Origin of the sequence: Corallococcus sp. AB038B, from assembly GCF_003668955.1 — a bacterium.
GTDB lineage: Bacteria > Myxococcota > Myxococcia > Myxococcales > Myxococcaceae > Corallococcus > Corallococcus exiguus.
Genome location: NZ_RAWO01000005.1, coordinates 286,026 through 399,498, shown reverse-complemented (window position 1 = coordinate 399,498; position 113,473 = coordinate 286,026). Strand labels below are relative to the sequence as shown.

The following is a 113,473-nucleotide window of genomic DNA, read 5'->3' as shown; positions in this document are numbered from 1 at the left end:
CGCCGTCGTCAGCCCCACCAGGTTGGCCGGCAGAAGGAACGCGGCCTTGATGTAGTTCGGTGTCTTCGCCACGTCCGACTCCCCTTCCCTCTTCCGGCCCGCTTCAGGGCCCCCGCGCCTCGGAGACGTACTTCAGCGCGCCCAGGTCCCGCGTGTCCTCCGCCGGAGGGGGCACCGTCCCACGATTGAGCTTCTGGAAGAGCGCCGCGGCGCTCTGGAAGAGCTCGTCATAGGTAACCGGAGCCTCGCCGGAAAGTCCGAAGAAGGCCCGATTGTCCGCCAGCGTCGCGGGCGGCGCGCTGCGGATGGCCTCCGAGGGGTCTCCCAGGTAGGGCGCCACCTCTCCCAGAAGCCGCGCCCCGGCCGCCGGGGACTTGAGCACGCCCTGCCCCGCGTCCAAGAGCCCCCGGAGCACCCGCCGCACCGCGTCCGGGTAGCGCGCCGCGAAGTCGCCCCGGGCCACCAGCACCGTGGCCAACAGGTGCGGCGCGTCCGCCGTGGTGGCCAGCACCTTGCCGCCCCGGTCGCGCGCCGCCAGCTCCACGTCGCCCCACAGCCCCACCACCACGTCCGCCCGCCCCTCTCGCAAAGCCCGGCCCGCGTCCAGCGTGGAGGGCAGGTCCACCCAACGCACGTCGGAGGTGCGCAGCCCCGCGCGCGCCAGAATCCACAAGGCGAAGTAATGCGACGAGCCGCCCGGATACACGCCCACCCGCTTGCCTCGCAGGCTGGCCAGGTCCGGCACGCCCACCGCCGCCATGGCCTCCTGGCCCCGGCTGCGTCCCACGAGCAGCACCGTGCGCGGCGCCGCGTCCCTCAAGGTGGGCGCCCAGGACGCGAGCCGGTCCACCGACAGGGCCGCCATGTCCACGCCGCCATTCTCCGCGCCCACGGACAGGGCCTGCTTCAGCTCCTCCTCGCGCGCGAAGAGCACCGCGCGGGCGTCTAGCGCGTAGGCCGTCTTGAGCAGGCCCTGCGCGGCGCCCGGAGGAGTGGCGGGGTTGTCCAGGGTGGTGGCACCACCTGCGGCCACGAGCAGCGCGGAGGCGGACCCGCGCGGGGTGAAGCCGATGAGCACGGGCCTGAGCGGCACCGATGCCACGTCCGCCACCGGGGCCGCGACGCCCGCCGGGAAATCGCCCGGGGACAGCCGCACCGCTTCACGGGTGGAGGGAAAGAAGCGCGCCTGCAGGCGGTCGAGGTAACCCGCCCGCGAGGCGAACACGTACCCCGCGCCCAGGACACAGAGCGCGAGGAAGAGAAAGAGGCCGGGTCCGCGGTGCAGCTTCATCCGTGTGCGCCGGCCCCTTTCATGGGGGGAGACCTACTTGATCTCCACCTTCTTGCCGATGGTCTTTTCCGGACCGGCACCCACGTCCGACACCGGCGCGGGGCTGTCCATCAGGCCCATCTCCATCTTGAACTGCTTCACCAGCTCGTCGCCCTGGATCTTCTCCGCCTCTTCCTCGATGGCCGCGGCCTGGTGGTCCACCGACTCCAGCGCCATCTGCATGCGCGCCTCGTTGATGGCCGTCTTCTCCTGGACCTTGCGGAGCATCTCGTCGTGCGTGGAGTCCACGCCCGCGACGGTGAAGGACTCCATGGTGTCGGCGACCTTCGCCTGCCACTTGGCGCGACGCGCGTCCCGGACGGCGTTCATCGCCTCCTGCGTCTTCCGGTCCTTCTCGCGCATGAACGCCTTCTTGACGTTCAGGGCCTTCTCGTAGGCCTGCTTCGCGATATCCAGCTGCTGCTGGTTGCGCGCGAGGGCTTCCTTCTCCCCCTGCAGCTTGGTCGCGTAGGTGCCGGCCAGGTCGTCACGGCCCGCCTGGATGGCGGCCTTGACCTTGGCGGTCAGCTCCCGCACGTCCTGCTGGTACTTCATGTTCTCCTTCTCGAGCAGCGTCACATTCGCCCGGACCATGGCGATGGACTCGTTCATCTTGGGGACCTGATCGTTCAGGTCACGGATGTTCTGCTCGAGAATCAGCTCCGGATCCTCGATGGAGGAGACGAAGAAGCCCGCGAAGCTCCGCATCGCTCTCTTGAATCGCTGCCACATGTCGGCTCTCACCTCCGCCTGTGCGTAATCCCAGTCACCTTACACGAACTCCGACGCCCACAAGCATCCGGCCGCAAGGCGCGTGTCACCGTGACTACGCCCGCCCGGAACGGATGATTGCTCCGGAACAGCCACCGCCCGCCAGCCCGGCCGGGTCCAGGGCCACCGGTCCGGCCCCCATTCGCCACTCCCTGTCCCTTAAAGGGGCCACCCGGGGTCGCGAAAGACGCTGTGGCCATGAACTTGCCGGGTGGGGAGGAAGCGGGGAAAACGAACGTGTCGCATGGACCCGACTCCTCCCGTTGCCTTTGAAGACGAGCTCGCGCGGGTGGTGGCCGCCCAACGGCGGCGCGTCCTGGGCGCCGGGGCGGCGGTGCGGCTGGTGGGCACGGTCGTGTTCTTCGCCGTCAGCCTGGGGCTGTGGCTGACGGGCGCCCGGGACTGGGCCCACTACCCGCCCCTCCTGCTCTGCTACGGCGGCGTGGTGGCGCTGCTGTTCGCGCTGCGCGCCAGGCCCCTGACGAAGCAGCTGGGCGTCGTGCAGTCGCTGGTGGACGTGGGGCTGGTGTTCGGGCTCCAGCAATTGGCCCTGCCGGTGTCGCCCTTCCCCGCGGGCGTGGCGGGCTTCAGCCTGGGGCTGTTCGCGCTGGTGGTGGCGCTGTCCGGCCTGGAGCTGATGCCCTGGCTCGTCTACGGCGCGGCGGGCCTGGCGTCGCTGGCCCAGGCCGTCCTCATGTACCAGGCGGGCGTGAGCCCGGGCGCCATGGCCGTGGCGGCGGTGACGCTGGTGCTGGTGGCGGCGGTGAGCCACTACGGCACCGGGCGGCTGCGGCAGCTGGCCATGGACCTGTCGCACGCGGAGGTGGCCCGGCAGCTGGGGGCCCGCCGCACCCACGAGGTGGAGGACGCCCACCGCACCATCGAGCGGATGCTGTCCGAAGCCCACGCGCGCAACGCCCAGCTGGAAGCGGTGCAGGCCCACCAGGAGCAGCTGATGCAGTTCCTGGTGCACGACCTGCGCTCGCCGCTGTCCGCCGTGACGCTGTCGCTGTCGTGGATGGAGCAGGAGCTGCCCATCGGCACGCCGATGGTGGAATCCGTGCGCACGGGCCTGGCCGTCACCGCGCGCCTGGACCGGATGATCTCCGACCTGCTGGACGTGCCCCGGCTTGAGCAGGGCCGGCTGTCCCCACGCAAGCAGGCCTTCCCGGTGGCGCCGCTCTTCGACGAGGTGCGCCGCTCCCTGGATGGCGCGGCCCGGCTGCGCAAAATCAAGCTGGAGCTGTCGTCCCCGCCGGGCTTCCAGCTGGTGGGCGACGCGGGCCTGCTCATCCGCGTGGTGGAGAACCTGGCCACCAACGCGCTCCGCTACGCCCCGTCCGGCGGGCGGGTGCGCCTGGAGGCCGGTGAGCTGGAAGGCTTCCAGTGGCTGGCGGTGCGCAACGACGGCATCGCCATTCCGCCGGAGGCGCGCGAGTCCCTCTTCGACAAGTACGTGCAGGGCCACCGCGAGAAGGAGGGCCGCCGGGGCTACGGCCTGGGGCTGTACTTCTCCCGGCTGGCGGCGGAAGCCCACGGCGGACGGCTGGCGGTGGAGGACGCGGAGGGCTGGGCCACGTCCTTCGTGCTGCGCATGCCCCGGGTCCAGCCGACCTCGCAGCCGTCGCTGGATCCGACGGCCGCCTGGCGCCGCTAGGACGCCTTCAGCTTCGCGCGGGCGAAGAGCTTCGTCGCCTGCGTGCGGGCGTTGGCCAGCACCGTGTTCGCGTCCAGCGTGGTCAGCTCGCCCTCGCGCAGCACCAGCTTGCCGTCGATGAGCACGTGCGACACGTCCGTGGAGCGCGCCGAGTACACCAGCGGTCCCGTGACGTCGTCCGGCAGCGGGCAGAAGTGGAAGCCGCGCGTGTCCACCACGGTGAGGTCCGCGCGCTTGCCGACCTCCACGGAGCCCACCTCGTCCTCCAGGCCCAGGGCGCGCGCGCCGTGCAGCGTGGCCATCTCCAGGACGTGCATGGGCGTCATCGCCACCGGGCCCACGCGCGGGTTGTGCAGCACGGACGCGAGCCGCATCTCGTGGAACAGGTCCAACGTGTTGTTGCACGGAGCGCCGTCCGCCCCCAGCGCCACGGGGATGCCGTCCTTCAGCAGCTCCGGCACGCGCGCGTAGCCCGACGCGAGCTTCAGGTTGGAGCCCGGGCAGTGGCACACCACCGTGCCGGACTCGCGCAACAGCCGCTGCTCCTCGCCCTCCACCCACACACAGTGAGCCAGCGTGACCTGGGGGCCCGTGAGCCCCAGGCCGTGGAAGAAGGCGATGTTGTCCTGGCCCGTCACCTGGCGGACCACGTCCGTCTCCGTGCGGTTCTCGCTGGCGTGCGAGTGGATGCGCACGCCCTTCTCCCGCGACAGCCGGCCCACCTCCCGCAGCAGCTCCGGCGAGCAGGACAGGGCGAAGCGCGGCGCGAACGCGTAGCGCAGGCGGTTGTCATGGGTGCCGTGCCAGCGCTCCATCAGCGCCAGGCTCTCCGACAGGGAGTCCGCGGTCGTCTCGCGCAGGCCGGCGGGCACCTCCGCGCCGGAGTCCATCATCGCCTTGCCACCGACGAGCCGGAAGCCGCTGTCGCGCGCGGACTCGAAGACGGCGTCGTAGTGGTGCACGGTGCCCATGTCGAGCGCCGCCGTGGAGCCGGAGCGGATGAGCTCAGCGAAGGTGAGGTCCGCGCTGGCGCGCAGGGACGCCGCGTCGTGCGCCGCCTCCATGGGCCAGATGCGCTCCTTCAGCCAGTCGAGCAGCTCCCGCTTGTCCGCGTGGCCGCGGAACAGCGTCTGGCAGGCGTGCAGGTGGCCATGGATGAGGCCGGGCATCACCACCTGCCCTGCGAGGTCCAGGACGCGGCAGGCGCCCTTCACCTTCAGGCCCCGGCCCACCTTGGCGATGCGCCCGTCCTGCACGAGCACGTCCGCGCGAGGCAGCACCTCGCGGTCGCGGTTCATGGTGACGACGGTGGCGCCAGTGAGAAGCAAGTCCACGTGAGGGAGGTCCTAGAAGAAGGAACGGGTGAAGGCGTGGGGCAGCAGCTCGCTGAGCGGGTAGCGCGCCTCCTGCCCGTTGAGGGTGCGGCTTCGCACCGGAAGGTCAGGCCCGGCGAACTCCGCCATCACCTGGCGGCACATGCCGCACGGGGGACAGGGCTCCGGGGTGTCCACGACGATGGCCACGGCCACCGGCTTCTCGCGGCCCTGGGCCACGCCCGCGACGAACGCGTTGCGCTCCGCGCAGACGGTGAGGCCATAGGTGGCGTTCTCCACGTTGCAGCCGGCCACGATGGAGCCGTCCGCGTAGAGCACGGCGGCCCCCACGGGGAACTTCGAGTACGGCACGTGCGCGCGCTGACGCACCCGCAGGGCCTCCTCGAACAGCCGCTCCCAGGGAATCTCCTCCGCCATGACGCCCTCCTTCGCGAAGGCGCCGTCCACCGGCGCCCGCGTCCATCCGGGAATGCCCTAGCGGGCACCCCGGGGTTCGTCCTTGCTCTGGTCGTCCAGGTGCCGGGCGATGGCGAGCTCCAGCTCCACCGGCAGCTCCACGAAGCGCACGCGCACCACCGGGCCCGTCATACCGGCCTTGGGGGGCAGCACCTCGCCGCGCACCTGCACCTCTTCCAGGGACGGGGGAAGCGCGAAGCGCACCTCCACGGTCTGGCCCGGGTCCAGCGCCTCTCCCACCCACCCCACGCCGCCCAGGGACAGATCCCCCGCGCGGTCCAGGAAGGCATCCGCCCCCTCCCGCCGGACCTTCAGACGCATGGGAACGCGGGGCGAATCGCGCCGGTCCTCGCCTGCCCTGGAGTCCTGGTTCTCGTTCTGCTCGGACATCGCCGTCGTCTCCCTGCCGCTGCCGCTCTCGTATCCGCCCCGGGTCGCGTTCAACCACCGCCCCCGGGTCCAGGCCGGCGCATCATACGCGGGCCCGTCTACCCAGTTGCTCCTGAAAATGCATCCCCCCAGGGGCTCAGGCGCCGCTCAGGCCCCCGTGGCGCAGAACTGCTCGTAATCGATGAGCTCCACCTTCGCTCCCGGCGCGCACACGGGGCACTCCGGGTCGCGGCGCAGCTTGAGCTCCTGGAAGCGGGTGCCCAGCGAGTCAAAGGTGAGCAGCCGCCCCACCAGCGACTCCCCCACCCCGAGCAGCAGCTTGAGGGCCTCCGTGGCCTGGAGCATCCCGATGAGCCCCGGCAGCACGCCCAGCACGCCGGCTTCCGCGCACGACGGCGCCAGCTCCGGCGGGGGCGGCGCGGGGTAGAGGCAGCGGTAGCAGGGCCCCTGGCCGGGCAGGAAGGTGGTCACCTGCCCCTCGAAGCGGAACACGGAGCCGTGGATGTTGGGCTTGCCCAGGAGCACGCACGCGTCGTTGAGCAGGTAGCGCGTCGGGAAGTTGTCCCCGCCGTCCAGCACCAGGTCGAAGTCCGCGAGGATGCGCTCCACGTTGGCGGTGGTGAGCCGCTCCTGGAACGGCACCACCTTCACGTCCGGGTTGAGCGCCTCCAGGGCGGTCTTCGCGCTCTGGACCTTGGGCTGCCCCCGGCGCTCCAGGGTGTGCAGCACCTGGCGCTGGAGGTTGCTCAGGTCCACCACGTCCGCGTCCACCACGCCCAGCGTGCCCACGCCCGCCGCGGCCAGGTACAGCGCCGCCGGTGAGCCCAGCCCGCCCGCGCCCAGCAACAGGACCTTCGACTTCAGGAGCTTCGCCTGTCCCTCCTCCCCCACCTCCGGGAGGATGAGGTGGCGGCGGTAGCGCTCCTTCTGCTCGGCGGAGAGGACGACGGGCTTCTCCACCGGGAGGGCCGCGTCGCTCCAGCGGTTGTAGCCGCCCGCGAGCGAGGACACGCGCGTGTAGCCCATCTCCCGCAGCGTGCGGGCCGCGAGCGCGGACCGGGTGCCGCCCGCGCAGTAGAGGACCAGCTCCTCGTCGCGGGCCGCCTTCTCCTCGATGCGCAGCTCCAGGTAGCCCCGGGGGATGTGCACCGCGCCGGGGAGCCGGCCGCCCGCGTATTCGTCGGCCTCGCGCACGTCCACGAGCTTCACCTTCGCGCCCGAGCCCAGGAGCTGGTGGACGTGCTCGTGGGAGACCTCGCGGATCTCCTTCTTCACTTCCGACAGCAGGTCGCGGAACGTGGAGGCCATGGGGATTGCGTAACTACTCCAGCCGCTCCAGCACCAGCGGGCGGGCCGCGGGCGCCCGGTCGCCGAACTGGTAGGCCGCGAGCAGCCGCGCCTTCACGCCCTCCACCGGACCGGCGTCGTTGTAGTGCACCTGCACCAGGGGCTCGCCCTGCTTCACCGTGTCGCCCACCTTCTTGAGCAACGTGAAGCCCACGGCCGGGTCGATCTTGCTGTCCACCCGCTGCCGCCCCGCGCCCAGCGCCACCGCCGCCAGCCCCACGCCTTCCGTGTGGATGCCGGTGACGAAGCCGTCGCGCGGCGCCACCACGTCCGTCGTGGCCTTCGCCGTGGGCAGCAGCGAGTAGTCGTCGATGGAGCGAGGGTCACCGCCCTGCGACTGGACGATTTCCTTGAGCTTCTTGATGGCGCTGCCGTCCTCCACGGAGCGGCGCAGCATCCCGCGCGCCTCTTCCACCGTGGCGGCCTTCTTGCCCAGCACCAGCATCTCCGCCGTCAGGGCGTAGGTGATTTCGGTGTAGTCGTCGGGCGCTTCGCCGCGGAGCATGTCCACGGCCTCGCGGACCTCCAGGGCGTTGCCCACCTGGCGGCCGAGGGGCTGATCCATGTCCGTGAGCAGGGCCACGACCTTGCGGTTCATCTCCGCGCCCAGGCCAATCATGGTGCGGGCCAGCACGCGCGCGTCGTCCACCGTCTTCATGAAGGCGCCGCTGCCCACCTTCACGTCGAGCACCAGCGCGTCGATGCCCTCCGCCAGCTTCTTGCTCATGATGGACGACGCGATGAGCGGGATGCAGTCCACCGTCGCCGTCACGTCGCGCAGCGCGTAGAGCTTCTTGTCCGCGGGGGCCACCTGGGCCGTCTGGCCGATGAGGCAGCACCCCACCTCGCGCACCAGCCGGCGGTAGTCCGCGGTGGACAGGTTCACGTTGAAGCCGGGGATGGACTCCAGCTTGTCCAGGGTGCCGCCGGTGTGGCCCAGGCCGCGTCCGGAAATCATGGGCACGGGCACGCCGCAGGCCGCCGCCAGGGGCGCCAGGCTCAGGGACACCTTGTCGCCCACGCCTCCGGTGGAGTGCTTGTCCACCTTGATGGCCGGCGTGTCGGAGAGGTCCAGCACCTCACCGGAGTGGAGCATGGCGCGGGCCCACGCCCCCAGCTCCCGGGAGTCCAGCCCCTTGAAGAAGATGGCCATGCACATCGCGGCCATCTGGTAGTCGGCCACGGTGCCGGCGGTGTACGCCTGGATGAACGCCTGGATGTCGGACGGGTCCAGCTTGCCGCCGTCGCGCTTGGCCTTGATGAGCTCGTAGGGTTGCACGGGGCAAGGCCATAGCAGGAAGTCCCCTCCCCATGCACCCCTCGCGGGAAGGGAAAGCCCCGGCGGCATCTGGTAGATAGCGGGCCCCATGATGCTCCGCCGACTCCACGTGCTCGCCCTGGCCGCGCTCCTGTGCGCCTGTTCCAAGAAGTCCGAGGACGCCCCCAAGGCCCCCTCCCAGACTTCCACCGCCACGAAGCCCCCCGAGGGAAAGCCCGTCGTCGTAGGGCTCGTCATCGACGTGGGCGGCCGGGGTGATCACTCGTTCAACGACGCGTCCCTGCGCGGCCTGGAGCTGTGGGCCGCCGGCAAGAAGTACGAGGGCGGCAAGTACGTGGACGCGCCCGCTGGCGAAGTGCGTCAGTCCATCTCCTCCGACCTCGCGGCGCTCGCACCGGAAGTGAAGCCGCTGCCCGTGCAGCCGCTGGTGCTCCAGAGCAAGGCGCAGGAGGACTACGCCCCCAACCTCCAACTGCTCGTGGAACAGGGCGCGAAGCTGACCATCGGCAACGGCTACCTGCTGGCCAACGCGGTGCGCGACGTGGCCACGGAGAACCCCGACGCGAAGTTCCTGCTCATCGACAGCCAGCTGATGGACGCGCAGGGCAAGCCGAAGTCGCTGCCGAACGTGCGCACGGTGCTGTTCAAGGAGCAGGAGGGCAGCTTCCTGGTGGGCGCGCTGGCGGGGCTCGTCACGAAGACGAACAAGGTGGGCTTCGTGGGAGGCATCGAAGTGCCCCTCATCAAGCGCTTCGACGTGGGCTACCGCGCGGGCGTGCGCACCACGAACGCGAAGGCGGCGGACGCGCTGATGGCCGTGTACACGGGCAGCTTCAACAGCGTGTCCGCGGGCAAGGAAGTGGCGCAGGACCTCATCGCCAAGGGCGCGGACGTCATCTTCCACGCGGCGGGCACGGACGGCCTGGGCGTCATCCAGGCGGTGAAGGAGGCGCGCGCGGCGGGCAAGACGGTGTTCGCCATCGGCGTGGACTCGGATCAGTCCCACCTGGCGCCGGACGCCATCCTCACGTCCATGGTGAAGCACAGCGACCTGGCCGTGTACCAGGCGGCGAAGGAGCTGGTGGAGGGCAAGCTGACTGCGGGTGAGCAGGTGCTGGGCCTCAAGGAGAACGGCGTGGGCATGGCGGACGTGCGCGTGGAGTTCCCGGGCAAGGCGGAGGCGCTCCAGAAGGTGGAGGCGCTGCGGCAGCAAATCCTCGCCGGGAAGATTGTCGTGCCGGGCACGCAGGCGGAGCTGTCCTCCTTCCAGGTCGCGCAGCCCTGATCTCCCTCCAGCACATCGCGAAGCGCTTCGGGTCGTGCGTGTCCCTGGAGGACGCGTCGCTGGACATCGTCCCGGGGGAATTGCTCGCCGTGGTGGGCGAGAACGGCGCGGGCAAGTCCAGCCTGATGAACGTGCTGTACGGGCTCTACCACCCGGACGCGGGCACGTTCCTGATGGACGGCAAGCCGGTGCGCTTCAAGAGCCCGCGCGACGCCATCGCGAAGGGCATTGGCATGGTGCACCAGCACTTCATGCTCGTGCCCACGCTGACGGTGGCGGAGAACGTGGTGCTGGGCCGCGAGCCCACGAAGCGCGGCCTGCTGGACCTGGACCGCGCCTGTGACGAGGTGGCGGCCACCGCGAAGCGCTTCGGCTTCCAGTTGGATCCGCGGGCCCGCGTGGACACGCTCACGGTGGGCTCGCAGCAGAAGGTCGAAATCGTCAAGGCGCTGCACCGGGGAGCGCAGGTGCTCATCCTGGACGAGCCCACCGCCGTGCTCACGCCGCAGGAGTCCGACGAGCTGTCGCAGGTGATGCGCGGGCTGGTGGCACAGGGCCGCACGGTGGTGCTGATCAGCCACAAGCTGAAGGAAGTGCTGGGCGTGGCGGACCGCGTGGCGGTGATGCGCCGGGGCCGCACCGTGGCGGAGGTGCGCGCCAGCGAGACCACCGTCTCCGCGCTGGCCTCGCTGATGGTGGGTGAAGGTTCAAAGGGTGCCGCCATGACCGGCGTGCCCACGGCGGCGGTCGCGACCAGCGGTCTTTCGGGCACCGGCACTACCGGCGCGACGGTGGCAGGGCCTCTCGCGCCTGCTGAACCGGGCGCGCCCGCGACTTCGACGGGCCCGGTCATGCTCGAAGCGAAGGACCTGCGAGCCACGGGTGACAACGGCCGTCCGGCGCTCCAGGGCGTGAGCCTCACCGTGCGCGCGGGCGAAATCGTCGGCATCGCCGGGGTGGACGGCAACGGGCAGCGCGAGCTGGCGGAGGTGCTCACGGGCCTGCGCAAGCTGGACGGCGGCGAAGGCACACTGCTCGGCGGTCCGCTGGAGGGGCTGACTCCGGCGATGGCGAAGGAGCGCGGCGTGGGCCACGTCCCCGAGGACCGACTGGCCCGCGCGGTGGTGAAGGCGATGACGGTGGAGGAGAACGTGGCCCTGGGCCGGCACCGCCAGCCGCCGTTCGCGCGCGGGCCGTGGGTGGACTTCAAGGGCCGCCGCGAGCGCACGAACCAGCTGCTGACCGCCTACGACGTCCGCCCGAATGACCCGGTGGTGGCGCTGCAGGCGCTGTCCGGCGGCAACCAGCAGAAGGTCGTGGTGGCGCGCGAGCTGGACGCGGATCCGAAGCTGCTCGTCGTCGTGCAGCCCACGCGCGGTCTGGACATCGGCGCGGTGGCGCAGGTGCATGAACGCCTTCGTGACGCGAAGGCGCGGGGTGCGGGAGTGGTGATGGTGTCGCTGGACCTGGAGGAGGTGCTGGCCCTGTCCGACCGCGTGTACGTCCTCTACGAGGGCCGCGTGACGGGGCACTTCCCGCGCAAGGACCTGGACGAGCGCGAGCTGGGCCGCCGCATGCTGGGCGCGGAGGGAAGCCATGGGTGAGCGGACGCGGCAGGTGCTGCCGTCGGTGCTCTCCGTGCTGCTGGCGCTCGCGGTGTGCTGGTTCCTCATCGCCATCACGCGCGACGTGGACACCGCCACGCGCGCCTATCTCCAGATGCTCTGGGGCGGCGTGGGCAACTGGCCCGCGTTCCTGGACGGCGGCAGTGCCACCACCGTGCTGCGCCCCCTGGGCGAGGCCGCGATGAAGGCCGCGCTGCTCACCCTCACCGGCCTGTCCGTGGCGGTGGCCTTCAAGGTGGGCCTGTTCAACATCGGCGCGCAGGGACAGATGATCTGGGGCGCGCTGGCCGCGGCGCTCGTGGGTGCGCATGTGTCGCTGCCGGGCCTGCTCCACGTCCCGCTGGCCCTCATCGCGGCGGCGCTGGCGGGCGCGGCGTGGGCGAGCATCGCCGGCGTGCTGAAGCTCAAGCGCGGCGTGCACGAGGTCATCTCCACCATCATGCTCAACTGGGTGGCGGTGAGCCTGGTGGACAACTGGCTCGTCATCGGCCCGCTGCGCGCCGTGGCGGAGGGCGCGTCGTCCATCACGGGCACCGCTGAAATCCTCCCCTCCGCGCAGCTGCCCCGGCTGCTGGGTGAAAGCTCGCGACTCAACCTGGGCTTCCCGCTGGCGCTCGCCGCTGCGTTCGGTGTCTGGGTGTGGCTGACCCGCTCGCGCTCCGGCTACGAGACGCGCGCCGTGGGGCTCACCCCGGAAGCGGCCCGCGCCGCCGGTATCCCCACGCTGTGGCGCGCGGGCGGGGCCATGGCGCTCGCGGGCGCGCTGGCGGGCCTGGCGGGCGCGGTGCTGGTGCTCGGCACGGAGGGCCGCTACCCGGGCTCGCTGGGCGCCCCGTACGGCTTCGACGGCATCGCCATCGCGCTCATCGGCAACAACCACCCGCTGGGCGCGGCGCTGTCCGCGGTCGTCTTCGGCGTGCTGCGCGCGGGCGGCACGCGCATGCAGTTGCTCGGCGTGCACAAGAGCTTCCCGGAGCTCATCCAGGGCTTCGCGCTGCTCTTCGTCGCGGGCCGCATGGTGTGGCTCGCCCTGCTGGCGCGGCGCCAGAAGCGCGCGCAGGCCCAGGGCCCGGCCCAGGCCGGAGTGGAGGTGCCCCGTGTTTGAGGTGCTCCACTCGCTCCTCTTCTCCACCCTGGACGCGGCCCCCGCCCTGGTGTTCGCCGCGCTGGGCGCCATGCTCTCCGAGCGCGCCGGCGTGGTGAGCGTGGGCGTGGAGGGCATGATGCGCACCGGCGCCTTCTGCGCGGCCGTGGCGGCGCTCGTGATGCCCACGCCGCTCGCGGTGGGGGTGGGCATGGCCGCGGGCGCGGGCATCGCCTCGGTGCATGGCTTCCTCAGCATCCGCTGGCGGTCGGATCAGGTCGTCTCCGGCATGGCCCTCAACCTGGTGGCCATGGCTGGAGGCACCTACCTGCTGGAGTCGTTCTTCGGCCCCAACGGCACGCCCTCCATCACCCAGCTGTCGCGCTGGAACATCCCGGGCCTGTCCCAGGTCCCGCTCCTGGGCGCGCTGTCCGGCCACGCGGCGCCCACGTACCTGGCGCTCACCCTGCCCTTCCTCTTCCACCTGCTCCTGTCGCGCACGCCGCTGGGCCTGCGCCTGCGCGCCGTGGGCGACAAGCCGCACGCGGTGGCCACGCTGGGCCTGTCCGTGCCCGCCCTGCGCTGGGGCGCGGTCCTGGGCGGCGGGATGATGGCGGGCCTTGGCGGCGCGGTGCTGTCCACCACCGTCCTGGACCGCTTTGAACAGCACACACCCTCCGGCCTGGGCTTCATGGCCCTGGCCGCCATGGTCTTCGGCCGCTGGACGCCGGTGGGCGCCTTCGCCGCCGCGCTCTTCTTCGCCGCCGGTAACGCGTTGAGAATCGGACTGGCCTCGAGCGCTCCCTGGCTCCTCGACCTGGTTCCCCAGGGCTTCCTGCTCGCCCTGCCCTACCTGTTGACCCTCCTCGTCCTCGCGCTCCAGGGCCAGCGGGGCCACGCCCCCGCCGCGCTGGGCACCCCGTTCGAGCAGGAATCCCGCTGACCATTTTGAGAGGGAACGGGTAATTCACGACCCGGGTCGGGATTCACTTTTGGTCAGGTTCGACCTGCCAAATCTGAAGCGCTCACCTGCCCTGATGCGTCAGGTCATTCTTCAGCGGGCCGCCAACCCCCTGACCTTATTGGATCACGCTTTTCCGTCTTTCCAGTGTGGGCTGATCTGCCGTTGGGTGGACGTTCGGCATGCCGCTGGCATGGAGTGCGACCATGTCGGATTGCGTAGCGGACAGCGAGCAGGCGCAGGATCCAGGCCTGAGCGTTTCCGGGACGCGGTCCCCCGGGTTCAGGGCAGCGCCTGCGGGCGTTGGCCGATCCGGTTTCCAGGCTGGGGTGGCATGAACATGCAGACGACGGGAACAGGCTCGACGTCACCCCAGCGCCCGCGGGTCATCGCGGTCGACGTGGAATCCGGCGGAATCGAGCGGGTGCGCTCCATCCTGACGCCCGCGGGCTACGACGTGCTGCCCGCGCGCGGGACGACGGCCGCGCTGGAGGCGGTGTCGCGCCACCCCGCGGACCTGGTGCTGCTGGACGTGGAGCGGGCCCGCACGGTGGGCCTGGCCGCGTACCGGCGCCTTCGCGAGGAACTCTCCGCGCCGCAGTTCCCCATCCTCATGCTCACGCCTTCCGCGGACCGCCAGACGCGCCGCGAGGTGATGGAGGCAGGTGTGGACGACTTGCTGACCACCGAACCGCTGGACCCGCTGGAGCTGAAGGTGCGCGTCCACACGCTGCTGGAGCTCAAGGCGCACCGCGAGCAGGGCGGCGTCCAGGAAGTGCTCCAGGACCCGCGCACGCGCTGGGTGCGGATGGAGCGCCTGGCTCGCGTGGGCACGCTGGCCGCGGACCTGGCCACGCAGATGGACCAGCTGGGCGTGGGCCTGCAGCGGGCGCTGGAGCATGTGCGCGCCCGCGCCGCCCAGGGGCTGCCGCCGGACTCGGAGGAGCTGCTCAAGCTGGGCGTGGCGGGTGAGCAGATGCGCCTGCACGGTCAGCACCTGCTGTCCCTGGGCCCCACGGCCCCCAAGGACATCCAGCGCTTCGACCTGCGGGAGGTGGTGCCGGAGGTGGTGTCGCGCCTGCGCGCCGCCGGGCGCCTGGGCCGCGCGGACGTGCGCGCGGTGCTCCCGGAGGACCCCATCGCCGTCGTGTTCAACCGCCGTCAGGTGGAGCAGGTGGTGACGGAGCTGGTCTGCAACGCGGTGGACGCCGTGGAGGACGTGAAGGACCGTCCGCGCGTGGTGCAGGTGGGCGTGGAGCTGCCGGACATGTTCGGCGAGTTCGGCCCCCAGCTCTTCGTGAAGGACACCGGCATCGGCATCTTCGAGGACGAGATGCAGGCCATCTTCTCGCCGTACTACACGACCAAGGCCCCGGAGAAGAGCGTGGGCCTGGGCCTCACGGTGGCGCGCACCCTGGTGGAGAGCATGGGCGGCAAGCTGACCGTGAAGAGCCGCGTCAACCTGGGCAGCACCTTCACGGTGGAGCTGCCCGAGCAGACGTCGTCCTGGTAGCCGCTTGAAGCCACCACACGGGCGGGGAACGCATCCCCGCCCGCGTGACGCCGGCTAGAAGCGGTAGGCCACGCCCGCCAGCGCTTCCATCGTGAAGTAGCTGTCGTCGAAGCGCGGGACGATGGAGGGCCCCAGCCGCAGGTTGAAGTTCACGTTGAGGTTGTTGTTCACGTAGTACTCCAGGCCGCCTCCGAAGAGGATGGGGATGACCGGCCCGATGCCCTCGCCGAAGTAGACGTTGAACGGCACGTCGATGCCGGCGTTGATCATCAGCGCGCTACCCACCGGGATGCCCACCACGAACGCCACCGGCAGCGCCATGCCGAACATCGTGTTCCCTCGGGGGAAGTAGACGAACGGCCCCGGCTGGAAGGTGATGCCGAAGGCCACCTTGTCCGTCCGGGCGATCATCACGCGCAGCCAGCCCTGGAGCTTGAGGCCCGCGTCGGACGCGTCCACCAGGCCCTCACGGCCCCAGTTGAAGCTGAACTTGCCGCCGATATCGACGGTGTCCGAGCCGCCGTGCAGCAGGCCCAGCGACAGGCCCGGGTAGCCAATCTGCGCGCTGAACACGTTGCGGCCGGAGCCGACGGTCTCCGCCGCCAGCAGGGACCAGCCCTGACCGCGAGCCATCGCGGTGCCGGGGATGGCCAGGAGCACGGCCAGGAGGAAACCAGGAATCAAGCGCTTCACGAGGTTCCTTTCAGCGAAGGGCCGCGGCACGGGAGCCACGACCCTGTGGGTTGAGTTGAAGGGTGACTCAGGACTCAGGACTCAGGCCGGCTGGCCTCGATCACGCGCCAGCGCCAGGAAGGCGTCGATGAGGGCGGCCAGCTTCGCTTCCGCGCGCTGGCGGGCCTGGGGGAGCGGCTCGCCGGGGGCGGGCGTCTCCTTGTGCTCGAAGTAGTATTTGATCTTCGGCTCGGTGCCGGAGGGGCGCAGGGTGACGCGGCCGCCGCCCTCCAGCACGAAGGCGACGACGTTGGACGGAGGCAGGCCGCCCTCGCCCTTCTCGTAGTCGCGCACGCTGCTCACCGGGGTACCGCCGATGTTCGCGGGCGGCGACGCGCGGAAGGCCTGCATGATGGCGCGGATGGTCTGCGCACCGGCGGCGCCCGGGAGCGTCACGTTGCGCTGGGCGCCCACGTGCAGGCCGAAGCGGCGCTGAATCTCTTCCAGGTAGCCCAGGACGGTGGTGCCGCGCGCCTGGCACCACGCGGCCATGTCCGCGACCACCAGGGCCGCGCCCACGCCGTCCTTGTCGCGCGTGGCGGTGCCCACGGTGTAGCCGAGCGCCTCCTCGTAGCCGAAGACGAACTGCGTGCCTTCCTTCGCCGTGCGCTCCAGGGCGCGGTTGGCGATCCACTTGAAGCCGGTGAGGACCTCGTCGTACGCGGCGTCCAGCCCGCGCGCGATTTCGCCCAACTGCGTGGAGGACACGATGGTGGTGACGACGTGCGGGCGCGCGCGCTTCGTCCCCTGCGTGAGGACGTAGTGGCCCAGCAGCACGCCCACCTCGTTGCCGGTGAGCAGGCGCAGCTTTCCGGAGGCGTCCCGCGCCATCACCGCCAGCCGGTCCGCGTCCGGGTCGTTGGCCAGCACCACATCCGCCTTCACGCGCTCCGCGGTGGCGATGGACAGGTCCATGGCGCCCGGCTCTTCGGGGTTCGGGAAGCGCACGGTGGGGAAGCGGCCGTCGGGCTGCTGCTGCTCGGCCACCGGCGTCACGCGCGGGAAGCCCGCCTCCTTGAGCGCGAGCGCCGCCCACGCGCCGCCCACGCCGTGCATGGCGGTGTAGACGATGGACAGCGTGTCGCTGCCCTTGCGGTACAGGCGCAGGTCCAGGATGGCGCGCAGGTACGCGTGGCCCACGTCCTCCGGCAGGTCGCGCCACAGCCCCTTCGCGCGCCCTTCGGCGGGCGTGAGCAGGGGGACTTCATTGGCGGGCTCCACCTTCGCGATGGCGTCCGCGATGCCCACGTCCTGCGGCGGGACGATTTGCGCGCCGTTGCCCCAGTAGACCTTGTAGCCGTTGTACTCGGGCGGGTTGTGGCTGGCGGTCACCATCACCGCGGCGGCGGCGTTGAGGTGCAGCACGGCGAACGCGGTGACGGGCGTGGGCACCGGCTCCGGGAAGACGTGCGCGGGGATGCCCTCCGCGATGAACACGGCGGCGGTGTCCTCCGCCAGCTCCTTGCTCAAGCGGCGAGCGTCACGGCCCACCACCACGCCGCGCGTGGTGACGTCCGGCACGGTGGCCTTGAGGTAGCGCGCCAGGCCCGCGGTGGTGCGGCGCACGACGGCGCGGTTCATCCGGTTGGGGCCGGCGCCCAGCACGCCACGCAGGCCGGCGGTGCCGAACTCCAGGTCCTGCGCGAAGCGGTCCGCCAGGTCCGCCCAGTCCGACTTCGCGAGCACATTGGCCAGCTCCGCCTGGGTCTCCGGATCCGGATCCGCCTTGCGCCAGGCCTCCGCCCGCTCCCTGAGTCCGGTCGTGTCCATCGCGCGTTGCCTCGTGGTTGAAGAGGGGCGTTCAGCCCTTGTAATCGGTGAGGTGCTTACGGCGCACCGGCCCCTTGGGGCCATCCTTGTTGTTCTGACACACGACGCAGAACTCCGCGTAGGGCATGGCCTTCAGCCGGCCCATGGGAATCTCGTCGCCGCACTCCTCGCACTCGCCGAAGGAGTCCGGGTCCTCGCGCAGCTTGCCCAGGGCCTTCACCACGCGCGCCAGCGTGCCGTCGGTGTTGCGGTTCCGGCTGGAGGCGATGGCCTGCATCATCTCGTTGAGGGGCTGCTCGTCCTCGTCGCCGCCCACGCGCGCCTCGTCGGTGCGGTTGGGCTCGATGCGCATGGGCGTCTTCCCGGTCAGCTCCGCGTGGAGCGCGAGCAACTGCTGCAGGAAGTCCTCTCGCTGCTTCGGGGTCACGGTGCGTGCTCCGGCAAGGTCAGTACTGCGCGGTGGAGATCTGCCCGGTGACGATGGCCACGGACGCGGAAGCACCCAGGCGGTTGGCGCCCGCGCGGATGAGCTTCACGGCGTCCTCCGCGGAGCGCACGCCGCCGGAGGCCTTCACGCCCACGTCGTCGCCCACCACCGCGCGCATCAGCTCGATGTCCTTCACCGTGGCGCCGCCGGGCCCGAAGCCGGTGGACGTCTTCACGAACGCGGCGCCCGCGGCCTTGGACAGCGCGCACGCGACGACCTTCTCCTCGTCCGTGAGGTGGCCCGTCTCCAGGATGACCTTCACGGGGAGGGGGTGGCTGGCCTCCACCACCGCGGCGATGTCCTGGTGCACGCGCTGGTAGTCGTGCGCCTTGAGCGCGCCCAGGTTGATCACCATGTCGATTTCACGCGCGCCCGCGCGGATGGCCTCGCGCGCCTCGAAGGCCTTCGCGGACGACAGCGCGGCCCCCAGGGGGAAGCCCACCACGGCGATGGGCACGGAGTTCGAACCGGCCAGCACGCGCGCGGCGGTGGCCACGTGGCAGCTGTTCACGCACACGGTGGCGAAACCGTACTGGCGGGCCTCCTCGGCCACGCGCACCACGTCCTCGGCGCGCGCTTCCGGCTTGAGCAGCGTGTGGTCGATGTACGGGGCCAGGTCCGAGGCCTTCACGAGGGTGGCCGGGTCCACGCGCGCGGTGGCGGTCTTCACGCCGGGCGGGCGCGGGGGCTCCGGGTTCAGGATGGCGGCGGGTGCGGGCGGCACTGCCTCCTGCTGGACCTTCCAGGCGTGCAGACGATGACGGGCCTGGTCGACCAGCTCTTCCAGGACGGTGAAGAAGGCTTCGGCGTCGGACGGCATGCCGCGCCCCTTAGCCCACTCCCGGCCCTCGGGGAAGCACTCGCGGGAGGTGGGAGTGCCCGGTCAACGCACGAGGTGCCGCGAAGGGGAGCGGGGCTGTAGAGTTCCATCCCGTGAAGGTCTTCTCGCGGCTGCTCGCACTCCTTGTCCTCTTCCTCGCGGCGGTGCCGGGCCACGCGGCGGCTCCGGCCTCCGCGGCCCTGCCCTCCCCTGCCCCGGGCCGGCTCTCGGTCTACTTCCTCGACGTGGGCCAGGGGGACGCGGCGCTCATCGTGTCGCCCACGGGCAAGACGGTGCTCATCGACGGAGGACCTCCGGAGGCCGGCACGCGGCTGGCGGCGCGGCTGCGCGAGCTGGTGAAGGGCCCGCTGGACCTGGTCATCCTCACCCACCCGCACCTGGACCACCTGGGAGGGCTGCGCGCGGCGGTGAAGGCGGTGGGGGCGAAGCGCTTCATGGACCCCGGCTTCGACCACCCGAGCGAGGCGTACCGAGACCTGCTGGACTTCGTGGGCCGCGAGGTGGGCCAGGTGATGAGCCCGGAGCCCAACCCCAACGCGCCCCAGACGCTGCTCACCGTGGGCCTGGGGGAAGGCGTGGCGCTCACCGTGCTCTGGCCGCGCGTGCCCCAGGAGCCGTTCCTCACGAGCACGCGCTCGGACCCGAACGCGAACTCCATCGTCACCAAGCTCACCTATGGGAAGACGGCGTTCCTCTTCACGGGAGACTCGGAGCCGCCCACGGAGGAGGTGCTGCTGCAGAAGCCCGTGGACCTCACCGCCACCGTGCTGAAGGTGGCGCACCACGGCGGCAAGCACTCCTCCACCGCGGCCTTCCTGGAGCGCGTGAAGCCGCAGGCGGCGGTCATCTCCTGCGGCGTGGGCAATGACTACGGCCACCCGAGCCCGGAGGTCCTGGGCCGTCTGGGCGACGTGCGCGCCCGCGCCTTCCGCACCGACCAGGACGGCGAGGTGATGGCGGTGAGCGACGGCACGACCGTGACGCTGCGCTCGACGAAGGGCGCCGCCGGGGCCACCAGCCTGTCCGGCATGCAGCAGGCGGGGAGCCCGGTGGCGCTCGGCCCCATCGAACCCACGCCCCTCGGCCGCTCCAGCCGCTCCACGGCGAAGGAACCGGAGCCCGGCACGTCCCGGACGCGGAAGCCGGTGGAGCCCACTGCGCCCACGGGCACGTCCGAAGCCACGGGCGAGCGCTACGTGTCGCTCAAGGGCAGCAAGGTGTTCCACAGCGAGAACTGCAAGACCCTGAAGCGCTCGAAGAACGAGCGCACCGTCTACACCAGCCGCGCCGACGCCCTGCGTGAGCGCCGCCCCGCCGAGGATTGTCATCCATGAAGGCCCGCATCGCGCTGGGAGTGGGGCTGCTGTTCGCCTCCCTGGCCTGTCAGCAGCAGCCGTCCGCGCCACCCGCGCAGAAGCCCCCGGAGAAGTCGCGCTACTTCGGCGGCGCGCCGGACGGGAAGCTCCACGTGTACTTCTTCGACGTGGGCGCGGGGGATGCCGCGCTCATCGTCACACCGCGAGGCAACACGGTGCTGGTGGACTCCGGCCCCGCGTCCGCCGAGTCGCACCTGGTGAACCGGCTGCCGGAGCTGCTGCGCCGCGAGCTGGACCTGGTGGTCCTCACCCAGCCGGACCCGAAGCACCACGGCGCGCTGGAGGCGGTGCTCAAGCGCGTGGGCGCGCGGCGGCTGATGGAACCGCAGCTGCCGGACACGTCGAAGGCCTACGACTCGCTGCTGACGGCGGTGGGCTCGCGAGGAGTGCAGATTCTGTCGCCCGCGCCGCCGTCATCCGCGCCCAAGGAGCTGGTCCGGCTGACGCTGGAGGACGGGGTGAACCTCACGGTGCTCTGGCCCCGGGCGCCCGCGGAGCCGCTCTTGAAGGAGGCCCCGGACGCGGAGGGCCGCAACGCGGCGAACTCCATCATGCTGCGCCTGACGTACGCCGACACGTCGGTCGTCTTCGCGGGCGGCGCGCGCGGAGAGACGGAGGCCCGGCTGCTGGAGCGCGGGCTCTTGTCCTCCGCCACGCTGCTGAAGGTCGCCTCGCCCGGCGTGGAGGGGGCGAACTCGCAGGCGTACCTGGAGGAGGTGCGGCCCCAGGCGGCGGTGATCAGCGGGGATGACAGCCAGGGGAAGAACCCGAAGGTGAAGGAGCTCCTCGCGCGGCTGCGCGGCGTGGATGCGCGGGCCTTCCGCACGGACGTGAACGGAGAGGTGCACGCGGTGAGCGACGGCAAGCAGTTCGAGCTGTCGCTCCAGCGTCCGACACCGAGCGAGCCCGGCGGCACGCGGCGCGTCTTCCCGGGGTTGGATCCGCGCCCGGCGCTGGTGCGGACGGCGAAGCCCGCGCCCGTGGTGAAGCCCGCGCCCACCGAACCGCCCGCCATCCGGACGGAGCCCGCGCGTGTCGCCGAGACCCCGCGTGACAGCAAGACCCGCGTCAGCAACGTGACGGACGTGGATGACCTGCCCATCGCGCGCAAGGGCACGCGGACGGAAACGCCGGAGAAGGCGGAGCGCTCGTCTACCAGCAACGCCATGGGCGGCTACCGGGCGAGCAAAAACAGGCCGATCTTCCACAAGGCCAGCTGCCCGGCCGTGAAGCGCATCTATCCGGAGAACATGCTCTCGTGGAGCACACGAGATGCGGCCGTGAATTCGGGCCGCAAGCCCGCCGGAGACTGTCACCCGTGACGAAGAAGACGAAGCCCCGGTCCCGGGCCACGGTGGATCGCATCGAGGACGACGTCGCCGTGCTGGTGGTGGACGGCCAGCAGGTGACCCGCGCGCTGGACACCCTGCCCCCCGGCGTGCGCGAAGGAGACGTCGTGGACCTGGAGACAGGGACGGTGGACGTTGAAGCCACCGAGGCCCTGCGCGCCGACGTCCGCGCCGCGAGGGAGCAGGCGATGCGAGGCAAGAAGCCGCCCGCGGGCGACTTCGACCTCTGAACCAGCGCGTCCTGCTCGACGTGCCGGAGTACCCGGCCGGAGCAGGACGTGGCGGGAGGGCCTGCCCACCGCGTCACGCGGAAGCAGGCCCACCCCACACGTGGACTACGGCGTGGAACCTTCCGCCGGAGCCGTGGCCTCACCCTCCGACGGGGCGCCCTGCGAAGGCGCCGAGGGTTCGGCCGCGGCCGGAGGAGGCGCCACGGGTTCGGCGGCGCCCGGAGCGGGAGCGGCCTGACGCGGAGCCGGAGCGGGCGGAGGCGCCTTGCCGGTCACCTTGTTGACCATGTCCGCGAGGGCGGGAGGCAGCATGCCCGCCGCGGACAGGCCGAACAGCGCCACCGCCGGCAGGACGATGAGCAGCACCAGCACCAGCGCCACCACCTTCAGCGGGCTGCCACGGCGGGCAGGAACCACCGGACGCTTGCGCGCTGCCTTCGAGTCCTGCACCTGGCGCGCGTCCTCTTCCTCCTCCTCGTCGTTGCGAGGGTCTTCGCGCGTCTCGTCCTGGCCGAGGTCCTCCTCGTCCGAGCCGTCGCCCCGGTTGCCGGGCAGGTCCAGGTCGGAGAACAACTCGTTGAGGGGCGCACCGCTCGCGGCGGGAGCGTCCTCCACGGGCTGAGCCACCGCGCGGCGCGGGGCGGGCGTGGGCACCGGGGCGGGCGCCGCGCGCTTGTCGCCGTAGAGCGTGCCTTCGTCCTCGTCGCCGTCGCGATCGAAGTCGCCGTTGTTGTCGTCCTCGGACGGGCCGGGCTCGCTCTCCGCGTAGAAGGGCTGCTGGGGCTCCGGCTCGCGGCGAGCGGGCGGGGCGCGCGGCGCGGCGACCGCGGGCGGCGGCTCCGGGGGCGGAGGCGGCGGCTCCGGCGCGGCGGCGGGCGCGAGCAGCGCGGCCAGCTCCGGGATGTCCGAACCGCGCTTCCAGTCCGGCATGCCCTGGCGCCAGAAGAAGCTGCGCGCACTGATGGTGCCCGCGGCCATCCACTCGGCCACGGCCGACTCGTCCAGCGGGCCCTCCTGCTTGTTGCGCACCATCACGAACCACGGTGCCCCGGCCGTCTGGCGGGGAGGCGCGGTGCGCGTGGGCTCATCGTCCCAGGGCGTCTGGGGGGCCGACGCAGGAGGTTTGGCCAGGGGCGCAGGAACTGCCGCGGCGGACACCGGTGCCGGAGCGGGGGCTGGCGCGGCGGCGGCGGCGCCACCTCCCGCCAGCGAACGCTCCTGGGCCCGGATGCGCTCCACGTCGGCGAGCGACACCACGCGGGTGCTCTCCTCCTCGGCGGGCCCTTCCACGGTGACGACGTTCTGGCAGTTCTTGCAGCGGACCTTGACCGTCTTGCCGCGGACCTTCTCGTCCGCAATGGAGTACCGCTTCTGGCAATTGTCGCAGGTGAAGTTCAAAGGGGGCGTCCGGCTCTCGGGGGAAACCGGCAGGGATGCTACCGCCAGAAATCTCCCGCGCAAACACACGGTTGACTCTGTTCTTCGGCCCATCTATTCAGCCGCCCTCGGTTTCACTCCAGGCTTCTACGAGGGTGGCGCATGCCGGCGAAGGATCTCGGGACCAAGCACTCGTGCTTCAAGTGCGGGACGAAGTTCTACGACATGAAGAAGCCGGACCCCATCTGCCCCAAGTGCGGGGCGGATCAGCGGGAAAACGTGGTCGCCAAGCCCACCGAGGGCCGGCGCGGCCGTCTGGCGGCAGCTCCGAAGGTCATCGAGCCCGAGCCCGAGGAGACGCCCGCGGCCGAGGAGGACGAGGAGAACCTCGACTCCTTCAGCGAGGACGAGGAGTCCGAGTCCACCACCGAGGCCGCTGACGACGACGACCTGTAAGGTCGCCCTCACGCCTGCATCATCAGGGGTCCCCCGAGCTGTTCGGGCGGGCCCCGTTGCCGTTTCCTGGCCCTGAGGCCGCCACCGACCCGGAAACGGCCTGGCCGGAGACGGGGGTCCCTCCCCAGGGGCCCACACCGCTCCGGGGTGTCATTTCTCAGGTGCCGCTCAGGCGCTTCAGCTGCCGCTCAGGCGCTCATGAGAGGACGCCAGCGACAGCTCGGTGAGCGCGCTCTCGATCTTCTCGTAGAGGTTGGGCCCCATCTCCTGCATGCCCACCGGCCGGGCGTCCTTGCGGCGCGCCCCCATGGGCAGGCGTTCCACCTCCACGGCTACCGTGGATTGCTTCCTGGTCTGATGCATCGCGACTCCCCCTCAGGCGGAAGTGTTGGCTTCCGAGAAAGCAATTTTGCCACCAAGACAGAAGTCTGAACAAGGGGCGTGCTTCCCGGCACTTATACGGAACCCCCGGCCCACGATTTCGTTGCCTCGGGGCCGGACGCGACAACCGTGTCAGGGGCGCCCTATTTCCCCGAGCCGGCCTGACGCAGTGCTTCCACGCCCCAGCTCTGATCGACCTGGACGGTCTCCCCCGCGCGGACGGTGACGGTCCGCGACGCTTCGGGCAGCCGGTCGTGCCAGAAGACGAGCGTGTGGGCCCCTTCCGGGACGCGCATCCGGAAGCGTCCGTCCGGAGTGGTGGTGGTGAAGTACGGGTGGTTGAAGGTGCGGACCACCGCGCGCATCCAGGGGTGCACGTCGCAGCGCACCTGGACGGTGCCCGGTTCGGAGGGCAGGGGGCGGCGCAGGGTCATGCCCTCCAGGGGCATGGCCACGTTGAAGACAGAACGGTTCGTCCCGGACTGGGCGCGCACGTTGTGCACCAGCGGGTCGGAGTTGCGCAGCAGCAGCTCGCCGCCGGCCTTCGCCGCGAGCGCGGGCGGTTCGTAGTGGCACTGCTTCTGGTCCAGCACGGGCTGCGGCGCGGGCGTCTCCGGTTCGGCGAGCGCGGCGCCGTCCTGGAGCGACACCACGGCGTATGCCAGGGCGCCCTCGCCTCCCACCACGAGCGAGCGGTCCTCCGCCTGGTCGCCACACACGCTGGCGACGGTGGAGGTGGTCGGCGCACTGGGGGCCTGGGGAGGCGTCCCGGTCAGCACCACCCGCCCCTCGATTTCGCCCCACTTCACCGGTCCTGTGGGGCGCGGCGCCGCTGCGGCGGGAGGGGGCGTGGCCGGGGGAGCCGGCGGGGGCGGCGATTCACGGCAGGCCGTGGCGGCGAGGAGGAGCGCGGGGGTCAGGAGGGGGCGGAGGCGGAGGCTGGACACGCGCCCGGTCTAACGGGTGCGTGAAGCGGATTCAAACGCTCAAGGGGCAGGCGGCGAACACGGGGATGGAGGCTTCCCCAATTACGCGTTGGAACCCCAGCACCCTTGTTGGTACAAGAGCCGAGCCGCGCGTCGGTGCGGCCGTGTGGGAGGCAGCAACTTGCGGGAGAAACTGAAGGCCTTGGCGGAGCTGCAGAAGGTTGACCTCGAGGTCGCCTCGCTCCGAAAGGCGGCGGACGTGCATCCCCGCCAGATTTCCGAGCTGGAGCGGGAGCTGGGGGTCGCGCGCAATGGCATCGAGGCCGAGCGGACACGCGTCGCCGACCTCGAGAAGCAGAAGGCCTTGCTCGAGCAGAACATCACGGACGAGAAGGACAAGGTGAAGAAGTGGGAAGCGCGCCTGTCCGACCAGCGCTCCACGCGTGAGTACTCGGCGCTCGCTCGCGAAATCGACATCGCGAAGAAGGGCATCCTCACCCAGTCCGAGGCACTGACGGAGAAGGTGAAGGAGCTGGGAGGCGCTCGCGAGGGCATCAAGGGCAAGGAGGCGGAATACGCCACCAAGCAGCAGGGCCTGTCGGGCCGGATGACGGACCTGCGCGGGAAGCTGGGCGAGTCCGAGTCCCAGGTGAAGGGGCTGGAGGGGCGCCGCGCGGAAGTCGCCGCGAACGTGGATGCCAACCTGCTCCGCCGCTACGAGGTCATCCGCAAGAAGAAGCTGCCCGCGATGGTGGGCGTGGTGGCCGGCACCTGCCAGGGCTGCAACATGAACCTGCCCCCGCAGATGTACAACATGCTGCGCACCTCGCTGGGCACCGACGTGTGCCCCTCGTGCAACCGCATCATCTTCGCCGTGGAAGCGCTGCAGGAGCCGAAGGACACCGCCGAGAAGTAGCGGCGGCGCATCACTTCGGTCCCCTTCCCCATGCCGACCCCTTCGCTCGTCGACGTCCTCCGTCACATCGCCCGTGAGGAGCCGTTGACGGCGACGGTGCGCGCCTTTCGCGGGCTCACCCGTGAACACCTGGGCCAGCTGTTGGACGAAGCCGCCGACCAGCTGGGCGGCGGTCCGCGCGACGCCGGGGCGCCTGCTTCAGAGCCCGCCCCGCGGACGGCGCCTGAGTCCACCACGTCAGGCATCGAAATCGTGACGCCCGCCGCGGGTGGAGCGCTGAACCGCGTGCGCGTCTATTCGGACGGAGCGGCGCGAGGCAACCCGGGCCCTGCCGGCGCGGGAGCGGTGCTGACGAACGCCGAGGGCGCGGTGGTGGCGCGCCTGGGCAAGTTCCTGGGGCACCAGACGAACAACTACGCCGAGTACATGGGCCTGCTCATCGGCCTGCAGCACGCGAAGAGCCTGGGCGCCCGCGAGGTGGAGGTGTTCGCGGACAGCGAGCTGCTCATCCGTCAGCTGGGTGGGAAATACCAGGTGAAGAGCCCCACGCTGAAGCCCTTGTTCCAGGAGGCGCAGAAGCTGCTGGCGACTTTCGGCAAGGTAAGGCTCGCCCACGTCCCCCGCGCGCAGAACGCGGAGGCGGACGAGATGAGCAACCGCGCGATTGACGAGCGGATGTAGCCCCAGGGTCCGTGCCGCCGTTGTCTGATTCCGGGCATGATCGCTCCCCAGCCGGACGAACGGGGGCAGCGTGAAGAACCTGAGACTCGGAGTGGGCTTCGTGCTCCTGGTGCTTGGAGCGGTGGCGCTCCTCCCCGGGCTCTATCTTTCGATTGGGATGTGGATCAGGCCGGGGCCCACGCTCGCGGCGGATGTCGTGGCATGCGAGCCAACGGCCTCGGCGCAAAGCTGCGTCCGTTCGACCTGCCACGGGATGAGCGAGTCCGAGTGGAAGCTCGACCATTACGAAATGGTCAAGTTCAAGCGTCACATGGTCCACATGGTCGGCCTCGTCCTCCTCGGGGCAGGCCTGCTCATGCTGAGCGTCAGTGGCTTGCTCCTTCAGGCAGGAGGAGCGCCAGCTCCGGCTGGAAGTGAATAGCCGGGCTGGCCTTCAACGACTGTCGCACCGACGAGCCTGCATCAGGGCAGCGTGTCACCCGCCACGGCGCCGGACGGCTTGGGGCGGGTCCAGTGCTCGAGCGCGATGCTGACCGCGCCGGGCAGCAGCACTTCCTTCTTCACCCGTGCATACGCCGCCTTGGAGTCCTGGCCCCGAGCATCCAGCTGGCGCGCGAGGACCAAACGGAGCGCGGCTCTCTCTCCCCAGTCCAGCGTCGCCGTCAGCGACTCCACGGGCAGCTTGCCGCGCAGCACGTCCTGCAGCTCGCCGTAGCCCAGGTCCACGCCGGAGATGTCGAGTGTCCTCGCCGCGAGCGCGGCGTCCCCGAGCCTTTCGAACTCCGCCGCCAGCAACATGCCCGCCTCGGGGCCGATATGGCGGAAGACGAAGAAGTCGACTTGCGTGGAAGCCCGCGCGGCGAACTCAGGCTCCTCGGCGAGCGCCAGCATCAGCCGCGCCGCGGTCTCGACCGAATCATCCTGCGCGCTGCTCGGCGCCTCGGCATCCGGAGGTTGTCCCAGCGAGGCCGACAGCCACCGGGTCACCCGTCCCTCCGGCTGGTCCTTCTGGGCCCACGCGATGAGTTGCCGCATCGCTGCGTTCTCCTTGCCGTCCTGTGACGCGTGTCCGACCAACTTCGCGTAGAGCAGCACGTCATCCAGGTCCGGGAACTCCTCCTCCGCGCCGGCCTTGAGCAGGCGCTCCGACAGCCTGCGCGCCGCCTCCGCGCGGCGGCCCAGGGCCACCAGCACTTCGGCATGCATATCCTGGTAGCGCGAATAGTCCGGGTCCCCCTGCTCGATTGCATCCAACAGCGGGAGCGCATCCGACCAGCGCTGCTGACGTGCATACCGCACCGCCAGCGCCCGGCGGGGAAGCAGCTCCCCGGGATGACTGCGCACCAGCGCCTCCAGCCGCGCGGTCCCCGCGGGCTCGGCCTCGACACGCGCGAGCATCACGGCCATGACCAGGGAGTCGGGATGGCGTTCCACCTCGGCCTGGTAGTACGCGCGAACCTCGTCAGTCCGCCCGGCGCGACGCATGTTGTACATCCACGCCCGCTGGGCGTCCGAGTCGTCCGGCTGCGCGTCACGCCGCTCCCGCGTGGCGGCGAGCGACGCGAGGAGCCCTTCCTCACGCGAGAGCACCATCCTCGCGACAAGGGCGGCGTTCTGCGCGCCCGGTGTCTCCGGCAGCGCCCGCGCGAGCTCTTCCGCCAGACGCGCGGCCTTGGCCGTGTGGTTGTTCGTCATCAGCCAGCCGTAGCTCGTGGCCCAGCCTCCCGGCACCTGGCCCAGATGCATCCGCGTGGTGGAGCGGCCATCCTCCTTGCGCATCGAGAGGCGCTTGGGAGGTTCGGTGAGCATGTAGTCGATGTGTCCCGCCCTCAGGAAGGGCGTGCCCGCGAGGACCAGTGGCGCGGACTCAGGCGCGGTGGTGCCAGGAGCGTCATCCCGCGAGTAGCGGACCGTCGCCATGTAGAGCGGAGCCGCGCCCAGCAGGTTGTAGACGAAGAGTCCGCCCTCGTCGGTCACGAACACCGTCTCGTGGGCCAGCGTGGCCTCCCCGCTGCGCACGTCCACGTCCAACGGCCCGACGGGCATCGGGCGCACCCGATGATCATTCGCCGAGAGCGTGAACTGCTCGCTGCCCGCGGTGACCGTGACCGAGGTGCCCAACGCGTTGACGAAGAGCACCTGCTCATGCGTGTTGAGCGACCGGACCGCGCCCACGATGGCGAGCGCACAGACACCGATTCCGCCGAGCAGCAGCATGCCCTGGCGGGGAGAAGTCGAAGGAGCACTCACGGCCGGGCCTCCTGGGCGAGCGTCGAAGAAGTAAGCAACAACGGGCGGCGGTCGCCCGCGCCGGGCAGCTGCCAACGGTCCACCCACGCGTGGAAGAGGACCTCCAAGGCACGCGGATCCGCCGCGTCGGCCACGAGCTCCAGCGGAGGAGCCGGCACATCCGCCCCGAGCCCTTCCTGGGTCACCGACCAGACCCGCTGCGAGGATGCGCCTCCCGGGCCGGGCTTCGACGCCTCCCGCACACGCAGGGTGAGCACCGGCGGTCCGTCCCCTGGCAGCCCTCGCCCTCCATCCACGACGAGGACGCCCTGCCCCAGCGCTTCATCCACCGTCCGTTGCCATGCGTGCACGAGCAGATCCGAAGGGTCATCCCGCTCCGGCGTCCGCGTCCCGGCGGGCGCCTCCCACGTCACGGTGACGCGGCGGCTGTGATTGCGAGAGACGGCGTCCAGCAACGCCGTGAAGAGCGCGCGAGACGGCGCGGCGGCGCTGCCTGGATCCAACCGGGCCTCCAGCCGTGCCCGGGCCTTGCCCAGCTCCTCGTCCACACGGGCCTGAAGCTGGGGGACGAAACGGGGGTCGGGCTGCTCGCGCAGGTACTCAAGCATGGCGCTCAGGTCCGCACTCGATGCGATGCGCATCCAGGCGTGCTCCGCGGACAACCGGTTCTGCGGCCACACGGCACCGCCCACCAGCAACACGCCAATCCCCGCGGCGGCGAACACACCGGGCCAGGGAGAGGGTGTGTTCGGTGCTCGCACGTGGCCTTGCTTGTCCGCGCTCGACAGCAACGCCGGAGGCAGGTGCTCCACGCCGCTCTCCGCGTCCAGCATTCCCCGGCCGAGCAACTCCAGCACACGGCGGCGACGGGCGATGAGCTCCTGGGCCAGTGACTCCGCCTTGTCCTTGCCCCGCACGGTCAGGACCATGCGCTTGTCACTGAAGCGCAGTTGGATGTTGGTGTGCTGGTAGACGCCGTTGGTCTGGTGATTCACCAGTTGCAGGTCCTGCAGGTGCACGAGCGGCCACACGGTGATGCGGTCGATGGCCACTTGAATCAGGTGCAGGGGATGGATGGTGTTGAAGCGCCCGTAGGGGCTGGCCATCACCCGCAGGAGGTAGCGGGCCTGGAAATACATGGCGCCGGAACCGAGCGCCGCGAGGACCGCCCACCCCACCCAATCCCAGACACCGCGCTCGTTGGTTCCCAGGAAGAGGAAGGCCAACAGGAAGCACAAGGCCGTGGCGCACAGCAGCGTGAAGATGGCCGGCATCACCCAGGTCGTCAGGACGCGCCAGCCGCCGATCCGCTCGGCCTCCGAGTGCAGCCATTCACGGGTGACGGCAGGGAGTGCGTCCACCTCCACGGTGACGCTCGTCGGATACGCGACCTCGGTGGCGCTCTCCGGGTTGAAGCGCCGGCCGAACGCGAGCAACTGGTTCGCGCCCTTGGACTTCTGCTGGGCGAAGAGATGCGCGGCGGCCGAGGAGAGCTGGCCTCCAGTCCATCGGCGCAGCTCGGCGTCGGCGTCCTCCGGCAGCTCGGCGTCGAGCTGATCCAACTCCTTCGCGGCGTTGGCGTCCTGGCCGAACTCCAGCATCGTCGCGATGCGCCGCACCTTGAGGGCGAGCACATCCATCCGCGAGATGCCGGGCAGCGACTGCGCCTGCTCCAGCACCTTGAGCGCGTCCGCGACCTGCCCCATCGCCTCCAGGCAGTCCGCCAGCGCCACGCGCGGGCCCACCTCCGACGGGCCGTGCTTGCCCGCGCGCCAGAAGGCATCCGCGGCTTCCTTCATCTGCTCCAGCCGGAGCAACGCCCAGCCCCGTTGCAGGTGCCCCTGCCAATAGTCCGGTGCCCGCGCGAGCAGGGCGTCGAACTCCGCCAGCGCCTCCTTGGCGTCGCCCTCGTAGAGGAAGTGACGGCCCAGCAGGATCCGCGCGTCGTGGAAGTCCGGCTGTTCGTTGAGCAGTTCGGTGAGGAGCCTCCGGCCACCGACCTTGTCACCTGCCTCGAACAGGTTGATGGCTTCCTGGAGTGCGGCGTTCTTCTCCGCCTCCGGGCCATTCGCCTGCTGCGCGGCGCTGGCGTCGAAGGCCTGGCGTGCCTCGGGGTCGGAGAGCAGCTCGTACGCTTCGCGCAGACGGCGGAACTCCTCCGGATGCGTCTCCGGCGGGTTCTGCCGGACGCGCTCGAAGTACGCCTTCTTGATGGCGCGGGCGTCCGCGTCCTTCTCGACGCCCAGCACCTCGTAGGGGTTCTGGCGGGCCTCGTTGTTCACCGTCGCTCCAGTCCTGGCGTGTTCACGGTCGCGTTCACGAGCCGCCACGCCTCATCCAAGCTGTCCACCGCGATCAATCGCAGGCGTCCCGACACTTCGGGCGGCAGCGCCGCCACGTCGTCCAGGTTGCGGCGCGGGTGCAGCACCACGCGCATGCCTTCGAGGTACGCGGCCACCAACTTCTCGTGCACGCCGCCCACCCGCCGCACTTCACCGTTCAGCGTCAACTCGCCCGTCACGGCCAGCCGCGCGGGCAACGGGCGCTGCGTGTACGCGGAGAGGCCCGCCAGCGAGAGCGCGAGCCCGGACGACAGGCCGTCCTTGCCGACCTCCGTGTCGGTGTAGTGCAGGTGCAGGTCGTAACGGGTCGTGAGCGTTCCCAGGCTCAGCGCGGGAGCGCGGGCACGCACCACGCTGAAGGCCACGTCCGCGGCCTCCTGGCCTTCGGGCCCCACATGGCCACTGCACCGCAGCACGCCGCGCCCGGGCACCGCGATCGCCTCCAGCGGCGAGACATGCCCGCCCCCCGGATGCCAGCCGAGCACACCCACACGCCCGACCGCGGGCAGGTCACGCGCCAGCAGACGGCGACGTTCAGCGATCTCGGCCTCACGGCCCGCCGCCGCCAGGGACTCTCCGTTCGCGGCCGAGCGGGCATAGAGCTCGCCCGCCTCGTCCAGCGCTCCGGCTTCGAGCCGAAGGTCTCCCAGACGCAGCGCCGCGGCTCCTGGTGCCCCCGCCATGTCGAGCACGGCGCGACGGGCCTCTTCGACCTGGGCGGCGGGACGTCCCTCCAGCCACAGCAACTCCGCGCGAAGCAGGGCCGCGGCGGCGCCGGTCCGGGTCGCCGCGGGTGCGATGACGAGCTGCCGCTTCACCTCCGCGAACGAGCCCCGGGAGAGCGCTTCGACGGCTGCGTCGAGCTTCGCCTCGGCGAGCGCGGCACGTGCCGTGGGCAGCTTGAGGGCCTGGGTCGCCTGCTCCAGGGGAGGCGCGTCCAGCATGGCGGTCGTCGCCGGAAGTCCGAGCGCCGCGCGAGCCCCGAGCACCGACTCCGCGAGGCGTGGATCCTCCGGGGCAAGGAGACGGGCCCGCTTGAGCGCGGGCATGGCTTCGGAAGGCCGGTTCGTGCGCTCGCACAGACGGATGACGGCGCGCCAGGCCTCCAGTTCACCGGGCGCGGCTTCGGTGGCTTCGAACGCATGCACGAGCGCGTCGTCCGGCCGCTCGTCCTCCAGGAACGTGATCAACTCCGCGCGCAGGGACGCATCGCGGGGCGTTTCGCGAACGGACGTCTGCAACATCTTCAGCGCTTCTGTCCGCTTGCCGTCGCGCGCCCATGCGCCGCACAGGAGACGACGCGCGGGCCCACCTCCGCCCAGGTCCAAGGCCTTGCGCGCGTGCTCCGCGGCACCGCGAAAGTCGCGCTCCTGGAAGAGCGCTTCGGCCAATGCCAACCGAGCAGAGGGTTCGGACGGGCGCAGCACCACCGCACGTTTGAGCTCGGTCAGCAGCATTCGCTTGCTCAGCCCAGGTCGAACAGCAGGTCCGTGAGTTCTGCGTCCAGGCGGGCCGCGGCACCCCGGTCACCCTTCGCACGGGCCTCACGCAAGGCGTTGCACAGCGACTCCAGCCGGGGACGCACGTTCGCTGGCGCGGTCGCGATCCGTTCAGTCGCCGCGTTCAACAATGCGTCCGCGTCGGCATCCGGAGACACCGCGGGCGGAGCCACGGACACGGGTGCGGACAACGGCGTTGCCGACACAGGGGCCGCGCCCCACTCGCGAGCCAATCGCTCCTTCGCCTCCAGTCGCTGCTCCGGCCCCAGGCGCTGCGAGCGCTTGTCCACCACCAGCGTGGCCTCCTTGCCCGTGGAGACCACCCGCGTCGTCACGTCGAGGATGCCGTTGATGTCGTACGTGAACGTGACCGCGACCTTCTCCGACCCCGCGCGCCCGGGTGGCACGCCCTCCACCGTGTACGCGTCCAGCAGCAGGTTGTCCTTCACCAGCCGGGCCTCGCCCTGGAACACGCGGATCTCCACCGCGCGCTGCCCGTCCGCCGTCGTCGCGAAGGTCTCCGTGCGCGACACCGGCACCGTCGTGTTGCGCGGAATGAGCGGCGAGAAGACCCCGCCCACCCGCTCGCGCCCCACCGACGCCTGCACCTCCACGCCCAGCGTGAAGGGACACACGTCGGTGATCATGATGCCGTGCGCGGCGCTCACCGCGCCCGTCTTCAGCCCCGCCTGCAACGCGGCGCCCAGCGCCACCGCCTCGTCGGGGTGCACGCCGTCGCGAGGCTCGCGCCCGAAGTACTCGGCGACCAGCCGGCGCACCAACGGCACGCGCGAGCTTCCGCCCACCAGCACCACCTCCGCGATGGACTTCTTCGCCAGCTTCGCGTCCTTCAGCGCGCTCTCCATCGGCTCCAGCGTGGAGCGCACCAGGTCTGAGATCAGCGCCTCGAACCTCGCGCGCGTCACCTCCACCTCCAGCGACGCGGGCGTGCCACCCCGGCCCGGTGCGAGGAACGGCACGATGACCGGCGTGGCCTCCACGGACGTGAGCGCGATCTTCGCGGCCTCCGCCGCGGCCTTGAGCCGCACCTGCGCCGCCAGGTTCCCAACCAGCGACACGCCGTGAGCTCGCTCGAACTCCGCGCCCAACCACGCGGCCAGCGACTGGTCGAAGTCACTGCCTCCCAGCTGGTTGTTGCCCGCGGAGGCCTTCACGTCCAGCACGCCCTGGAACATCTCCAGCACCGACACGTCGAACGTGCCGCCGCCCAGGTCGTACACCAGCACGTACTGCTCGGCGTCCAGGTGGTTCACGCCGTACGCGAGCGCCGCGGCGGTGGGCTCGTTGAGCAGCCGCTCCACCTTGAGCCCCGCCAGTTCTCCCGCGTCCTTCGTCGCCTGTCGCTGCGCGTCGCTGAAGTAGGCGGGCACCGTGACCACGGCCTCCGTCACCGTGCCGCCCAGCGCCCGCTCCGCGTCCTCGCGCAGCGCACGCAGGATGAGCGCGGAGATCTCCGTGGGGCTGTAGCGCCGGTCCCCGAGCATCACCGGCAGGTCGCGGCCCATGCGCCGCTTCACCTCCGCGATGGTGCGCTCCGGATGCACGAGCAACTGCGCTCGCGCGGACTCGCCCACGTGGAGCCGACCCTCCGCGTCCAGCCCCACCACCGACGGCGTGAGGCGCTGCCCCAACCGGTTGGTGAGGAGGTTGGGACGGCCCGCGCTGTCGAGCGCGGCCACCAGGGAGTGCGTGGTGCCCAGATCAATGCCAACGACGTGACTCATGAGAAGTGAACCCAGGGCCTTTCGGCGAAGGACCGCGAGCGGCGGACTAGGACTCCGGCGGCGTCCACGGCTGCGCGGGCACGGCGACGGTGGCGGCTTCCGATGCCGCGTACATGCGGCGCAGCTGATCCAGCCCCTCTTCGCCGATCCCCGCCTCGCGAGCGATCTCCATCGCGCGCTCCGGCGATGCGTGGGTCACCCACTTCCACTTGTACGAAGCGATGAGCCCCGCGATGCAGGACAGCGCGAGCACGCCTGGGACGATGGCGTCCGTCTGCTCGTGATCGCCGAAGGCGACGAAGCCGACGACGAGCGAGATGAGCCCCGCGACGATGAACAGGAAGCGCGCCCACGCCACGAGCACGGACTTGCCGCTCATGGGGATGGCCTGCCCGCGCCAGCCATCGCCCTCCTCCGCCGTGACGAGCCAGCCCTCCAGCGGGATGAGCGGCACGAAGTTGATGTGACCGAACTTCGTCGCGACGAAGCCCAGGCCTGGAATCTCATCGACCTTGCCAAAGAGCCTCGAACCGAAAATGACCATGTGCTTCCCCCTCAAAACCGTCGCGCCGTGCCGCGAAGGCACCCGGGCGCGTGCGCGCGAATCCTGCGGCACCCGGGCGAACACGCGCAATCCCCCGCCCCGGGTAGGACAGCGCCTCACGACTCCGTGGGCCACCGCCCTCCAGAACATACGGACCAAGCGGGAAAGACTGGTTCCGTAACACCCTGAGTGCGCTCAGGGCCGATGCACGCAGCGGAACCCCACCCCCGTCAGGCCATTCTTTGGATAGGCGAGCCCCCGGTGCGCGGACCGGAACAGGGAAGGCATGTGATTGAGCCAGGAGCCCCCACGGTGGACGGGCTTCTCCGGCACGCCGGAGGCTTCGGGAGGCGCGTCCTCGCCCAGCCGCTCCTGGTAGCCGGTGGCGGTCCACTGCCACACGTTCCCGGCCATGTCGCAAAGCCCCCAGCCGTTGCATCGCGGCCCGGCATGGACCACCGGAGCCGTGCCGCCAAGGCAGCCTCGCGACTTGCACGACACCGAGCCGACCACGTGCTCCGCGTCGAACGACTCGCCCCACCAGAAGGCGGAGGCAGTCGAGGCACGCACGGCGTACTCCCACTCCGCCTCCGTGGGCAGTGCACCCCCCACGAGCTCGCAGTAGGCCCGTGCGGCGCGCCAGTCCACGCAGTTCACCGGATGGTCCGTGCGCTCGGAGTCCAGGTTGCAGCGGCCGAGCCACTCACCCGGGGTCTCCGCGTCGCTCCACCAGCGCGCCTGCGGATCCTTCGCGCGCACCTGCTCACGTCGAGCCGCGAAGGCCCGCGCCGTCACGGGCGTCACGTCCATCTGGAAGCGCTCGAACGCGACCTCCGTCCGGGGCCCTTCGTCCACATCCCGACCGGGCTCCCCCGCCGGTGAGCCCATCTCGAAATGCCCGGCCGGCAACCACACCGACTCAGGCGGGGGCACGGGCTCCACGCGGGAGCTGCGTGGAGCCGTGCCTTCTTTCGCTGTTCCACAGCCCGCCATGAACACAAGGAGGGCGACGCCCGAACGGACCCGGAAGGAAGTCGAAGTCATCCGGGGGACTATCGCTCCACGCCCTCCAGCAACGACAGGATGAAGGCGCCGTACGCATCCTTCATCGGCAGCTCGTAGTCCACCTTGATGCGGCGGCGCTCCGCGAGGACCGTCTCCCCCGTCCTCGGGTCGCGGGCCTCCTTCGCGTACGTCTCCCGGTAGAGCCCCGTCCCGCGCTTCTGCCAGTTCGGCACGTCGTTGAAGTTCACGCCCCGCTGGAAGAGCAGCTCGTTCTTCTCCGCCACCGACAAGCGCGTGAGCATGCTCGTGGCCTCCGCCACATTCTTCCCTTCGCGGCGCAGGCTCCAATAGCAGTGCGCGTTCAGCGCGTTCCGGACCGCGTCCTCGTTGCGCCAGCGGAAGTAGTCGCGCACGAGCCCCGCGTTCGGCAGCTCGCAGATGCGGCAGTCGAACACGGCCAGGTCCCCCAGGAGCAGCGAGAACTTCGCGCTCGCCTCTCCCGCGAGGATGGAGTTGAGCTTGCGCGTCTTGCGCCCGAAGGCGTCCTCGTCCGGGTGGAAGAGCAGCGAGATTTCGTCGCTCTGCGTGTAGCCGTAGACGACCCGGAAGCCGCAGTCCATCAGGTGCCCGGTCGTCGCGACCATCAGGTCGCGCACGCGCACGTCGAAGGGGCTCTCGAAGGCGTGCACCTCCTTCGTGAGCCGCGTGAAGCCGCGCCCATCGATGCGCGCCACCATGAACACGCCGGGCAGCACGCACAGGTCGTGCGCGGTCTCGAACACGCGCATCTTCTCGTCCAGCTCATCGAACTTCACGTTGCCACTCCTCCACGGTGAAACCGTCCGGCCCCAGCCGGACGAAGAAAAGCGCGTCGAAGCCCTCCTCGGGATTGGGGACCTGCAATCGCTTGTACGTCCCGAGCACGCCCACCAGCGGCACCCGCTGCTCCACCGGGCGCTGATCATTCCGCAGGAGCGCGTCCGCGACCTTCGACTGGAAGTAGAGCCCCACCACGCGGAAGCCGAACTGCTTCGCGGCCGCGATGTAGCGAGAGCGCTCCGCCACCGTGGGGTTGGTGTTGTCCACCACGAAGGGCTGCTTCGCTTCCAGGCACGCGCGCAGCAGCACCTTCTCCCGGTGCCGCGTCTTGAGCATGTCCAGGCTCAGGCGGACGTGCGTGGTGAAGAGGCGCTCCCGGTAGAAGCTGCTCTTCCCCGCCCCCTGGATGCCCGTGAAGATGACCGCTTCCATGCCGCCCCTCCCTCCCACGAAGGCCGCTCGCGGGGACTTGGAGACGCTCAGGCGCGGGGAAACCCGACAGGCCCCCGGACGCCCGCCCGCCAGCGGCTACACGACAGCGCCCCTTCCAGAAGGTGGACCCGGCCGGGCTGGCTGTTGTATCCCCAGAGTGCCGGAGCGGTCCGGGTGAACGCCGGCCATCGCAGGCATGGATGGCGGGAGGAAAGTCCGGGCTCCAGAGGGCAGGGTGCTGGCTAACGGCCAGTCGAGGCGACTCGCAGGAAAGTGCCACAGAAAACAGACCGCCCGTTCCCGCAAGGGGGCGGGTAAGGGTGAAACGGTGCGGTAAGAGCGCACCGCGTCCGGGGTGACTCGGACGGCACGGTAAACCCCACCTGGAGCAAGAGCCAATAGGAGCGCGTCCCCGAAAGGGGACAGGGATGGCCCGTCCCATGCGTTCGGGTTGCTCGCTGATGAGGTCCCTGGGCAACCAGGGCCCTAGATGAATGTTCGCCGCCCATCCCGAAAGGGGTGGGGACAGAACCCGGCTTACAGGGCCGCTCCGGTTTTTTCCCTGTTACTTGCCCACGGGGACCTGCGCCAACAGCAGGCGCCCCCGGCCGTCGTTGCGCACCGCCTCCGGGTTGGTGATGGGCAGCCGTGCGTCGTTGCGCGGCTCCCACAACCCCATCCACACGTTGACCGCGCGCGGCGACGCGCCCTGCGGCAGGGCGATGACGAACTCGTCCTTCACCGTCTCCCCCACCTTCCACTGCGTGGTGGGGTACAGGCCGCCCGCGGGCTTGTGGTCCACGTTGAGGCGCTCCATGCGCCCGTCCGCGTCCTCCAAGTGCACGAAGACGAGGTAGTCCTCTTCAATCGGCTGGAGCACCTTGAAGAAGACGGTGACGCGCGCCTGGTCTCCCACGGGGATGCGGCCCGGCTGCACGGACGCGCCCACCACCTCCACCTTGCCGCCCAGGTTGGCGCCGCTGCGGATGGACAGCGGGGGCACCTGGGCAACGGTGGCCGCGCGGCGCTCCTGGTCGCTGGCCCCACCGGGGGCCTCCACGATGCAGGCGCTGGAAGTCCCAAGGAGGACGGAGGCGGTCAACAGGACGTTCAGGGGCGGAAGGCGCATGACGGAGGCCTGTTCTACCCGGCCACGGGCGCTGCATCCAACTGCGCGTTGGTGTATGCGGAGCGGCGATGAAGACCCCGAGCCCCCTCGACGCACTCCTGGCGCAGGCGCCCCCCGCCCCCTCCCCCGCCCCTACCCCCGGCGGCGGGACGACGCAGCCGGGCACGGGCACCCCGCCGGACACCGGACTCACCGGCGGCGAAGTGGTGGGCATTGGCGGCGCGGCCCTCTTCGTCGTCCTGGCCCTCGTGGCGGCGCGCAAGCTCTTCGGCAGGAAGCGCGTGCCGGAAGCCCCCGGGAAGCCCCAGGTGGAGGCGCCCCAGCTGCCCGAGGAGCGCCCCGAGCTGCGCGTGGAGCTGCCGCCCAACGAGGCGGAGCTCGCCCGGCGCCGGGACCTGGACGACGCCCACGCGCGCATGGACGAGCTGCGCCGCCAGCGCGAGACGGCCTCGTTCGCCGCCCACGCCGCGAAGGATTCGGCGGAGAAGGCCCGGCTGGAGGCGGAGGTCCGCGCCCTCAAGGAGCGTGAGGAGGAGGCCAAGCGCGTCGAATACCGCGCCAAGAAGGCGCTCGACGACGAGACGCGCGAGCGCCGCAAGCGGGAGCAGGTCGAAGCGGTGCGCCTGCGCGATGAGGCCGTCGCCCAGGAGGCCGCCCAGGCGGAGGCCGCCCGTCAGGCCGAGGCCGCCGTGGCGCGCGCCAAGGTGGAGGCGGAGGGCGGCCGCACCCTGGCGCAGGGGCTGGACCGCACGAAGAACCAGGGCTTCATGGCGCGGCTCAACGGCCTGTTCGGCGGACAGCGCACCATGGACGACTCCGTCCTGTCGGAGCTGGAGGAGATCCTCTTCACCGCCGACATCGGCGTGCGCACCGCGGACCACCTGGTGGAGGTGGCGCGCGACAAGCTCAAGCGCGCGGAGCTGAAGGACCCGGAGCGCATCAAGGGCGCCATCCGCGACGAGGTGGCGCGCATGGTGGACCTGCCCGTGCCGCGTTCGCTTACGGGCGGTGGCCCGCCGCACGTGGTGATGGTGGTGGGCGTGAATGGCGCCGGGAAGACGACGACCATCGGCAAGCTGGCCGCGCAGCTCACCGGCCAGGGCAAGAAGGTGGTGCTCGCCGCGGGTGACACCTTCCGCGCTGCCGCCACGGAGCAGCTGGACGTGTGGGCCGAGCGTGCGGGCGCCCAGCTGGTGAAGGGCCCGGACGGCGGCGACCCGAGCGCCGTCATCTTCGAGGCGGTGAAGAAGGCGAAGGAGGAAGGCGCGGACGTCATCATCGCGGACACCGCGGGCCGGCTGCACACCAAGGCCCCGCTCATGGAGGAGCTCAAGAAGGTCAAGCGCGTGATGGACAAGGCGCTGCCCGGAGCGCCCCATGAAATCCTGCTCGTGCTGGACTCCACCAACGGACAGAACGCCATCCAGCAGGCCAAGCAGTTCCACGAGGCCGTGGGCATCAGCTCCATCGCGCTCACCAAGCTGGACGGCACCGCCAAGGGCGGCGTCATCATCGGCATCTGCGACGAGCTGAAGCTGCCCGTGGTCTGGGTGGGCGTGGGCGAGAAGATCGCCGACCTGCGCCGCTTCGAGCCGCGCGAGTTCGTGCAGGCGCTGTTCGACTGAACCGCCCTACTGCCCCATCAGCTGGGGCAGGAGTTGCTCCAAGAGCTGCTGCGTCTGGGCGTCCAGCTTCACGCCGCCCATGTCGCCGCCCATGGCCTCCATCAACCCCTGGAGGTCCGCCGCGCCCAGGTCCTCGTCGCCGTGGGCCTCCTCCCACCAGCGCGTGCGCAGCTGCGTCAGCGCCTTCGCGTTCGCGGGGCTCGCCTTCGCCAGCTCCTGCGTGAAGCACGCCTTGCACGCCCACTTGAAGCGGTACGTGTCCACGTACGCGCGCAGGGCCTTGAGGAAGGCGCTGTCCCCCACCAGCTTGCGCGACGCGTGGTGCAACAGCGGCGCCTTTCCGTACACGAGCGCGCCGTACTCCAGCTCGCCGCCGTCGAAGTCGCCCGTGGGCCGGTCCGCGCGGCCGTCGCTGCCGCCCGTCAGCCGGAAGAACTGGTAGGGCATCACCAGGGCCTCGTTGCGCAGGGACTCGGCGGCCTCCGGGCCGTGGGCCCATTCCATGTAGAGGAGCGCCGCGTACTGCGCCAGGGACTCATCCACCACCGGGTCGTGGATGGGGTCCGAGCCCACGAGCCCCGCGAAGTACTGGTGCGCCACCTCGTGCGCCACGGTGAACTCCAGCGTGCGCTCCAGGGACGCCCCCACCTGCGAGCCCACCTGCGCCAGCATCCCCGCGCCGCCCTGCGCGTTCAGCATCTCCTGGAAGGCCTCCATGCCGGGCATGCCCACCAGCATGGACAGCGGGTCCTGCTTGGCGCGGTAGAGGGACGTGCCCACCGTCACCAGCCCTGGGAACTCCATGCCGCCCGCGCCGCCGCTCAAGGGCGCCTGCACCACACGGAAGTGGGTGTAGGGCAGCGGGCCCAGCCGCTTCTCGAACTCCGTCAGGGCCTGCGACGCGTACTTGAGCACGCGCTTGCCAACCGCCGCGTCCCGCGCCGCGAAGTGGCTCTCCACCGTGACGCCGTTCACCGTGGCGGTGGCGGACTGGTAGCCGCGCGTCACCAGCACCGGGAAGTCGCGCACCGCCGCCGCCGCGAAGCTGTAGCGCACCCGGCCGTCGCGCTCGGGCACCGCGCCCATGGGCGTCCCGGTGGTGTGCGCAGCCCAGCCTGACGGCACCGTGAGCGTGGCCAGCACGTGCGCGGGCTCGTACAGCGCCAGGTCCCCCGTGCCCTGCGGGCCGGCCCACGGCTGACCCTGGTCATCCATGGGAGGCACCTGCGGCACCACGCCCACCAGGCTCATCACGTCCGCCGTGGCGGAGAAGGCCCCGTGGTCGTCCGAGCCCCCCTTCGCGCCGCCGCCCAGAAGCCCGCCCGAGCCCAGCAGCGACTCCGCGCCCGGCGCCGCCTTGGGCACCGTGCCCTTCAGCGAGACCTCCAGCGACACCGTGCCGCCCGGGGGCACCGGCGGCTCTACCGTGATGCGCTGCAACGTGGGCTCCGGTCCCAGCTCCAGCGCCACGGCCTTCCCATTGAGCTTCGCGCCGGAGAGCGTCACCTGGCGGGAGCGGGTGTTGGGCGTCAGCCGCAGGTACAGCTCCGTCACCGGCTTGGGGCCCTTGGCCACCAGCTCCACCTGCACCTTGCCCCAGACGCGCCGCTCCTTCGGCTCCACCTCCAGTTGCACGCGGTAGAGCGGCACGGACTCCAGCGGCCCCAGCGCCCGCGCGGCCCGGTCCCGCTCCTCCGGCCTCAGGTGCTGGAGGCACAGCTGCACCTCCGGCGCCACGCTGCCCGCGCCCGGGATGGCGGGAGCGGCGGGGGCGGGAGGTGTCGCCGCGACCACGGGGCCCGCGGCCAGCGCGCACAGCAGCCACCATCCGGGGAAGGTCCGCATGGGGGCATGCTAATTGACCCCGTCCAGGGCCGCTCGCTACAAGCCTCCGGGTGCGCCACTCGCGAACGTTGACCCTCTCCGCCGCCGCGCTGAGCCTCCTGGCCTGCGCGAAGCAGGTTCCCCCGTCCACCGCCGCCGCGCCGCCCCAACCGCGCTCGGTCCAGTTGCTGACCTCCACGCCGGAGCGCGAGACGGCCCGCCTGGAGCAGCGGCGCGAGGACGTGGAGGTGGACACCCGCGAGGGCGAGCGCACGCCGCGCGTCGTCGCCACCGGGGAGACGCCTCAGCTGCTGCTGGACGGCGCCAAGGCGAGCCTGTGCGGGGACGCGGACTGCAAGCAGGGCTTCGCCGTGGACAACTTCCTCCTGCTGGAGGTGCTGGACACGAAGGGGAAGGTGTCGCGCCGCGCCGCCGTGGGCTTCGCGGACAGCGTCTTCGTCGGCAACGAGCAGGTGGACAACGTGGGCCGCCGCGCCTTCAGCTTCGAGGCCAACGAAGTGGACCTCAGCGGCCTGCTGCCGGAGTCCGAACCCTTCCGCCTCCGCGCCACCGCGCTGGACTACTGGGGCGTGGGACGCGTGACGAACGTCTTCCTGCGGCTGGAACCCGGCGCGGGCCGCGCCGAGGACGACCTGCGGGGCCACTGAGCGGCCCCGAGGCTCTGAAGCAGGGGCGGACGCGGACGTCCGCCCCGCGCGTCGTCAGAAGCGCATGCCGTTCGCGGGCATCGCCGGGCGCAGGCCCGAGAACCCGATGTCGCCGTCACACGTCCCGCCGCACACTTCGTTCGGGGTGAGCTCCGCGGGGCCCCGGGTCACCGCGTAGGCGCCAGCGCCCGCCGCGGCGGCGGCCACCACGCCCACGCCCACCCAGACGTACCACTTCTGGTACCAGGACTTGCTGGTGCTCTCCTTCACCTCCGGCGGCTGCTCGGTGCCCAGCGCCAGACCCGGCTGGTCCACCGGCGGCTCCGCGGGCTTCGAGGGCTCCAGCACCGTCGAGCGCGGCGCATCGTCCGCCTGAGCCACCGCCGTCGGGACATCCGAGGAGGGACGCAGCCGCCCCTCCACGACATAGAGCTGGCCGGCGCGCACGGTGATGTTCTTCACGTCCTTGAGCCCCGGCGCGCGGAACTCGATGACGTGAGGCCCCTGCGAAAGGGGGTAGTTCTCCATGTTGGTGGTGCCCACGCGCGTCCCGTCCACGTACACCCCCACGCGGGGCACGTCCGCGCGCAGGGTGGCGAAGCCCGTGGCCGCTTCCAGCGAGATGATCAGCTCCGTGGTCAGCCCCGGCGCCAGCGTCACCTGCTGGTTGAATTCCGAATAGTTCTGACGGCGGGCGATGACGGTGTGCTCCCCCGGCGTCAGCTCCAGCGGCGTCTGCGGGTTCACTTCCTCGCCGTCCACCATCACCTTCGCGCCGCGCGCGTTGCTGCCCAGCTTGAGCGCGAGCGTGGCCTTCGCGGGGACCGGGTCCTCGACGGTGGCCGTGGCGGCGTTCTTGCCCGTCTTGCCCTTGCGCGCGCCAACCTTCTCCTTCTTGGGCGGCGTCTTGCGCTTGGCCGTCGGCTTCGGCGGCTTCGCGGGCTTGGTCTTGGTGCCCTTGGACTTCGTGGGCTTCGTCTCCGAGGGGCCCAGGAGATCATCAATGTCCTGGGCGAACGCCGCGGACGGCAGGGCCAGGGTGGCGACGAGCGACAGGATGGCGAAGCGGCGAAGACTCATGTCGGGCCGAAGGTTAGAGAGTCATCCCAGGGGAAGCAAACACCGTCCCACCGGGACGTCCGTTGGGAGAATATCCGCGCCCCATGCACCGCGCCCTCGTCACCCTCCCCCTTGGCCTCTGTGTCCTCTCGCTCGCGGCCTGTCCGGGCAAGGCCCCACCCCGGGTGGAGACCCACGCCGCCTCCCTGCCGCCGCCCATCCACGTGCCGCCCGGCTGTGAGAAGGACCTGTCCGGCGACTACCACCACGCGCAGAACCCGGCCTTCCGCTACCTGGGTCAGGATGACGGCCGCACCCTGTCGCTCGCGGTGGTGCGCGCGTGGGCGGACGGCGGCGTGGAGTCCCCGGACGCGGGCTCCGTGGGAATCGTCCTCACCCGGACACCCGAGGGCTTCGTGGGCGAGACGCGCGCCACCGGCTTCAGCGCCTCCGGGACGCCCTGCCCCGTCGCCTTCCCCACGGAGGCCGTGGCCTGCACCAACGCCGGCCTCACGCTGAGGGCCGCGTCCAGCACCGCCATCGACGAGGGCTGCCGTCCCGCGACCTCCGGCCCCGCGCCCGTGCGCCAGGAACAGGTGCTGCTGCGAGGCGCGCCCGACGCGGGCCTGTAGGCCCCCCGAGCCATAAGCCGGAAAAGCACCGCGCCGCCCTCCCCGCCTGGAGTCCAGGAGGGAAGCGGCGGCGCGAGGTGAACAGCGGAAGCGGTGTGAACGGCTCAGGCCGCCTGACGCGGCTGTTCCTCGGAGGACGTCACCGCGGGGGCGGCGTCCGGCACCTTCGTCCGGCGGCCCGCCAGACCCTGCATCAGGCTGGACATGCCCACGTAGAGGAAGCCCGCCAGGAACAGGATGATGAAGGGCACCGACGTGTAGATGCGCGAGTCGATGGCGAACCACAGCGCCCCGGTGAAGTACGCGGCGAAGAGCAGCTCCACCACCGGCATCAGCGTCTTGCTGCCCCGGTAGCTCTTCTTCACGGCCTTGACGTTCTTGCCCTCGGCGCCCGTCTTCGGCGTGCGCGCGAACCCCGACTGCTGGTTGAGCAGCGCCTCGCCCACGGCCTTCGCGTTGTTGATGGCCAGGCCGATGCCCAGGCTCATCAGGAAGGGCAGGTACTTGAAGCGCTCCCAGCCCTTCACGCCGCGCTCGCGCTGGGCGGCCACGTAGAAGACGCAGACGCTGGCCGTCGCGGTGATGAAGAACGGCAGGTCCAGGAACAGCGTGCCGTACAGGCCGTGCTGGAAGCGCACCACCATGCTGATGGGCATCAGCACGGACAGGAGCACCATCAACAGGTAGGCCATGTTGTTGGTGAGGTGGAAGAAGGCCTCGCGCTTCACCAGGAGCGGCAGGTCGCTCTTGAGGATGGTGGGCAGCAGCTTCTTCGCCGTCTGGATGGAGCCCTTGGCCCAGCGGTGCTGCTGGCTCTTGAAGGCGTTCATGTCCACCGGCACCTCCGCCGGGGAGATGACCTCCGGCAGGAAGATGAACTGCCAGCCCTTCAGCTGGGCGCGGTAGGACAGGTCCAGGTCTTCCGTGAGCGTGTCGTGCTGCCAGCCGCCCGCGTCGCCAATGGTCGCGCGGCGCCAGATGCCCGCGGTGCCGTTGAAGTTGAAGAAGCAGCCGGCGCGGTTGCGCGCGGTGTGCTCGATGATGAAGTGGCCGTCCAGGAAGATGCTCTGCGCCTGCGTGAGGATGGAGAACTCACGGTTCAGGTGGCCCCAGCGCACCTGCACCATGCCCACCTTCGCGTCCGCGAAGAAGGGCACCGTGCGCATCAGGAAGTCGGGGCTGGGCACGAAGTCCGCGTCGAACACCGCCACGTACTCGCCCGAGGCCAGCTTGAGGCCGTTCTCCAGCGCGCCCGCCTTGAAGCCCTGGCGGTTGACGCGGTGGATGTAGACGATGTCGTGGCCCTTCTGACGGTGGCGCTCCACGCACGCACGCGCGATACCGCACGTCTCGTCCGTGGAGTCGTCCAGCAGCTGGATCTCCAGCAGCTCGCGCGGGTAGTCGATGCGGCACACCGACTCCACCAGGCGCTCCACCACGTACATCTCGTTGAAGATGGGCAGCTGGATGGTGACCTTGGGCAGCGCCTTCAGCGTGCCGTTGGGCGTCGGCAGCTTGAACTTGTGGCGGTAATACAAAAACGCCATGCGGTAGCGGTGGGAGCCGTAGACTCCCAGCACGCTCAGCAAGCTGAAGTAGACTGCCAGGAAGATGATCTCAACGGTGGTCATCGGTGACGCTCAGCCCCTCCCGCTGGCACTGGCGCCAGCGGTCCTACCAGACGTGGCGGCATGCCGACCGACTGCTCACGCTGACCGCCGCCTGTGGGTCTGCTGAGCCCCGCCCCGTATGTGCCCGAAAAGACTGGGCTTTGACCTTCCGGCTACTGATCGCCGGCGGACAATAGGGAGCGACCCGGGTCGTGTCAAACTATTCCCCGGATTCGAGAGGCTCTGAACGGCGGTTTTGACGCAGGTTGTCACCCTCTGCTTCCCTGCGTCGGGGCGATGCCGAGACGACGTCCCAGGTGCTCTGAGCGGCAGAGGACCTAGCGTGCGACGCGCAGGGGCACGGGAGCCGTAGGCGCGAGGGGCGCGGCCTCCGCGACATGGGACTCGTCGCGGGTGGCGCGGTCCAGCACGCCCTGCACCAGCGCGGGGAAGTCCAGGCCTGCGCGGGCGGCGATCTTCGGCAGGAGGCTTACGGGCGTGAAGCCCGGCAGGGTGTTCACCTCCAGCACCACGTCGTTCTCCGTGTCGGAGCACATCAGGTCCACGCGGCCGTAGCCCCGGCAGCCCAGGGCGCGGTACGCGGCGAGCGCGAGCGACTCCACGTTGACGCGGCGGGTGTCGGACAGGCGGGGCGGGAGGAAGTACTGGGCGCCGCCGCCCTTGTACTTGGCCTCGTAGTCGAAGCCCTCGCGCGGGTAGGACACCTCGCAGCTGCCCAGCACGCTGTCGCCGAGGATGCCCACCGTCACCTCCTGGCCCTGGACGAAGCGCTCCACCAGGGCCTCACCGCCGAAGCGGCACGCCTGGACCACGGCGGGCACCAGCGCCCCGGCGTCGTGCAGCACGGACAGGCCCACGGACGAGCCGCCCTTCGAGGGCTTCACCACGCAGGGGAAGCCACTGTCGCCGTGCAGCTCCAGCGCGCGCTCCGCGTCCTCGCGGGCCACCCGGTAGCCCATGGGTGAGGCCAGGTTGTGCAGTTGGAAGAGCTTCTTCGCCATGGGCTTGTCCATGGCCAGCGCGGAGGCCAGCACGCCGGAGCCGGTGTACGGAATCTCCAGCAGCTCCAGCAGGCCCTGCACGCGGCCGTCCTCGCCCATGCGGCCGTGCAGCGCGAGGAAGGCCACGTCGATGTCCGCCGCGCGCAGCGCCCGGTCCAGGCCCGGGCCCGCGAAGACGCGGGTGACGGTGTGCCCCAGGGTCTCCAGGGCCGCCACCACGGCCTCCCCCGTCTTGAGCGAAATCTCCCGCTCCTCGCCCCACCCGCCCATCAGCACTCCCACGCGCTTGCCCATGTCGATGATGCCTCCTTGGGCCCGCGTCAGAGCACGGATGATGCCACGCACCGGAAGTGCTTCCCGGCGCGGACGTCGCGTTCAAGTGACTGGAATGACAGGGGTTTCGCGGTGGTGCCAGGCGGCAGGCAGCCGTGTCCGGCGGGACACGGCGCGGCCCGGTGGCCACGTGCGGGAGTGTTTACAGGGCGCCGCGCCCTGGCCCCCTGGAGACAGGGACTCAAAGGCGCGGCGGCACAACGGCATCAGGCCCCCGTCACCGGCACGGTGGCCGGTGACGTCAGGCCCGGCGAGGGGATTTCAGCCCCCGTCGCGGGCGCCGCCGTCGGTCAGCAGACCGCCATCCGTGAGGCCGGCGTCCGTGCCATCACCGGCGTCGGTGGTGCCGGCGTCACTGGTACCGGCGTCGGACGTGCCGGCGTCGGTGGGGGTGCCGTCCTCGGAGGTGCAGACCTCGTTGCGGCAGATGTAGCCCTCCAGGCACTGGCCACGGTCGCAGGGCTGTCCTTCGGGGTCGAAGCTGACGAGCAGGCTGCAGGCGGACAGGCCCAGGGCGAGGGCCGAGGGAACGATGAGCGATGAAAGGCGGCGCATGGCTAGTAGTTCCGGAGATCGTCTTCGTCGAGCTTGGGGCGCTTCTTCTCTTCCTCGCGCTTGCGCTTGGCCTCTTCGTCCGCCTTGCGCTTGGCCTCTTCGTCCGCCTTGCGCTTCGCCTCTTCGTCCTTCTTGCGCTGTTCCTCCTCGTCCTTCTTGCGCTGCTCCTCCTCGCGCTTGAGGCGGGCCTCCTCCGCGCGCTGGCGCTTCGCCTCGGCCTCACGCTCCTTGCGCGTCAGCTTCTTCGCGGGCGGCGCGGGCGGCGGCTGCGGGGGCGGATCGAAGACAGGGGGAGGGGGATTGTTCGCCGGAGCCGGCTCGGTGGCGGGCGTGGGCGTGGACGTGGCGTTCGCCTTGGGGGCGGGCTCCGTCTTGGCGGCGGGCGGAGGCGGCGGCATGGGCAGCGCCTCCTTCATGGGCTTCTCTTCGCGGGCCGGCGCGGCCTTCTCCGGCGGGGGGCTCGCGGGGGCGCTGGACGACGAACCCCCACCCTTCTTGTAGAACGCCAGGTAGCTGCCGGCGCCCGCGGACACCAGGCCCGCCAGCACGCCGATGTCCGCCACCAGCGCGTACGTCTTGCCGGTGCTCTTCAGGTCCTCCGCGCGCGTGCTGCCCTGCGGCGCGGTCTTGAAGGCGTCCGACTTGGAGGAGGCCTCCAGGCCGAAGTAGATGCCGCCCGCCAGGAGCGCCACGCCCGTGGCCAGCAGCACGTAGCCCGCGGTCTTGCGGCTCACGCCTCCACCGCCAGCGAAGTGCTTCACCGGCTTGCCGTCGACGCGCGCCGCGTCCTGGCCGACAAGCCCCGTCAGCAGCGCCTCGGAGCCCGTGGCCATCGCGTCACCGCGCGGCACCTGGCCCATCGCGTACGCCAGGTTGTGGCCGTCCGCCACGTCCATGCGCAGACCGGTGACGGTCAGGGGCGCGTTGCCCGGACCGCCTCGCACCAGCAGCGCCAGCACCTGCGGCACGTCCGCGAGCACGCCCAGCTCCTGCAGCGCCTGGTCCCGCTCCTCGTCGTCGGCGTTCTTCGCGATGCGCTCCACGAGCGCCGCGTAGCGCTGCTGCACCGGCAGCTTCGCGAGCGTGAAGGAGGACTCGCCCTCGCGAGCCCGGCCTTCCGTCACGGCATAGCCCGGCGCCACCAGCGTCACGTAGTGGTCCGCGCGCGTCAGGCCGGAGAGCGCCAGCGGGGACACGCCCCGGTAGGTGCCGTCCACGAACACCTGCGCGTTGGCGGGCTGCGAGCTCACGTTCAGCGTGGCCTGCGCGCCCTCCAGCTGCGACTTGCGCTCCTTCTCCACGAAGGCGACTTCCTCGGGCGGGAAGAAGTTGGGGTTGAAGGTGGCGCGCGGATCCACCGCGAGCACGCCGCGCATCTCCAGCTCCGCCGCCTTGTTCTCCCCGTTGGCCACCTGCGTCGCGGCCTTCATCACCCGCGCGCGGCTGAGCAGCGGGAACGCGCGCGACAGGTCCGCCTGCTCGTAGGCCTTCACCGCCTTGTCGAAGCTCTGGAGCGCCTTCACGGTGTCCAGTTCGTCGTAGGCCTTGGCGCCGTCCTTGAACGCGGCGTTGCCCTCCACCGCCTTCGTCTGGCGCGCGGTCGCGCCCTGGGCGTCCAGCGCGTCCGACAGACGCACCAGCTCCATCCGGCCGGAGCGGGCCACGGCCTGCTCCGCCCAGTGCGTCAGCGCCAGCGCCTCACCCTCCAGCGAGGCATCCACGGGAATGGCCACCACCGCCACGCGGGGGCCCGCCGCCGTCGACAGCGTTCGCGGCATCAGCCGCAGCGGTACGTGTTGCTGCTGCGCGGCCGCGGGGCCCACGGCCAGCATTCCCACCAGCCAGCCACTGAGCGTCGCGTGCAGCGCGCGATTGAAAGGACGTCGCATCCGGTCTCCCTCGTTGCTGTGCGCATTACACGCACTGCGAGGCGGAACGCCAGCCTCGAAAGGGGTTTCAGCGACCCGCGGTGCTCCCAGAGGCCCGGGACGCGGGCCCTGGCGCCAACCCATGGAGGTAGTTGAGCGCGACCTTCAGCTGTGGATCCGCGAGCTTCGCCGTCACCGCCCAGTCCTTCAGGTTCGCGGGCAGGGTCCGGGGATGGGCGGCGACCTCCGACGTCGTCTGGGACGGCTCCGCCTTGAAGTGGCCCCGCAGGTCCTTCTCCCGGGGTGCGTCAGTCCCCGGCTTCCCTGTGGAATCCTCCGGCACCAGGAAGTCCGGGGTGATGCCCTTCTCCTGGATGCTGCGGCCCTTGGGCGTGTAGTAGCGCGCGATGGTGAGCTTCAGGCCGGAGCCGTCCTCCAGCTCGATGATGGTCTGCACGCTGCCCTTGCCGAAGGTCTGCGTGCCCATGATGACCGCGCGGCCGTGGTCCTGGAGCGCGCCCGCGACAATCTCCGACGCGGAGGCGCTGCCCGCATTGACGAGCACCACCAGCGGGTAGTCCTTCTCCGTGTCGCGGTCCCGGCTCTTCTCCTCGGAGGCGTTGCGGCCGTCGCGCCCGCGCGTGGACACGATGGGCAGGTTGCCCGGCAGGAAGCGGTCGCTCATGGCCACGGCCTGGTCCAACAGGCCGCCGGGGTTGTTGCGCAGGTCCAGCACCAGGCCGTCCAGCTCCTTGCCGCCGTTGAGCGCGCGCAGCCGGTCCAGCTCCTTCTTCAGCGACTGGTCCGTGCGGTCCTGGAAGTTCTTCACCTTCACGTGACCGATGCCGTCGTAGAGCGCACTCTCCACGGACACGATGCGGATGTGGTCGCGCAGGATGGCCAGCTCCCGGGGCGCGTTGAAGCCCGCGCGCATGAGCGTGAGCAGCACGCGGCCACCCGCCGGCCCGCGCATCTTCTGGAGCGCGCGGCCCAGGTCCATGCCCTGGGTGCTCTCCCCGTCGATGGCGAGCAGCTCGTCCCCGGCCTTGATGCCCGCGCGCGCCGCGGGCGTGTCGTCGATGGGCGCCACCACCACCAACCGGTCGCCCTTGCGCGCGATTTCGATGCCCAGGCCGCCGAACTCACCGGACGTGTCGATCTTCATCTCCCGGAACACCTCCGGGGGCATGAAGAGCGTGTGCGGATCCAACGTGTCGAGCATCCCCTGGATGGCGCCCTGGACGAGCGTCTTGCGGTCCACGCTCTCCACGTAGTTGTTCTCCACGTAGGAGAGCACCCGCGCGAACAACTCCAGTTGGCGGTACGCGGACTCCTCCCGGCCGGCCGCGTCCCCTGGCTTCTGCGCGAGCACAGGCGCGCCCCACAGCAGGAGCGCTGCGAATCCCATGCGCCACGGCTTCGGGAAACGGGTCACGGGAGCGCGTCCTCGGGGGTCGGGTGGAAGGGGCCGTCGCAAGGCCCCCGAGTCTACACCCGGCCCGCCGGACGATTCCCGCCCTTAGAGGCGAGCCCGGTCCGCGAAGCCCACCAGGTGGGACACGAACGCGTCCGGCCGCTCCATCTGCGGCACGTGGCCAAAGCCCTCCACCACGTGCACCTCCGCCTGGGCGGGCAGGTGCTGCCGGTACCAGGCGAGGATTTCCGGGGGCAGGAGCCGCTCGCTGCCGCCCCAGAGGAAAAGCACCGGCATCTTCAAATCCCGCACCGCCTGGGGCGCGATGCTCGCCTGCGTCGCGAGCGCATCCGCCGCCAGCGCCTGCACCGTGGGCGTCGTGTAGAGCCTGCTCAGCGCCGGCGCGAGCAGCAGCGCGCCCAGGGGCGGCCGGTGGAAGAGCTTGCGCGTCAGGGCGCGGACATCCGCGCTCGACTTCACCGCGAAGTGCCCCAGCAGCGCCGCCAGCGCCTGCGGCGTCAGCTCCGCGCCCGCGGGGGCCACCAGCGCCAGCGCCTTCACCCAGGCAGAGTGCTCGGAGGCCAGGTTGACGGCCATGGCCCCGCCCAGCGAGTTGCCCACCACGAGGGCGGGCGTCTTCACCACCTGCTCGAAGTAGGCGCGCAGCACGTCGAACTGGCCCTGCACGCAGGTGGGGCCGCCGCAGTACTCGCCAGAGAAGCCATGGCCCGGCAGGTCCGGCGCGAGCACGCGGGAGAAGCGCTTCGCCAACCCGAAGAACGTGCGCCCGAAGCCGTTGGCGGACCCGCCCAGCCCGTGCACCAGCACCACCGGCGGACCCTTGCCCTGCCCTTCCAGCGCGTAGTGGTGCACCGCCTGCCCACCCACGTTCACCGTCTCCGACTCCACGCCCCGCGCCACCAGCACGCGGCGCATCGCTTCCTGCATCCCACCCATCAGGTCCACGCGAGAGCCTCCTTCCTCACCAACGACCGCTGCCCCGCACCTTCTAACGCCTCCGCATCTTGGACGCAGCGCATCAAACAGACAATGTCAGGGCGTCGGAGCGGCGGCGGTGGCGGGGGCCAGCCAGGGGGCGGGGTCGACGGCCTGCCCGGCGCGGCGGACCTCGAAGTACAGGTAGGCGCCCTTGAGGGAGCCGGTATCTCCCACCTCCCCCACCACGTCGCCCGGAGTCACGCGCGCGCCCACGGCGACGGCGATGGTCGAGAGGTGGGCGACCAGGGTGTGGAAGTCGTCGCCGTGGTCGACGATGAGCAGGTTGCCGTAGCCGCGCAGCCAGCCCGCGTAGACGACGGTGCCCTCGGCCACCGCGTGCACGGGGGTGCCCGCCGCGACGCGGATGTCCACGCCCTTCTGCACGGTGACGGTGTTGAAGCGCGGGTTCACCACGCGGCCAAAGCCCACCTCCACGATGCCCGTCACGGGCCGGGGCAGCTTGCCCTTCAGGGCGCCGAAGCCGCTCGTCGCAGGGGCCTCGTGCAGGTCCACCAGCATGCGGGTGAGCTCCGCGTCCGCGCCCTCCAGCTCGCGCACGGCGCGCTTCGCCAGCTCCGCCTCGCCGGCCAGCTTCCCCACCACCTCTTCCAGCGCCTCCTGCTGCGCCTGGGCCTGCTTCGACTGTTGCTGGAGGAAGGCCACGCGCTGCGACAGCGAGGTGTGCAGCCGCTTCAGCTCCAGCGTCGCCTGCCGCTGGAGGGTCGCCACGTGCTGCACGGTGCGCAGCAGCTCCAGGTCGCCCGCCATGCTGGCCTCCAGCGCGCGGGCGCGCCACATGAGCGCGGCGAAGTCGTCCGCGGACAGGAGCACCTCCAGCGGGCGGCGGCGCTGGAGCCGGTACAGGGTGCGCAGGCGCGGGGACAGCCGGCGCAGTTGGGCGCGCAGGGCCTCGCGCAGCACGGCCTCTTCACGCTCGGCCAGCGCGACGCGGCGGCGGAAGAGGTTCAGGTCGCCCTCCAGCGCGCGCACGCGGCGGCGGGAGAAGGCGGCCATGTCCTCCATCAGCTCCATGCCCTCCAGCACGGAGAGCTTCTTCGCCTCCACCAGGGCCAGCGTGGCGCGCTGCGCGGTCAGCTTCTCGCGGATGGCCGCGCGCTCCGCCTCCTCGTCCGGCTGGGCGAACGCGGCGCTCGCGCCCAGCAGCGCCATGAGCCAGACGAGCCGTCTCATACGCGCAGGAAGCGCCCCACCGCGACGAAGCTGCCGCCCAGGCCCAGCGCGCAGCCGGCCGCGAGCAGCTCCAGCGCGGTGCGTGTCTCCACCCACGGCGCGGCCACGCCCGGCCCCAGGAGGAACGCGAAGAGCGAGCCCAGCGTGGGCCCCAGGAGTCGGCCGAAGAGCCACAGCCCGCCCACCGCCACCAGCGCGCCCAACAGCCCCTGAAGCAGTCCCTCCAGGAGGAACGGCGCCTTCACGAAGCGGTCGGTGGCGCCCACCAGCTTCTGGATTTCAATCTCCTCGCGCCGCGAATAGATGGCCAGCTGGAGCGTGGCCGCGACGATGACGATGGTCGTCCCCAGCACCACCACCAGCGCCACCAGCGCCCCGAAGCTCAGCGCGCGGGCGATGGCGGACAGGCGCTCCACCGCGGCCTCGCCGTAGTCCACGCCGGTGACACCCGGCAGCGCGCGCAGCTCCTTGGCCAGGGCCGACAGCGCCGCGGGAGAACGGCGCGCCTCCGGCACGCGCAGCTCCAGCGTCGCGGGCAGCGGGTTCTCCGGCAGCTCCGACAGCGCCTCGCCCAGGTCGCCCAGCTCCTGCTTGAGCCGCTTCAGCGCCGCTTCCGGCGGCACCACCGTCACCTCGCCGTGGCTCAGCTCCACCACGCGCGTGTGGACGCCGTGCACCTCATCCTCGCCCAGCTGCGGCGCCAGGTAGAGCGTCACCTCCACCTCGCCGCCCAGCGACGCGAGCAGGTTGTCCACCACATGCGACGCGCCCCGCGCCAGCCCCGCCGCGAACAGCGCGATGGCGATGGTGGACACGGCGATGAAGTGCACGAAGGGCGCGTGCTTCAGCCCCCCGGCCGCCGAGCGCCAGAAGTAGGCCACCTTCGACAGCACGCTCATACCAGCATCCGCCGCGCCGCCTTGACGCCGTCCTCGTCGGAGACGATGAGCCCGCGCTCCAGGCGCACCGTGCGCTTCTGGTAGCGCGACAGGAGCGTGGCGTCGTGCGTGGCCACCATCACCGTGGTGCCCCGGATGTTGATGTCCGTGAGCAGGTCCATGATTTCAACGGTGAGCGCCGGGTCCAGGTTGCCCGTGGGCTCGTCCGCCAGGAGGATGGTGGGGTCGTTCACCAGCGCGCGCGCAATCACCACGCGCTGCTGCTCTCCACCCGACAGCCGCAGGGGCAGCGAGTTCGCCTTGTGCTCCAGCCCCACGAGCTTGAGCATCCGGTGCACCTTCTCGCGCCCCTCCGGACGGGGCACGCCCAGCACGTCCAGCGTGAAGCCCACGTTGTCCGCGACGCTGCGGTGGGGCAGCAGCTTGAAGTCCTGGAACACCACGCCGATGTTGCGCCGCAGGTACGGCACCGCCGACTCGCGGATGCGCGCGATGTTCTTCCCGCCCACCAGGATTTGACCCTTGGTGGCCTTCTCCCCGCAGAAGATGAGCTTGAGCAGCGTCGTCTTCCCGGCGCCGGACGGGCCGGTGAGGAAGACGAACTCGCCCTTCTCCACGTTCAGGTTGATGTCCTGCAACACCGGCGGATCGCCGGGATACGCCTTGTAGACGTGGAAGAACTGGATCATGTCCGGAGAAGCGCGAGGCCCTCCGGGCAGCGTACCACGCCCCCGGAGCCCGCCCAGGAACGGGCCGGGCGTCGCCGGAGGGGCAGCACCGCGCGAGCGGCCTTAGGAGGGCTCGCCCTCGCTCGCCAGGTAGCTGAGGATGACCTCGTCCAGGCTCTTCTCGGAGATGAGGTCCTCGCCGAAGAGCGTCTCCACGCCTATCTCGTTGATCCGCGGCTTCTCCTTGAGGGCGCGCGCGGCGGCCACTTCCGGAGGCAGATGCGAGGCGGGGGCCGCGACAGGAGGAGGCGGCGGTGTGGGGGGGCGCGGCTGCGCGGGCGCTTGCGGCGGCAGCTTCGGCTGCGCGGCCATCTCCGCGTCCGTGGCGAGCTGGCCGGGCTGGTACGAACGGACCGTGGACTCGTAGTTGTCGTACACGCCGTTGATGAGGTTGCGCAGCATCTCCTTGTGCTGCTCCTCCATCAACTCGCGCACAACCTCCGCCAGGTTCTCCGCGTTGAGGATGTCCGCGTAGGACGTCTTCTTGGACGCGAGGATGTTCCCGCCCACGAACAGGTGGGTGATGATGTGGGGGTTGTTGACGCCCGAGTCCTCGGTCTGGACGTGGTAGACCTTCCCCTTGTGCTTGATGTTGTGATTGAAGCCAGTGACGGCTTTTTCGAAGGTTTTCGCCATTGCCGAGGTCGGGCACCGTAGCAGCGGGGTCCAGGCTTCACAAGGTAAGCGTCACGCGCTCCGCACCTCTTTTTTGTGCGTGCCTGCCCGCTTCCCGCCGGTGTGCGTGCGCCACCTTCTGGCACCCTCCGTGTACGGATCCACACGTGGACACCAGCCTGGCGGGCACGGGCGGCTCTGTTGAAAAGCTGAAACGCCCTGGGGTACGTAAACCCCTCTGACGATCGCGCCGTCAGTCCCACCCTCCCTGCCGCGGCCGGAACACCACCGATGAAAAAGCCGGACACCATCGCGGAAAAGGTCCGCCTGCAGGATGCCCAGGCGCTCGCGCAGGGCTACTCGCCCGCCATCCGCGCCATGGAGATTGCCTCCATCATCGCGTTCGTGGGCCTGGAGAGCGTGCTCGTCTACAAGCTCTGGAGCACCCACCACACCGGTCCGTGGATGCTGATTCTGGCGGTGGTGCTGGGCTACCTGGCCGCGGACTTCGTGTCCGGCTTCGTCCACTGGATGGGCGACACGTGGGGCTCCACGGAGATGCCCGTCCTGGGCAAGGCGTTCATCCGCCCCTTCCGCGAGCACCATGTCGACGAGAAGGCCATCACCCGCCACGACTTCGTGGAGACCAACGGCAACAACTGCCTCGTGTCACTGCCGGTGGCGGCGCTCGCGGTGGCGGTGCCGCTCGCCGGCCCGGGCTGGGTGTTCCTGGCCGCGTTCCTGGGCGCGATGATCTTCTGGGTGATGGCGACCAACCAGTTCCACAAGTGGTCCCACCTGGATGAGCCGCCCGCGATCATCAACTTCCTGCAGCGCGTGCACCTCATCCTGCCGCCGGACCACCACCGCATCCACCACACCGCGCCCTTCAACCAGTACTACTGCATCACCGTGGGCTGGATGAACCGGCCGCTGAAGATGATCCACTTCTTCCCGCTGATGGAGCGGCTCATCACCTGGGTCACCGGTCAGCTGCCGCGCCAGGACGACATCGGCACGGAGGCCGCCCAGGCGCTCGTCGCCGTGGACGGCGCCCAGGAGGTGCCGGTCATCCAGGCGGCCAAGGAGCTGCTCAAGTCGTCCGCCGAGGAGCCCACGGCGAGCGTCTCCACGCCCCCCGTTCGCTGAAAAGCCGGACCCCAGGCGGCACGGCCGCCTAGAAGCGCAGGTCCACCTGCTCCGCGGAAGGAATGGGGCGGCCCAGGAAGCGGGCCCCCACCTCCACGAAGCGCTCCGGCACGTCGGTGACGAAGAAGGCGTGCTCCGGCGCGCCCACGGACGCTGGCGCCAGCAGCCCCTTCTCCTCCAGCAGTTGGGCCACCGCCTCCGCCGTGGCCTCCGCCGAGTCCACCAGCGACACGTGCGGCCCCACGACCTCGGCGATGACGCCCTTGAGCAGCGGGTAGTGGGTGCAGCCCAGCACCAGCGTGTCCACGCCGTCGCGCGCGAAGCCGGCCAGGTACTCGCGGGCCACGAGCAGCGGTACGTCGCCGTTCGTCCACCCCTCTTCCGCCAGGGGCACGAAGAGCGGGCACGCCGTCGCCTTCACCGCGACCTTCGGGTTGCCCGCCTCCAGCGCCCGCTGGTACGCGCCGGAGCGGATGGTGCCCGGCGTCCCGATGACGCCCACCCCGCCGCCCCGGGTGCGTTGGAGCGCCGTGCGAGCCCCGGGCTCAATCACGCCCAGCACCGGCACCGGCAGCGAAGCCTGGAGGGCGGGCAGCGCCGCGGCGGAGGCGGTGTTGCACGCCACCACCAGCAGCTTGATGCCGCGCTCCAGCAGGAACTCCGCGTTCTTCAGCGAGTAGCGCGTCACCACCTCGCCGGACTTGGTGCCGTAGGGCACCCGCGCGGTGTCTCCCAGGTAGAGCGTGCGCTCGTGGGGGAGCCGCGCCATGAGCGCCTTGAGGACCGTGAGCCCCCCGATGCCGGAGTCGAACACGCCGATGGGACCGTGGCTGTCTTGCCGCATGGGGTGAGTCCCTATCACGTTTGATGCCAACGCCCCCCGCACCGCCCGCGTGTCCCCCAGAACGCACGAAGGGCCGGAAGCCTGGAAGGCCTCCGACCCTTTCATGCGGCCCGGCCCGGATGGGCCGCGCGACTACTGCACGCGGTCGAGCGGAGCGATGGCGGCCTCCGCCGCGCTCGGGAAGTCGTGGGCGTAGACACGCAGGCTCAGCATGTCCGCGCCCCGGGGCGAGATGTAGCGCCGGCCACCCGTGCCGTTCGCCTGCAGCGACACGAAGTACTCACCGGGGCGCAGGAACTCGAAGACGGCCGGGGACTCGTTGCAGGAGAACCACTGCCCCGCTTCGCCGTAGACCCACTCGCTGGTGTGGATGTCCTGGAAGTTGATGCCCACCTCGCTCACGCCGGCCTGGCCGCAGTTGAGCTTCGTGCTGCCTTCATAGAGCTGCCAGCCCACCGCCGCGCCACCAATGGCCCAGGTGTTCGCCGTGATGGAGGCCGGGATGCCCGCCTGCGACGTGAAGCCACCACCGTAGTAGTAGAGGGGCCGCTCGTACGCGTCGACGCCCACGATCTCCAGGTAGTGCTGCCCGGGAGCAATCTCCGGCGTCTCCACCGAACGGCCCTGGCTGCCCTGGTTGCAGTTGAAGCGCGCCCACGCGCCGTCATCCACCCGGGCGTCCACGTAGGCGACGCCCGCCTGCTGACAGGAGGGGTAGTACGAGCCCGCCTCCGTGGGGAACAGCCAGTTCACATAGGCGTAGGACGTGGCGCCCGTGCGGCCCGTGTTGAAGTTGACGGGCACCGCCGTGTTGCCGTCCACGGAGAACGTGCCGCGGTACGAGTAGACCGCCACGCCGTCATAGTCGACCGCCTCCGCCGTGAACGAGTAAGTGCCGGGCGCGAAGTCGTGCAGGATGATGCCGTCGAAGCCGTTCGCCGAGCAGGGATACTTGCCGTCACCCTCGAGGATCTCGCCGTCGATGTAGATGTCCACGCCATCGATGTTCCGCATCTGCCCGCAGGTGGCGCCATCGAAGCTCCACGACATCCGGACGTCGCCCGGGTAGCGGTTGTCTTCGATGACGCAGCCAGAGAGTCCGGAGGAGAGGCAGAGGAATGCGGCGAGCGTTCTCGCGTTCATGGTGGGCATCCGTGGTTCGGTTTCGGGAAGTTGAGGTCGTCGGCCCGTAACAACCCTCCAGACGACCAGTCCCGGGAATTATTCAGTGCCGTCCAAAGCAACCGGGCGTTGAGAGCGGGTTTGACCCACCCGAGGACGGAATGTTACGCGCTGGACCCCATGATACCCCACCTGCCACTGGCCTTTGGCGCCATGAACTACGTGGAGATCATCCGCGACGCGTCGTTCATTGAGCTCGCGGTGCTTCTCCTCCTGATGGGCGTCTCGGTCGCCTCCTGGGCCCTCATCGCCATGAAGGCCACCCAGCTGTCGCGTGCCCGCGCCCAGTCGCTTACCTTTCTTGACACGTTCTGGAAGGCGTCCCGGCTGGAGGCCATCTACCAGTCCGCCCAGAAGCTGGAGGGCTCGCCGCTGTCGAAGGTGTTCTGCGCGGGCTACGAGGAGCTGAGCAAGCTGGCGCAGACGGACAACAAGGAAGGCGCCGAAGCCGCGATGAGCGCCAAGCTGGGCGGCATCGAGAACGTGGAGCGCGCGCTCAACCGCGCGGCCACGGCGCAGATCACCGAGCTGGAGAACCGCGTGTCCTTCCTGGGCACGGTGGGCGCAGCGTCTCCGTTCGTGGGGCTGTTCGGCACGGTGATTGGCATCCTGGGCGCGTTCAACAACATCGCGGAGCAGGGCAACGCCACGCTGGCCACGGTGGCCGCGCCGGTGGGCAACGCGCTGTTCGCCACGGCTGCGGGGCTGTTCGCGGCCATCCCGGCGGTGGTCGCGTACAACTCGTTCGTCAGCCGCATCAAGGTGTTCGACACGGAGATGTCCAACTTCTCCGCGGACTTCCTCAACATCATCAAGCGGCACTTCTTCCGCTAGGGGACCCGTCACATGGGCATGGGCGGAGGCAAGGCCGGCGGTGGCCGCACCACGATGAGCGAGATCAACGTCACGCCCATGGTGGACGTGATGCTGGTGCTGCTCATCATCTTCATGGTGACGGCGCCCCTCATCCAGCAGGGCGTGAAGGTGAATCTCCCGGAGACCAAGGCGGCCCCGGTGGAGGCGACGGAGAAGAAGGTCGTCCTCTCCATCGACGCGGGGCGCAAGGTCTACATCGGGGATGCGGAGGTTCCGCTGGAGGAGCTGGAGACGAAGCTCGCCGCCAACGCCAAGGCGCAGGCGGACAAGGAAGTGTACCTCCACGCGGATCGCGACGTGCCGTACGGCGTGGTGGTGGAGGTGATGGCCGCGGCCCAGCGCGCGGGCATCGCCAACGTGGGGATGATCACGGAACCGGCCACGGGCTCCAAGGCGTCCAACTCCGGCAAGGCCGCCCCCGCCCCGTCCGGCGCCAAGGGCAAGCCCAAGGAGGCGAAGCGCTAGCCCATGAGTTCCGCGGTGACCCACAGCCTGCTGGTTTCACAGCCCACGCGGCTGTCTCGCTTCCTCGTCGTCTCCGTGGTCGGGCACGTGGCGGTGGTCGCCGCGGCGCTGCTCTACGCGGGCTTCTCGTCCGCGCCGAAGGTGAACCTGGACCAGAAGCCCATCAACGCGTCGCTGGTGCGGCTGGGCAAGCCGCGCGACCCCAAGCTCCTGCCGCGCAAGGAAGTGGCGCAGCCGCCGCCCAAGGAAGTCGTCGCGAAGCCCACGCCCACGCCGCCCGCGGAAACGCCCGCGCCCTCCCCCGCCGCCGTGGCGGTGCCCGGCGTGAAGCCCGCCCCGGCCCCCGCGCCCCAGAAGGGGGAAGCGACCGCGGAGGACCGGCGCAAGAAGCTCTTCGGCGCGTTCGACAAATCCGCGAAGCCCACCGAGCCGGAGGAGCTGGAAGGCGCCGAGGATGGCGACCCGGACGGTGACTCCGCGGTGGCGGAGGGCGAGCGGTACTACGGCCTTTTGAAGTCCCAGGTGCGCCGTCACTACAACGTGGCGGACACCATCCCCGACGCGGAGCGCCTGTACCTGAAGGCGCAGGTGGCCATGAAGCTGGGCCGCGCGGGCGAAGTGCTGGACGTGAGCCTGGCCAAGGCCAGCGGCAACGAGCTGTTCGACGCGGCGGTGGTGGCCGCCGTGCGCAAGGCATCACCCTTCTCTCCTCCCCCCGATGCGCTTCGCGACGCGCTCCAGAAGAACGGCGTCGTCCTGGTGTTCAGCCCATGAAAGCCCTCCTGCTGTCGCTCCTCCTGGTCCCCGCGCTGGTGCTGGCGCAGGCGCCCGTCATCGAAATCTCCGGCGCGAACTTCCGCCCGCTGCCGCTCGCGGCCCCCGCGCCCGTGGTGCAGGAGGGCGCGGACAAGAAGGCCGCCCAGTCCTTCGACACCGCCTTCACGTACGACCTCACCGCCTCCGGCATCTTCCAGGTGCTGGACCGCGCGGGCTTCACCGCGGACGCCAAGGAAGGCATGACGGCGGGCAGCATCAACTTCAGCCGCTGGGCGGACGTGGGCGCGGAGTCGCTGGTGAAGGTGTCGCTGGCGCAGGACGGCGGCGCGCTGCGCGGCGAGCTGCGCCTGTTCAGCGTGGCCACGGGCAAGGAGGAGCTGAAGGTGTCCAAGGACGCGCCGGCCGGTGAGCCCCGGCAGCTGGCGCACACGCTGGCGGACGCGCTCTACCGGCACTTCACCCGCGAGGCGAGCCCCTTCCTGTCGCGCATCACCTACGTGCGCAAGGCGGCCGCCAACCGCGACGTGTACGTGGCGGACTGGGACGGCATGAACGCGCAGGCGCTCACCAAGGGCGGCACGCACATCCTCCCCACGCTCAGCCCGTCCGGCCAGGTGGCCTACACGTCCTACCGGAAGAACCGGCCGGACATCTACGTGCAGTCCCCCGGCGGCGAGGCGAAGCCGCTGGTGACCGACGGCCAGATGGCCACGGGCATCGCGTACTCGCCGGACGGCAAGCGCATCGCCTATGCGCTGGCGGAAGGTGAGAGCGCGCAAATCTACGTCGCCGCTGCGGACGGCTCCGGCGCGAAGGCCATCACGGACACGCCCTACGGCCTCAACACCAGCCCCACCTGGTCGCCGGACGGCAAGCGCATCGCGTTCGTGTCCAACCGGGGTGGCAGCCCGCAGGTGTACGTGATGGGCGCGGACGGCTCCAGCGTGAAGCGGCTCACCTTCCAGGGCAACTACAACCAGACGCCGGACTGGTCGCCGCGCGGGGACCTCATCGCCTTCACCGCTCGCGACGAGCGCAACGCGTTCGACCTCTTCACCGTCAACGTGGACACGGGCAAGGTGACGCGCCTCACGCAGGACCAGGGCAACAACGAGGAGCCCACCTTCTCCCCCAACGGCCGGCTGATCATCTTCAGCACCAACCGCAACGGCGGCGCGCACCTGTGGGTGATGACCGCCGAAGGTAACAACCAGCTGCCGCTCCCCATGGAGAAGGGCAACTGGCTGACCCCGGACTGGGGCACCGCTCCGGCGGCGAAGTAGTCCGTCACGGCGGGTGACGTTGACAGGGGGGACGCGCCGGAGTGCATTGCGCACCCCATGAGCGCTCCCCTCCCCGCCCACAAGACCCACTGGGGGTTGGACCCCCAGGTCGTCTTCCTCAACCACGGCTCGTTCGGCGCCTGCCCCAAGCCGGTGCTCCAGCATCAGTCGGAGCTGCGGGCCCGGCTGGAAGCGGAGCCCGTGCGCTTCCTCGCTCGCGAGGCGGAGCCGCTGCTGGACGAAGCGCGCGCGGCGCTCGCGGCCTTCGTGGGAGCCAGCGCGGATGACCTGGCGTTCGTGCCCAACGCCACCACGGGCGTGAACACCGTGCTGCGCAACCTGCGCTTCCAGCCCGGCGACGAGCTGCTCACCACCGACAACGAATACAACGCGTCCAAGAACGCGCTGGACGTGGCCGCCGCGGAGAAGGGCGTGAAGGTGGTGGTGGCGAAGCTGCCCTGGCCCGTGACGTCGCCGGAGTCGGTGGTGGACGCGGTGATGGCGCAGGTGACGCCTCGCACGCGGCTGCTCCTCGTGGACCACATCACCAGCCAGACGGCGCTGATCATGCCGCTGGCGGAGCTGGTGCGCAGGCTGCGCGAGCGGGGCGTGGAGACGCTGGTGGACGGCGCGCACGGGCCGGGCATGGTGCCGCTGGCGCTCCAGGAGCTGGGCGCGGCGTACTACACGGGCAACTGCCACAAGTGGCTGTGCGCGCCCAAGGGCGCCGCGTTCCTGTACGTGCGCCGCGACCTGCAGCCGGACTTCAAGCCCATGGTGGTGAGCCACGGGCACAACTCGCCGCGCAAGGACCGCTCGCGCTTCCGGCTGGAGTTCGACTGGGTGGGCACGGTCGACCCCACGCCCTTCCTGTGCATCCCCACCGTGATCCGCTTCATGGAGGGACTCGTTCCGGGCGGGTGGCCGGAGGTGATGGACTCCAACCGGCGGAAGGTGCTGGCCGCCCGGCGACTGCTGGACGCGAAGCTGGGCAACGCGACGCCGCTGTGCCCGGAGTCCATGGTGGGCAGCATGGCGTGCGTGGCCCTGCCGGACGGCTTCCCGGAGCGACCCGAGCCGCCGCTCTACGTGGATCCCCTCCATGTGCGCCTGTTCGAGGAGCACCACATCGAGGTCCCTGTCACGGCCTGGCCCCGGGCGCCCCGGCGGCACCTGCGACTGTCCGCGCAGCTCTACAACTCCGCGGCGGACTACGAGGCCCTCGTGCGCGCTTTGGAAGCGCTGCTGCGTTGAGTAGTGTGCGCGGCATGCCGCGCTTCGCATCCATCGATATCGGGACCAACTCCGTGCTGCTGCTGGTGGCGGACCGCCAGCCGGACGGCCGCTTCCAGGCCGTGGTGGAGCGCGCGGAAATCACCCGCCTGGGCCGGGGCGTGGACACCAGCCGCGTGCTGTCCTCCGAAGGCATGGAGGCCACGCTGGCCGTGCTGGTGTCCTTCGCCAATGAGGCCCGGGAGTTGGGCGCGGAGGCCATCGCCGTGTCCGCCACCAGCGCCGCGCGCGACGCGAAGAACGGCGCGGACTTCATCGCCGCCGCCAAGGCCCGCGCGGACGTGACGGTGGAGATCATCCCCGGGGAGATGGAGGCGCAGCTGTCCTTCGCCGCGGTGGCCCAGGACTTCGCGAGCGAGGCCGCGGGGCCGCTGCTGGTGGTGGACATTGGCGGTGGATCCACGGAGTTCATCTACGGCAGCGACGCCGGCACGGTGGCCTTCCGCCACAGCTTCGACGTGGGCGCCGTGCGGCTCACGGAGCGCTACGTGCGCACCGACCCGCTGTCCCCCGAAGAGCGCGGCGCCATCGAGGCGCACCTGCGCGACACCTTCTCCGCCCTGCCCCCGCCTCCCCCCGGCGCGATGCTGGTGGGCGTGGCCGGCACGGTGACGACGCTCTACGCCGTGCAGCACCAGATGGCGACCTACGACGCGGAAGCGGTCCACGGCGGCACGCTGTCCCGGGGCGAGCTGGACGCGCTCACGGACCAGCTGTGCGCCATGCCCCTGGACGCGCGGCGGACGCTGCCCGGCCTCCAGCCCAAGCGCGCGGACGTCATCCCCGCGGGCGCCCTCATCCTGCGTGAAGCGGTGAAGGCGCTGGGCCTGGATGCGTGCCGCGTGAGCGACCGCGGCCTGCGCTGGGGCCTCCTGGCACACCGCTTCGGCTCTGGCTCCGGCTCCTCTCGCTCATGAACGCCTCCTCCCCCGCCGCTCCGTCCAGCTCGCACGCCACGCAGTCCGTGCGCGCGGGCTACGCGCTGTTCATCCTCACGCTGATCAACCTGGTCAACTACCTCGACCGGTACATCATCGCCGTCGCGCTGCCGGAGATTCAGAAGGACTTCGGCATCAACGACGCGCAGTCCGGCCTGCTGGGCACCGTCTTCATCATCGTCTTCATGCTGGCGTCGCCCCTGGGCGGCTTCCTGGGGGACCGCATCCCCCGCCGGCTGCTGGTGGCGGGCGGCGTCATCCTGTGGAGCCTGGCCACGGGGGCCAGCGGCCTGGCGTCCAGCTTCACGGCGCTCTTGCTGGCGCGCGCGGTGATTGGAATTGGCGAGGCGGGCTATGGCGCGGTGGCGCCGTCCATCATCTCCGACCTGTATCCGCGTGAGCAGCGCACGCGGATGCTGTCGTACTTCTACATCGCCATCCCGGTAGGCTCCGCCATGGGCTACGGCCTGGGCGGGTGGCTGACGCAGACGTATTCGTGGCACGCGGCGTTCTTCGCGGGCGGCGTGCCGGGGCTCGTGCTGGGCACCATGGCGTTCTTCATGCCGGAGCCCCAGCGCGGCGCCATGGACGGGCCGGACGCGGCGGTGAAGCTGCCGTTCATGGAGGGCCTCAAGGGCCTGGGCCGCAACACGGCCTTCTGGGCCACGACGGCCGGCTACACGCTGATGACGTTCTCCATTGGCGGCCTGGCGTTCTGGATGCCCACGTACCTGGTGCGTGAGCGGCACCTGTGGCTGGAGCACCCTGGCCGCGTGGGCCTGGTGTTCGGCGCCATCACGGCGGTGGCGGGCCTCACGGGCACCGTGGCTGGCGGCTGGCTGGGCGACAAGATGGACCGCAAGCGCGCGGGTGGCGGCCTGTGGCTGTCCGGCATCGGCCTGCTGCTCGCGGCGCCGTGCATGTACCTGGCGGTGAACCTGAAGGACACGACGCTGACGTTCGCGGCCATTGGCGTGGCGCAGTTCCTCATCTTCCTCAACAGCGGCCCCATCAACGCGGCCATCGTCAACTGCGTGCCGCCCGCGTTCCGCGCCTTCGCCATGGGCCTCAACGTGCTGTGCATCCACATGCTGGGGGATGCCATCTCGCCCACGCTCATCGGGCACATCGCCGACATGGCCAGCCTCCACACCGCCATCGCCATCAACGCGGTGCCGGTGCTGCTGGGCGGCCTGGCGCTCCTCCTGGGCGCGAAGCTGTTCCGGGAGGCCACGCCGCGCGTGCAGGAGGGCTGACCGCCCTCGTTCGAAACGCCTGGGCCCGGAATGCATCCAAGGCCCCATTCGGTTCACGCGAGCAGGTTCACTGCTCGCCGGGGAAGGAAGCGGAGGCGTTCGTGGATGTCGTGCATTCGCATCCGCTGCATGCCTGGGACACGCCCTCGGGCTCCCTGGTCGTCGCATGCGGGCATGCCCAGCAGGCGCCCTCCCCTCATGCCGCCTCGCATCCGCAGGCCGTGCTCGCGCTCTACACGGGTGGACGGGCCGTCATCGACCAGCGCACCCGGCTGACGGTGTCCGCGGGCGACGTGATGCTCATCCCCGCGGGCGAGAAGCACCGCACGGTGGCGGCCGAGCAGGCGGAGGTCTGGGGGCTCGGGTTCCATCCGTCCGCCTTCCTGCACACGGAGGTGGGGCCGCTGCTGGAGCCCTTCGAGCGCGTGCGCCAGGGCGCCTCCGCCGTCGTGCCGATTCCGTCCGGGCGCCAGGAGCACCTGGTGCGGCTGTTGTCGGAGCTGCACGCGGAGACGCGCGCACCGCACCGCGCGCTGGGGGAGCAGGTGACGCGCAGCCTCTTCTCCCTGGTGCTCGCGGAGGTGGCCCGCTCCAGCACGTGGACTCCGGTGGAGTCGCGGGCGTCGCTCGCGGGGGATGCGCTCACGTTCATCGAGCGGCACTGCCTGGAGCCCATCTCGCTGCGCGAGGTCGCCGCCGCCGTGGGCCGTTCACCCGCGCACGTCACCACCGCGTTGAAGCAGGCCACGGGCCGCAGCGTGGTGGAGTGGATCATCTCCGGACGGATGGCGGAGGCACGGCGGCGGCTGATGTCCACGGACGAGCGCGTGGACATCATCGCGGAGCGCGTGGGCTACGCGGACGCCACGCACTTCATCCGCCTGTTCCGGCGCGCGGAGGGGCTCACGCCCGCCGCGTGGCGCAAGCAGCACCGCGCGCCGTCCGCGCACTGACGAACCTTCGTCTCAGTGCGCCTTCTGCCGTGAGGGGGCGGGCTTCCCCGTCACCTCCGTGAAGCGGCGGTCCGCGTCCTCCAGGATGAGCGCGTGGTTCATCATCGCCGCGGCGATGGTGCCCGCGCTGGCCGCCGCGATGGCCGCCTGCATCGGCGTCGTCATGTCCCCCACCGCGACGACGCCGGGCACGGACGTCTCTCCCGTGGGGCTCGCCTTCACGTAGCCCAGGTCATCCAGCTCGAGTCCCAGCCGCGTCACCAGCTCATGCTGCTTCTGCGGCGGCGCGGAGAACATCACGCTGCGGGCGATGCGCGTCCCGTCCTCCAGCTCCACTTCGGCCAGGCGCCCGTCCTTCCCATGCAGCGCGCGGATCTTCCGCTCCTCCAGGGGGATGCCCAGGGCCTGGAGCTTCTCACGCTGCTCCGGTGACACGTCGAAGGCGCCGTGGGTGAAGACGATGAGGTCCCTGGACCAGTTCTGGATGATGGGGGCGCCGTCCAGGTACTGCGGGTTCTTCGCCAGCATGGCGAACGGTTGGTCCTGGACCTCCCAGCCGTGACAGTAGGGACACTGGAAGATGCTGGGCCCCCACAGCTCCTTGTAGCCGGGGATGTCCATCATGACGTCCACCACGCCCATCGCCAGCAGGAGGCGCCGGGCGGCCACCGACGTGCCGTCGCCCAGCGCCACGCGGAAACCGCCCTCGTGCTTCTCCACGGAGCCCACCCGCGTGTCGCGCACCTCCACGTTGGGATAGGCCTTCAGCTGCTCGCGGCTGATGCGCCGGAACTCCGGCGGCGGGATGCCGTCGCGCGAACCGAAGCCGTGCATGTGCTCCGCCGCCGCGTTGCGCGGCGTGCCCGCGTCACAGAGCAGCACCTTCTTGCGCCCGCGCCCCAGATACAGCGCGGCGTTGAGCCCGCCAGGGCCGCCTCCCACGATGACCACGTCGTATGCCGCCATTGCCCTGCTCCTCGTGCCGGTCGTTGATTCCGTTCGGGGAACCTAACGACCGGCCCGGGATGGCAGCAGGGCGGGCCTTTCGACGGCATCGGCGGATCTTCCGGTCCGCTTTACGCCACCCGCTACCGAGCGACGGGCGCGTCGAGCTTCGGCCGGTACTCCTCCGCCAGCCGCTCCACCTCGCCCGCCAGCCGCTCCCCTTCCATGAGCAGCCGGGCCTTCAGGCGCTTCCGGTTGCCCAGCGTGAAGAACAGCTCCAGGTCATGACGGATGGCGTCCCAGCGCTCCGCGAAGGAAAGCGTGAACAGCGCCAGCGGCGGGATGCCCATGAAGGTTCCCAGCCCCCACGCCCATCCGCCCCACACCGACGCGACCGCCGTCAGGCCCCACCACCACACGACGGACACCACCACCGCGGTGAGGAACTTCACCGTGGCCTGGATGTCCAGCTCCGCCCGCCGCGCCGCCATCCGGGGCAACGGATAGGGCAGCGCGAACACCGCCAGCCCCAGCGCGAACAGCGGCAGCCCGAACACCAGCCGCGCCAGCGTCTTCACCGCGAACGGCACCACGTTGCCCGGGCGGTACTCCACGGACAGATCCTGCGGCCGCGCGGCCTGAACCAGCGCCATCCGGCTGCCGAACGAGGACAGGTGCTGGCGCAGGCGCTCGTAACGCTCCGGCTCCTGCGTCCGGAACAACCGCACGCCGCGCGCCCACAGCCGCAGCCGCTCCGCGTCCAGCGCGCCGCCCTGACGGAAGGCATAGAGTTGCTCCGCCACCTGCACCACCGGCAGGTCCGCCCACTGCTCCAGGTTCAGCGTCACCGAGCGCAGGCCCTCCGCCACCCGCTCCGTCAGCGCGCGCACTGAGTCCTGCTCCGACGCCGCGTCCTTCGGCAGGAAGGCCTGCACGTCGATGGGCGCTCCCTGGTCGATGAGCACCTCGCTGCGGAAGACGTTCTTCTCCGCGTAGGTGAGCCCCACCGGGACGATGCGCACCGGAGCGCCCTCGCGCGCGGCGTTGAGCGCGATGCGCGCCGCCCCCGTCTTCAGCTCCGCCAGCTCCGGCTCCGAGTGGCTCTTGCCCTCCGGAAAGATGGTGATGGCGCGCCCCTGCACGAGCGCGCCCTTCGCCGCATCCAGCGTGCCCTCGTTGCGCCCCATCTGCGTCGGGTCGTCCTGCTTGCGATACACCGGCAGCGCGTTCAAACCCTTCAACAGCCAGCCGATGACGGGCAGCTTGAACAGCGGCGCCTTGGCCATGAACGTCACCTGGCGCCGCGTGAGGATGAACACCAACGCCGGGTCGATGAGCCCGTTCGGATGGTTGCCCACGAAGAGCACCGGCCCAGAGGGCGCTTCGCCCGGGGCATTCACCTTCACCCGGTAGAAGAGCCGCAACGCCAGCGCCACCACCGCCCGCACACACGCGTAGAACACGCCGCGGACTGTATACCGGCGACCCACCCCAGGCCCGCCCTCGCTCCGGACACTGTCACCGACAGGGGTGGGAAAGCCCCCCTTCCCCGACAGCTCACGGATTCAGCCACTACAGAACAATCCGGTACGACGGGGATCCACGGGAACGCGCCCCCGACACACCCCTTTTGTGCGGACTTTGAAAAGCCGCGACACACCCGGGGAGCGCACCACATGAAGCGATTGCTGTCGCTGGGCTGGGCCGCCGCCACCGCCGCCGTCCTGGGGTGTGGCGCGAGCACCCCGCAGGAAGAAGGCTCGAAGGCGGAAGGGGCACCTGCCGTCACGTCGTCCTCGCGGTCCATCGTCACGGCCGCGGCCGCGACGCCCAGCGCCTGCAACGCGCTCTATGCGTCCAGCGCGACACAGGCGGCGCTCGCCCAGGCGGTGGTGGACCCGGCGCTGCACACGGACGGTTCGGTGCGCACGCTCATCCTGTCCTTCAACACCGCGAACGCGACGGGCGGCGTGCTCAACCTGGACGCCGTGCTGGGCGGCCTGACGCGCACGCTGGGCGGGCTGACGCAGGGGCTGGGCCTGGGCAACGTCCTGGCGCTCAAGTCGCTGCCCATGGTGGCGCTGAAGGTCCCGGTGACGCCGAAGCTCGTCGCCACCTTGCGCCAGGAGCTCCAACCGCTGGGCCTGCTGTCCATCTACGAGGACAAGCCGCTCCAGTACTTCCTGGACACCAGCGTGCCGTACATCCACGCGGACACCGCGCGCACCGCGTATGAGACGACGGGCGCGGGCATCGGCGTGGGCGTCATCGACTCCGGCCTGGACGGTACGCACGGCGACTTCCCCAACGTGGCGCGCAACGTGAAGGTCGTCGCGTCCCCGCTGGACCTGGGCATTGGCGGCGCGCTGTACGTGGACACGCCCAACAGCGACCTGACCAGCGGCCACGGCACGCACTGCGCCAGCATCATCGCCGGCTCGGGCGCGCGCTCCGGGGGAAGGCACCAGGGCGTGGCCCCCGGAGCGAAGCTGCTGGGCGTGGGCACCGGCGACGCGCTGAGCATCCTGTTCGCGCTGGAGGGCTTCGACTTCCTCATGGACCCCGACGTCCGCGAGACGCACAACGTGCGCGTCATCTCCAACTCGTGGGGCACCAGCGGCAGCCACTTCGCGCCGCTCGACCCCATCTCCATCGCGACGAAGCGCGCCTACGACCTGGGCATGGTGGTGGTGTTCGCCGCGGGCAACGAGGGCTCCGACCCCGACACGCTCAACCCGTACAGCGCCTCGCCGTGCGCCATCTCCGTCGCGGCCGGCACGTCGCGCGACACCACGGCGGCCACCAACCCGCTGCTCAGCCAGGACGCACCGGGCGAGCTGGCGTCCTTCTCCAGCCGGGGCATCCCGGGCGATGCGCTCCACCACCCGGACATCACGCTGCCGGGCGTGAACATCGTGGCGGCGCGCGCGCTCACCGCCACCATCATGCAGCCGTACCTGGGCCTGGACCTGCTGCACCCCGAGCCGTTCTACGCGGCCAGCTCCGGCACCTCCATGGCCGCGCCGCACATGTCGGGCGTCGCCGCGCTGCTCTTGGAGGTGAACCCCGCCCTCAACATGGACGGCGTGCTCGCGGCGGTGCAGGCCACCGCGCGGCCCATGTACACGAAGGACGCGGCGGGCAACACGCGCCAGTTGGAGACGTGGGAGGTGGGCGCGGGCTACGCGGACGTGTACGCGGCGACGAAGCTCGTGAATGACGCCGTGGGCATCCGCTACACCACGCAGACCACCGCCCTGCCCTCCTGGACGGGCACGGTGAAGACGAGCATCAACCTTCCCATCCTGGATCTGTCCCTGCGGGCCGCGCAGCACGAGCACTCACTCACCGTGCCCGCGGGCGCCAACGCCCTGCGCATCAAGACGGCCTGGGGCAACCCGGCCTACGACCTGGACCTGTATGTCTTTGGCCCCAACGGGGAGCTCGTCGCGACCAGCGCCGAGGGCACCTCCACGGGTGAGGCCGTCACCATTTCGAACCCACCCGCCGGCACGTGGCGCGTTCAGCTCAAGGGCTTCCTGAACGTGGCCACGCAGTACACCGGCACCGCGGAAGTGGATCGCCGTGTCCCGCGTCCGTAGTCACTCACGGACCCCACAAGGTACGGCAGTCCCCGCCCCTCTCCCGTGCCTGCACGGGAGGGGGGTTGTTCGTTCGTGGGGTTGGATGAGGTGACGCGGAGACGGATCAGCGCGGCTTGAGCGTGACCTGCGTGTCCGCGACGGTGCGGCCCTGCGCGTCGGTGAAGTGCGCGCGCACCGGCACGGGACCCGTCAGCCACCCCCCCTGCACGGGCGTGCTGAAGGGCAGCGTGACATCCACACCCGCGGCGACCTCCGGGGCCGGGCCCTCGTTCGGGAAGAAGTGCAGTGGCTCGCCTTCCTTCGGCAGCCCCTCCAGCGACAGGCGCACGCGCTCCGGCGCGGTGTAGCTGAACTGCACCGCGTTGCCCTCCGCGCACGTCAGCGTCCCACCGGGCCGGGCCTCCGCCAGCACCGTGCCCTCGGGCGAGATGCAGAAGGCGCGCACGCCCCAGGCCCCTTCGCCTGGAGCGGACGAACGCGCCTGCCACTCCGGCACGTCCTGCCCGGAGCGATTCATCGATGGCGTCACGACGACCAGCGCCACGGTCGCGGCGGCGGCGCTCAGCGCCAGGGGCATGAAGAGCGGAGATGCGAACCACTTCCTGCGCGCGGGCGCCACCACCGCACGCGCGGGGGCGGGCTGAAGCCTGGCGAACAGCGCCTGCTCCAGGAGCGCGCTCCTGCTCTGGGGCAGCGCCCGCTGCTCCAGCACCGACTCCACGCGCGACAGCCGCGTGTACGTCTCCTGACAGTCGGGACAGGTGGCCAGGTGCGCGCGCAGGCGCTCGAAGCCGTCCGCGTCCAGCCCGTCGCGGCCCTTCTCGAAGAGCGCGGCCATGGCCTGCTTCGCCCGGCGGTCGTCACACCCACTCATCGCGCACCCCGCCGCTTGAAGAAGCTCCAGCCCTGCGTCTCCAGGTCCTGGAGGTACCCCTTCGACTGGAGGAACCCCAGCAACCGGGACTTCACCCCGAACTCACGCCGCCGCACCTGGATGCGCGTGAGGCCCAACGCCGTGGCGGCCTCCTCCTGGGGCAGGCCCTCGCTGAAGCGCAGCTCGAACAGCTGTTGCTCTTCACGTGACAGGCCGCCCTTGAACGCCGCGAGCAGCGCCTCCACCTCGCGGTCCTCCAACAGCTCGTCCAGCCCGCCCTCCTCGGAGGAGGCTTCGGTGAGCCCTTCGAAGGCCTCGTCGCGGCCCACCAGCTCGCGCTCGCGCGACTGCTCCAGCAGCACGTTGCGCGCGATGCCCATCAGGAAGTGGGCATAGGGACGCGTGCCGTTGTAGGCAGCGCGCGTGCGCGGCTCGAAGGCGCGCGCGAAGGTCTCCAACAGCGTGTTCTCCAGCTCCATCGCGTTCCTTAGACGGGTGAAGGCTCCCCGCCATGCGGCCGCCTTGAGCAGACGAGCGAGCGGCTCCGCGTGCGCGCGATACACCTCCGCCAGCACCGCTGGGGTGCCTTCGCGAAAGCGGCGCAGCGTGTCGTCATCCCACTCCATCCCTCAGGGGCTTACCGCGACCGTTATGGTCCCGTCATCCGTATGTTGTCGCGAGCGGCGCCGAGTGGATTGTCGGTTGGGCCCCGTGGCATCCTTTCGCACAGCGCATCGCGCAAACCCCTGATGCATATGTCCTCTCACAGGCCGCTGGTCCTGGGTGTTCTCCTACTCCTGGCGGGGAGCGCCGCGAGCGCTACGCCGGAGCAGGTGCACTACGCCCTCATCGTGGCCAGCAACACGGGCACCGAGCCATCCCAGGCGCCCCTGCGCTACGCGGACGATGACGGCGCCCGGTACTACGAACTGTTCGCGCCCCGCTCGCGCGAGGTGGTGCTGCTGAGCGTACTCGACGCGGAGACGCAGGCCCTGCACCCGGGGCTCGCCGCGAAGACGCGCCCGCCCACGCACCCCGCGCTGGGGGCCGCGCTCGCCCGCCTGAACGCCCGCATGGCGGAGGACCGGGCGAAGGGCGCCATGCCCGTGCTGACGTTCGTGTTCGTGGGCCATGGCAAGCGCGGCGCCGCGGGCGAAGGCTCCGTGAGCCTGCTGGACGGGCCGCTGACGCGCACGGAGCTGTACGAGCGCGTGGTCGCGCCCAGCAAGGCGTCCTTCCTGCAGCTCATCGTGGACGCGTGTGATTCGTACTTCTTCGTGCACGCGCGCGGCGCGCTGCCGGTGGGCCCCGCGTACGTGGACGCGGTGAAGGGGCTTTTGGGCAACCGCGAGCTGGAGCGCTTCCCGCAGGTGGGCGTGGTGCTGTCCACGGCCTCGGAGCAGGAGAGCCAGGAGTGGAGCGCCATCCGCTCGGGCGTCTTCAGTCACATGGTGCGCTCGGCGCTGTCGGGCGCGGGGGACGTCAACGGGGATGGCAAGGTGGACTACGCGGAGCTGCGGGCCTTCGTGGCCGCCGCGAGCCAGGGCACGGCCGACGTGCGGGGCCAGCCGAACGTGTTCATCCAGCCGCCCGCGCTGAACCGCGCGTTCGCGCTGACGGACCTGGGGGACGCCACGTCGCTGGGCTACCTGATGGTGCCCACGGGGGTGGCGGGCCGGCTCTGGGTGGAGGACTCGCGCGGCATCCGCGTGGTGGAGCTGCACAAGGAGCGCGAGCGTCCGCTGGTGGTGGCCCTGCCCGTGGGGCGCGGTTACTACCTGCGGGGCAGCGGCCGGGAGGCGCCGTTCTCCATCAGCCGCGCGTCGGAGGTGGTGGACGCTGGCGGCCTGCCCTGGCACGACGCCAGCGTGGCGGCCCGGGGCGCCGTGCAGGACGCGATGCGCGACAAGCTCTTCTCCGTGCCCTTCGGGCCGCGCTTCTACCGGGGCTACATGGCAAGCCTCGGCATCACGCCGTCGTCGGACGAAGCCGACGCCGCGCTGGTGCCCTGAGCCTGACATGAGCCTGCCCGCATCCCTGCTGTTGATGCTGCTGCGAACGTCAGCGCCGTGCGACGCGAACACGCGCGTGGTGCTCATGCCCTTCGAAAGGTTGGCCCTGCCGTCCGCGGACGCGCGTGAACTGGAGGACGCCACGCGGCGCGCGGTGGCCGCGTTGCCGGAGGCGTGCCTGGAGTCGCGCGAGGACACGGTGGCGCGGCTGCGAGGGTCTGGCGCGGCGCTGACGGCGTGTGGCGACGCGGCGTGCCGGAGCGCGCAGGCCTCGGCGCTGGGCGTGCGCAGGCTGGTGCGGGGCGTGGCGCTGGGCGTGGGAGGCAAGCGCAGCGTGGCGCTCACGGTGACGGACGCGCGGGGCCCGGAGACGCGAGCGCAGTTCGAGGCCCCGGCCACGATGCCGGGCGAAGCGGACGCGCGGGCGCGGCAGGCGATTGAACAGGTGTGGTCGCCCCTGGTGACGACGCAGGCGGCGCGGGAGCCCCAGGGCTCGCGCGTGCTGCCCAAGGTGTTGTGGGGCGTGGGCGGCGCGGCGCTCCTCGCGGGCGTGGGCTTCGGGCTGGCGGCACGGCGCACGGAGTCGAAGCTGTCGAAGAACGGCGGTGATTGCGCCACGGCCGGCGAGGCGTTCGCGGACTGCATCACGACGCAGCTGGAAACAGGCCGCCGTCAGGCGCGGACGTCCAACGTGCTGGTGGGCGCGGGCGCGCTGCTCGGCGTCGGGGGCACGGTGTCCTTCATCTGGGAGATTCCATGAGCAGACAGACTGGGACACCTGATGGCTCCCGCTGGTCGTGCGTCCACTTGCCGCAGGCCTCGCACCCGAGGTACGGCCAACAGGGTGCGACGCCCGTGACGGAGGTCCTGCCATGAGGAAGCTGCTTGCCGCGTTGATGAGCACCACCCTCCTCGCGGTGGGGTCGTGCACGTTCGCGCCGGACCTGTCGCGCTTCGCCGCCTGCGATGTAGCGGGAGGCTGCCCCTCCGGCACGTCATGCCTCGCCTCGGAGAATCGCTGCCTGCCGGCCTGTGGCGAGGGTGGGCGCTGTGACGGGTTCGACGAGGATCCGGACACGGAGGTGGATGGCGGCACGGAGGATGATGCGGGCACCGGGCCCGTCGGTGAGACGGACGCGGGCGAGGCTGACGCGGGCCAGGCCGATGCGGGCAGCGAAGACGCGGGAAGCGAAGACGCAGGTCCCGCGGCCCCACTCGCGTTGGAGTCCAGCATCCTGATGGAGGGCATCGAGAACGTCGGCTACTCCTCGCGGGTTCAGGCCAACGGCGGTACCCCGCCGTACACGTTCGGCGCCACCGCCCAGCTTCCCACGGGCCTTACGCTCGACACCGCGGGCCACATCACCGGGACGCCCACGCGCTCGGGGGATCTGGTCCTCCCAGTGGAGGTGTCCGACCAGAGCGTCCCGACGAAGCGCGCCAGCGGCAGCCTGCTGCTGCGCGTCCGTCCGCTGCTGCGGGTCGCGGGCCCGGAGCCGCTCACGGACGTCATCAGCAATCGCGCCTATGCCGAGCGCATCTACGCGACGGGAGGCAAGGCGCCGTACAGCTTCGCCCTCGCGCCGCAGCAGTCGCTGCCCGCGGGCCTGACGCTCGCGGCCAATGGCACCCTCACCGGCACCACCACCGGCACCCCCGCCCAGACGAAGTCGTTCACGGTGGTCGTGACGGACAGCGACACGCCGCCCCAGACCACGACCGGCACGCTCTCCATCACCTTCACGGACCTCACGCTCGGCCTCAAGCTGTTGTCTCGCGGGGTGCCTGGCGGCCGCGTGGGCTCCGACTACAGCTACACCGTGCGCGCTACCAGTGGGACCGTCTGGAGCGTGAAGGCCGGAGCGCTGCCGCCGGGCATCCTCCTGGACACGAAGGACGGCACCCTCTCCGGCAAACCCACGAGCCCGGGTGACTTCACCTTCCGGCTCAACGCCGCGGACCTGCTCTCCTCCGACGAGCGGGCCTACACCCTGCACGTCGACTGACGCGCGGGTCTCACGGGTAGCGGTCCACCACCTGGATGACGCCGGTGTTGTCCTGCACCACGGAGAAGCCCTTCATGGGGCTGGGATACGCGATGAGTCCTTCGCCGTCCCGGTCCCAGCGCGTGTCCAGCAGCACGCCGCAGAAGGGCACGGACGTGGCGCCGCTCTCCGGGGTGAAGATTCGGTCATACCGGCCGAACACGCGGTGCTTCGTCACGTAGAGCCGCCCGCCGATGCGCGCTCCCGGCAGCTTCGCCTCCCCTTCCGCCTGCGGCAGCGCGATGACGAAGCTATAGTTGTACCGGGCCGGACCCGGGTGGTCCTGGATGCTGTCCACGATGACGGGGATGCGGTCCCCCACCTTCAGCCCCAGCCGCTCCATCTGGAGCTGCGCGCCGCGAGGACAGGTGCCCTCCGGCGGCATCCACGCGGGACGCGGCGCCTTCTCGGCCGTGTCCGGTCCGTGTTGACACGCGAGCGCAAGCCATCCCAACAGACCCAGGCCCCAGGCCACTCCACGGCGCGCACGGTGGGTTCGCATGGGCAAGGGCCTCCGGTCAGAACGTCCCGATGCTGAAGTGGAACTGCGTGGGTGCCTCATTGAGCGCTTCGTCGCGGTCCAGGTTGAAGCCCACGTCGAAGGCCAGCGGGCCCACGGGCGTCACGTAGCGCAGGCCCACGCCCGCCGCGTAGCGCAGCACGCCCGGGTCGAACAGCGTGCGGTCCTGCCACAGGTTGCCCGCCTCGAAGAAGAGCCCCAGGTCCACCGCCGCGATGGCCGGCACGCGCAGCTCCGCCTTGGCCAACGTGAAGAGCTCGCCGCCCTGGCTCGCGGGCACCTGTCCGGCGAGCACGGCCTTCAGGTCGTCCGGGCAGCCCGCGGGGGAAATCACGGCGCGGCACGCGGCCAGCCGCTGGTGCAGCACCTCGCGCACGTCCTGCGGCAGCACGCCGTCTTCGCGGAAGCCCCGGAGGCTGGAGGAGCCGCCCAGGTAGAACAGCTTGGACCCGATGTTCTGCGCCCCCTGCGTCAGCGGCACGATGGTGCCCGCGCGCGCGCTCACCGCCACGCTCGCGCGGCGACCCAGCGGCGCGTACGCGCTCACGCTGCCGGACAGCTTCACGCCGTCGATGGGGAACTCCGGCACGCGGTTGCCCGCGACGTCCGTGGGGTGGACGCTGATGCCGCGCATGAACTCCACGCTGCTGCTCAGCACCATGCCGCGCCGGGGGTTCGCCGGGTCGTCGCGGAAGTCCAACGTCATCGACGGGCGCAGCGAGTGCAGCGCGAAGTCGCCGTACGGGTAGCGCAGGCGCTCCTGGTCCGCGCGGTTGATGAGCTCCAGCACGCCTCCGCGCGAGCGCAGCCGGTTGTTCTCCAGTTCGTACTGGAGCGACACGTTCACCCACGACGCCAGCGCCCAGTCCGCGCCCAGCACCGCCGCGAACCGCGTGGACAGGTACGACGGCCGGTGCACGCGCTCGCCAATCAGGTCCAACCGCGCGCCAATCTCCTGCGGCGCCAGGAAGGACAGCCGGGGCTGGGACAGCGCCAGGTTGCCGCGCCCGCCCAGGCCGCTGAAGCCATCCAGGTCGGAGGTACACGCCTCGCCGGACAACTCTCCCGTGGAGCACCCGGCCGGACGCCGCGAGGACGACAGCGCCTCCGCGCTCGCGCCCGCGTAGTTCACCTTGCCGCGCGCCAGGAGATTCAGCCCCCGGCCGTCCAGGTTGCGCCACGCCGTGTCCAACGTGATGCGCGGACCGTCCACCAGGAAGTAGCCGCCGGACACCTCGCCGTCGATGCGAGGGCGCTCCTGCACCGTCACCAGCACGTCCTTGGAGGCCTCGCGGCGGTTGGGGTCCGCCAGCGACACCTCCGCCTGGCGGAACAGCCCCAGCCGCGACAGCCGGCGCTGCGCCTCCGCCAAGGCCTCCACCGACAGCGGAGAACCAGGCTTCAGGTCCAGCTGCGCCAGCACCACGTCCGGATCCGAGCGCGTCAGCCCCTGGAGCAGCACCTGCCCCACGCGCACGCGAGGCCCCGCGTCCGTGCGGTAGGTCACCTGCGCGGAGGTGCCGTTCTCCTCCACCGACACGGAGTTGGTCACGTGCGCGAAGAGGTAGCCCTCGCGGCCCAGTCCCCGCTCCAGCGCGGCCTGCGCCTGGTCCACCTTCTCGAAGCTCAGCGGCGTCCCCACGGGCAGGAGCAGGTTCACCCAGACGGGATCCACCTCCAGCGGGATGCCCAGGAAGATGGGCGCGCGGATCAACGCCTGGGGCCCCTCCTCCACGTCGAAGTCCGCGTCCGCCGTATGATGGACCCGGTCCAGCGTGAGGCCCCGGAAGGTCACCTGCGCGGACGCGAAGCCCTGCTCGCGGTAGGCCGTCGTCATCGCGTCCGCGGCCTCCAGCCACGCGTCCTCCACGTAGACCGTGGACGGGTCGGGCGGAGACATCACGCTCGTGTCGTTGCGGCGATCGCGGCCCTCCGTCTCCAGCGGGTCCTCGCGCATGGGCAGGTCCAGCTCCGGCCACGTCTCCAGCGCCGCCACCTGGTTGGTGAGCATGGAGCGAAGCACGTCGGAGGACAGCGCCGCGTTGCCATGGAAGCGCACGTCCGTCACGCGCAGCGGAGCGCCCTCCTCCACCTGGAAGCCCAGCACCGCCGCCTCGCCGTCCGGCCGGATGACCTCCAGCGACCGCACGCGCGCGTCGTGGAAGCCGCGCCGCCGGTAGAACGCCTCCAGCCGCCGCGCGAGCCGCGCCGCCACGGTCTCGTCCATCGCCTCCTCGCCGTCGTAGGCCACCACGCGCGCCAGCAGCGAGTCCGGGAAGCGGCGGTTGCCCGTGAAGCGCAGGTGGAACGCGGGCCCCGCGGACACCGGCACCGCCACGGACGCCTCGCTGTCCTCCACGACGACGGTGGGCGTGCCCACCCAGGCCCGCCAGTGCTGGCCTTCGCGCAGGAGCACGCGAAGCCGCTCCAGACCACCGTCCAGCTTCGCCCGGTCGAAGACCTCGCCAGGCTTCATCCCCAGCGCCTCCACCAGGCGCGGCAGCGGTAGCGCGGGGCTGCCGGAGAAGGTCACCTGGCGCACGCGGGTGGGCTTGCCCTCCACCACCACCAGCGTCACCGCCACGCCGCCTGCGGGCACCGGCCGCTCTTCCACCTGGATGTCGACGGCGTCGTAGCCCTTGCGCTGGTAGGCCTCGCGCACGGCGTCCGCCGCGGTGTCCAGCTCCTCTGGATCCAACGGCCCGCCCTGGAGCAGCCCGCTCGCCTCCAGGAGTTCCCCGGACGTGAGGACCTGGTTGCCCCGCACCGCCACGTGCGACAGCAGCGGCAGCGGAGTGAGCTTGAACACCAGCCGCACACCCCCCGGTACCTCCTGCGTGAACGCCACCACGTCCGCGAAGCGACCCGTGGCGAACAGCTGCTCCACCGACTTGCGCACCGCGCCCGGCGTCAGCGCCTGTCCCTTGCGCAGGGTGACGAGACCCGAAAGCCCGTCCGGGGCCATGCCCTCCGGCAGGTGCAGCTCCACGGCCACCACATCCGGAGCGTCATCGTCGTGGCCCACGGGCGCGGCAAAGGCCGGCAGCGCGCACACGAGGAGCACCACCGCGGCCAGCGCGGCTACTCGACCTCCCAGCCCAGCTTCAGCTCGAGCCCGAGGTTTCCGAACGACGCCTGGCTGTTCTCGTTGTCCCACTGGGCCTGTGCGGAAAGACGGTCGTCGAAGCGGTACTCAGCGCGTGCCCGGGTACCTCGCCCACTCACTGGCTGGGTCATCCCGATTTTAAGCTGCTCGGACAGGAACTTCGACTCCAGTTGTGCGGTCGGCTCCGCTTGCCGGGTGGCGTCGTTGTAGGTGGTGGAGATCTGCAGGGACAAGTCCCTGAGAACGGGGTTGCTGGGCAGGAACCGGCGCACCTGCCGGTCCAGTCCTGACACGTTGAAGAGGGCCTCCGCCGCCAGACCGTAGCTTGCCGACGCGGCCGTGTCCTTGTCCGCGCTCGTCACACCCAGTGTCAACAGCGACAGGATGTCACCCTCCGTGAGCACCGGCTCCGAGGACAGCACGACAAGGGGGTTGGCCGGCCGGCCGAACGCATGCAGCTTCACCACGAACTCGCGCACCGCCGTCTGCGCCTGGACCTCGAACACCGGGTCGATGCCGGACGCGTCGCGGAACTCCAGCTGCCCCTGGTCGATGGTGAAGAGGTTGTTGCGGAAGAACGCCTGGCTGCCCTCGGCCGCCTCCACGCGGCCCAGGAGCCCCGGCTTCACGTCAGTGCCAGTGAGTCGCACGTCGCCCAACAGCCGAGCCTTCGCCAGGTTGTTGTCCACGCGCACGTCGCCGAAGTGCACGTTGACGTCCCAGGTGAAGAAGGGGTCCCTCGCGCGCTCGCCCCCGCCGCCCACGGCGAGGTTCGGCTTCTTCTGCATCATCTTGAGCAGCGCTTCGATGTCGAGCGGCTTCTGGTAGCGCAGCTTGATGATGTCCAGCCCACCCGTGACGGTGGGTCCCGTGGGCGGACCCACCACCTGCAGCAGGCCGGACACGGTGAGCGGCAGGTCCTCCGTCATCCGGTACGGCACGGCATCCAGTTGCAGCGTCAGCGCCAGCCGCTTGGGCACGAAGCGCTCCAGCCGGATGTCGCCGCGCGCGGACACCTGGCCTTCGTTGACCTGGGCCTGCAGGTGCTCCAGCAGCACGCGCTGGCCCGTCATCTCCAGGCGGCCGGACATGCCGCGCACGGTGAGCGGCAGGTCGCGCATGGACAGGCGCACGTCGGACAGCTCCGCGGTGCCCACCACCGATGGCGCGTCCATCGATCCGGTGGCCTCCGCGTCCACGCGCAGCTGGCCGCCCACGCGCTCCATGCCGGGCAACAGCGGCTCCAGGAGCCGCACGTCCATGCGCCCCTCGCGCAGGCTCATGTTGATGGCGCGCCGGCTCATCCAGCCGCCCAACGTGAAGTCCACCGACGCGCCACTGAAGCGGAAGGGCTGCACGTCCAGCCGGTTGTTGATGTACGTCAGCACGATGGGCCCCTGGTTGCGGCCGCGCAGGTCGCCCCGCGCGAGCGACAGCTCCCGCACGGTCGCCCCCACCGTGTAGGCCCCCGGCTGCAACAGCGGGCCCTGCAGCGTCACGCGCCCCGCGAGCATGCCGGTGACGCCCGCCAACGCCGGCACCTGCGGCAGCAGCGGCTTGATTTCAGGCAGCAGCAGGTCGACGGTGGAGTCGAAGAGGTAGGGCTCCTTCACCGTCATGTTCAGGTAGCCCTGCGCGTCGCGGAAGGGGCGGCCGGTGATGCGCAGCTGCTTGCCCTCCTGGCGCAGCGTTAGGTCCATGGCGCCCAGGTCGCGCGACGCGAAGGTGATGTGCGGGCCCTTCAGCGTGGCCTGGATGTCGGGCTTGTCCGCCGAGCCCGCCACGGTGCCCGCGAGCGCGAGCGTGCCCTGGATGCCCATCTCCTCCGCGGTCTCCTGCCCCACGGCCTCCGCGAGCGACAGGTTCTCTCCGCCGAAGCGGTAGTCCAGCGCGCCCGCGGTGAAGCCGAAGGAGCCCTCCACCCAGGTGCGCCCCAGCCGGCCGTCCAGCACGGTGCGCTCCAGCACCATCTCCTTGCCGTCCACGAAGCGCAGCCGCGCGGAGCCCGCGCCCAGCCTGCGGCCCAGGTACGTGGTGTCGCGCAGGTCGAAGGCCACCAGCCCCTCCAGCTTCTCCAGGGGACTGTCGATTTCGACGCGCCCGGAAGCCGCGCCCGCGAACTGGCCCTGCACCACGGCGATGGACGGGCTCAGGCCCGCCACCAGGTCCACCAGGTCCTCGGTGCGGCCCTGCGGCACCGTCACGTCCAGGCGCAGGTGCAGCAGGCGCGCGAAGGTGAGCTTCGCGTTGCCGAAGTACTGCGTGCGCCCCTTCTGGCCGGTGAGCGACGGGAAGGACAGCAGGCCCTTCGAGTACGACAGCTTCGCCTGCGTCACGCCCAGGCCGAAGCCCCAGAAGGTGAAGTCGCGCAGGGACAGGCTCGCGTCCACCTTCACGTCCGAGTACGGCCCCACGATGGAGTAGTTCGCGGAGCCCTTCCCGGACCACGGCAGCTCCGCGATGTGGCCGAAGTCCGACAGCTCCAGTTCGCCGTTGCCCTGGATGTCCAGGCCGCGCGCGGAGTCGAAGTAGAGCGTCACGTCGCCGTGCACGCGCGAGCGGCCGGACTCCACTGTGAGGCGGCTGAAGGACACACGGTCCCCCGTCAGCTTCACGGCCGTCTGCGCGCGGCCGCGCTCGAAGGTGAGCAGCGTCTTGCCCGCGCTGACCGGCGCGTCGAACGCGCGCGTGGCCAGCACGAAGCGGCCGCTGCGCAAATCCAACGGCCCGGACAGCGACGGCCGGGGCAGCAGCGTCCCGGTAAGGTGCGCGTTCGCCGTCGCGGGGAAGTCCACCCAGGAGCCCGCCACGCCCGCGCGCTCCAGGATGCGCCCGAAGGACGCGTCCTCCGTCTGGAGCGTCACGTCCACGGGCAGCTCCGGCGTGAGCTTCAACGCGCCCGACAGCTTCACCTTGCCGGAGCCCAGCGGGGCCTCCAGCGACTCCACCCGCACGCGGTCCCCCGCGTACGACAGGCGCGCGTTGAGGCTCACCGGGCCGTACTGCTCATAGGCCAGGTTGCTCGCGGACAGGTCCGCGCCCACCGCGAGCGCGGAAGGCTTCCCGGTGACGGACAGGCGCGTCCACAGGTGCCCGGTGGCCGGACGCGGCAACAGCTTCGCTTGCGACAGCGTGCGCAGCGGCAGGAACACCTGCGCGTCCAGCGCGAGCACCGGATGACACAGCGTCTCCACGCGGCCGGACACCGTGGCGGTGATGTCGTCGAGCGTCACCTCCGCGCGCTCCACGTCCAGCAGCCCTTCATCCGGATCCAACGCGCCGGTGAAGCCCAGCTGCCCCAGCGTCAGCTCGCCGCCGCCCGCGCCCAGGCGCACCAGGCCCCGCCGCGCGCCCACCTCCAGCTCCATCACGCCCCAGTGCTCCACCCACCCCACGTCCAGGTTCTCCACCTCCACGCCCCGCCCGTCCGGCAGCGCGAGGCGCACCTCCGCACCGGTGATGTCCACGCGCCCCACGCCCACGCGGGTCAGCGGCGTGAGCGGGCACGTGCCGTCGGAGGAAGGCGGGGCCGAGGAGGGCCGGGACAAATCCAGCGCCACTCGCGGATGGCGCACGCGCACATGGCCCAGCATGAAGCGGCGGGACAGCGGAGACAGGAAGCCCAGCCCCACCTCCGCCTCGTCCGCGGCGAACAGCGGCGTGTCGCTGCCCGGCGCGAACACCGACACGCCGTGCAGCACCACGCGCGAGCCCAGCGGATCCAACTCGCACCGGCCGATGCCGATGCCCACGCCCAGCAGGTCCGGCAGCTGCCTGCGCGCCAGGGTGCAGGCGGCGTCCCAGGTGAACGGCTGACGCAATAGCAGGATGCTCCCCGACACCACGAGGAGCACCAACAAGAGCGCCTTGCGCGCTGCACTGTTGCGGCTGGGGAGGGACAAGCCGCTAGAGCTTACCGAGTCCCTCGAGGTAGCGGTCGATCTCCGCCAGGTCGATTTTGGTGTTCGCCGTCCGGGGCAGCGAGGTGGCGGGCGCGCTCGCCCGCTCGCTTGCCTGGGAAGCAGCCGAGCCACCCTGGAGCCCCAGGTTGTTGCCGATGCGGTGCACCAGCTCCGCGCTGATGGTCTCCGAGCGCGCGAGGAACGCCTCGAAGAGGGCGTTGTCGCACAAGGTGTTGATGACGCGCGGGGTGCCGCCAGAGTGCTCGTGCACGGCGAGCAGCGCCTCCGGCGTGAAGGGCATGCGCGGGCAGCCGGCGAGCCGCAGCCGGTGCTTCACGTACGCCTCCGTGGACTCCGCCGTGAAGGGCTCCAGCTTGTAGCGGAGCGCCACGCGCTGGGCGAGCGGCGGGTCCAGCTTCAGGTTCTTCTCAATCTCCGGCAGGCCGAAGAAGACGAAGGAGATGAGCTTGCGCTCCGGCACTTCCAGGTTGAGCAGCCCCCGGAACTCCTCCATGAGCTCGCGCGTCTCCAGCATCTGCGCCTCGTCGATGAGGACGACGGCCTTCTTGCCGGACTCATAGATTTGCAGCAGGCGCTGGTAGAGCTGCGACAGGAGCGCCAGCTTCTCCTGCGCGGGGTTCTCCACGCCCAACTGGAGCGCGATGCGGCGCAACAGCCACTGGGCAGTGATGCCCGAGTGGATGATGACGAGCAGCGCGGCCTCGTACTCGGACTCCGGAAGCGAGTCGAGCATGCGCCGGGCGAGCGTCGTCTTGCCCGCGCCGATGTCGCCAATGAGGATGGACAGGCCCTTCATGTAGCCCACGGCGTGCATCAGCCGCGTGAGGGCCTGCGAGTGCTGCGCGGAGTTGTAATAGAAGCGGCTCACCGGAGCGTTGGAGAACGGCTCCTGGGTGAGTTCGAAGAAATCGAGGTAGGTCGTCATCGCTCGCCGGGCCTCGTGGGGGGACGCGCTACACGTACCCTACTTTACGAGCCTTCGGCACGCCCGCGGCGGGAACCGGCGTCGCCGGGCCCTTTCCGGCGCGAGGCAGCGGGTCCTCCTCCGGTGCAGTCACGGCCGACAGCCGCGTCACCTGCGACCCCACGTCGCGATATTTCGCGTCCATGGCGGCCACCCGCTGGAAGTGGAAGAGCGCCTTGCCCTGCTCGTTGAGCGCGTCGTAGGCGCTCGCCAGCTCGAAGCCCAGCGCCTTGGCCACCTCGCCCGTCGCGAGCACGTTGGAAAGGCCTTCCTTGAACACCGCCACGGACTCTTCCGGCTTGCCGCGCAGCGTGTGCAGCATGCCAATCATCGTCAGGCAGTCCAGCTCGCGCGGGGTGCCCAGGCTGCCCTGGCGGGCCACTTCGAACTCGTGGACGGCGTCGTCCAGCAGGCCCATTTCCTTGTAGGCGATGCCCAGGTCGTAGTGCGTGTCCACGTCCTCGGGCTTCACCACCTTGGCCAGGCCCTTCTTGAACTCGGCGAAGACCTCGTCCACCGAGTACTGGAAGTCCTCTTCCGCCGGGGGCACCGCCGCCAGCGACTCACCGCCCAGGTCGTCCAGCTCGCCGGCCAGCTGCGCCGCCAGGTCGAACGCGTCGCCACCACCGGCGCCGTCGTCGAGCGACGCCTCCGTCACCGGCTGCACGGAAGGCACGTGCAGGGGCTCCGAGGGAGCGTCGTCCTCGGGGGCCGCGCCACCGCCGGCCTCCATCTCCTCCAGCCGAGCCATCAGCTCGCCGGCGCGCACGTGGCCGGGGAACGCGATGGCCACCGTCTCCAGGATTTCGCGCGCCTCTTCCAGCAGTCCCTGGTCGAGGAAGAACGACGCCTCGTCGCACTCCTCGGAGGCAGGCTCCTCCTCGGGCTCCGCTTCCGGCTCGGGCTCGGGTTCCGGCTCATCCGCCAGGGCCTCGGGCTCGGGCTCCGGCTCCGGCTCGTCCGCGAACGACTCGGCCTGAGGCTCGTCGTAGGACAGCCCCTCCAGCGACGGCAGCACCATGTGCGCGGCCGTGGGCTCGTCTTCGTACTCGTCGCCCAGCGACATGTCGCCCGTGTACGAGGGCTCTTCCGCCGGCGCCGCGAAGCTTTCGTCCAGGCCCGCGTCGTCCAGCGCGGACGCATCCAGGGGCGCGAGCCCCACGCGCGTGGGCGCGTCGTCGTCCTCGCCCAGCGACATGCCGGGTTCGACCAGGGCCTCGTCGTCGTCGCTGTCGCCCAGCGTCGGCAACTGGCGCGTGTTCGGCGCGGCCTCTTCCAGCAGCGCGCGCGACGGGGACAGGATGCGCGTGGGCGGCGCCTCTTCCTCGTCGCCCAGCGACATGCCGCCCGGCTCGTCCGCGAGCACCATGGGCTCGTCGCCCGCGTCCGCCGCGTACGCCAGCGCGTCGTCCTGGGCGACCAGCGGCTCGTCGTCGGAGGCATCCGGACCGCCCAGGCCCGGCTCGTCCGCGAGCACCAGCGAGTCCTCGTCGGACCCCATCACCAGGTCGTCCTGCGGCGGCAGGTCGTAGACGGTGTTCTCGGCGGAGCTGATGGGCTCGCCCATCACGGCTTCCTCGCCGCTCAACGTGGTCTCCGAGACCTCGTCGTCGACGATTTCGTCCGAGTCCGACCCGTGGCTCAGCGCCGCGAGCGCCAGCTCATCACCGCCGGGCTGCGCGAGCGCATCCTCCGGCGGCTCCGCGACGAGGATCTCGTCCTCGTTGGAGTCCACCAGGATGGCGTCCTCCTCCAGCGACTCCACGCCCGGCGTCGCCGCCGGCGCCACGAAGCCCCCTTCCGCGCGGAGCACGGACAGGAAGGCGGGCACCTCGGGATGCGCCGGGTTCTCCTGGAGGATGGTCGCCAGGTACGGCTGCGCGCGCTGCACGTCCGCGCGGCGCGTGCACAGGCGCAGCACGTTGAGCAGCTGCTCGGACGCCTGCGCGCCGTTATTGGCCGCCACGTAGATGTGGTACGCCTTTTCGTGCGCGTCCAGGTTCTCCGGATCCACGGAGAAGACCTTGCGCAGGTGCTCCAGCGCTTTGTCGTGGAGCCCGTACTTCACGTAGACGTCCGTCTCCGTCAGCAGCTTGGCCAGCTGCTCGCGACTCATCCCCGCGGGCGCGGGCGGCACCACGGCCGCGGGCGGCGCGGTGGGCGCGGGACGGGACGGGGGCGCCGCGGGGGCCGGCGCGCTCCACGCGGGCGCGGCCTCCTCCACGGGGTGATGCGCGGCGACGGGCTCGGGCTCGGGCTCCGGTTCGGCGACGGGCCCCCGGCGCGCGAGCAGATCCGGGTCCTGCGGATCCAGCAGTTCAATCTGCGTCCACACGCCGTCGGACTCAGCGGTGCGGCCGCGCTCCTGGTGGATCTTCGCGAGCTCCTTGTAGACGGACACCGTCTTGGAGATCTGGCCCAGCCCCTGGAACGCCTGGGCCAGCAGCGTGAGCGTCTCCACGTCGCGGCCATCCGCCTTGAAGCACACCTGGAGCTTGGCGAGCGCGCGCTTCTGGTCGCCGCGCTGCAGGTACGACGCGGCCAGCTCCTTCGCGAGCGGGAGGTTGTCCGGCTCCAGCGCGGAGAGGCGCTCCGCGACGCGAAGCCAGTCATCCGCGCGCGCGTTGCGCTTGAGGTACTCCGCGGCGCGCTTGAACTCCTGCGCCGCTTCCTTCGTCATGTTCTCGCGCGCGTACAGCTCCGCGAGCTTGATCTTCGACGCCACGTTCTCCGGGTCGAGATCCACCATCTTCTTCAGCGTGTCGAGGCTCGACTTGGTGTCGCCCGCCTTGTCGTAGTGGTTGGCGACGATCTGGAAGTACGCCATCGCCTCCGACATCAAGCCCAGCTGCTGGTGCAGCTCCGCCAGCTTGAGGTTCACCTCCAGCAGGTTCGGGTTGAGCTTGAGGACCTGCTTGTAGAGAGCGACGGCCTTGAGGAAGAAGCCGTCCGAGGAGTAGCTCTCCGCGACCTTGGTGAAGAAGTGCGCCGCCTGCGCGTTGTCGTTCTTCTTCTGGTACAGCTCCCCCATCTTCTGGAGGACCCGGATGTCCTTCGGGTCGACCTCCAGGACCTTCTGATACTCCTTGATGGCTTTGTCGTACGCGCCCTTCGCGACCAGCTTCGCGGCGGCTTCGATGATCTTGTTCTTGTCCATCGAGCGTGCGCTTCCGACAGGCAGAAACCCCGAGGAACTTCGCGGGTTTCAGTCCTTCTCTGGGGGGGAGCATCGGAGGCTAACGGAATCCTCCGATGCGGGTCAAGAAACAGCCTGCCCTCCCCCAGGGCTGGATCACCCGCCTGGACGCTCGCACGCCCGGCGGGTTTTCCACGCCTTCACGGCAAAGCGCTACGGAGTCTCTTCCACGGCCTTCTTGAGCCGGCGCGAACCCGTCTCGCTCGCCAGCAGGCGCTCCACGAAGCGGGTGTCGTAGTTGCCCTCCTGGAAGGACTCCTCCGCCAGTGCGGCCCGGTGGAACGGGATGTTGGTGCGGATGCCCTCCACGACGTACTCGGAGAGCGCGCGCTGCATGCGGCGGATGGCCGTCTCACGGTCCTCCGCGTGCACGATGAGCTTGGACAACAGGCTGTCGTAGTGCGGCAGCACCGTGTAGTTCTCGTACGCGGCGGAGTCCACGCGCACGCCGTAGCCACCCGGCACGCTGTAGCCCGTAATCTTGCCCGGCCACGGAGCGAAGGTGACAGGGTCCTCCGCGTTCACGCGGCATTCAATGGCGTGCCCGCGGATCTGCACGTCCTCCTGCTTGAAGCGCAGCGGGTGCCCGTAGGCCATGCGGATCTGCTCACGGACCAGGTCCACGCCCATGACCAGCTCCGTCACGGGGTGCTCCACCTGGATGCGCGTGTTCATCTCCATGAAGTAGAACTCGCCGCGCTCGTCGAGCAGGTACTCGATGGTGCCCACGTTGTTGTAGCGGATCTTCCGCATCGCGGCGACGGACACCTCGCCCATGCGCTGGCGCAGCTCCGGCGTGAGCGCGGGAGACGGGCTCTCCTCGATGAGCTTCTGGTGCCGCCGCTGCACGGAGCACTCACGCTCGTTGAGGTGGATGACGTTCCCGTGCTCGTCCGCGACGATTTGAATCTCGATGTGGCGCGGCTTCTCCACGTACCGCTCGATGTAGAGGTCGCCGTTGTTGAAGCTGGCCAGGGCCTCCGCCTGCGCGGTGGAGAACGCCTGCGCGAGCACACCCGGCTCGCGGACGATCTTCATGCCCTTGCCGCCGCCGCCCGCCGCCGCCTTCAGGATGACCGGGAAGCCAATCTCCTTCGCGAAGGCCTCCGCCTCGCGCGGATCCTTCACCACGCCGGGGCTGCCCGGGAGCAACGGCAGGCCGGCCTCGCGGGCCGCGCCGCGCGCGCGAACCTTGTTGCCCATCAGCCGCAGCATCTCCGGGCGCGGGCCAATGAAGCGGATCTTGCAGTTCTCGCAGACCTCCGCGAACTCGGCGTTCTCCGACAGGAAGCCGTAGCCCGGGTGGATGGCGTCCGCGCGGGTGATCTCCGCCGCGGAGAGCAGCTGCGGCACGTTGAGGTAGCTCTCCTTGGACGGAGGCGGCCCGATGCAGACGGCCTCGTCCGCGAAGCGCACGTGCAGCGCGTTGGCGTCAGCGGTGGAGTGCACCGCCACGGTGGCGATGCCCAGCTCACGGCATGCGCGGATGACCCGCAGGGCAATCTCCCCGCGGTTGGCGACCAGAACCTTCTTGAACACGGCCGTGCTCCTTCGCGAGGGCCTGGGGCGCGTCCCGCCCGGAGAGGGCCGGACGCGCCTGACGGGTCAGCAGACTCAGGCCGGCTCGATGCGGAACAGCGCCTGGCCGAACTCCACCGGGCGACCGTTCTCCACAAGGACCTCGGCGATGCGGCCGGAGACCTCGGACTCGATTTCGTTCATCAACTTCATCGCTTCCACGATGCAGAGCACCTGGCCCTTGCGCACCACCGTGCCCACGTCCACGAACGGGGGCTGATCCGGCGCAGGGGTCCGGTAGAACGTCCCCACGAAGGGGCTGGTCACCTGGTGGCCCGGCTTCTCCGCGGGCTTCTCCGGCGCCGGTGCGGCGGCGGCGGGCGCGGCGGCGAGAGCCACACGGGGCGCGACCGGAGCGGCGTACTCCACCGGCGGCGACACCGTCACCCCGGGGCCCGAGGGCGCCGTGTGGTGGACGATGGTCGTCTCCGGCGCGTGACCGCGGCGGATGTAGAGCTTCTCCGGTCCCTTCGTCCACACCAGACGGGTGACGTCGGAGGCCTCCAGGATTTCGACGATCTGGCGGAGGGCCTCCACGTCCAGCGACGTGTTGCCCGCATCCCGCCCGGAGGCCGCGCCCGAGGACTCGGCCGGCCGGGTTGCCTTGCGCTTCGTTGCCATTCGGACCCCTCCCGGGTCGCCAGGTGAAGGGAAGCTGCTCTCAGCCGCCGGTGGCCACGCGAGTGAGGTACTTGCCACCTTCACGCGTGTCGATCTTCAGCACGTCGCCCTCGTTGATGAACAGGGGCACGTTGACGGTGTAGCCGGTCTCCAGCGTGGCGGGCTTCATGGCGCCGGACACGGTGTCACCGCGCACGCCCGGGTCGCACTTGGTGACCTTGAGGTCCACGGAGTTCGGCAGGCCCACGTTGATGGCCTTGCCGTTCCAGAAGAGGATCTCGACGTCGAGGTTCTCCTTCAGGAAGTTGATCGACTCTCCGAGGCCTTCCTTGGTCAGGAAGGTCTGCTCGAAGGTCTTCTTCTCCATGAAGTGGTACTCGTCGCCCTGGACATACAGGAACTGCATGTCCTTGGACTCGATGTCCGGGGTCCCCACCTTGTCGCCGGACTTCAGCGTGGGCTCCAGGACACGGCCGTCCAGCAGGCTGCGGATCTTGGTGCGGGTGAAGGAGGAGCCCTTCCCAGGCTTGACGTGCTGGAAGTACTCGATGACGTACGGCTTGTCCTCCCACAAGATCTTCAAACCATTGCGGAATTCAGACGTATCGACAAACCCGGCCATGGGACCGACTCCTGGGACGAACGTAAAGGCGAAAGTCCGGGGTGTCTAGCCCATGCCCTGGTTCCTGCAAAGAGGAAAGCGGAGGCACGCTGCGTCGCCGGGCAGGGTCGACAAGCCCCTGCCCGAGCGGACGTGCGCAGCTACAACTCCGCCTTCACCTGCGGCGCGGTGACGCGCAAGACATAGCGCCCCTTGCCGAAGTTCCCGTCCGCGCGCAGGGCCAACACCAGGAAGTATTCCGGCGTCAGCATGCGCATCACGGTGAGGACCTTCTCGCTGTTGACGGACACCTCGGTGACGGTGCCCGTCTTCAGGGATTCGGCCGCGTTCTTCAACTGCGTGAGCAGGTTGGCGTACTCCACCCAGGTGCCGGAGACGTCCAGCTCCGTGGCTTCGTCCCTCTGGAACGTCTCCACGGAGATGCCGTCGAAGCCCATCACGCTGCACGCGAGGGCTCCGTCCACCTGGTTCACCACCGCTTCAAGGTGCGTGCGGAAGGCCATCTAGCCCCCGACGATCGGGGCCGCGGGCCCGGGCTGGCACGAGGGAGCTTGACCATCCTGGCCGGCACCCGAACCACAAGGGCCCTCCGGGACCTCGGGGTCCTCACCCGTCGCGCAGGTCCGAAGCGAGCCGGCCCCATTGGCGACGTCGATGCCGAAGATGATCTCGTTCGACTCGAACTTCTTGCCGCCCGACGCGAACTTGCCCGTGAACTGCGCGGTGACCCGCACCGTGGCCGTCGCGGTCCCGGACAGGGCGGTCCGCAAGGCCGACGCGGCTTCCGCGGTCATCAGGTTGACGACAAACCGGTTCGTGTCCGACGCGGGATTGATGGTCGCCGTGTAGGGAACCTCGCCGTCGGGGATGCGGATGCTCGGCGTCGAGGCGTAGGACAGCTTCAGCGTGTCCACGAAGGCGGTGGCGGAACCACCGGAGGAGGAATCCGGCTCCAACGGAACGCCGTTCACGTCGATGGGCGTGCTCGAGTAGTTCGACTTGACGACGAGCCCCAGCAGGTACCCGTTCCGGTAGGCCAGGTTGAGCGAACCATTCGCGATGCCGGTATCGTTGACGCCGAAGGAGCAGGACTCGTCCGGCTGGATGGTCTGGAGGATCTGGACGACGGGGGTGCTTTCGGAGCACGAGCAGAGCCCGAGCGACAGGGCCGCCGCGATGAGGAAGGGCTTCATTGGAATGTCTCTCCCAATCAGGGTGCGAGGCCGTTAGAGGCTCTGCGCGATGGTCTGCCGGTTGAGGATGCGGGGCGTGATGAAGATGAGCAGTTCCTGCCGCTCGTCCGTCTCCAGGGTGCTCCGGAAGAAGAAGCCGAGCACGGGAATCTTCGACAGGAAGGGCACCGATTCAGCCGAGGTGCTGCCGCGGCGCACGTAGATGCCGCCGATGACCGTCGTGTCGCCATCCTTCACGAGGACCTGGGTGTTGGCCTCCTTGCGCTGGATGGACGGCTGGCCGTTCGCACCGGTGTTGGACGGGTCCGGCTGGTTGTTCTGCGCCTGGATGGACATGAGGATGCTGCCGTCCTGGGTGATGTGCGGCGTGACTTCCAGCGACAGGCGCGCTTCCACGAAGGTCGTATTCACGCCGCCGGCCGACGTCTGGCTGAACGGGATGGACAGACCCTGGCTGATGCGGGCCGTGTTGTTGTCCAGCGTGGTGACCTTGGGCGACGAGATGGTCTTCACCGTGCCCTCGGACTCCGCCGCGGACAGGCGCAGGTTGAGTTGCACGGCGCCGCCCGCGGAGCCGAAGGCGAAGCCCATGGCGCCACCGACGCCCGCACCCACCGCCGCCGGCAGGTTCACCGCGAAGTTCGGCTGGGCCGGAACGCCCGGCGCAGTGCCACCCGCGCCGCCCGTGACACCAACGGTGCTGGGGAAGATGAGGCCGGTCGGGTTGCCGGACGCGGCCGACAGACGCGTCTGACCGCCCCACTGCACGCCCAGGTTGCGGCTGAAGTTGGTGCTCGCCTCCACGATGCGGCTCTCGATGAGGACCTGCGGCGTCTGGGTGTCCAGGCTGCGCACCAGGGCGCGCGCCTTCTCCGTGTTGGAGCGGATGTCCTTGATGATGAGCACGTTGGTGCGCACATCCACCGTCACCGTGCCGCGGTCGCTGAGCACGTCCTTCACGCGCGACGACATGTCGTTGGCCACCGCGTAGTTCACCGGCACCAGGCTGACCAGCAGGTCCTCCTGCTGCTGCAGCGACTTCTTGCGCTCCTGGCGCAGCCGCGCCTCTTCTTCCAGGGTCTTCAGCGGCGCGATGCGGATGATGTTGCCCACCTGCTCCTGGCCCAGCTGCTTGGTGCGCAGGATGAGGTCCAGCGCCTGGTCCCAGGGCACGTTGCGCAGGCGGATGGTCACGCGGCCGCCCACGTCGTCAGCCACGACGATGTTGCGCTTGGAGATCTCCGCGATGACGCGCAGCAGGTTCTGGATGTCGATGTCCTTGAACTCGAAGGACACGCGCTTGCCGCGGTAGCGCGCCTGCTGGGGCGCGCCCTCCGCCGCGTACGCCGGGGCCTCCGCCGTGAAGCCGGCGGTGCGCTGGGTGACGGCCACCTCTTCCGTCTTCACGCCCTGCACGTCCAGCCGCCAGCTCAGGCTGTTGGCGCCCTGGGTGACGTTCTCCTCGATGGCGCCGTCCGCGGCGACCACCAGGCGCACCTTGCGGCCCTCACCCGGCACGCTGAAGGCGCTGATCATCTTCACCGGCGTGTCCAGCGCGCTGGTGTCCAGGCTGCGCTCCAGCTTCTTGGGCAGACGCGCGTTCTCCAGCGTCAGCACCGCGCTGCGCGGATCCGGCCGGTCCACCTTCCACGCCGTCGCGCCGGACAGCTTCAGCTGCACGCGGCCGCCCGAGGGGCTCTCGTCGAAGGACAGGTCCTTGACCTCCACCACCGCCGGCTGCGGCACGGCCTGCGCCACCGCGGGCTGCGGCTTCGCCGACTCCTGCACGGGCAGGGGCTGCGGACGCAGGGGCTCCGTCTCCGCCACCGCGTCGCGCGGCTGCGAGGGCTTGGACTTGCGGGCCACCGCGCTTCCCAGCACGACTTCCAGGCCACGCTCGGCGCGGTCCACGCGGTAGGCGGGCATGTCGCCCTTGGCCACGAGCACCAGGCGAACCTTGTCCTCGTGGGCGCCCACGCGCACGTCCTTGAGCAGGTTGCCCTTCACCTTGGGCGCCTTCGCGCTCAAGCCCACGCCGTACACGTCCACGGCCAGGCGCGGCGGGTCCACCAGCTCCAGGACCTCGAAGCGGGCGATCTCGCCGTCGGCGGCGACACGCAGCGACTCGCCTTCCAGGGACAGCCGGGTGATGCGCTGGGCCGGGTGGGCCACCTCGCGCTCATCCGCCTCCGTGGCGACGACGTTCTCACGGCCCGGCGCCTGGGACGGGGCGGCCTTGGAAGACGTCCCCTCCTCCGGCACCACCGCCACCATCGCCTCCACCACCGGCGCGGGCGCGGCCTTCACCGGCGCGGCGGCGACCGCCTGCGCGGGCTCGGCCTTCGGCGCGGGCTCGGCCGGCTTCGCTTCGGCCGGAGCCTGCGGAGCCTGGGCGGTCGCGGCGGCGGGGGCCACCGGCGAGCCGTCCACGGAGATGACCACGCGGTTGCCTTCCGCGCGGACGTCGTACTGGGAGGCCTGGTCGAGCGCCACCAGCACGCGGCCCACGCTGGCGCGCGCGTCGGAGAACTGGGCGGCCACCACTCCGGACACCGGACCGGTGCCGTCATGGTGCCCCTTGATACCGGTGGCATCCGCGGACGACAGGTCCACCACCAGCCGCTCCGGCCCACTGAGCCGGAAGACGGTGAAGGTGGGCGGCCGGGTCCCGGTCACCACGACCTGGGCACCGGCTCCCGTCCGGGACACCTGCAGGTCCCTCAGCGTATTGAGATCCGCGCCGTACACCTTGGCGCTTGCCAGGACGACCGCCCATGCGGTCGCCATGATCCACTTGCCCCTCGTCACAGCGCTCTGCTCGAGCATGCGTCCCCTCAACAAGTTGGATGCGGGCGACGACTGCCCGCGGGCGCGCCGTGGGGCGCTACTCCCAGTTCTTGCCCGTCATCAGGTTGTAGGCGGGGTCCTTCACACCATCCGCCTTGAGCTGGAGACTCACCGGATTGCTGATGAGCTCGCCCTTGGCGCCAGTGAAGACCTCGGTGACGGTGACCGAGTCCCGGAGAATTTGTGTGACCTTGCCGCCCTGGCGCCCCACGCGGGTGTTGCGCCGGACGATGTGACCGCGACCCAGGGGGTCCTCAACCATCGCCAGTGGGCTGGCATCCCCCGTGACGACCGCCACCAGCTTGAGCTGGTCGAGGTCGAACACGCACAGGGGTTCATTGCAGGCCCGCTCCGGTGCGTCACGCGCCACCGGCCCGAGCTCCTCCAGCGGACTGCGGAATGGATCCCGCTTGCCCACCGGACTGTAGGTGTAGACGAACATTGGCGCCGCCGACGCCTCGGTCTTCTCCGCCACTGGGGCCGGCGCGGGGGCGGCGGCCTTGGGGGGAGCAGGGGGTGAGGCCTTGGGCGTGTCCTCACAAGCGGACAGGGTCAGCGCCATCACCGCAACGGTCATCGTGGACTTGAACGTCTTCATCCGCGTCATCCCTTGTCGCCCTTGTTGCCGGGCGGATCAAGTTTCTAGTTGCTCTTCTTCTTGTCGGTGGTCTTCGCGCCCTTCGTGTCGACGAATCGGAACGTCGTCGCCAGGAAGGTGCTCTGGAGGACGACCTTCTCGTTCTTCAGGGTCGCGCCATCGAGCTTGATGTTGTTGACGTTCACGATGCGGCGCATGTTCGCCATCTCCTGCAGGAACATGGCGATCTCGTGGTAGTTGCCGCTCACCGTCATCCGGATGGGGATGCGCGCGAAGAACTCGTTGCCCTCGACGTACTCCTTGCCGGGCTCCACGCGGGCGATCTCCAGGCCGGACTTCTTGCCGATGTCGTTGATCTGCGCGAGCAGCTCTTCCATGTCGCGCCGCTCCGGCAGCTCCGTGAGGGCCTCCGCCAGCTTCTGCTCGAGCACGTCCATCTCACGGCGGCGCTCGTTGAGGTTCTGGGCGATCTCGCTCTTCTCCGCGAGTTCCTGGTCCAGCTTCCGGCGCTCCGTCGCGCGGCGGGCGATGTTCTCCTCCGTGGGCTGGATGAAGGAGAAGAAGTTGCCCACGGTCAAGACGACGACGATGGCCGCGAGCCCCCCGAACTTCGCCGCAGGGGGGGCCTTCGCGAGTTGATCCAGATACTTTTCCATGACAGGGGTCCTTCGCCGCCAATCAGATGGCGTAGTTGGCGGTGAGGGTGAGCTTGAAGTCGACGACCGTCGGCGCGTTGGCAACGGTGGGCTTGGTCTGCACGGCGTTGCTCAGTTCGACGTTGCCGAAGAAGGGCTTGATTTCATTCGCGGAGAACTCCTCCACGACGGCGGTCTCCGTGTTGAAGAGCTCCACGCGCGACGTCTTGCTGGCCGTACGGCCCTGATCCACCAGGCGCCCCATGCCCTTGGGCGTCCACACCATGCTGCCCAGGCCGCGCATCAGCTCCGCGACCTCGTCGTGGCTGACGGCCGAACCGTCGATGGTGACCTTGTTGGACACCTCCGAGAAGTTCTTGAGCCAGACCTTCTTGGGGATGGACGAGGAGAGCGCGTCCAGCATGCGCACCGGCCCGTTGCGGCCCTTGCGCAGCGTGTCCAGCACCGCGAGCTTCTTCTCCACTTCCGCCTTGCGGGCGTTGATGTTGGTCACCTCGCCGATGACCTTCTCCAGCTCCGCGATCTTCGCGCGCGTCTGGGTGATGCCCTGGTTGGCGCGCTGCAGTTCGCCGTCGCGGTCCGCGTACCAGAAGTAGTTACCCGCCACCGCGGCGATCAGGACCGCGGCGTAGAGGGCCAGGATCTGCTGGCCCATCTCCCGCTTCTTCACCGCCCGGACGGGCAGCAGGTTGATTCGGATCATCATGTTCGTGATTTCCTCGTGGCCAGAGCGGTATCAGCCCAGCTTGTCGCCCGGGCGCCGGAGCGCCAGTCCCACTGCCACCGCGGCCATGGGCGCCACGTCCATGATGAACGCGGGGTCGAACTTGCGGTTGTCCACTTCGATCTTCCGGAACGGGTTGAGGATCTCCACCGGCACGCCGGTACGCGCCTCGATGGTCTTGAACAGGGCGGGGATCTTCGCCGTGCCACCGGACAGGTAGACCTTGGTGAAGTTCGAGTCCGCGGCGGTGCCCGCGTAGAAGTCCAGCGAGCGCTGGATTTCACCGGCCACCTGCTCCGCCACGCTGGAGAGCACGCGCTCCACGTCCTGAGGGACGACGGCGTCCGCGTCCGCGCGGTTGCCGCCGATCTTCAGCGCCTCCGCCTCCTCGTAGGAAACGTTGAGCTGCTTCTGGATCTCTTCGGTGAACTGGTTGCCGCCGATGGTCACGTCACGGGTGAAGACGGTGACGCCGTTGGCGATGATGTTGATGTTCACCACGGAGGCGCCGGCGTTGATGAGGACGACGGTCTCCTTGTCCGGCAGCTCGTAGTTCGTGGAGAACATGTTCTGGACGGCGAACGCGTCCACGTCCACCACCACCGGAGCGAGGCCCGCCTCGGAGACCACGGTGGTGTAGTCGTTGATCATGTCCTTCTTCGCAGCGACGAGCAGCACGTCCATCTGGCCGGTGGCGTCGTTGCCGCCGCCGTCCAGGATCTGCGTGTCGATGTTCACGTCCTTCACGTCGAAGGGGATGTACTGCTCCGCCTCCCACTGGATGCTCTCCTCGAGCTCTTCCTGGCTCATGCGGGGCATCTGGATCTTCTTGATGATGACCGAGTGGCCGGACACGCCGATGGCGACGTCCTTGCCCTTGACCTTCAGCTCGGACATCAGCTCCTGGACGGCCTGGACGATGGCCGTGGAGTTCATCAACGCGCCGTCCACGATGGCCTCGGGAGGCAGCGGCTTCATTCCGAAGCTCTGGAGCGCGTAGCCGACTTCACCGCGCTTGCGCTGCTCCTTGAGCATGATCATCTTGATCGACGTCGACCCGATATCCAGCCCGAGTGCCAGTTTGCCCTTCGCCATGCGTAACTCCATCGGAGAGGGCGCCAGCGTAGCACCGGCTTGATACCCCTCCTAAAAAGTGCTTGGCGCCCGGCCGCCCTGCGGACGGGAGAGCGCCGTGAAAGCCCGCCACGACCGCGCGCCCCCCTGGCTCACCATCGCGGAGGCCCGATTTTCCGGCCCCGGCGGCGTTCCGTCAAATGGCGTCGGAGGATTCCTCAAGGGTTGCCCGCCAGGCGTCTCCCCTGCCCTCAGGTCCGGGAGCCCTCCGCGTCCGGATCGATGCCGTACTCCTTGATCTTGTAGAGGAGCGCCCGGTGGCTGATGTCCAACACCTCCGCCGCCCGGGTGCGGTTGCCCTTCGTGCGCCGCAGCGCCGCCCGGATGTAGGACTCCTCCAGCTCCCGGATGGCGCGCTTGAGCGACAGGTCGCTCCCGGCCTGTAGCGGCGCGGCCGTCCCGGCCGGAGCGGGTGCGGAAGCCGCCCACAGCTTTTCCGGAAGGCTGCCGGGCGCGACGTGGGTGCCTTCCGCGAGCAGCACCGCGCGCTCCATGGCGTTCTCCAGTTCGCGCACGTTGCCCGGCCAGGCGTAGGCCGTCATCAGGGCCTCCGCCTCCGGGGTCAATCCCTCCACCGGTGGCTCGCGGTTGAGGTCGCGGTTGAAGCGCTGGATGAAGGCGTGGGCGAGCAGCGGGATGTCCTCGCGGCGCTCGCGCAGGGGCGGCAGGGTGAGGTTCACGACGTTGAGGCGGTAATAGAGGTCCTCGCGGAAGTCGCCCTGGGTCACCAGCTTGCCCAGGTCGCGCAGCGTGGCGGCCACCACGCGCACGTCCACGCGCTCCACGCGGCTTTCGCCCACCGGTCGGATCTCCCCCTCCTGCAGCACGCGCAAGAGCTTCACCTGCGCGCCCAGGGGCAGTTCGCCCACTTCGTCGAGGAAGAGCGTGCCGCCGTCGGCCTCCGCGAACAGGCCCCGGCGGGCGGTGCGAGCGTCGGTGAAGGCGCCCTTCGCGTGGCCGAACAGCTCGCTCTCCAGCAGGCCGTGAGGGATGGCGCCGCAGTTGACGGCGACGAAGGGCATGGCGGCGCGGCGGCTCTTTCCGTGCAGTTCGCGCGCGATGAGCTCCTTGCCCGTGCCGCTCTCCCCGGAGATGAGCACCGTGGTGTCCACGGGCGCCACGCGCGCCACCTGCTTGAGCACCGCATGGAGCGAGGCGCTGTGCCCCAGGATGTGGCCCCCGGAGGCGCCGGGGAGCCGGGCCTCGTGCAGCCGGCGGTTCTCGCGGACCAGCCGCTCGCGCTCCTCCGCCTTGCGCAGGACGAGGACGATCTCCTCCGGCTTGAAGGGCTTCTGGACGTAGTCGTAGGCGCCCGCCTGCACCGCCTCCAGCGCCTGCTCCTGGGAGCCGTACGCGCTCATCACGACCACGGTGAGGCCCGGCTGCTCCGCGAGCGCCGCCCGGAGCACCGACAACCCGTCGCGCTTGGGCATGCGCACGTCCGTCACCAGGACGTCATACGCGCGCGTGGCCAGCTCGCGCAGGGCTTCGTCCCCGTCGGCGACGGCGCGCACGTCATAGCCCTTGTCGGTGAGCACCAGGGTGAGGATGTGGCGGATGGACGGCTCGTCGTCGGCGACGAGGATGGTGCGGAAGAGGGGCATGGGGGATGCCCATCATATGCCGTCCGGGCCCGCCGTCAGGCCGCTGGCAGCGACAGCCGGAAGCACGCGCCGCCGCCCGCCCCGTCGCGCGCGTCCAGCCGGCCCCCCATGCCCTGGGCCAGGTTCAGTGACACCGCGAGTCCCAGGCCCGTGCCCTGCCGGCCCTTGGTGGTGAAGAACGGCTCGAAGAGGCGCGCGCGCACCTCCGGCGACAGGCCCGGGCCGCTGTCCTCCACCTCCACCAGCAGCAGCGCGTCCTCACGCCGGGTGGAGATGCGCACGCGCCCCTCGCCCCCCATGGCCTGGGCCGCGTTGAGCAGCAGGTTGATGAGGATCTGCGACAGCGGGCCTGGATCCGCGCGGGCCAGCAGGCCGGGCGTCACCTCCAGGGTCACGTCCACCCGGTCCAGCTCCGGCCCGGCGCGCACCAGCCGCACGCACGTCTCCACCACCTGCCCCACGTCCACCGGCCCGGGCTGGGTGCTGGCCGGACGGCCCAGGTCCAGCAGCCCCCGCACGATGCGGTCGATGCGGAGCACCTCGTGGTCGATGCGCTCCAGGAAGTCCGTCAGCTCCGGCTCCCGCGCCCTGGAGCGCGCCAGGGAGAGGTAGCCCAGGATGCCCGCCAGCGGGTTACCCACCTCGTGCGCCACGCCCGCGGCCAGCTTTCCCACCGTGGCCAGCCGCTCGGAGGCGACGAGCTCCGTCTGCGCCCGCGCGAGCCGGGCGTTGGCCTCGCGCAGTGCTTCCAGTTGCGCGCGCGTGAGGCCCTGCTCCTGGCGCAGCGCCTCCGCCATGCGCCGAAGCTCGCGCTGGATGCGCGACAGGAATGGCCCGCCCTGCTCGGGAAGCGGCACGTCCAGTTGCAGCCGGCCCAGCTGCTCCACGGACTTCTCCATGGCGCGCAGCGGGCGGCCCACCGCCAGGTCCAGCACGCCATAGGCCAGGACCGTCAACACCAGCAGATCCAGGCCCAGCGCCAGCGGCAGGAAGGCGCGGATCCGCGCCAGGCTCTCCATGTCCAGCGACCCAGGCAGCGCCAGCCTTCGCGCCGTGTCCAGCAGGCGGATGAGCACCGGCTGCAGGGTCAGCCACGACAGCCCCGTGGACAGCGAGCCCAGGAGGAAGGCCACGCTGGCGATGCGCCACTTCATCCCCGCACCGGCGCGGGGTTCTTCACCGCGTCCCCCCGAGCATCAGCGCCACGTCCAGGGGCAGCACGCGCGCGAGCAAGGGCCCCAGGAGCATCACCTCCAACCCCGCCAGGGCCAGCCACGGGCCAAAGGGGATGTTGGTGGGCCCGGGGACCCACTCCTCCTCCTCACCCGTTTCGTCCAGCTGCGCGTCCGGGATGGGCTGGAAGAGCAGGCACCAGGGGACGAGCACGACCCGCTTCCACAGGGGCAGACCGGGCTTCGTGAAGTCCCACGTCATCGTGGGCTCGGGCTCCCCTTCTTCCACCTTCGGAGCTTCCGCCGGAGCCGCCTCGGACGGGGTGAGAGGCGCGTCGGCCTGGGGATCCTGGGGAGCCTGGGAGGGAGCGGCAGGCGTGGCTTCCGCCTCCGGCGCGCCGCGAGGGCCCGCCCTTCCCGTGAGGACCAGGAGCGCCACGCCCACGATGGAGCCCTGCAGCGACGAGAAGAAGAGGATGCCCAGCAGCGCGTGCCAGCCCAGGAACGCGCCCAGCAGCGCGACGAGGAACTTGTCCCCGCCGCCCAGCGCCTCGCGCTTGAAGGCGCGCCAGCCCACGTACTCCATCAGCCGGAAGCCGAGGAAACCCACCGCCGCGCCCAGCACCGCCTGCCCCACCGCGCCCTCGCCCTGGGGAATGGCCAGCAGCACGCCGGCGGCGATGCCCGGCAGCGTCAGGGAGAACGGGAGGATCCAATGTTCCAGGTCGATGAAGGTGAGCGGCACCAGCAGGAACACCAGCACCAGCGCGGGCACCAGCTCATAGGTCCAGTCGAAGCGCTTGAGGCACGCGAGGAACAACAGCCCCGTGAGCAGCTCCACCAGGACGTAGCGCGGGGAGATGGGCATGCCGCAGCCGCGGCACTTCCCGCGCAGCCCCAGCCACGACAGGACGGGGATGTTCTCGTACCAGGCGAGCACGTGCCCGCACTTCGGGCAGCGGGAGCCGGGCCGCACGATGCTCAGGCCCTCCGGCACCCGCGCGATGACGACATTGAGGAACGAGCCGAAACACAGGCCGAGGATGAACAGGAAGAGGATGAAGAGGGGCTCGGCCCAGCCCGGCGCGTAGGTGAACGTCACGGAGCCGGAATCCTACCCGCCGCTTCCAGAGCTGGCGACTGCGCGATGGAGGACGAAAACCGTCAGCGTCAGTGACAAAAATTGGCAGGCCTACGGGTGATCCATCCCCTGCCCAGCCCGCCTGCCCTGGGAATCCCGGGGGTTGGGCGGATTGTTCGGCGTGGCACTCTTCGTGCTAAGTGTTCCCACGTCGTTCAACCCCCCTCTGCCCACTGCGGAGTCCCCAATCATGATGAACCGTCTCTTCCGGAAGAAGGGTGGCTTCACCCTCATCGAGCTGATGATCGTGGTCGCCATCATCGGCATCCTGGCCGCCATCGCCATCCCGAACTTCATGCGCTTCCAGGCGAAGTCGAAGCAGTCGGAGGCCAAGACCAACCTCAAGGCCCTCTACACCGCCCAGAAGGCGTACTTCGGCGAGAAGGACGCGTACCTCATCGACTTCAAGAAGCTGGGTTTCACGCCTGAGGCCGGCAACCGCTACAGCTACGGCCTGGCGACCGGTTGCAACGAGGCGGTGGCCGTCGCCGCCCGCACGTACACGATCGGCTGCATCGGCCAGGACGAGGCCCGCTTCAAGAACAAGCCGACGGTGGCCACCCTGGCGGTGGTAGCTGGCGTGACGCCAGCGAACAGCTGCCCCTCCTGCGATTTCAACGCGACGGCCACCGGCAACGTCGACAACGACGAAGAAGGCGACACGTGGGGCATCACCTCCTCGGCGACCACCATCGCCTTGGATGGTCTCTGCGGCAACGATCAGGACACCATCTCTGGTGGCGAGCCCGGCAACGCGTACAACGACGTCAGCTGCCCGTGATGTCCCTGGCCTCTGTCTGAACGAGGAGGCATGATTCAGCACGCGGGGCCTCCGGGAGGATTCCGGAGGTCCCGTTCGTTTTTTTCGAGGCCCATGCGCAAGCTGCCTGCCTTCCTGTTTCCTGTCGCCCTGCTCTGCGTCGTGTTGCTGGCGGCGCCCCCTGCCCCGACCCTCCGGGTGAACGACCGGCCGCTCCTGCCGCGCCCCGGGCTGCTGCGCGCGGTCTTCCGGGGACAGCTGGGGCTGGTGACCGACTACTTCTGGATCCTCACGCTCAACCGCATCGGCAGGTCCAAGACCCCTTCGGACTACCGGGACGTCTACGCCTACGCGGACCTGGCGACGGACCTGGATCCCAAGTTCGCGACGGTCTACTGGTTCGCGGGGACGACCATCCCCGTCCACCTGGGACGTGAGCAGTACGCCAACGTCGAGGAGTCCACGAAGCTGCTGCGCAAGGGGACCCGGAACGTGCCGGAGGACTCGCGCACGTGGTTCCAGCTTGCCTACAACCTGATGTTCTTCCACCGCGAGTACAAGGAAGCGGCGGACATCATCACGGAGCTGTCGCGCCGGAGGGATGCGCCGGCCTGGTACTCGGCGCTGGCCACGCGGCTGTATGCCCAGGCCGGCGATTTCGACACGGGCCTGTCCCTGGCGGTGATGATGCGAGACGGCGCCGAGGACGAAGAGACGCGCCAGACCTACGACCGCCGCGTCCGGGAAATCCTCCAGGAGCGCGTGCTCCAGCAGTTGGACGCGGAGGTGGCGCGCTACCGCACCCGGCACGGCCGCGCTCCCGCCACCGTGGAAGCACTGGTGGAGGATGGAGGGATGACCCGGCTGCCAGCGGATCCGTTGGGTGGCCGCTTCTTCATTGGACACGGCGGCCGGGTGTACTCGTCCGCCTCGGAGTTCCGCTTGCAGGTCATCTACGATGAGCGCACTCCCGAAGGAAAACGCATCCGCCCCAACGCCCAACCGGAGGGCATGGCTCCCAATGCAGACACCACACCCTGAAGCCCTTCCCATCCAGGCCCAGGGGCTCTCCAAGACGTACAAGGTCGGCTTCTGGCTCAACCGCACCGTGCGGGCGCTCCAGGGACTGGACCTCCAGGTGGGCCCCGGGCAGATCTACGGCCTGCTCGGCCCCAACGGCGCGGGCAAGTCCACCACCATCAAGATCCTGATGAACCTGGTGCGGCCCAGTGGCGGCACCGCGCTCTTGTACGGGCAGCCGGTGGACCACGCGGCCACCCGGCGGCTGGTGGGCTTCCTGCCGGAGAACCCGGCGCCCTACGAGTACCTCACCGGGCGGGAGTTCGTGACGCTGGCGGGACAGCTGTCCGGCTTGAGCGGCCAGGACCTGGACCGGCGGGTGACGGAGGTGATGGGCGCGGTGGAGATGGCGGGCGCGGAGAAGCTGCAGATCCGCCGCTACTCCAAGGGCATGGTGCAGCGCGTGGCGCTGGCGCAGGCGCTGGTGGGACGGCCGAAGCTGCTCATCCTGGACGAGCCGACGAGCGGCCTGGACCCGCTGGGCCGCCGGCAGATGCGCGACCTCATCCTCGCCGAGCGGGACCACGGCACGACGGTGCTGTTCTGCAGCCACATCATCCCGGACGTGGAAGCCCTGTGTGACCGCCTGGCGGTGCTGGTGGGCGGGCGGCGCGTGCGCGAAGGCAGCGTGCAGGAGCTGGTGTCCGCGCAGGTGCCCACCGTGGAGATGGTGGTGGAGAACCTGCCCCTGGAGAAGGTGAAGGAGCTGGGCGTGGTGCTGGAGTCCGCGCAGGCCCTGGACGGGCGCGTGCTCCTGCAGGTGTCGGACGCGGACAGCCAGCGGCTCCTGGGCGGGGTGCTGGGCGCGGGCGGTCGGGTGAACCGCATCCAGCCGGCGCGGTTCTCGCTGGAGCAGCTGTTCATGGACGCATTGAAGAACTCGGGCCGCGCGACGAGCGTGGGCGGGGAGATCAACACGTGAGCGCGTTCAGCGCGATGATGTGGAACGGTTTTCGCGAGGCGCGCCGCAACCGCGTGACGGTGGTGGTGGGCGTGTTCGCGGTCATCGTCCTGTTGTCCTCCACGCTGGTGACGGAGGTGACGGTCAGCACCTTCGACCGCGTGCTGACCGACTTCGGCCTGGGGATGATGAGCCTCATCCTGGCCTTCCTCGCCATCTTCCTGTCGTGCGGCCTGCTGAGCCGGGAGATCGAGCGGCGCACCATCTTCCTCATGGTGAGCAAGCCGGTGTCGCGCACGCAGTTCCTCCTGGCGCGCCTGGCGGGCACCATGCTGACGTTGGGCGTGGTGCTGGTGGCGATGACGCTCATCTTCCTGAGCCAGCTGCTGCTGTTCCGCACGCCCATCCACTCCACGCACCTGGTGGCGGCCGGGGCGATGTGGTTCGAGCTGCTCGTGCTCAGCAGCGCGGGCATCCTCTTCTCCAGCTTCTGCGGCCCCGCGGTGTCCTCCATCTGCACGACGGGCCTGTACTTCGCCGGGCACCTGGCGGGGGACCTGTATGAAATCTCCAGCTACTCGGAGAGCCAGCTGGTCCGCTGGATGGGCCGCACCATCTTCTACATGCTGCCCAACCTGGAGCGGATGAACTTCAAGCCCCAGGCCACGTACGCGCTGCCCGTCGACGCGACCACCCTGCTGTCCGCGGTGGGTTACGGGACGGCGTGGGCCGCGGTCTTCACCGCGCTGGCCATGTTCATCTTCGAGCGGCGCGACTTCCGCTGACGGGGGTCAGGGCCCGGGCTTCGCCGTGGATGGCGTGGACCGGGCCGCCGCCAACGCACGGCGCGCGGCCTCCAGGTCCGGCTTGAGGCGAAGCGCCTCCGTGAGGGCGGCCTCGGCCTCGCGGGGCCGGCCCAGCTGCAAAAGCGTGCGGCCCAGCTCCAGGTGCGAGTCCGCACGGGCCGGCTCCAGTTGGAGGGCCTCCCGGAAGCTCTCCACCGCCGCTTCCACCCGCCCTGCCCTGCGCAGCGTCAGCCCCAGGTTGTGGCGCGGGGTGGCGCTCCGGGGCTTGAGCCGGATGGCCGCCTCCAACTGGCGCACGGCGTCCTGGAAGCGCCCGGTCATCGCGTAGGCGACGGCCAGGTCGCTGCGCACGCGGTAGTTCCCGGGCAGCGCCGCCGCGGCGGTCTCCAGGTGGGGCACCGCTTCCGGTGCGCGCCGCACGTTCAGGTAGGCCGCGCCCAGCCACGCATGGGCTGACGGACGCTCGGGGACCTGCTCCACGGTTGTCTCCCACAGGGACACCTCGTCGTGCCACACGGGGATGCGCGACACCGTCAGCAGGACACAGGCGGCCAGCGCGCCCCCCGACGCGAGCGTCACGGCGCGCGCGCTTCCAGGCCAGCGCGTGAGCAGGGCCCGCAGCCCCACCGCCATGAGGAGCACGAAGCCCACCGACGGCAGGTAGAGGTAGCGCTCCGCGTAGGCCTCCACGCCGCGCGACTGGAGGGCGAGCACGGGCAACAGGGGCACGGCCAGCCAGACGCCACCGGCGAACACCGCGCCGTGCCGCCTTCGCACCGCCCATCCCAGCAGCGCCAGCAGGCCCACCGAGCACAGTCCCCCCAGGAGCACCGCGGGCTCCCACGGCGAGCGCACCCACGACGCGGGAGGCGCCGCCAGCAGCGGGTGTGGCCAGAGCAGCTTGCCGCCCAGTTCCGTCACCAACGCCAGCGCATCCGCCACGCTCGCGCCGCCATTCGACAGGCGCCGGGGATCCGTTGGCGCGGCCAGCCCCAGCGCGCTCAGCCGGAGGGCGGCGTACGCGCCCAGCGACACGAGCAGCGGGCCATGGCGGCGCGAGCGCTCGCGAAACCCCACGGGCGCCGATTGGGTGGCCCACTCGACGCTCCACAGGAGCACTGGCAGGACGATGGCGGTTTCCTTCAGGAGCAGGCCCGTGAGCCACGCGAGCGCCGCCAGCCATGTGCGCACGGCGGACACCGGCCCCGGGACGAGCAGCCGCACCGTCACGAGCAGGGCCACCGTGGCGGCCAGGTCCATCCAGCCGCTCACCCACACCACGGCCTCCGTATGAACTGGATGCACCGCGAAGAGGAGCGCGCCCGCGAGGGCCGCCCACCCGGACGCGTCCTCCCTGCCCTCGCCGCGCAGGCAGGTCCGGAGCAGCCGCCACACCAAGACGGACGCGCCCGCATGCGCGAGGAGCAGCAGCAGGTGGTAGCCCCACGAAGCGGTCCCGAAGACGGCGCGCAGCAGCCAGAACGTCACGTGCGCGAGCGGCCGGTAGTAGCCCGAGCCCAGCCCCGCGTCCGCGCCGTCGTCGACGAAGCCGAAGAGGGAGTGGCTGAACGCGGCCTGGAGGCCACCCACCGAACGCAGCCAGGGGTTCTCCAGCAGCAGAGGCACGTCGTCATAGACGAAGCCGTTGACGAGCGCCGGTGTGTGGACGAGCAGCGCCACGAGCACCACCAGGAGGACCTGGCGGGCGGGACGCGGGAGCAAGGAACGGGACGGAGCGGAATCCATGGCCGGGCGGCGTGGACCCTAACACCTCCCCACAGCGCCCCTTCGCGCACGACAAGGTCCCTGGACCCCAGGCCCGCCCGCCTTCCTGCCCGGAGCGACGGCGGGCCTTCCACCCCTGCCTGGGACGTGAGCCCGTCCCACCGTGGGGCTTGGTATGGTGCGCGCCACCTGGGAGCCCCTTGTGATGACGCCCGCGACGACTGAACCCTCCTGGCGGCCGAGCCCCCGCCTCCAGGCCCTGGGCGTGGTGCTCGCGGCGCTCGTCGTGTACGCGCCGGCGCTCGCCAACGGCTTCGTCTACGACGACTTCGCGCTGGTGGAGGCCAGCCCCTGGATCCGCTCGTCCGCGTGGCTGGGGGAGGTCTTCACCCAGCAGCTCTTCGGCTTCGTGCCGGCCGCCAGCGCGAGCGCCGCCTTCTACCGGCCGTTGATCCACGTGCTCCTGATGGGCGTCCACGCGGTGGCCGGGATGTCACCGGTGGCCTACCACCTGGTGCCCGTGGTGCTTCACGCGCTTGCATCCCTGGGCGTCTGGGCCCTGGCGCGGCGCCTGCTGCATGGCCAGTCCCCCGGCGCGGCGCTGGTGGCCGGCCTGCTCTTCGCGGTGCACCCGGTGCACGTGGAGGCCGTGGCGTGGGTGAGCGCACTCATGGACGTGTCCGCCACCACCGCGGGGCTGGCCATGCTGTGGCTCCTCACCGCGCGCCCGCTCGCGCCCGCCCGCGCGGTGGTGGGGGCCCTGATGTGGCTGGTGGCGCTGCTGTTCAAGGAAGTGGCCGTGATGCTTCCCGGCATGTTGCTCGTCTGGGAGGTCGCGGCGGGCACGTCGGACGCGGGCCGGTGGCGGGAGCGGGCCTGGCGCTACGGCCCCCTTGTCCTCGTCGCGGGCGCGTACGCCGCCCTCCGGCTGAACGCGGTGGGCTGGGCCACGGTGAACTCGGGCTGGGCGTCGGTCCCCGTGGGATGGGCGCTCCTCAACGCGCTGCCGCTGCTGGCCCACTACGCACGACTGCTCGCGCTGCCGGGAGGGCTGAGCGTCTTCCATCCCTTCGAGCCCACGACATCGCTGTTGGACGGGGAGCTCCTCGCCGGGCTCGGAGTGGCCATGGCGATCGTCACGGGCGGGGTGCTGGCGCACCGGCGTACTCGCGGCGCGTGGGTGGGGCTCTGCTGGACGCTACTGCCCCTGCTCCCCGCGCTTCACCTGCGGGCCCTGGGCGAGAGCGCGGTGTCCGAGCGCTACGCGTATCTGCCGTCGGTGGGTTTCTGTCTGCTGGTCGCCGCGGGCTGGAATGCCTGGGCCCGCCGGGAGGCGGCGTCATCACGCCCGTGGGTTCCCGCGCTCGTCGCCGGTGCCGTGCTCCTCGCGGCCACCGCGCGCTCCGGGGTCCAGGTGGGGGTCTGGCAGAACGAGGTCTCCCTGTGGGCGAACGCCGCGGAACTCCACCCCGACACCCCCACGCCGCACTACCAACTGGGCGCGGCGCTGCTGCGCGAGAACGAGGCGCAAGAGGCGCTGGGCCCGCTGGAGCACGCGGTGGTGCTCCGTCCCACGGATGCGCTCGCGGTGAGCACCTTCGCGCGCGCCCTCACCCGGTCGGGCCAGCCCGCACGCGCCCGCGAGTTGCTGGAGGCGGCCCTCCCCAGCAAACCGGAGCACGCCGGGTTCCACCTCGAGCTGGGAGAGGCCCTGCGGGCCCTGGGCGAGGATGAAGCCGCGGCGCGCGCCTTCCGGCAGGCAGCGACCCTCGCGCCTGGAACCGCCGCCGCGTGGCGGGGCCTGGGAGAGACGCTGCTCCGCCTGGGCCGCGCGAAGGAGGCGGTGGAGCCGCTGGAGAAGGCCCGCGCCCTGTCCCCGGACAGCCCGGCCGTGCTCCAGGCGCTGGCCCGCGCCCACCATGCGCTGGGAGATGAAGCCCGGGCCCTGGAGCACGAGACCGCGGCGGCCCGCGCGGGCGCTTCCAAGCCCTGATGCCCGGCCCCCGGCCCCGCCCTGGCGGCGCACCGGAGCGAGGGGGCATGGACGCACGGGCCTTTCCGGGCGGCGGGTGACCAGCCGCCCGGACATGAGTCCCCGGCAACGCCCTGCCGGCGGCGGAGCGCTCGGGTATGGTGCCCCGGCGACGGGAGCCCGCCCGTCCTGTCGCGGACGACGCCACCCACATGAGCGACACGCCTTCTTCCTCTTCCCTCCGCACGCGATTGCTCCTGCTGCTGCTCAGCGTGTGCGGCGTCGCACTGCCGAGTCTGGCCGTGACCATCCCGCCGCTCTGCGACCTGCCCCAGCACCTGGGCCAGGTCCGGTTGCTGCTGGAGGCCCTTCACGACCCGAGTGGGGCGTACCGCATCCAGCCGCTGACGCCCTACTGGGGTTCGAACGTGGTGCTGCTGCCGCTGTGGCTGACCCTGCCCGTACGGTGGTTGGGGAGCGCGTCGGTGCTGGCGCTGGGGGCGCTCTTCGCCGCGGCGGTGCACTGGCTGGCCTGGCGCCGGAACCACTCGCCCGAGGCCGCCGTGCTCGGCTCCCTCTTCTTCTTCAGCCAGGTGCTGTACTGGGGGTTCACCCCGCTGCTCGCCGGCTGGCCCGTCTACGTGGTGTGGTTGCACTTCATCCAATCCCCCCGGGCCACCACCCCGAGAGGGGTGCTGCCGTTCCTGCTGGGGGCGGCGCTGCTCTACTGGTTCCACGCCCTCTGGTTCGCGATGGGCATGTTCACCCTGGCGCTGAACTGGGCCCGGACCCGGCCGGGTTGGAAGACCGTCCTGCTCCAGGGTTCGGCCGTGACGCCCGTGGGGCTGTTCGCGCTGTGGTGGTTCTCCCAGCTGTCAAAGCGGGGCTTCACCTCTCCCATCTTCTACGAGCGCGACTTCTGGGTGCGCATCTCCCCCGTGCGCTTCGTCAGCGCGGCCTTTGGCGGGATGCGCGACTCCGTGGAGGGGCCCGTCTTCATCCTCATCGTCCTGTGGATGGGCTTGGGGCTGTGGCAGCACCGCAAGGAGCTGCGCCGCCTGGTGGATTGGGCGCTCGTGGTTCCGGGCCTGTTCATGCTGGCCCTCTCCCTGGTGCTGCCCGACCTGGCCCAGAACACCATCCTCATGGCCGAGCGCTGGGTGCCCTTCGCCATGGCCCTGCTGGTGCTCGCGGTCCCCGCGCCCCGGCTTCCCGTGCAGGCGCTGCGCGCGTGGTCCGCGGCGGCCATGCTGCTGCTGACGGGCTTCACCACGCTGGTCTGGCGCGCCTTCGAGGAGCAGGACCTGTCCGGACTGGAGGCCGCCGTGGACGCCGTGCCGGAGGGCGCCCGCGTCCTGGGGCTCGACTACCTGCGGGGAAGCCGGATCATCGAGGGACGCCCCTTCCTGCAGACCTTCGCGTGGACGTACGTGTGGCGCGGGGCGAGCAACAACTTCTCCTTCTCCTGGTTCGCGCCCAGCCCGGTGGTCCTCCGCCGCCTGCGCGCGCCGCCCTGGACCCAGGGCCTGGAGTGGAACGCGCGCGCTGTCCGGCCGGAGCGGGATTTCCGCTCCTTCGAATACGCCCTGGTGGGCCTGCCTGACGGCGACCATGAAGGCCTGCCCCAGCACCTCCCGCTGGAGCCCGTCACGCACGAGGGCCGGTGGCGGCTGTACCGGACCGCCCTTCCCGCCCCACCGCCCGCCCCCGCGCAGGTCGCTCCCACGCCGAAACCGTGACGCCCGGCGGCCTCGTCCTGACTAGGGGCCGCCCTCCACGAGCGGGACCGGCGATGCGCACCTGAAGCGGAAGGTCCGTCCCCGGATTTCGTAGAGGCCCGTCCCTTCCGCGCAGGAGAACAGGGCGTGACGCTGCATGGCCGCGAAGCGCGTCACCGTGTAGGGCGTGGAGGGCTGGAACACGCGCGGAGGGGGCCACGGGCGGCTGGCCTCGGAGCGGATCCCCGACCACAGGGGCACGACCTCCAGGTGCGTGGGTGGGTGCGCGTCCAGGTAGCCCTGCGCATCCGGGCCCAGCATGCCGGGCGTGTTGAGTCCCAGCGTGTCCACCACGAAGGCCTGGCCGAAGTAGCGCACCGCTCCGGCATCCGTCACCCAGACCACCGCCTCGGGAGGAGCGCTCGCCAGGGCGCGGCCCAGCGCCACCTGCGTATCGTCGATGTTGTGGGCGTCGTTGGTCAGCCGCTCCAGGCGGTGTGGCAGCCCCAGGGCACAGGCCAGCGCCGGAAGCAGGGCGAGGGCCGCCACCGCCGGGCGCCCCAGGGACGGAACGCGCGCCTGGAGCCACCCTCCTCCCAGCACCAGGAAGGGCGCGATGAGCAGGGGCAGCGCGGGCAGCGCGTAGCGCTGGTGGTAGAAGACGGAAGGGTCGATGGGCGGGATGAGCTTGAAGGACACCGCGCAGAAGAGGAGCCCGGACACGGCGGCGGCGGCGGCCAGCCGCGAAGGTGCCGAAACCTCCGCGCGCACGAGCTCCACGATGGCGAGCACCGCCAGCACGACCAGTACCGGCAACACAGTGAAGGTGAGCCCCGGAAGCAGCTCCCCGAAGCCCAACGCCTGCGCCATCCAGAGGCTCGGGCCGCCCGAGCCCACCTTCGCGTAGAACGTGGCGGTCAGCGGCCGGCCCGACGCCGCGAGGTTCCACAAGGACAGCAGGCCAAAGGACGCGAACGTCCCCGCCGCCGCGGCGACGAGGTACGGCACGGGGGCCCGCCAGGAACGGCGGCCGCGCACGAGCAGCAGCACCGGCAGCGTGAACGCGAGCACGGGCAGCTCCGGGCGGCAGAGCGGCGCGGCCACGCTGACGAGCCCGAACGCCAGCGGCGAGCGCGCGCCCAGGCAGAGCACCAGACCCCACGCGGCCAGGGTGGCCAGGGGCACCTCCATCCCGCTGACGCTGGCCGCCACCAGGTCCGGATGCACCAGGACCGCCAGCGCGCCTCCCAGCGCCCAGGCCACGCTGGCCCGGCGCAGCGCGAGGAACGCGGCCACGCAGGAGAGCAGGTGGAGGACGAAGCCGGTGAGCTTCACCAGCAGCACGCGCGTCGCCACGTCAGCGGATAGCAGGTGCGCGGGCGCGAGCACCACGGCCCACAGAGGGGAGGTCTCCCCGGTGGCCGGGACGCCCGGGTTGTAGCTGAGCCCCGCGCCGCTCGCGAAGGCGCGGGCGTACACGGCGTGGATCCACGCGTCGTCAACGGGGAAGCCGCGGACCGTCAGGTACTCCGGCGAGAACCAGGCCCAGAGTCCCAGCAGGGCCAGCCCCGTCCCGACGAGCGCGCCCACCGCGCCCCACGGGCGGCCAGCGCCAGCAGGCACCGTCCCGGGGCCCTCCTCAACCGACACGGGACCCGCCCGGCTCGTCCAGTTCTTCCGTGAGGCCGTGCTTCGCCAACCGGTAGCGGAAGGAGCGGAAGGACAGGCCCAGCAGCTCCGCGGCGCGCGTCTTCACGCCCTGGGACTGCTTGAGCGCGGCCAAGAGGTGCCGCCGCTCGTTTTCGTCCAGGTGGCGCTCCAGGTTGAAGCCCGAGCCCAGCGAAGGCTCGCCGCTGTCGCCCGGGCGGCTCTGGGGCTCCGACTCACCGCGCACCGCGGGCGGCAGCGTCCCCGGCCCCAGCAGCTCCGAGTCCGACAGCGTGGCCGCGCGCTCCACCATGTTCTGCAGCTGGCGCACGTTGCCCGGGAACGCATAGCGCTCCATCAACACCAGCGTCTCCGGCGCGAAGCGCAGGGCCGGCCGGCCCAGCTCCTCCGCCAGCCGCGCCAGGAAGTGCGTGGCGAGCGGCGGGATGTCCTCCGGCCGCTCGCGCAGCGGGGGCAACTCCAGCGTGATGACGTTGAGCCGGTAGAAGAGGTCCTCGCGGAAGCGGCCCGCCTTCACCTCCGCCTCCAGCCGGCGGTTGGTGGCCGCGATGACGCGCGCCTGGAAGGGAATCTCCGCCGCGCTGCCCACCGGCTTCACCTTGCGCTCCTGCAGCACGCGCAACAGCTTCACCTGCGTGGCGAGCGGCATCTCGCCCACCTCGTCCAGCATCACCGTGCCCTCGGCCGCGGACACCAGCAGGCCCGGCCGCTCATGCGTGGCGCCCGTGAAGGACCCCTTCATGTGGCCGAACAACTCGCTCTCCAGCACGCCTTCATTGAGGGCGCCGCAGTTGAAGGGGAGGAAGGGCTGGGCGGCGCGCTGGCCGCGCAGGTGGATGGCACGAGCCACCAGCTCCTTGCCGGTGCCGCTCTCCCCCGTCACCAGCACCGTGCTGCGGCCCGGCGCCACCTTCTCCACCAGCTGCCACAGGGCGCGCATGCGGGCGCTCGTCCCCACCAGCAACCCACCCAGGCCGGGCAACAGCCGCGACTTGAGCGTGAGGTTCTCCTGGCGCAGCGCGCGCTTCTCCAGCGCCTTGTGCACCAGCAGCCGCAGCTCCTCGTTGTCGAAGGGCTTGCAGATGTAGTCGTAGGCGCCCTCGCGCATGGCCTCCACCGCGGAGGACGGCGTGCCGAAGGCGGTGATGAGCACCACCTCCGGCGGCTCCTTGCGCGAGCGCGCCGTGCGCAGCACGTCCAGGCCGCTGCCCTGGCCCAGCTTCATGTCGGAGATGACCAGGTCCACCTGGTCCTTCTCCAGCATGGCGCGCGCGGTCTCCACGGAGGGCACGCTCGTCACGGCGTAGCCTTCCCGCACGAGGAGGATCTCCAGGTACTCGCGCATGGACAGCTCGTCGTCCACCACCAGCACGTGGCCGCGCGACC

General features: G+C 70.6%; 97 protein-coding genes and 1 other RNA gene (1 of these 98 running past the window's edge). 35 read left to right on the top strand and 63 right to left on the bottom strand.

The window, feature by feature from the left end:
* The 3 genes in view from D7Y04_RS23060 to D7Y04_RS23050 are tightly spaced (at most 33 nt apart) and all read right to left on the bottom strand, a layout consistent with a single transcriptional unit that may run on beyond the window.
* Positions 1 to 72, bottom strand: partial view of a hypothetical protein gene (locus D7Y04_RS23060; RefSeq protein ID WP_120578191.1) — the 5' end (the start) only. The gene continues 735 nt to the left of window position 1, outside the view; the window shows 72 of its 807 coding nt (coding positions 1-72); it begins with the start codon at positions 70 to 72; its stop codon lies off the left edge, out of view.
* A 31-nt stretch (positions 73 to 103) separates the two neighbouring features.
* Positions 104 to 1,291 carry an ABC transporter substrate-binding protein gene (locus tag D7Y04_RS23055; RefSeq protein ID WP_121760719.1) on the bottom strand — a complete coding sequence of 396 codons (1,188 nt, stop codon included), beginning with the start codon at positions 1,289 to 1,291 and terminating at the stop codon, positions 104 to 106.
* Between the two features lie 33 nt (positions 1,292 to 1,324).
* On the bottom strand, positions 1,325 to 2,062 hold the full coding sequence (locus tag D7Y04_RS23050) for a PspA/IM30 family protein (RefSeq protein WP_120581429.1): 738 nt from the start codon (positions 2,060 to 2,062) through the stop codon (positions 1,325 to 1,327).
* 283 nt (positions 2,063 to 2,345) lie between these two features.
* Between D7Y04_RS23050 and D7Y04_RS23045 the strand changes: the two genes are divergently transcribed.
* The gene (locus tag D7Y04_RS23045) at positions 2,346 to 3,758 is read left to right on the top strand and encodes a sensor histidine kinase KdpD (protein ID WP_120600099.1); all 1,413 of its coding nucleotides are present in this window, start codon (positions 2,346 to 2,348) and stop codon (positions 3,756 to 3,758) included.
* Here the strand turns inward: D7Y04_RS23045 and D7Y04_RS23040 are convergent.
* The 5 genes from D7Y04_RS23040 to D7Y04_RS23020 form a co-directional block, all read right to left on the bottom strand.
* Positions 3,755 to 5,092: a 5'-deoxyadenosine deaminase gene (locus tag D7Y04_RS23040; protein ID WP_120581427.1), complete on the bottom strand. Its 1,338-nt coding sequence runs from the start codon at positions 5,090 to 5,092 to the stop codon at positions 3,755 to 3,757. The two genes, D7Y04_RS23045 and D7Y04_RS23040, sit on opposite strands and share 4 nt — an antisense overlap.
* A gap of 12 nt (positions 5,093 to 5,104) precedes the next feature.
* Complete coding sequence (locus D7Y04_RS23035) at positions 5,105 to 5,509, bottom strand: cytidine deaminase (RefSeq protein ID WP_120581430.1); 405 nt, start codon at positions 5,507 to 5,509, stop codon at positions 5,105 to 5,107.
* Between the two features lie 57 nt (positions 5,510 to 5,566).
* A complete protein-coding gene (locus D7Y04_RS23030) occupies positions 5,567 to 5,992 on the bottom strand; it encodes a PilZ domain-containing protein (protein ID WP_233601540.1) in 426 nt (141 codons plus the stop codon).
* A 93-nt stretch (positions 5,993 to 6,085) separates the two neighbouring features.
* On the bottom strand, positions 6,086 to 7,246 hold the full coding sequence (gene moeB, locus D7Y04_RS23025; RefSeq protein WP_121760717.1) for a molybdopterin-synthase adenylyltransferase MoeB: 1,161 nt from the start codon (positions 7,244 to 7,246) through the stop codon (positions 6,086 to 6,088).
* A 13-nt stretch (positions 7,247 to 7,259) separates the two neighbouring features.
* A complete protein-coding gene (locus D7Y04_RS23020; RefSeq protein ID WP_120598344.1) occupies positions 7,260 to 8,564 on the bottom strand; it encodes a thymidine phosphorylase in 1,305 nt (434 codons plus the stop codon).
* A 91-nt stretch (positions 8,565 to 8,655) separates the two neighbouring features.
* On the opposite strand from D7Y04_RS23020, the gene D7Y04_RS23015 reads away from it, so the two are divergent.
* The 5 genes from D7Y04_RS23015 to D7Y04_RS22995 all read left to right on the top strand — a co-directional run bounded on the left by D7Y04_RS23015 (position 8,656) and on the right by D7Y04_RS22995 (position 15,032).
* Positions 8,656 to 9,849 (top strand): BMP family protein, encoded by a 1,194-nt coding sequence (locus tag D7Y04_RS23015; protein ID WP_121760783.1) that lies wholly within the window; start codon positions 8,656 to 8,658, stop codon positions 9,847 to 9,849.
* 38 nt (positions 9,850 to 9,887) lie between these two features.
* Positions 9,888 to 11,453, top strand: coding sequence for an ABC transporter ATP-binding protein (locus tag D7Y04_RS23010; protein WP_121760716.1), 1,566 nt, complete (start codon positions 9,888 to 9,890; stop codon positions 11,451 to 11,453).
* On the top strand, positions 11,446 to 12,579 hold the full coding sequence (locus D7Y04_RS23005; protein ID WP_121760715.1) for an ABC transporter permease: 1,134 nt from the start codon (positions 11,446 to 11,448) through the stop codon (positions 12,577 to 12,579). Before D7Y04_RS23010 ends, D7Y04_RS23005 begins: the two co-directional genes overlap by 8 nt.
* A complete protein-coding gene (locus D7Y04_RS23000; protein WP_120598341.1) occupies positions 12,572 to 13,501 on the top strand; it encodes an ABC transporter permease in 930 nt (309 codons plus the stop codon). The genes D7Y04_RS23005 and D7Y04_RS23000 overlap by 8 nt, the downstream gene beginning before the upstream one ends.
* Before the next feature lie 352 nt (positions 13,502 to 13,853).
* Complete coding sequence (locus D7Y04_RS22995) at positions 13,854 to 15,032, top strand: sensor histidine kinase (RefSeq protein ID WP_120598340.1); 1,179 nt, start codon at positions 13,854 to 13,856, stop codon at positions 15,030 to 15,032.
* Between the two features lie 54 nt (positions 15,033 to 15,086).
* Here the strand turns inward: D7Y04_RS22995 and D7Y04_RS22990 are convergent, their stop codons facing one another.
* The 4 genes from D7Y04_RS22990 to deoC form a co-directional block, all read right to left on the bottom strand.
* Complete coding sequence (locus D7Y04_RS22990) at positions 15,087 to 15,725, bottom strand: hypothetical protein (protein ID WP_169848860.1); 639 nt, start codon at positions 15,723 to 15,725, stop codon at positions 15,087 to 15,089.
* Between the two features lie 81 nt (positions 15,726 to 15,806).
* On the bottom strand, positions 15,807 to 17,534 hold the full coding sequence (locus tag D7Y04_RS22985; RefSeq protein ID WP_120598338.1) for a phospho-sugar mutase: 1,728 nt from the start codon (positions 17,532 to 17,534) through the stop codon (positions 15,807 to 15,809).
* Between the two features lie 31 nt (positions 17,535 to 17,565).
* Positions 17,566 to 17,961, bottom strand: coding sequence for a TraR/DksA family transcriptional regulator (locus tag D7Y04_RS22980; protein ID WP_120598337.1), 396 nt, complete (start codon positions 17,959 to 17,961; stop codon positions 17,566 to 17,568).
* Between the two features lie 19 nt (positions 17,962 to 17,980).
* Positions 17,981 to 18,841, bottom strand: a complete 861-nt coding sequence (deoC, locus tag D7Y04_RS22975) for a deoxyribose-phosphate aldolase (RefSeq protein WP_120598336.1) — start codon at positions 18,839 to 18,841, stop codon at positions 17,981 to 17,983.
* A 113-nt stretch (positions 18,842 to 18,954) separates the two neighbouring features.
* Here deoC and D7Y04_RS22970 point away from each other — a divergent pair, with 113 nt between their 5' ends.
* The 3 genes from D7Y04_RS22970 to D7Y04_RS22960 are packed head-to-tail and all read left to right on the top strand — an operon-like array spanning position 18,955 to position 21,817.
* Positions 18,955 to 20,196, top strand: a complete 1,242-nt coding sequence (locus D7Y04_RS22970) for a ComEC/Rec2 family competence protein (RefSeq protein ID WP_121760713.1) — start codon at positions 18,955 to 18,957, stop codon at positions 20,194 to 20,196.
* On the top strand, positions 20,193 to 21,560 hold the full coding sequence (locus D7Y04_RS22965) for a ComEC/Rec2 family competence protein (protein WP_121760712.1): 1,368 nt from the start codon (positions 20,193 to 20,195) through the stop codon (positions 21,558 to 21,560). The genes D7Y04_RS22970 and D7Y04_RS22965 overlap by 4 nt, the downstream gene beginning before the upstream one ends.
* Positions 21,557 to 21,817 (top strand): DUF3006 domain-containing protein, encoded by a 261-nt coding sequence (locus tag D7Y04_RS22960; RefSeq protein WP_121760711.1) that lies wholly within the window; start codon positions 21,557 to 21,559, stop codon positions 21,815 to 21,817. The genes D7Y04_RS22965 and D7Y04_RS22960 overlap by 4 nt, the downstream gene beginning before the upstream one ends.
* 105 nt (positions 21,818 to 21,922) lie before the next feature.
* On the opposite strand, the gene D7Y04_RS22955 is transcribed toward D7Y04_RS22960, so the two are convergent.
* Positions 21,923 to 23,215: a GYF domain-containing protein gene (locus D7Y04_RS22955; RefSeq protein WP_199749718.1), complete on the bottom strand. Its 1,293-nt coding sequence runs from the start codon at positions 23,213 to 23,215 to the stop codon at positions 21,923 to 21,925.
* A gap of 141 nt (positions 23,216 to 23,356) precedes the next feature.
* Here D7Y04_RS22955 and D7Y04_RS22950 point away from each other — a divergent pair, with 141 nt between their 5' ends.
* Positions 23,357 to 23,650, top strand: coding sequence for a TIGR02300 family protein (locus D7Y04_RS22950; RefSeq protein ID WP_120600328.1), 294 nt, complete (start codon positions 23,357 to 23,359; stop codon positions 23,648 to 23,650).
* Between the two features lie 177 nt (positions 23,651 to 23,827).
* Here the strand turns inward: D7Y04_RS22950 and D7Y04_RS44095 are convergent, their stop codons facing one another.
* Positions 23,828 to 24,013 (bottom strand): hypothetical protein, encoded by a 186-nt coding sequence (locus tag D7Y04_RS44095; protein WP_121780343.1) that lies wholly within the window; start codon positions 24,011 to 24,013, stop codon positions 23,828 to 23,830.
* Between the two features lie 161 nt (positions 24,014 to 24,174).
* Positions 24,175 to 24,840 (bottom strand): carboxypeptidase regulatory-like domain-containing protein, encoded by a 666-nt coding sequence (locus tag D7Y04_RS22945; RefSeq protein WP_233601539.1) that lies wholly within the window; start codon positions 24,838 to 24,840, stop codon positions 24,175 to 24,177.
* A 298-nt stretch (positions 24,841 to 25,138) separates the two neighbouring features.
* On the opposite strand from D7Y04_RS22945, the gene D7Y04_RS22940 reads away from it, so the two are divergent.
* Both D7Y04_RS22940 and D7Y04_RS22935 read left to right on the top strand, forming a co-directional pair.
* Positions 25,139 to 25,873, top strand: coding sequence for a zinc ribbon domain-containing protein (locus tag D7Y04_RS22940; protein ID WP_120598481.1), 735 nt, complete (start codon positions 25,139 to 25,141; stop codon positions 25,871 to 25,873).
* Positions 25,874 to 25,903: 30 nt separating this feature from the next.
* A complete protein-coding gene (locus tag D7Y04_RS22935) occupies positions 25,904 to 26,554 on the top strand; it encodes a ribonuclease HI family protein (protein ID WP_121760709.1) in 651 nt (216 codons plus the stop codon).
* 462 nt (positions 26,555 to 27,016) lie between these two features.
* Here the strand turns inward: D7Y04_RS22935 and D7Y04_RS22925 are convergent, their stop codons facing one another.
* The 8 genes from D7Y04_RS22925 to D7Y04_RS22890 all read right to left on the bottom strand — a co-directional run bounded on the left by D7Y04_RS22925 (position 27,017) and on the right by D7Y04_RS22890 (position 37,190).
* On the bottom strand, positions 27,017 to 28,804 hold the full coding sequence (locus D7Y04_RS22925; protein ID WP_147477180.1) for a lipopolysaccharide assembly protein LapB: 1,788 nt from the start codon (positions 28,802 to 28,804) through the stop codon (positions 27,017 to 27,019).
* Positions 28,801 to 31,134: a DnaJ domain-containing protein gene (locus D7Y04_RS22920; RefSeq protein ID WP_233601538.1), complete on the bottom strand. Its 2,334-nt coding sequence runs from the start codon at positions 31,132 to 31,134 to the stop codon at positions 28,801 to 28,803. The genes D7Y04_RS22925 and D7Y04_RS22920 overlap by 4 nt, the downstream gene beginning before the upstream one ends.
* Positions 31,083 to 32,603 carry a S16 family serine protease gene (locus D7Y04_RS22915; protein ID WP_121760705.1) on the bottom strand — a complete coding sequence of 507 codons (1,521 nt, stop codon included), beginning with the start codon at positions 32,601 to 32,603 and terminating at the stop codon, positions 31,083 to 31,085. Before D7Y04_RS22915 ends, D7Y04_RS22920 begins: the two co-directional genes overlap by 52 nt.
* An 8-nt stretch (positions 32,604 to 32,611) precedes the next feature.
* The gene (locus tag D7Y04_RS22910; protein WP_121760704.1) at positions 32,612 to 34,390 is read right to left on the bottom strand and encodes an Hsp70 family protein; all 1,779 of its coding nucleotides are present in this window, start codon (positions 34,388 to 34,390) and stop codon (positions 32,612 to 32,614) included.
* A 46-nt stretch (positions 34,391 to 34,436) separates the two neighbouring features.
* Positions 34,437 to 34,934 carry a hypothetical protein gene (locus D7Y04_RS22905; protein ID WP_121760703.1) on the bottom strand — a complete coding sequence of 166 codons (498 nt, stop codon included), beginning with the start codon at positions 34,932 to 34,934 and terminating at the stop codon, positions 34,437 to 34,439.
* 195 nt (positions 34,935 to 35,129) lie between these two features.
* Positions 35,130 to 35,867 carry an SUMF1/EgtB/PvdO family nonheme iron enzyme gene (locus D7Y04_RS22900; protein ID WP_158627578.1) on the bottom strand — a complete coding sequence of 246 codons (738 nt, stop codon included), beginning with the start codon at positions 35,865 to 35,867 and terminating at the stop codon, positions 35,130 to 35,132.
* A 119-nt stretch (positions 35,868 to 35,986) separates the two neighbouring features.
* Positions 35,987 to 36,754 (bottom strand): tRNA(His) guanylyltransferase Thg1 family protein, encoded by a 768-nt coding sequence (locus D7Y04_RS22895; protein WP_120600105.1) that lies wholly within the window; start codon positions 36,752 to 36,754, stop codon positions 35,987 to 35,989.
* Entirely contained in the window at positions 36,741 to 37,190 is a 450-nt protein-coding gene (locus D7Y04_RS22890) for an AAA family ATPase (protein ID WP_121760701.1), read from the bottom strand. The genes D7Y04_RS22895 and D7Y04_RS22890 overlap by 14 nt, the downstream gene beginning before the upstream one ends.
* Positions 37,191 to 37,352: 162 nt before the next feature.
* On the opposite strand from D7Y04_RS22890, the gene rnpB reads away from it, so the two are divergent.
* An RNA gene (gene rnpB, locus D7Y04_RS22885) (RNase P RNA component class A) lies at positions 37,353 to 37,746 on the top strand.
* Between the two features lie 9 nt (positions 37,747 to 37,755).
* Here the strand turns inward: rnpB and D7Y04_RS22880 are convergent.
* On the bottom strand, positions 37,756 to 38,319 hold the full coding sequence (locus D7Y04_RS22880) for a hypothetical protein (protein WP_120579711.1): 564 nt from the start codon (positions 38,317 to 38,319) through the stop codon (positions 37,756 to 37,758).
* A gap of 68 nt (positions 38,320 to 38,387) precedes the next feature.
* Between D7Y04_RS22880 and ftsY the strand changes: the two genes are divergently transcribed.
* On the top strand, positions 38,388 to 39,944 hold the full coding sequence (gene ftsY, locus D7Y04_RS22875) for a signal recognition particle-docking protein FtsY (protein WP_121760700.1): 1,557 nt from the start codon (positions 38,388 to 38,390) through the stop codon (positions 39,942 to 39,944).
* Positions 39,945 to 39,950: 6 nt separating this feature from the next.
* Here the strand turns inward: ftsY and D7Y04_RS22870 are convergent, their stop codons facing one another.
* Entirely contained in the window at positions 39,951 to 41,789 is a 1,839-nt protein-coding gene (locus tag D7Y04_RS22870) for a M1 family aminopeptidase (RefSeq protein ID WP_121760699.1), read from the bottom strand.
* Positions 41,790 to 41,839: 50 nt separating this feature from the next.
* Here D7Y04_RS22870 and D7Y04_RS22865 point away from each other — a divergent pair, with 50 nt between their 5' ends.
* The gene (locus D7Y04_RS22865) at positions 41,840 to 42,436 is read left to right on the top strand and encodes a hypothetical protein (RefSeq protein ID WP_120599494.1); all 597 of its coding nucleotides are present in this window, start codon (positions 41,840 to 41,842) and stop codon (positions 42,434 to 42,436) included.
* Positions 42,437 to 42,490: 54 nt separating this feature from the next.
* Here the strand turns inward: D7Y04_RS22865 and D7Y04_RS22860 are convergent, their stop codons facing one another.
* Positions 42,491 to 43,516: a PEGA domain-containing protein gene (locus D7Y04_RS22860; protein WP_121760698.1), complete on the bottom strand. Its 1,026-nt coding sequence runs from the start codon at positions 43,514 to 43,516 to the stop codon at positions 42,491 to 42,493.
* 83 nt (positions 43,517 to 43,599) lie between these two features.
* On the opposite strand from D7Y04_RS22860, the gene D7Y04_RS22855 reads away from it, so the two are divergent.
* Positions 43,600 to 44,127, top strand: a complete 528-nt coding sequence (locus D7Y04_RS22855; protein ID WP_121760697.1) for a hypothetical protein — start codon at positions 43,600 to 43,602, stop codon at positions 44,125 to 44,127.
* A gap of 104 nt (positions 44,128 to 44,231) precedes the next feature.
* Here the strand turns inward: D7Y04_RS22855 and D7Y04_RS22850 are convergent, their stop codons facing one another.
* The 10 genes from D7Y04_RS22850 to D7Y04_RS22805 all read right to left on the bottom strand — a co-directional run bounded on the left by D7Y04_RS22850 (position 44,232) and on the right by D7Y04_RS22805 (position 55,382).
* Complete coding sequence (locus D7Y04_RS22850; protein ID WP_120599491.1) at positions 44,232 to 45,758, bottom strand: cellulose synthase family protein; 1,527 nt, start codon at positions 45,756 to 45,758, stop codon at positions 44,232 to 44,234.
* Between the two features lie 317 nt (positions 45,759 to 46,075).
* Positions 46,076 to 47,053 carry a D-alanine--D-alanine ligase gene (locus tag D7Y04_RS22845; RefSeq protein ID WP_121760781.1) on the bottom strand — a complete coding sequence of 326 codons (978 nt, stop codon included), beginning with the start codon at positions 47,051 to 47,053 and terminating at the stop codon, positions 46,076 to 46,078.
* Positions 47,054 to 47,353: 300 nt separating this feature from the next.
* Positions 47,354 to 47,647 carry a hypothetical protein gene (locus D7Y04_RS22840; RefSeq protein ID WP_121760696.1) on the bottom strand — a complete coding sequence of 98 codons (294 nt, stop codon included), beginning with the start codon at positions 47,645 to 47,647 and terminating at the stop codon, positions 47,354 to 47,356.
* A gap of 2 nt (positions 47,648 to 47,649) precedes the next feature.
* The gene (locus D7Y04_RS22835) at positions 47,650 to 49,536 is read right to left on the bottom strand and encodes a PEGA domain-containing protein (protein WP_121760695.1); all 1,887 of its coding nucleotides are present in this window, start codon (positions 49,534 to 49,536) and stop codon (positions 47,650 to 47,652) included.
* 67 nt (positions 49,537 to 49,603) lie between these two features.
* The gene (locus D7Y04_RS22830) at positions 49,604 to 50,950 is read right to left on the bottom strand and encodes a S41 family peptidase (protein ID WP_121760694.1); all 1,347 of its coding nucleotides are present in this window, start codon (positions 50,948 to 50,950) and stop codon (positions 49,604 to 49,606) included.
* A gap of 84 nt (positions 50,951 to 51,034) precedes the next feature.
* The gene (locus tag D7Y04_RS22825; protein ID WP_120580665.1) at positions 51,035 to 51,895 is read right to left on the bottom strand and encodes an alpha/beta fold hydrolase; all 861 of its coding nucleotides are present in this window, start codon (positions 51,893 to 51,895) and stop codon (positions 51,035 to 51,037) included.
* 87 nt (positions 51,896 to 51,982) lie between these two features.
* On the bottom strand, positions 51,983 to 53,119 hold the full coding sequence (locus tag D7Y04_RS22820; protein ID WP_199749716.1) for a murein hydrolase activator EnvC: 1,137 nt from the start codon (positions 53,117 to 53,119) through the stop codon (positions 51,983 to 51,985).
* The gene (locus tag D7Y04_RS22815; RefSeq protein WP_120580666.1) at positions 53,116 to 54,018 is read right to left on the bottom strand and encodes an ABC transporter permease; all 903 of its coding nucleotides are present in this window, start codon (positions 54,016 to 54,018) and stop codon (positions 53,116 to 53,118) included. The genes D7Y04_RS22820 and D7Y04_RS22815 overlap by 4 nt, the downstream gene beginning before the upstream one ends.
* A complete protein-coding gene (gene ftsE / locus D7Y04_RS22810; RefSeq protein ID WP_120599699.1) occupies positions 54,015 to 54,707 on the bottom strand; it encodes a cell division ATP-binding protein FtsE in 693 nt (230 codons plus the stop codon). Before ftsE ends, D7Y04_RS22815 begins: the two co-directional genes overlap by 4 nt.
* Before the next feature lie 102 nt (positions 54,708 to 54,809).
* On the bottom strand, positions 54,810 to 55,382 hold the full coding sequence (locus D7Y04_RS22805; RefSeq protein WP_120599698.1) for a hypothetical protein: 573 nt from the start codon (positions 55,380 to 55,382) through the stop codon (positions 54,810 to 54,812).
* A 270-nt stretch (positions 55,383 to 55,652) separates the two neighbouring features.
* On the opposite strand from D7Y04_RS22805, the gene carF reads away from it, so the two are divergent.
* Complete coding sequence (gene carF, locus D7Y04_RS22800) at positions 55,653 to 56,510, top strand: plasmanylethanolamine desaturase (protein ID WP_120580669.1); 858 nt, start codon at positions 55,653 to 55,655, stop codon at positions 56,508 to 56,510.
* A 28-nt stretch (positions 56,511 to 56,538) separates the two neighbouring features.
* Here the strand turns inward: carF and murI are convergent, their stop codons facing one another.
* Together murI and D7Y04_RS22790 are read right to left on the bottom strand one after the other, a co-directional pair.
* Complete coding sequence (murI, locus tag D7Y04_RS22795; protein WP_120599697.1) at positions 56,539 to 57,354, bottom strand: glutamate racemase; 816 nt, start codon at positions 57,352 to 57,354, stop codon at positions 56,539 to 56,541.
* Between the two features lie 132 nt (positions 57,355 to 57,486).
* Positions 57,487 to 58,497 carry a hypothetical protein gene (locus tag D7Y04_RS22790; RefSeq protein ID WP_120599700.1) on the bottom strand — a complete coding sequence of 337 codons (1,011 nt, stop codon included), beginning with the start codon at positions 58,495 to 58,497 and terminating at the stop codon, positions 57,487 to 57,489.
* Positions 58,498 to 58,656: 159 nt separating this feature from the next.
* Between D7Y04_RS22790 and D7Y04_RS22785 the strand changes: the two genes are divergently transcribed.
* The 8 genes from D7Y04_RS22785 (at position 58,657) to D7Y04_RS22750 (ending at position 66,377) form a co-directional block, all read left to right on the top strand.
* Positions 58,657 to 59,370, top strand: a complete 714-nt coding sequence (locus tag D7Y04_RS22785; protein ID WP_120580672.1) for a MotA/TolQ/ExbB proton channel family protein — start codon at positions 58,657 to 58,659, stop codon at positions 59,368 to 59,370.
* A gap of 12 nt (positions 59,371 to 59,382) precedes the next feature.
* Positions 59,383 to 59,877 carry a protein TolR gene (gene tolR / locus D7Y04_RS22780; protein ID WP_120599696.1) on the top strand — a complete coding sequence of 165 codons (495 nt, stop codon included), beginning with the start codon at positions 59,383 to 59,385 and terminating at the stop codon, positions 59,875 to 59,877.
* 3 nt (positions 59,878 to 59,880) lie between these two features.
* Complete coding sequence (locus D7Y04_RS22775; RefSeq protein ID WP_121760693.1) at positions 59,881 to 60,651, top strand: cell envelope integrity protein TolA; 771 nt, start codon at positions 59,881 to 59,883, stop codon at positions 60,649 to 60,651.
* Entirely contained in the window at positions 60,648 to 61,937 is a 1,290-nt protein-coding gene (locus D7Y04_RS22770) for a DPP IV N-terminal domain-containing protein (RefSeq protein ID WP_121760692.1), read from the top strand. Before D7Y04_RS22775 ends, D7Y04_RS22770 begins: the two co-directional genes overlap by 4 nt.
* Before the next feature lie 57 nt (positions 61,938 to 61,994).
* Positions 61,995 to 63,191, top strand: a complete 1,197-nt coding sequence (locus tag D7Y04_RS22765; RefSeq protein ID WP_121760691.1) for an aminotransferase class V-fold PLP-dependent enzyme — start codon at positions 61,995 to 61,997, stop codon at positions 63,189 to 63,191.
* A gap of 14 nt (positions 63,192 to 63,205) precedes the next feature.
* Positions 63,206 to 64,147 (top strand): Ppx/GppA phosphatase family protein, encoded by a 942-nt coding sequence (locus D7Y04_RS22760; protein ID WP_120581251.1) that lies wholly within the window; start codon positions 63,206 to 63,208, stop codon positions 64,145 to 64,147.
* Positions 64,144 to 65,424 (top strand): MFS transporter, encoded by a 1,281-nt coding sequence (locus D7Y04_RS22755; protein ID WP_120599832.1) that lies wholly within the window; start codon positions 64,144 to 64,146, stop codon positions 65,422 to 65,424. Before D7Y04_RS22760 ends, D7Y04_RS22755 begins: the two co-directional genes overlap by 4 nt.
* A gap of 101 nt (positions 65,425 to 65,525) precedes the next feature.
* Positions 65,526 to 66,377 (top strand): AraC family transcriptional regulator, encoded by an 852-nt coding sequence (locus D7Y04_RS22750; protein ID WP_120599829.1) that lies wholly within the window; start codon positions 65,526 to 65,528, stop codon positions 66,375 to 66,377.
* Between the two features lie 12 nt (positions 66,378 to 66,389).
* Here D7Y04_RS22750 and D7Y04_RS22745 read toward each other — a convergent pair whose 3' ends face one another.
* Entirely contained in the window at positions 66,390 to 67,343 is a 954-nt protein-coding gene (locus D7Y04_RS22745; RefSeq protein WP_121760690.1) for an NAD(P)/FAD-dependent oxidoreductase, read from the bottom strand.
* Between the two features lie 122 nt (positions 67,344 to 67,465).
* Positions 67,466 to 68,785 carry a lysophospholipid acyltransferase family protein gene (locus D7Y04_RS22740; protein WP_121760689.1) on the bottom strand — a complete coding sequence of 440 codons (1,320 nt, stop codon included), beginning with the start codon at positions 68,783 to 68,785 and terminating at the stop codon, positions 67,466 to 67,468.
* A 213-nt stretch (positions 68,786 to 68,998) separates the two neighbouring features.
* Here D7Y04_RS22740 and D7Y04_RS22735 point away from each other — a divergent pair, with 213 nt between their 5' ends.
* Entirely contained in the window at positions 68,999 to 70,924 is a 1,926-nt protein-coding gene (locus D7Y04_RS22735; RefSeq protein ID WP_121760688.1) for a S8 family serine peptidase, read from the top strand.
* Between the two features lie 106 nt (positions 70,925 to 71,030).
* Here D7Y04_RS22735 and D7Y04_RS22730 read toward each other — a convergent pair whose 3' ends face one another.
* On the bottom strand, positions 71,031 to 71,801 hold the full coding sequence (locus D7Y04_RS22730) for a hypothetical protein (RefSeq protein ID WP_121760687.1): 771 nt from the start codon (positions 71,799 to 71,801) through the stop codon (positions 71,031 to 71,033).
* Positions 71,798 to 72,427 carry an RNA polymerase sigma factor gene (locus D7Y04_RS22725; protein WP_120598584.1) on the bottom strand — a complete coding sequence of 210 codons (630 nt, stop codon included), beginning with the start codon at positions 72,425 to 72,427 and terminating at the stop codon, positions 71,798 to 71,800. The genes D7Y04_RS22730 and D7Y04_RS22725 overlap by 4 nt, the downstream gene beginning before the upstream one ends.
* A 129-nt stretch (positions 72,428 to 72,556) precedes the next feature.
* Between D7Y04_RS22725 and D7Y04_RS22720 the strand changes: the two genes are divergently transcribed.
* From D7Y04_RS22720 to D7Y04_RS22710, 3 genes are all read left to right on the top strand, one after another.
* Positions 72,557 to 73,813 (top strand): hypothetical protein, encoded by a 1,257-nt coding sequence (locus tag D7Y04_RS22720; protein WP_121760686.1) that lies wholly within the window; start codon positions 72,557 to 72,559, stop codon positions 73,811 to 73,813.
* Between the two features lie 7 nt (positions 73,814 to 73,820).
* A complete protein-coding gene (locus D7Y04_RS22715) occupies positions 73,821 to 74,573 on the top strand; it encodes a hypothetical protein (protein ID WP_121760685.1) in 753 nt (250 codons plus the stop codon).
* A gap of 112 nt (positions 74,574 to 74,685) precedes the next feature.
* Positions 74,686 to 75,819 carry a putative Ig domain-containing protein gene (locus D7Y04_RS22710; RefSeq protein WP_121760684.1) on the top strand — a complete coding sequence of 378 codons (1,134 nt, stop codon included), beginning with the start codon at positions 74,686 to 74,688 and terminating at the stop codon, positions 75,817 to 75,819.
* A gap of 10 nt (positions 75,820 to 75,829) precedes the next feature.
* Here the strand turns inward: D7Y04_RS22710 and D7Y04_RS22705 are convergent, their stop codons facing one another.
* The 18 genes from D7Y04_RS22705 to D7Y04_RS22620 all read right to left on the bottom strand — a co-directional run bounded on the left by D7Y04_RS22705 (position 75,830) and on the right by D7Y04_RS22620 (position 101,418).
* Positions 75,830 to 76,360: a hypothetical protein gene (locus tag D7Y04_RS22705; protein ID WP_121760683.1), complete on the bottom strand. Its 531-nt coding sequence runs from the start codon at positions 76,358 to 76,360 to the stop codon at positions 75,830 to 75,832.
* Positions 76,361 to 76,376: 16 nt separating this feature from the next.
* Entirely contained in the window at positions 76,377 to 79,445 is a 3,069-nt protein-coding gene (locus D7Y04_RS22700) for a POTRA domain-containing protein (RefSeq protein WP_121760682.1), read from the bottom strand.
* 14 nt (positions 79,446 to 79,459) lie between these two features.
* Positions 79,460 to 83,386, bottom strand: coding sequence for a translocation/assembly module TamB domain-containing protein (locus D7Y04_RS22695; protein ID WP_121760681.1), 3,927 nt, complete (start codon positions 83,384 to 83,386; stop codon positions 79,460 to 79,462).
* A gap of 4 nt (positions 83,387 to 83,390) precedes the next feature.
* Positions 83,391 to 84,332 (bottom strand): ExeA family protein, encoded by a 942-nt coding sequence (locus D7Y04_RS22690; protein WP_014399053.1) that lies wholly within the window; start codon positions 84,330 to 84,332, stop codon positions 83,391 to 83,393.
* A 28-nt stretch (positions 84,333 to 84,360) separates the two neighbouring features.
* On the bottom strand, positions 84,361 to 87,528 hold the full coding sequence (locus D7Y04_RS22685) for a tetratricopeptide repeat protein (protein WP_121760680.1): 3,168 nt from the start codon (positions 87,526 to 87,528) through the stop codon (positions 84,361 to 84,363).
* A 192-nt stretch (positions 87,529 to 87,720) separates the two neighbouring features.
* Positions 87,721 to 89,106 (bottom strand): acetyl-CoA carboxylase biotin carboxylase subunit, encoded by a 1,386-nt coding sequence (gene accC, locus D7Y04_RS22680; protein ID WP_120597165.1) that lies wholly within the window; start codon positions 89,104 to 89,106, stop codon positions 87,721 to 87,723.
* 75 nt (positions 89,107 to 89,181) lie between these two features.
* The gene (accB, locus tag D7Y04_RS22675; RefSeq protein WP_121760679.1) at positions 89,182 to 89,766 is read right to left on the bottom strand and encodes an acetyl-CoA carboxylase biotin carboxyl carrier protein; all 585 of its coding nucleotides are present in this window, start codon (positions 89,764 to 89,766) and stop codon (positions 89,182 to 89,184) included.
* 40 nt (positions 89,767 to 89,806) lie between these two features.
* Complete coding sequence (gene efp, locus D7Y04_RS22670) at positions 89,807 to 90,388, bottom strand: elongation factor P (RefSeq protein WP_120597163.1); 582 nt, start codon at positions 90,386 to 90,388, stop codon at positions 89,807 to 89,809.
* Positions 90,389 to 90,528: 140 nt separating this feature from the next.
* Entirely contained in the window at positions 90,529 to 90,891 is a 363-nt protein-coding gene (locus tag D7Y04_RS22665) for a hypothetical protein (RefSeq protein WP_120597162.1), read from the bottom strand.
* The gene (locus tag D7Y04_RS22660) at positions 90,892 to 91,581 is read right to left on the bottom strand and encodes a hypothetical protein (protein WP_121760678.1); all 690 of its coding nucleotides are present in this window, start codon (positions 91,579 to 91,581) and stop codon (positions 90,892 to 90,894) included. It lies immediately after the preceding gene.
* A gap of 33 nt (positions 91,582 to 91,614) precedes the next feature.
* A complete protein-coding gene (gene pilQ / locus D7Y04_RS22655) occupies positions 91,615 to 94,407 on the bottom strand; it encodes a type IV pilus secretin PilQ (RefSeq protein WP_121760677.1) in 2,793 nt (930 codons plus the stop codon).
* Positions 94,408 to 94,465: 58 nt separating this feature from the next.
* Positions 94,466 to 95,026, bottom strand: coding sequence for a pilus assembly protein PilP (locus tag D7Y04_RS22650; protein ID WP_199749715.1), 561 nt, complete (start codon positions 95,024 to 95,026; stop codon positions 94,466 to 94,468).
* A gap of 44 nt (positions 95,027 to 95,070) precedes the next feature.
* Entirely contained in the window at positions 95,071 to 95,682 is a 612-nt protein-coding gene (locus D7Y04_RS22645) for a type 4a pilus biogenesis protein PilO (protein WP_120597158.1), read from the bottom strand.
* A 22-nt stretch (positions 95,683 to 95,704) separates the two neighbouring features.
* A complete protein-coding gene (locus tag D7Y04_RS22640; RefSeq protein WP_120597157.1) occupies positions 95,705 to 96,388 on the bottom strand; it encodes a PilN domain-containing protein in 684 nt (227 codons plus the stop codon).
* Positions 96,389 to 96,418: 30 nt separating this feature from the next.
* Positions 96,419 to 97,501 (bottom strand): type IV pilus assembly protein PilM, encoded by a 1,083-nt coding sequence (gene pilM, locus D7Y04_RS22635; RefSeq protein WP_014399064.1) that lies wholly within the window; start codon positions 97,499 to 97,501, stop codon positions 96,419 to 96,421.
* A gap of 230 nt (positions 97,502 to 97,731) precedes the next feature.
* Entirely contained in the window at positions 97,732 to 99,144 is a 1,413-nt protein-coding gene (locus D7Y04_RS22630) for a sigma-54 dependent transcriptional regulator (RefSeq protein WP_121760676.1), read from the bottom strand.
* 35 nt (positions 99,145 to 99,179) lie between these two features.
* Complete coding sequence (locus tag D7Y04_RS22625) at positions 99,180 to 100,298, bottom strand: sensor histidine kinase (protein ID WP_121760675.1); 1,119 nt, start codon at positions 100,296 to 100,298, stop codon at positions 99,180 to 99,182.
* Positions 100,299 to 100,320: 22 nt separating this feature from the next.
* On the bottom strand, positions 100,321 to 101,418 hold the full coding sequence (locus D7Y04_RS22620; protein ID WP_120597154.1) for an A24 family peptidase: 1,098 nt from the start codon (positions 101,416 to 101,418) through the stop codon (positions 100,321 to 100,323).
* Between the two features lie 229 nt (positions 101,419 to 101,647).
* Here D7Y04_RS22620 and D7Y04_RS22615 point away from each other — a divergent pair, with 229 nt between their 5' ends.
* From D7Y04_RS22615 to D7Y04_RS22600, 4 genes are all read left to right on the top strand, one after another.
* Positions 101,648 to 102,238: a type IV pilin protein gene (locus tag D7Y04_RS22615; protein WP_121760674.1), complete on the top strand. Its 591-nt coding sequence runs from the start codon at positions 101,648 to 101,650 to the stop codon at positions 102,236 to 102,238.
* A 93-nt stretch (positions 102,239 to 102,331) separates the two neighbouring features.
* Complete coding sequence (locus D7Y04_RS22610; RefSeq protein WP_120597152.1) at positions 102,332 to 103,258, top strand: pilus assembly protein PilG; 927 nt, start codon at positions 102,332 to 102,334, stop codon at positions 103,256 to 103,258.
* Positions 103,239 to 104,219 carry an ABC transporter ATP-binding protein gene (locus tag D7Y04_RS22605; protein ID WP_120597151.1) on the top strand — a complete coding sequence of 327 codons (981 nt, stop codon included), beginning with the start codon at positions 103,239 to 103,241 and terminating at the stop codon, positions 104,217 to 104,219. The genes D7Y04_RS22610 and D7Y04_RS22605 overlap by 20 nt, the downstream gene beginning before the upstream one ends.
* Positions 104,216 to 104,983: an ABC transporter permease gene (locus D7Y04_RS22600; RefSeq protein WP_120597150.1), complete on the top strand. Its 768-nt coding sequence runs from the start codon at positions 104,216 to 104,218 to the stop codon at positions 104,981 to 104,983. Before D7Y04_RS22605 ends, D7Y04_RS22600 begins: the two co-directional genes overlap by 4 nt.
* Positions 104,984 to 104,989: 6 nt before the next feature.
* On the opposite strand, the gene D7Y04_RS22595 is transcribed toward D7Y04_RS22600, so the two are convergent.
* The gene (locus D7Y04_RS22595; RefSeq protein ID WP_121760673.1) at positions 104,990 to 106,750 is read right to left on the bottom strand and encodes a tetratricopeptide repeat protein; all 1,761 of its coding nucleotides are present in this window, start codon (positions 106,748 to 106,750) and stop codon (positions 104,990 to 104,992) included.
* A 184-nt stretch (positions 106,751 to 106,934) separates the two neighbouring features.
* Between D7Y04_RS22595 and D7Y04_RS22590 the strand changes: the two genes are divergently transcribed.
* Together D7Y04_RS22590 and D7Y04_RS22585 are read left to right on the top strand one after the other, a co-directional pair.
* The gene (locus tag D7Y04_RS22590) at positions 106,935 to 108,722 is read left to right on the top strand and encodes a tetratricopeptide repeat protein (protein WP_158627577.1); all 1,788 of its coding nucleotides are present in this window, start codon (positions 106,935 to 106,937) and stop codon (positions 108,720 to 108,722) included.
* Between the two features lie 191 nt (positions 108,723 to 108,913).
* Positions 108,914 to 110,440 (top strand): hypothetical protein, encoded by a 1,527-nt coding sequence (locus D7Y04_RS22585; protein WP_147477179.1) that lies wholly within the window; start codon positions 108,914 to 108,916, stop codon positions 110,438 to 110,440.
* Positions 110,441 to 110,461: 21 nt separating this feature from the next.
* On the opposite strand, the gene D7Y04_RS22580 is transcribed toward D7Y04_RS22585, so the two are convergent.
* Together D7Y04_RS22580 and D7Y04_RS22575 are read right to left on the bottom strand one after the other, a co-directional pair.
* Positions 110,462 to 112,042, bottom strand: coding sequence for a hypothetical protein (locus D7Y04_RS22580; RefSeq protein WP_147477178.1), 1,581 nt, complete (start codon positions 112,040 to 112,042; stop codon positions 110,462 to 110,464).
* Between the two features lie 16 nt (positions 112,043 to 112,058).
* On the bottom strand, positions 112,059 to 113,453 hold the full coding sequence (locus D7Y04_RS22575; RefSeq protein WP_121760779.1) for a sigma-54 dependent transcriptional regulator: 1,395 nt from the start codon (positions 113,451 to 113,453) through the stop codon (positions 112,059 to 112,061).
* Between the last annotated feature and the right edge of the window lie 20 nt (positions 113,454 to 113,473).

What these genes read in the sequence shown, in the direction of transcription:
- murI (WP_120599697.1), bottom strand. Translation starts at nt 57,354, where the DNA reads ATGCGGCAAGACAGCCACGGTCCCATCGGCGTGTTCGACTCCGGCATC.
- D7Y04_RS22840 (WP_121760696.1), bottom strand. Translation starts at nt 47,647, where the DNA reads ATGCGCCGCCTTTCATCGCTCATCGTTCCCTCGGCCCTCGCCCTGGGC.
- D7Y04_RS22805 (WP_120599698.1), bottom strand. Translation starts at nt 55,382, where the DNA reads ATGGCGAAAACCTTCGAAAAAGCCGTCACTGGCTTCAATCACAACATC.
- D7Y04_RS23035 (WP_120581430.1), bottom strand. Translation starts at nt 5,509, where the DNA reads ATGGCGGAGGAGATTCCCTGGGAGCGGCTGTTCGAGGAGGCCCTGCGG.
- carF (WP_120580669.1), top strand. Translation starts at nt 55,653, where the DNA reads ATGAAAAAGCCGGACACCATCGCGGAAAAGGTCCGCCTGCAGGATGCC.
- D7Y04_RS23045 (WP_120600099.1), top strand. Translation starts at nt 2,346, where the DNA reads ATGGACCCGACTCCTCCCGTTGCCTTTGAAGACGAGCTCGCGCGGGTG.
- D7Y04_RS22725 (WP_120598584.1), bottom strand. Translation starts at nt 72,427, where the DNA reads ATGGAGTGGGATGACGACACGCTGCGCCGCTTTCGCGAAGGCACCCCA.
- D7Y04_RS22585 (WP_147477179.1), top strand. Translation starts at nt 108,914, where the DNA reads ATGAGCGACACGCCTTCTTCCTCTTCCCTCCGCACGCGATTGCTCCTG.
- D7Y04_RS22710 (WP_121760684.1), top strand. Translation starts at nt 74,686, where the DNA reads ATGAGGAAGCTGCTTGCCGCGTTGATGAGCACCACCCTCCTCGCGGTG.
- D7Y04_RS22610 (WP_120597152.1), top strand. Translation starts at nt 102,332, where the DNA reads ATGCGCAAGCTGCCTGCCTTCCTGTTTCCTGTCGCCCTGCTCTGCGTC.
- tolR (WP_120599696.1), top strand. Translation starts at nt 59,383, where the DNA reads ATGGGCATGGGCGGAGGCAAGGCCGGCGGTGGCCGCACCACGATGAGC.
- D7Y04_RS22650 (WP_199749715.1), bottom strand. Translation starts at nt 95,026, where the DNA reads ATGAAGACGTTCAAGTCCACGATGACCGTTGCGGTGATGGCGCTGACC.
- D7Y04_RS22910 (WP_121760704.1), bottom strand. Translation starts at nt 34,390, where the DNA reads ATGAGTCACGTCGTTGGCATTGATCTGGGCACCACGCACTCCCTGGTG.
- D7Y04_RS22765 (WP_121760691.1), top strand. Translation starts at nt 61,995, where the DNA reads ATGAGCGCTCCCCTCCCCGCCCACAAGACCCACTGGGGGTTGGACCCC.
- D7Y04_RS22770 (WP_121760692.1), top strand. Translation starts at nt 60,648, where the DNA reads ATGAAAGCCCTCCTGCTGTCGCTCCTCCTGGTCCCCGCGCTGGTGCTG.
- ftsY (WP_121760700.1), top strand. Translation starts at nt 38,388, where the DNA reads ATGAAGACCCCGAGCCCCCTCGACGCACTCCTGGCGCAGGCGCCCCCC.
- ftsE (WP_120599699.1), bottom strand. Translation starts at nt 54,707, where the DNA reads ATGATCCAGTTCTTCCACGTCTACAAGGCGTATCCCGGCGATCCGCCG.
- D7Y04_RS22615 (WP_121760674.1), top strand. Translation starts at nt 101,648, where the DNA reads ATGATGAACCGTCTCTTCCGGAAGAAGGGTGGCTTCACCCTCATCGAG.
- pilQ (WP_121760677.1), bottom strand. Translation starts at nt 94,407, where the DNA reads ATGCTCGAGCAGAGCGCTGTGACGAGGGGCAAGTGGATCATGGCGACC.
- D7Y04_RS22720 (WP_121760686.1), top strand. Translation starts at nt 72,557, where the DNA reads ATGTCCTCTCACAGGCCGCTGGTCCTGGGTGTTCTCCTACTCCTGGCG.
- deoC (WP_120598336.1), bottom strand. Translation starts at nt 18,841, where the DNA reads ATGCCGTCCGACGCCGAAGCCTTCTTCACCGTCCTGGAAGAGCTGGTC.
- D7Y04_RS22660 (WP_121760678.1), bottom strand. Translation starts at nt 91,581, where the DNA reads ATGAAGCCCTTCCTCATCGCGGCGGCCCTGTCGCTCGGGCTCTGCTCG.
- D7Y04_RS22595 (WP_121760673.1), bottom strand. Translation starts at nt 106,750, where the DNA reads ATGGATTCCGCTCCGTCCCGTTCCTTGCTCCCGCGTCCCGCCCGCCAG.
- efp (WP_120597163.1), bottom strand. Translation starts at nt 90,388, where the DNA reads ATGGCCGGGTTTGTCGATACGTCTGAATTCCGCAATGGTTTGAAGATC.
- D7Y04_RS23055 (WP_121760719.1), bottom strand. Translation starts at nt 1,291, where the DNA reads ATGAAGCTGCACCGCGGACCCGGCCTCTTTCTCTTCCTCGCGCTCTGT.
- D7Y04_RS22745 (WP_121760690.1), bottom strand. Translation starts at nt 67,343, where the DNA reads ATGGCGGCATACGACGTGGTCATCGTGGGAGGCGGCCCTGGCGGGCTC.
- D7Y04_RS22665 (WP_120597162.1), bottom strand. Translation starts at nt 90,891, where the DNA reads ATGGCCTTCCGCACGCACCTTGAAGCGGTGGTGAACCAGGTGGACGGA.
- D7Y04_RS22880 (WP_120579711.1), bottom strand. Translation starts at nt 38,319, where the DNA reads ATGCGCCTTCCGCCCCTGAACGTCCTGTTGACCGCCTCCGTCCTCCTT.
- D7Y04_RS22605 (WP_120597151.1), top strand. Translation starts at nt 103,239, where the DNA reads ATGCAGACACCACACCCTGAAGCCCTTCCCATCCAGGCCCAGGGGCTC.
- D7Y04_RS22755 (WP_120599832.1), top strand. Translation starts at nt 64,144, where the DNA reads ATGAACGCCTCCTCCCCCGCCGCTCCGTCCAGCTCGCACGCCACGCAG.
- D7Y04_RS22640 (WP_120597157.1), bottom strand. Translation starts at nt 96,388, where the DNA reads ATGATGATCCGAATCAACCTGCTGCCCGTCCGGGCGGTGAAGAAGCGG.
- D7Y04_RS22855 (WP_121760697.1), top strand. Translation starts at nt 43,600, where the DNA reads ATGCACCGCGCCCTCGTCACCCTCCCCCTTGGCCTCTGTGTCCTCTCG.
- D7Y04_RS22835 (WP_121760695.1), bottom strand. Translation starts at nt 49,536, where the DNA reads ATGCGACGTCCTTTCAATCGCGCGCTGCACGCGACGCTCAGTGGCTGG.
- pilM (WP_014399064.1), bottom strand. Translation starts at nt 97,501, where the DNA reads ATGGCGAAGGGCAAACTGGCACTCGGGCTGGATATCGGGTCGACGTCG.
- D7Y04_RS23005 (WP_121760715.1), top strand. Translation starts at nt 11,446, where the DNA reads ATGGGTGAGCGGACGCGGCAGGTGCTGCCGTCGGTGCTCTCCGTGCTG.
- D7Y04_RS22730 (WP_121760687.1), bottom strand. Translation starts at nt 71,801, where the DNA reads ATGAGTGGGTGTGACGACCGCCGGGCGAAGCAGGCCATGGCCGCGCTC.
- D7Y04_RS22630 (WP_121760676.1), bottom strand. Translation starts at nt 99,144, where the DNA reads ATGCCCCTCTTCCGCACCATCCTCGTCGCCGACGACGAGCCGTCCATC.
- D7Y04_RS22625 (WP_121760675.1), bottom strand. Translation starts at nt 100,298, where the DNA reads ATGAAGTGGCGCATCGCCAGCGTGGCCTTCCTCCTGGGCTCGCTGTCC.
- D7Y04_RS23050 (WP_120581429.1), bottom strand. Translation starts at nt 2,062, where the DNA reads ATGTGGCAGCGATTCAAGAGAGCGATGCGGAGCTTCGCGGGCTTCTTC.
- D7Y04_RS22965 (WP_121760712.1), top strand. Translation starts at nt 20,193, where the DNA reads ATGAAGGCCCGCATCGCGCTGGGAGTGGGGCTGCTGTTCGCCTCCCTG.
- D7Y04_RS22870 (WP_121760699.1), bottom strand. Translation starts at nt 41,789, where the DNA reads ATGCGGACCTTCCCCGGATGGTGGCTGCTGTGCGCGCTGGCCGCGGGC.
- D7Y04_RS22685 (WP_121760680.1), bottom strand. Translation starts at nt 87,528, where the DNA reads ATGGACAAGAACAAGATCATCGAAGCCGCCGCGAAGCTGGTCGCGAAG.
- D7Y04_RS22590 (WP_158627577.1), top strand. Translation starts at nt 106,935, where the DNA reads ATGACGCCCGCGACGACTGAACCCTCCTGGCGGCCGAGCCCCCGCCTC.
- D7Y04_RS22985 (WP_120598338.1), bottom strand. Translation starts at nt 17,534, where the DNA reads ATGGACACGACCGGACTCAGGGAGCGGGCGGAGGCCTGGCGCAAGGCG.
- D7Y04_RS22690 (WP_014399053.1), bottom strand. Translation starts at nt 84,332, where the DNA reads ATGACGACCTACCTCGATTTCTTCGAACTCACCCAGGAGCCGTTCTCC.
- D7Y04_RS22815 (WP_120580666.1), bottom strand. Translation starts at nt 54,018, where the DNA reads ATGAGCGTGCTGTCGAAGGTGGCCTACTTCTGGCGCTCGGCGGCCGGG.
- D7Y04_RS22715 (WP_121760685.1), top strand. Translation starts at nt 73,821, where the DNA reads ATGAGCCTGCCCGCATCCCTGCTGTTGATGCTGCTGCGAACGTCAGCG.
- D7Y04_RS22735 (WP_121760688.1), top strand. Translation starts at nt 68,999, where the DNA reads ATGAAGCGATTGCTGTCGCTGGGCTGGGCCGCCGCCACCGCCGCCGTC.
- D7Y04_RS22820 (WP_199749716.1), bottom strand. Translation starts at nt 53,119, where the DNA reads ATGAGACGGCTCGTCTGGCTCATGGCGCTGCTGGGCGCGAGCGCCGCG.
- D7Y04_RS22850 (WP_120599491.1), bottom strand. Translation starts at nt 45,758, where the DNA reads ATGACCACCGTTGAGATCATCTTCCTGGCAGTCTACTTCAGCTTGCTG.
- D7Y04_RS22995 (WP_120598340.1), top strand. Translation starts at nt 13,854, where the DNA reads ATGAACATGCAGACGACGGGAACAGGCTCGACGTCACCCCAGCGCCCG.
- D7Y04_RS44095 (WP_121780343.1), bottom strand. Translation starts at nt 24,013, where the DNA reads ATGCATCAGACCAGGAAGCAATCCACGGTAGCCGTGGAGGTGGAACGC.
- D7Y04_RS23015 (WP_121760783.1), top strand. Translation starts at nt 8,656, where the DNA reads ATGCTCCGCCGACTCCACGTGCTCGCCCTGGCCGCGCTCCTGTGCGCC.
- D7Y04_RS22905 (WP_121760703.1), bottom strand. Translation starts at nt 34,934, where the DNA reads ATGGTCATTTTCGGTTCGAGGCTCTTTGGCAAGGTCGATGAGATTCCA.
- accB (WP_121760679.1), bottom strand. Translation starts at nt 89,766, where the DNA reads ATGGCAACGAAGCGCAAGGCAACCCGGCCGGCCGAGTCCTCGGGCGCG.
- D7Y04_RS22890 (WP_121760701.1), bottom strand. Translation starts at nt 37,190, where the DNA reads ATGGAAGCGGTCATCTTCACGGGCATCCAGGGGGCGGGGAAGAGCAGC.
- D7Y04_RS22950 (WP_120600328.1), top strand. Translation starts at nt 23,357, where the DNA reads ATGCCGGCGAAGGATCTCGGGACCAAGCACTCGTGCTTCAAGTGCGGG.
- D7Y04_RS22790 (WP_120599700.1), bottom strand. Translation starts at nt 58,497, where the DNA reads ATGAACGCGAGAACGCTCGCCGCATTCCTCTGCCTCTCCTCCGGACTC.
- D7Y04_RS22775 (WP_121760693.1), top strand. Translation starts at nt 59,881, where the DNA reads ATGAGTTCCGCGGTGACCCACAGCCTGCTGGTTTCACAGCCCACGCGG.
- D7Y04_RS22705 (WP_121760683.1), bottom strand. Translation starts at nt 76,360, where the DNA reads ATGCGAACCCACCGTGCGCGCCGTGGAGTGGCCTGGGGCCTGGGTCTG.
- D7Y04_RS22915 (WP_121760705.1), bottom strand. Translation starts at nt 32,603, where the DNA reads ATGCTGCTGACCGAGCTCAAACGTGCGGTGGTGCTGCGCCCGTCCGAA.
- D7Y04_RS22845 (WP_121760781.1), bottom strand. Translation starts at nt 47,053, where the DNA reads ATGGGCAAGCGCGTGGGAGTGCTGATGGGCGGGTGGGGCGAGGAGCGG.
- D7Y04_RS22860 (WP_121760698.1), bottom strand. Translation starts at nt 43,516, where the DNA reads ATGAGTCTTCGCCGCTTCGCCATCCTGTCGCTCGTCGCCACCCTGGCC.
- moeB (WP_121760717.1), bottom strand. Translation starts at nt 7,246, where the DNA reads ATGGCCTCCACGTTCCGCGACCTGCTGTCGGAAGTGAAGAAGGAGATC.
- D7Y04_RS22785 (WP_120580672.1), top strand. Translation starts at nt 58,657, where the DNA reads ATGATACCCCACCTGCCACTGGCCTTTGGCGCCATGAACTACGTGGAG.
- D7Y04_RS22935 (WP_121760709.1), top strand. Translation starts at nt 25,904, where the DNA reads ATGCCGACCCCTTCGCTCGTCGACGTCCTCCGTCACATCGCCCGTGAG.
- D7Y04_RS22645 (WP_120597158.1), bottom strand. Translation starts at nt 95,682, where the DNA reads ATGGAAAAGTATCTGGATCAACTCGCGAAGGCCCCCCCTGCGGCGAAG.
- D7Y04_RS22760 (WP_120581251.1), top strand. Translation starts at nt 63,206, where the DNA reads ATGCCGCGCTTCGCATCCATCGATATCGGGACCAACTCCGTGCTGCTG.